Annotated in this window: 112 protein-coding genes, 2 tRNA genes and 6 pseudogenes (2 of these 120 only partly in view); 80 read left to right on the forward strand and 40 right to left on the reverse strand. The window is 73.0% G+C overall.

All coding sequences use genetic code 11. The features are described from left to right. The 6 genes from IQ279_RS04485 to IQ279_RS04510 form a co-directional block, all read left to right on the forward strand. A protein-coding gene (locus IQ279_RS04485; RefSeq protein WP_206346961.1) for a helix-turn-helix domain-containing protein crosses the window boundary here: on the forward strand, positions 1–80 show its 3' end. 364 nt of this gene lie to the left of the window's left edge; the window shows 80 of its 444 coding nt (coding positions 365–444); its start codon lies off the left edge, out of view; it ends in the stop codon at positions 78–80. Positions 81–410: 330 nt separating this feature from the next. Further along, the gene (locus IQ279_RS04490) at positions 411–827 is read left to right on the forward strand and encodes a hypothetical protein (RefSeq protein WP_206346962.1); all 417 of its coding nucleotides are present in this window, start codon (positions 411–413) and stop codon (positions 825–827) included. A 146-nt stretch (positions 828–973) separates the two neighbouring features. Then, positions 974–1,561: a phage tail tube protein gene (locus tag IQ279_RS04495; protein WP_206346963.1), complete on the forward strand. Its 588-nt coding sequence runs from the start codon at positions 974–976 to the stop codon at positions 1,559–1,561. Between the two features lie 126 nt (positions 1,562–1,687). Then, positions 1,688–1,978: a hypothetical protein gene (locus IQ279_RS04500; protein WP_093846786.1), complete on the forward strand. Its 291-nt coding sequence runs from the start codon at positions 1,688–1,690 to the stop codon at positions 1,976–1,978. Positions 1,979–2,025: 47 nt separating this feature from the next. Further along, positions 2,026–2,427: a hypothetical protein gene (locus IQ279_RS04505; RefSeq protein WP_241027638.1), complete on the forward strand. Its 402-nt coding sequence runs from the start codon at positions 2,026–2,028 to the stop codon at positions 2,425–2,427. A 151-nt stretch (positions 2,428–2,578) separates the two neighbouring features. Then, a complete protein-coding gene (locus tag IQ279_RS04510) occupies positions 2,579–2,863 on the forward strand; it encodes a hypothetical protein (protein ID WP_206346964.1) in 285 nt (94 codons plus the stop codon). Positions 2,864–3,045: 182 nt separating this feature from the next. Here the strand turns inward: IQ279_RS04510 and IQ279_RS04515 are convergent, their stop codons facing one another. Continuing rightward, the gene (locus IQ279_RS04515) at positions 3,046–3,471 is read right to left on the reverse strand and encodes a DUF3592 domain-containing protein (RefSeq protein WP_206346965.1); all 426 of its coding nucleotides are present in this window, start codon (positions 3,469–3,471) and stop codon (positions 3,046–3,048) included. A gap of 165 nt (positions 3,472–3,636) precedes the next feature. Here IQ279_RS04515 and IQ279_RS04520 point away from each other — a divergent pair, with 165 nt between their 5' ends. The 15 genes and pseudogenes from IQ279_RS04520 to IQ279_RS27735 form a co-directional block, all read left to right on the forward strand. Beyond that, positions 3,637–4,380 carry a hypothetical protein gene (locus tag IQ279_RS04520; protein WP_206346966.1) on the forward strand — a complete coding sequence of 248 codons (744 nt, stop codon included), beginning with the start codon at positions 3,637–3,639 and terminating at the stop codon, positions 4,378–4,380. Between the two features lie 52 nt (positions 4,381–4,432). Further along, entirely contained in the window at positions 4,433–5,647 is a 1,215-nt protein-coding gene (locus tag IQ279_RS04525) for a phage tail family protein (RefSeq protein WP_206346967.1), read from the forward strand. Between the two features lie 100 nt (positions 5,648–5,747). After that, positions 5,748–7,100: a hypothetical protein gene (locus IQ279_RS04530; RefSeq protein WP_206346968.1), complete on the forward strand. Its 1,353-nt coding sequence runs from the start codon at positions 5,748–5,750 to the stop codon at positions 7,098–7,100. Between the two features lie 25 nt (positions 7,101–7,125). Continuing rightward, entirely contained in the window at positions 7,126–8,091 is a 966-nt protein-coding gene (locus IQ279_RS04535; protein ID WP_206347194.1) for a phage distal tail protein, read from the forward strand. Positions 8,092–8,158: 67 nt separating this feature from the next. After that, on the forward strand, positions 8,159–9,292 hold the full coding sequence (locus IQ279_RS04540; protein ID WP_206346969.1) for a hypothetical protein: 1,134 nt from the start codon (positions 8,159–8,161) through the stop codon (positions 9,290–9,292). Further along, a complete protein-coding gene (locus IQ279_RS04545; protein ID WP_206346970.1) occupies positions 9,289–10,389 on the forward strand; it encodes a hypothetical protein in 1,101 nt (366 codons plus the stop codon). Before IQ279_RS04540 ends, IQ279_RS04545 begins: the two co-directional genes overlap by 4 nt. Before the next feature lie 3 nt (positions 10,390–10,392). Further along, a complete protein-coding gene (locus tag IQ279_RS04550) occupies positions 10,393–11,106 on the forward strand; it encodes a hypothetical protein (RefSeq protein WP_206346971.1) in 714 nt (237 codons plus the stop codon). An 82-nt stretch (positions 11,107–11,188) separates the two neighbouring features. Beyond that, positions 11,189–12,646, forward strand: a complete 1,458-nt coding sequence (locus tag IQ279_RS04555; RefSeq protein ID WP_206346972.1) for a phage tail protein — start codon at positions 11,189–11,191, stop codon at positions 12,644–12,646. Positions 12,647–12,750: 104 nt separating this feature from the next. Further along, positions 12,751–13,641, forward strand: a complete 891-nt coding sequence (locus tag IQ279_RS04560) for a peptidoglycan-binding protein (protein WP_206346973.1) — start codon at positions 12,751–12,753, stop codon at positions 13,639–13,641. 105 nt (positions 13,642–13,746) lie between these two features. After that, complete coding sequence (locus tag IQ279_RS04565) at positions 13,747–13,998, forward strand: hypothetical protein (RefSeq protein WP_206346974.1); 252 nt, start codon at positions 13,747–13,749, stop codon at positions 13,996–13,998. Then, positions 13,995–14,258 carry a hypothetical protein gene (locus IQ279_RS04570; RefSeq protein WP_093846762.1) on the forward strand — a complete coding sequence of 88 codons (264 nt, stop codon included), beginning with the start codon at positions 13,995–13,997 and terminating at the stop codon, positions 14,256–14,258. Before IQ279_RS04565 ends, IQ279_RS04570 begins: the two co-directional genes overlap by 4 nt. Positions 14,259–14,536: 278 nt before the next feature. After that, positions 14,537–15,928, forward strand: coding sequence for an FAD-dependent oxidoreductase (locus IQ279_RS04575; RefSeq protein WP_206346975.1), 1,392 nt, complete (start codon positions 14,537–14,539; stop codon positions 15,926–15,928). A 133-nt stretch (positions 15,929–16,061) separates the two neighbouring features. After that, positions 16,062–16,754: an esterase/lipase family protein gene (locus IQ279_RS04580; protein ID WP_206346976.1), complete on the forward strand. Its 693-nt coding sequence runs from the start codon at positions 16,062–16,064 to the stop codon at positions 16,752–16,754. 115 nt (positions 16,755–16,869) lie between these two features. Then, positions 16,870–17,545: pseudogene (locus IQ279_RS04585) on the forward strand (hypothetical protein). Between the two features lie 308 nt (positions 17,546–17,853). Then, a pseudogene (locus IQ279_RS27735) lies at positions 17,854–18,306 on the forward strand (pyridoxamine 5'-phosphate oxidase family protein); the annotation flags it as partial. 187 nt (positions 18,307–18,493) lie between these two features. Here IQ279_RS27735 and IQ279_RS04600 read toward each other — a convergent pair. The 5 genes from IQ279_RS04600 to IQ279_RS04620 form a co-directional block, all read right to left on the reverse strand. Beyond that, a complete protein-coding gene (locus tag IQ279_RS04600; RefSeq protein ID WP_206346979.1) occupies positions 18,494–19,312 on the reverse strand; it encodes an urease accessory protein UreD in 819 nt (272 codons plus the stop codon). Further along, complete coding sequence (gene ureG, locus IQ279_RS04605; RefSeq protein WP_206346980.1) at positions 19,309–20,019, reverse strand: urease accessory protein UreG; 711 nt, start codon at positions 20,017–20,019, stop codon at positions 19,309–19,311. The genes IQ279_RS04600 and ureG overlap by 4 nt, the downstream gene beginning before the upstream one ends. 41 nt (positions 20,020–20,060) lie before the next feature. Continuing rightward, positions 20,061–20,735 carry an urease accessory protein UreF gene (locus IQ279_RS04610; protein ID WP_206346981.1) on the reverse strand — a complete coding sequence of 225 codons (675 nt, stop codon included), beginning with the start codon at positions 20,733–20,735 and terminating at the stop codon, positions 20,061–20,063. Between the two features lie 62 nt (positions 20,736–20,797). Continuing rightward, the gene (locus IQ279_RS04615) at positions 20,798–22,618 is read right to left on the reverse strand and encodes an urease subunit alpha (protein ID WP_206346982.1); all 1,821 of its coding nucleotides are present in this window, start codon (positions 22,616–22,618) and stop codon (positions 20,798–20,800) included. Further along, entirely contained in the window at positions 22,611–23,249 is a 639-nt protein-coding gene (locus IQ279_RS04620) for an urease subunit gamma (RefSeq protein ID WP_206346983.1), read from the reverse strand. The genes IQ279_RS04615 and IQ279_RS04620 overlap by 8 nt, the downstream gene beginning before the upstream one ends. A 266-nt stretch (positions 23,250–23,515) precedes the next feature. Here IQ279_RS04620 and IQ279_RS04625 point away from each other — a divergent pair. The 6 genes and pseudogenes from IQ279_RS04625 (at position 23,516) to IQ279_RS04645 (ending at position 26,224) form a co-directional block, all read left to right on the forward strand. Beyond that, positions 23,516–24,157 (forward strand): annotated as a pseudogene (locus IQ279_RS04625) (TNT domain-containing protein). Between the two features lie 12 nt (positions 24,158–24,169). Beyond that, positions 24,170–24,393: pseudogene (locus IQ279_RS27740) on the forward strand (hypothetical protein); the annotation flags it as partial. Between the two features lie 400 nt (positions 24,394–24,793). Further along, positions 24,794–24,904, forward strand: a pseudogene (locus IQ279_RS04630) (mobile element transfer protein); the annotation flags it as partial. 13 nt (positions 24,905–24,917) lie between these two features. Next, positions 24,918–25,139, forward strand: coding sequence for a hypothetical protein (locus IQ279_RS04635; RefSeq protein ID WP_206347218.1), 222 nt, complete (start codon positions 24,918–24,920; stop codon positions 25,137–25,139). A gap of 387 nt (positions 25,140–25,526) precedes the next feature. Continuing rightward, on the forward strand, positions 25,527–25,799 hold the full coding sequence (locus IQ279_RS04640) for a hypothetical protein (RefSeq protein ID WP_206346984.1): 273 nt from the start codon (positions 25,527–25,529) through the stop codon (positions 25,797–25,799). After that, the gene (locus IQ279_RS04645; RefSeq protein WP_206346985.1) at positions 25,796–26,224 is read left to right on the forward strand and encodes a type II toxin-antitoxin system VapC family toxin; all 429 of its coding nucleotides are present in this window, start codon (positions 25,796–25,798) and stop codon (positions 26,222–26,224) included. Before IQ279_RS04640 ends, IQ279_RS04645 begins: the two co-directional genes overlap by 4 nt. Before the next feature lie 375 nt (positions 26,225–26,599). On the opposite strand, the gene IQ279_RS04650 is transcribed toward IQ279_RS04645, so the two are convergent. Continuing rightward, positions 26,600–27,418 carry a class I SAM-dependent methyltransferase gene (locus IQ279_RS04650; protein ID WP_206346986.1) on the reverse strand — a complete coding sequence of 273 codons (819 nt, stop codon included), beginning with the start codon at positions 27,416–27,418 and terminating at the stop codon, positions 26,600–26,602. A 58-nt stretch (positions 27,419–27,476) separates the two neighbouring features. On the opposite strand from IQ279_RS04650, the gene IQ279_RS04655 reads away from it, so the two are divergent. The 15 genes from IQ279_RS04655 (at position 27,477) to IQ279_RS04725 (ending at position 38,498) form a co-directional block, all read left to right on the forward strand. Further along, complete coding sequence (locus tag IQ279_RS04655) at positions 27,477–28,193, forward strand: GntR family transcriptional regulator (RefSeq protein WP_206347195.1); 717 nt, start codon at positions 27,477–27,479, stop codon at positions 28,191–28,193. Positions 28,194–28,865: 672 nt separating this feature from the next. Next, positions 28,866–29,129 carry a DUF6284 family protein gene (locus tag IQ279_RS04660; RefSeq protein ID WP_206346987.1) on the forward strand — a complete coding sequence of 88 codons (264 nt, stop codon included), beginning with the start codon at positions 28,866–28,868 and terminating at the stop codon, positions 29,127–29,129. Next, positions 29,126–29,407 carry a hypothetical protein gene (locus tag IQ279_RS04665; RefSeq protein WP_206346988.1) on the forward strand — a complete coding sequence of 94 codons (282 nt, stop codon included), beginning with the start codon at positions 29,126–29,128 and terminating at the stop codon, positions 29,405–29,407. Before IQ279_RS04660 ends, IQ279_RS04665 begins: the two co-directional genes overlap by 4 nt. Beyond that, entirely contained in the window at positions 29,404–30,423 is a 1,020-nt protein-coding gene (locus IQ279_RS04670) for a conjugal transfer protein (RefSeq protein WP_206346989.1), read from the forward strand. The genes IQ279_RS04665 and IQ279_RS04670 overlap by 4 nt, the downstream gene beginning before the upstream one ends. After that, positions 30,420–30,743 carry a hypothetical protein gene (locus IQ279_RS04675; protein WP_206346990.1) on the forward strand — a complete coding sequence of 108 codons (324 nt, stop codon included), beginning with the start codon at positions 30,420–30,422 and terminating at the stop codon, positions 30,741–30,743. The genes IQ279_RS04670 and IQ279_RS04675 overlap by 4 nt, the downstream gene beginning before the upstream one ends. 83 nt (positions 30,744–30,826) lie before the next feature. Continuing rightward, complete coding sequence (locus IQ279_RS04680) at positions 30,827–31,003, forward strand: hypothetical protein (RefSeq protein ID WP_206346991.1); 177 nt, start codon at positions 30,827–30,829, stop codon at positions 31,001–31,003. A gap of 33 nt (positions 31,004–31,036) precedes the next feature. Further along, positions 31,037–31,456, forward strand: a complete 420-nt coding sequence (locus IQ279_RS04685; RefSeq protein WP_206346992.1) for a transcriptional regulator — start codon at positions 31,037–31,039, stop codon at positions 31,454–31,456. Between the two features lie 36 nt (positions 31,457–31,492). Next, positions 31,493–31,696 carry a hypothetical protein gene (locus tag IQ279_RS04690; protein WP_206346993.1) on the forward strand — a complete coding sequence of 68 codons (204 nt, stop codon included), beginning with the start codon at positions 31,493–31,495 and terminating at the stop codon, positions 31,694–31,696. 21 nt (positions 31,697–31,717) lie between these two features. Then, a complete protein-coding gene (locus IQ279_RS04695) occupies positions 31,718–32,041 on the forward strand; it encodes a hypothetical protein (protein WP_206346994.1) in 324 nt (107 codons plus the stop codon). Positions 32,042–32,132: 91 nt separating this feature from the next. Continuing rightward, positions 32,133–34,295 (forward strand): FtsK/SpoIIIE domain-containing protein, encoded by a 2,163-nt coding sequence (locus IQ279_RS04700; protein WP_206346995.1) that lies wholly within the window; start codon positions 32,133–32,135, stop codon positions 34,293–34,295. Positions 34,296–34,556: 261 nt separating this feature from the next. Continuing rightward, complete coding sequence (locus IQ279_RS04705) at positions 34,557–35,462, forward strand: bifunctional DNA primase/polymerase (protein WP_206346996.1); 906 nt, start codon at positions 34,557–34,559, stop codon at positions 35,460–35,462. Then, positions 35,459–35,809, forward strand: a complete 351-nt coding sequence (locus IQ279_RS27745) for a hypothetical protein (protein ID WP_241027569.1) — start codon at positions 35,459–35,461, stop codon at positions 35,807–35,809. Before IQ279_RS04705 ends, IQ279_RS27745 begins: the two co-directional genes overlap by 4 nt. Next, complete coding sequence (locus IQ279_RS04715; protein WP_206346997.1) at positions 35,806–36,972, forward strand: DUF3631 domain-containing protein; 1,167 nt, start codon at positions 35,806–35,808, stop codon at positions 36,970–36,972. The genes IQ279_RS27745 and IQ279_RS04715 overlap by 4 nt, the downstream gene beginning before the upstream one ends. A gap of 183 nt (positions 36,973–37,155) precedes the next feature. Continuing rightward, the gene (locus tag IQ279_RS04720; RefSeq protein WP_206346998.1) at positions 37,156–37,353 is read left to right on the forward strand and encodes a helix-turn-helix domain-containing protein; all 198 of its coding nucleotides are present in this window, start codon (positions 37,156–37,158) and stop codon (positions 37,351–37,353) included. After that, a complete protein-coding gene (locus IQ279_RS04725) occupies positions 37,353–38,498 on the forward strand; it encodes a tyrosine-type recombinase/integrase (protein ID WP_206346999.1) in 1,146 nt (381 codons plus the stop codon). The genes IQ279_RS04720 and IQ279_RS04725 overlap by 1 nt, the downstream gene beginning before the upstream one ends. Before the next feature lie 67 nt (positions 38,499–38,565). Here IQ279_RS04725 and IQ279_RS04730 read toward each other — a convergent pair. The 3 genes from IQ279_RS04730 to IQ279_RS04740 form a co-directional block, all read right to left on the reverse strand. Next, positions 38,566–38,641: transfer RNA gene (locus IQ279_RS04730), tRNA-Arg, on the reverse strand. 56 nt (positions 38,642–38,697) lie between these two features. After that, positions 38,698–40,557: a glycoside hydrolase family 3 protein gene (locus IQ279_RS04735; protein WP_206347000.1), complete on the reverse strand. Its 1,860-nt coding sequence runs from the start codon at positions 40,555–40,557 to the stop codon at positions 38,698–38,700. A gap of 393 nt (positions 40,558–40,950) precedes the next feature. After that, positions 40,951–41,481, reverse strand: coding sequence for a GNAT family N-acetyltransferase (locus IQ279_RS04740; RefSeq protein WP_206347001.1), 531 nt, complete (start codon positions 41,479–41,481; stop codon positions 40,951–40,953). A gap of 182 nt (positions 41,482–41,663) precedes the next feature. Here IQ279_RS04740 and IQ279_RS04745 point away from each other — a divergent pair, with 182 nt between their 5' ends. Then, positions 41,664–42,680 carry a sigma-70 family RNA polymerase sigma factor gene (locus tag IQ279_RS04745; protein ID WP_206347002.1) on the forward strand — a complete coding sequence of 339 codons (1,017 nt, stop codon included), beginning with the start codon at positions 41,664–41,666 and terminating at the stop codon, positions 42,678–42,680. A gap of 229 nt (positions 42,681–42,909) precedes the next feature. Here the strand turns inward: IQ279_RS04745 and IQ279_RS04750 are convergent, their stop codons facing one another. Further along, positions 42,910–43,962 (reverse strand): P1 family peptidase, encoded by a 1,053-nt coding sequence (locus IQ279_RS04750; protein ID WP_206347003.1) that lies wholly within the window; start codon positions 43,960–43,962, stop codon positions 42,910–42,912. A gap of 52 nt (positions 43,963–44,014) precedes the next feature. Between IQ279_RS04750 and IQ279_RS04755 the strand changes: the two genes are divergently transcribed. Continuing rightward, entirely contained in the window at positions 44,015–44,224 is a 210-nt protein-coding gene (locus tag IQ279_RS04755) for a hypothetical protein (RefSeq protein ID WP_206347004.1), read from the forward strand. A gap of 46 nt (positions 44,225–44,270) precedes the next feature. Here the strand turns inward: IQ279_RS04755 and mscL are convergent, their stop codons facing one another. The 6 genes from mscL to IQ279_RS04785 form a co-directional block, all read right to left on the reverse strand. Then, positions 44,271–44,861: a large conductance mechanosensitive channel protein MscL gene (gene mscL, locus IQ279_RS04760; protein ID WP_206347005.1), complete on the reverse strand. Its 591-nt coding sequence runs from the start codon at positions 44,859–44,861 to the stop codon at positions 44,271–44,273. A 108-nt stretch (positions 44,862–44,969) separates the two neighbouring features. Continuing rightward, positions 44,970–45,263: an RcpC/CpaB family pilus assembly protein gene (locus IQ279_RS28620; protein ID WP_307792196.1), complete on the reverse strand. Its 294-nt coding sequence runs from the start codon at positions 45,261–45,263 to the stop codon at positions 44,970–44,972. A 605-nt stretch (positions 45,264–45,868) separates the two neighbouring features. Continuing rightward, complete coding sequence (locus tag IQ279_RS04770) at positions 45,869–46,699, reverse strand: S-methyl-5'-thioadenosine phosphorylase (RefSeq protein WP_206347007.1); 831 nt, start codon at positions 46,697–46,699, stop codon at positions 45,869–45,871. Between the two features lie 113 nt (positions 46,700–46,812). Next, the gene (locus IQ279_RS04775; protein ID WP_206347008.1) at positions 46,813–47,124 is read right to left on the reverse strand and encodes an FmdB family zinc ribbon protein; all 312 of its coding nucleotides are present in this window, start codon (positions 47,122–47,124) and stop codon (positions 46,813–46,815) included. Between the two features lie 145 nt (positions 47,125–47,269). Next, entirely contained in the window at positions 47,270–48,598 is a 1,329-nt protein-coding gene (locus IQ279_RS04780; protein WP_206347009.1) for an MFS transporter, read from the reverse strand. Positions 48,599–48,789: 191 nt separating this feature from the next. Continuing rightward, positions 48,790–50,367, reverse strand: a complete 1,578-nt coding sequence (locus IQ279_RS04785; protein WP_241027570.1) for a potassium/proton antiporter — start codon at positions 50,365–50,367, stop codon at positions 48,790–48,792. A 220-nt stretch (positions 50,368–50,587) separates the two neighbouring features. Here IQ279_RS04785 and IQ279_RS04790 point away from each other — a divergent pair, with 220 nt between their 5' ends. After that, the gene (locus IQ279_RS04790) at positions 50,588–53,410 is read left to right on the forward strand and encodes a penicillin acylase family protein (RefSeq protein WP_206347010.1); all 2,823 of its coding nucleotides are present in this window, start codon (positions 50,588–50,590) and stop codon (positions 53,408–53,410) included. A gap of 43 nt (positions 53,411–53,453) precedes the next feature. On the opposite strand, the gene IQ279_RS04795 is transcribed toward IQ279_RS04790, so the two are convergent. Continuing rightward, positions 53,454–54,038 (reverse strand): 5-formyltetrahydrofolate cyclo-ligase, encoded by a 585-nt coding sequence (locus tag IQ279_RS04795; RefSeq protein WP_206347011.1) that lies wholly within the window; start codon positions 54,036–54,038, stop codon positions 53,454–53,456. A 251-nt stretch (positions 54,039–54,289) separates the two neighbouring features. On the opposite strand from IQ279_RS04795, the gene galU reads away from it, so the two are divergent. The 13 genes from galU (at position 54,290) to IQ279_RS04860 (ending at position 69,456) form a co-directional block, all read left to right on the forward strand. Continuing rightward, the gene (galU, locus tag IQ279_RS04800; RefSeq protein ID WP_093846697.1) at positions 54,290–55,195 is read left to right on the forward strand and encodes a UTP--glucose-1-phosphate uridylyltransferase GalU; all 906 of its coding nucleotides are present in this window, start codon (positions 54,290–54,292) and stop codon (positions 55,193–55,195) included. 4 nt (positions 55,196–55,199) lie between these two features. Then, the gene (locus IQ279_RS04805) at positions 55,200–56,618 is read left to right on the forward strand and encodes a molybdopterin molybdotransferase MoeA (protein ID WP_206347012.1); all 1,419 of its coding nucleotides are present in this window, start codon (positions 55,200–55,202) and stop codon (positions 56,616–56,618) included. A gap of 64 nt (positions 56,619–56,682) precedes the next feature. Then, on the forward strand, positions 56,683–57,192 hold the full coding sequence (gene moaC / locus IQ279_RS04810) for a cyclic pyranopterin monophosphate synthase MoaC (protein ID WP_093846693.1): 510 nt from the start codon (positions 56,683–56,685) through the stop codon (positions 57,190–57,192). Between the two features lie 56 nt (positions 57,193–57,248). Further along, complete coding sequence (locus tag IQ279_RS04815; protein ID WP_206347199.1) at positions 57,249–57,743, forward strand: MogA/MoaB family molybdenum cofactor biosynthesis protein; 495 nt, start codon at positions 57,249–57,251, stop codon at positions 57,741–57,743. Continuing rightward, positions 57,740–58,366 carry a GNAT family N-acetyltransferase gene (locus tag IQ279_RS04820; RefSeq protein ID WP_206347198.1) on the forward strand — a complete coding sequence of 209 codons (627 nt, stop codon included), beginning with the start codon at positions 57,740–57,742 and terminating at the stop codon, positions 58,364–58,366. The genes IQ279_RS04815 and IQ279_RS04820 overlap by 4 nt, the downstream gene beginning before the upstream one ends. A 172-nt stretch (positions 58,367–58,538) precedes the next feature. Beyond that, the gene (gene sepX / locus IQ279_RS04825) at positions 58,539–59,642 is read left to right on the forward strand and encodes a divisome protein SepX/GlpR (RefSeq protein ID WP_206347013.1); all 1,104 of its coding nucleotides are present in this window, start codon (positions 58,539–58,541) and stop codon (positions 59,640–59,642) included. Positions 59,643–59,746: 104 nt separating this feature from the next. Continuing rightward, positions 59,747–59,820: transfer RNA gene (locus tag IQ279_RS04830), tRNA-Ala, on the forward strand. Positions 59,821–60,193: 373 nt separating this feature from the next. Then, positions 60,194–60,871 (forward strand): hypothetical protein, encoded by a 678-nt coding sequence (locus IQ279_RS04835; RefSeq protein WP_206347014.1) that lies wholly within the window; start codon positions 60,194–60,196, stop codon positions 60,869–60,871. 17 nt (positions 60,872–60,888) lie between these two features. Further along, positions 60,889–61,542, forward strand: a complete 654-nt coding sequence (locus tag IQ279_RS04840) for a restriction endonuclease subunit S (protein ID WP_241027649.1) — start codon at positions 60,889–60,891, stop codon at positions 61,540–61,542. Between the two features lie 69 nt (positions 61,543–61,611). Beyond that, positions 61,612–64,074, forward strand: coding sequence for a type I restriction-modification system subunit M (locus IQ279_RS04845; RefSeq protein WP_206347016.1), 2,463 nt, complete (start codon positions 61,612–61,614; stop codon positions 64,072–64,074). Beyond that, positions 64,067–65,275: a restriction endonuclease subunit S gene (locus IQ279_RS04850; RefSeq protein WP_206347017.1), complete on the forward strand. Its 1,209-nt coding sequence runs from the start codon at positions 64,067–64,069 to the stop codon at positions 65,273–65,275. Before IQ279_RS04845 ends, IQ279_RS04850 begins: the two co-directional genes overlap by 8 nt. 88 nt (positions 65,276–65,363) lie before the next feature. After that, positions 65,364–68,702, forward strand: a complete 3,339-nt coding sequence (locus IQ279_RS04855; protein WP_206347018.1) for a type I restriction endonuclease subunit R — start codon at positions 65,364–65,366, stop codon at positions 68,700–68,702. A gap of 7 nt (positions 68,703–68,709) precedes the next feature. Beyond that, positions 68,710–69,456 (forward strand): M48 family metallopeptidase, encoded by a 747-nt coding sequence (locus tag IQ279_RS04860; protein WP_206347019.1) that lies wholly within the window; start codon positions 68,710–68,712, stop codon positions 69,454–69,456. 14 nt (positions 69,457–69,470) lie between these two features. Here the strand turns inward: IQ279_RS04860 and IQ279_RS04865 are convergent, their stop codons facing one another. Beyond that, positions 69,471–69,731: a GntR family transcriptional regulator gene (locus IQ279_RS04865; protein ID WP_206347020.1), complete on the reverse strand. Its 261-nt coding sequence runs from the start codon at positions 69,729–69,731 to the stop codon at positions 69,471–69,473. A gap of 391 nt (positions 69,732–70,122) precedes the next feature. Here IQ279_RS04865 and IQ279_RS04870 point away from each other — a divergent pair, with 391 nt between their 5' ends. After that, a complete protein-coding gene (locus IQ279_RS04870) occupies positions 70,123–70,308 on the forward strand; it encodes a hypothetical protein (RefSeq protein WP_206347021.1) in 186 nt (61 codons plus the stop codon). After that, positions 70,305–70,802, forward strand: coding sequence for a hypothetical protein (locus IQ279_RS04875; RefSeq protein WP_206347022.1), 498 nt, complete (start codon positions 70,305–70,307; stop codon positions 70,800–70,802). Before IQ279_RS04870 ends, IQ279_RS04875 begins: the two co-directional genes overlap by 4 nt. 373 nt (positions 70,803–71,175) lie before the next feature. Here IQ279_RS04875 and IQ279_RS04880 read toward each other — a convergent pair whose 3' ends face one another. The 4 genes from IQ279_RS04880 to IQ279_RS04895 all read right to left on the reverse strand — a co-directional run bounded on the left by IQ279_RS04880 (position 71,176) and on the right by IQ279_RS04895 (position 74,063). Further along, the gene (locus IQ279_RS04880) at positions 71,176–71,883 is read right to left on the reverse strand and encodes a cation efflux transmembrane domain-containing protein (protein WP_206347023.1); all 708 of its coding nucleotides are present in this window, start codon (positions 71,881–71,883) and stop codon (positions 71,176–71,178) included. Then, on the reverse strand, positions 71,880–72,218 hold the full coding sequence (locus IQ279_RS04885; protein WP_206347024.1) for an ArsR/SmtB family transcription factor: 339 nt from the start codon (positions 72,216–72,218) through the stop codon (positions 71,880–71,882). The genes IQ279_RS04880 and IQ279_RS04885 overlap by 4 nt, the downstream gene beginning before the upstream one ends. Positions 72,219–72,430: 212 nt before the next feature. Then, positions 72,431–72,964, reverse strand: coding sequence for an NUDIX domain-containing protein (locus IQ279_RS04890; protein WP_206347025.1), 534 nt, complete (start codon positions 72,962–72,964; stop codon positions 72,431–72,433). A 1-nt stretch (position 72,965) separates the two neighbouring features. Beyond that, the gene (locus IQ279_RS04895) at positions 72,966–74,063 is read right to left on the reverse strand and encodes a MerR family transcriptional regulator (protein WP_206347026.1); all 1,098 of its coding nucleotides are present in this window, start codon (positions 74,061–74,063) and stop codon (positions 72,966–72,968) included. 108 nt (positions 74,064–74,171) lie between these two features. On the opposite strand from IQ279_RS04895, the gene IQ279_RS04900 reads away from it, so the two are divergent. The 6 genes from IQ279_RS04900 to IQ279_RS04925 all read left to right on the forward strand — a co-directional run bounded on the left by IQ279_RS04900 (position 74,172) and on the right by IQ279_RS04925 (position 78,873). Then, entirely contained in the window at positions 74,172–74,807 is a 636-nt protein-coding gene (locus IQ279_RS04900) for a sigma-70 family RNA polymerase sigma factor (protein ID WP_206347027.1), read from the forward strand. Positions 74,808–74,840: 33 nt separating this feature from the next. After that, positions 74,841–75,467 carry a DUF4383 domain-containing protein gene (locus tag IQ279_RS04905; protein ID WP_206347028.1) on the forward strand — a complete coding sequence of 209 codons (627 nt, stop codon included), beginning with the start codon at positions 74,841–74,843 and terminating at the stop codon, positions 75,465–75,467. A 147-nt stretch (positions 75,468–75,614) separates the two neighbouring features. Further along, positions 75,615–76,454 (forward strand): DUF4397 domain-containing protein, encoded by an 840-nt coding sequence (locus tag IQ279_RS04910; RefSeq protein WP_206347029.1) that lies wholly within the window; start codon positions 75,615–75,617, stop codon positions 76,452–76,454. A 5-nt stretch (positions 76,455–76,459) separates the two neighbouring features. After that, on the forward strand, positions 76,460–77,128 hold the full coding sequence (locus tag IQ279_RS04915; protein ID WP_206347030.1) for a class F sortase: 669 nt from the start codon (positions 76,460–76,462) through the stop codon (positions 77,126–77,128). Between the two features lie 86 nt (positions 77,129–77,214). Further along, positions 77,215–77,565, forward strand: coding sequence for an anti-sigma factor (locus tag IQ279_RS04920; protein WP_206347031.1), 351 nt, complete (start codon positions 77,215–77,217; stop codon positions 77,563–77,565). Between the two features lie 279 nt (positions 77,566–77,844). Next, complete coding sequence (locus tag IQ279_RS04925) at positions 77,845–78,873, forward strand: COG1361 family protein (RefSeq protein WP_206347032.1); 1,029 nt, start codon at positions 77,845–77,847, stop codon at positions 78,871–78,873. A gap of 182 nt (positions 78,874–79,055) precedes the next feature. Here IQ279_RS04925 and IQ279_RS28440 read toward each other — a convergent pair whose 3' ends face one another. From IQ279_RS28440 to IQ279_RS04935, 3 genes are all read right to left on the reverse strand, one after another. Continuing rightward, on the reverse strand, positions 79,056–79,577 hold the full coding sequence (locus tag IQ279_RS28440; RefSeq protein WP_307792203.1) for an arylamine N-acetyltransferase family protein: 522 nt from the start codon (positions 79,575–79,577) through the stop codon (positions 79,056–79,058). A gap of 91 nt (positions 79,578–79,668) precedes the next feature. Beyond that, positions 79,669–79,992: an arylamine N-acetyltransferase family protein gene (locus IQ279_RS28445; RefSeq protein WP_277402491.1), complete on the reverse strand. Its 324-nt coding sequence runs from the start codon at positions 79,990–79,992 to the stop codon at positions 79,669–79,671. Between the two features lie 171 nt (positions 79,993–80,163). Then, positions 80,164–80,643: a GNAT family N-acetyltransferase gene (locus tag IQ279_RS04935; protein WP_206347033.1), complete on the reverse strand. Its 480-nt coding sequence runs from the start codon at positions 80,641–80,643 to the stop codon at positions 80,164–80,166. A gap of 22 nt (positions 80,644–80,665) precedes the next feature. Between IQ279_RS04935 and IQ279_RS04940 the strand changes: the two genes are divergently transcribed. Next, a complete protein-coding gene (locus tag IQ279_RS04940; protein ID WP_206347034.1) occupies positions 80,666–81,463 on the forward strand; it encodes an exodeoxyribonuclease III in 798 nt (265 codons plus the stop codon). On the opposite strand, the gene IQ279_RS04945 is transcribed toward IQ279_RS04940, so the two are convergent. Then, positions 81,451–82,716 (reverse strand): FUSC family protein, encoded by a 1,266-nt coding sequence (locus IQ279_RS04945; RefSeq protein ID WP_206347035.1) that lies wholly within the window; start codon positions 82,714–82,716, stop codon positions 81,451–81,453. The two genes, IQ279_RS04940 and IQ279_RS04945, sit on opposite strands and share 13 nt — an antisense overlap. A 78-nt stretch (positions 82,717–82,794) precedes the next feature. Next, positions 82,795–83,715: a MerR family transcriptional regulator gene (locus IQ279_RS04950; protein WP_206347036.1), complete on the reverse strand. Its 921-nt coding sequence runs from the start codon at positions 83,713–83,715 to the stop codon at positions 82,795–82,797. A gap of 194 nt (positions 83,716–83,909) precedes the next feature. Between IQ279_RS04950 and IQ279_RS04955 the strand changes: the two genes are divergently transcribed. Genes IQ279_RS04955 through IQ279_RS04965 form a run of 3 tightly spaced genes read left to right on the forward strand, consistent with a single transcriptional unit; the run spans position 83,910 to position 87,279 of the window. Further along, positions 83,910–85,430, forward strand: a complete 1,521-nt coding sequence (locus tag IQ279_RS04955) for a flavin-containing monooxygenase (RefSeq protein WP_206347037.1) — start codon at positions 83,910–83,912, stop codon at positions 85,428–85,430. Next, positions 85,427–86,395: an alpha/beta fold hydrolase gene (locus tag IQ279_RS04960; RefSeq protein WP_206347038.1), complete on the forward strand. Its 969-nt coding sequence runs from the start codon at positions 85,427–85,429 to the stop codon at positions 86,393–86,395. The genes IQ279_RS04955 and IQ279_RS04960 overlap by 4 nt, the downstream gene beginning before the upstream one ends. Beyond that, positions 86,395–87,279: an SDR family oxidoreductase gene (locus tag IQ279_RS04965; RefSeq protein WP_206347039.1), complete on the forward strand. Its 885-nt coding sequence runs from the start codon at positions 86,395–86,397 to the stop codon at positions 87,277–87,279. Before IQ279_RS04960 ends, IQ279_RS04965 begins: the two co-directional genes overlap by 1 nt. A gap of 59 nt (positions 87,280–87,338) precedes the next feature. Here the strand turns inward: IQ279_RS04965 and IQ279_RS04970 are convergent, their stop codons facing one another. After that, positions 87,339–88,220, reverse strand: coding sequence for a helix-turn-helix transcriptional regulator (locus IQ279_RS04970; protein WP_206347040.1), 882 nt, complete (start codon positions 88,218–88,220; stop codon positions 87,339–87,341). 97 nt (positions 88,221–88,317) lie between these two features. Between IQ279_RS04970 and IQ279_RS04975 the strand changes: the two genes are divergently transcribed. After that, entirely contained in the window at positions 88,318–89,112 is a 795-nt protein-coding gene (locus tag IQ279_RS04975) for an NAD(P)H-dependent oxidoreductase (protein WP_206347041.1), read from the forward strand. 24 nt (positions 89,113–89,136) lie between these two features. On the opposite strand, the gene IQ279_RS04980 is transcribed toward IQ279_RS04975, so the two are convergent. The 3 genes from IQ279_RS04980 to IQ279_RS04990 form a co-directional block, all read right to left on the reverse strand. Beyond that, positions 89,137–89,373 carry a hypothetical protein gene (locus IQ279_RS04980; RefSeq protein WP_206347042.1) on the reverse strand — a complete coding sequence of 79 codons (237 nt, stop codon included), beginning with the start codon at positions 89,371–89,373 and terminating at the stop codon, positions 89,137–89,139. 78 nt (positions 89,374–89,451) lie between these two features. Further along, a complete protein-coding gene (locus tag IQ279_RS04985) occupies positions 89,452–92,877 on the reverse strand; it encodes a S41 family peptidase (RefSeq protein ID WP_206347043.1) in 3,426 nt (1,141 codons plus the stop codon). Positions 92,878–93,356: 479 nt separating this feature from the next. Then, on the reverse strand, positions 93,357–93,773 hold the full coding sequence (locus tag IQ279_RS04990; protein ID WP_206347044.1) for an SsgA family sporulation/cell division regulator: 417 nt from the start codon (positions 93,771–93,773) through the stop codon (positions 93,357–93,359). Positions 93,774–94,151: 378 nt separating this feature from the next. Between IQ279_RS04990 and IQ279_RS04995 the strand changes: the two genes are divergently transcribed. The 7 genes from IQ279_RS04995 to IQ279_RS05025 all read left to right on the forward strand — a co-directional run bounded on the left by IQ279_RS04995 (position 94,152) and on the right by IQ279_RS05025 (position 100,379). Then, positions 94,152–95,348, forward strand: coding sequence for an energy-coupling factor ABC transporter permease (locus IQ279_RS04995; RefSeq protein WP_206347045.1), 1,197 nt, complete (start codon positions 94,152–94,154; stop codon positions 95,346–95,348). A gap of 1 nt (position 95,349) precedes the next feature. After that, complete coding sequence (gene cbiQ, locus IQ279_RS05000) at positions 95,350–96,114, forward strand: cobalt ECF transporter T component CbiQ (RefSeq protein ID WP_206347046.1); 765 nt, start codon at positions 95,350–95,352, stop codon at positions 96,112–96,114. 38 nt (positions 96,115–96,152) lie between these two features. After that, positions 96,153–96,953, forward strand: a complete 801-nt coding sequence (locus IQ279_RS05005; RefSeq protein WP_307792205.1) for an energy-coupling factor ABC transporter ATP-binding protein — start codon at positions 96,153–96,155, stop codon at positions 96,951–96,953. 76 nt (positions 96,954–97,029) lie between these two features. Continuing rightward, a complete protein-coding gene (locus IQ279_RS05010) occupies positions 97,030–98,214 on the forward strand; it encodes a serine hydrolase domain-containing protein (RefSeq protein ID WP_307792207.1) in 1,185 nt (394 codons plus the stop codon). Positions 98,215–98,239: 25 nt separating this feature from the next. After that, positions 98,240–99,049 carry an SDR family NAD(P)-dependent oxidoreductase gene (locus IQ279_RS05015; RefSeq protein WP_206347049.1) on the forward strand — a complete coding sequence of 270 codons (810 nt, stop codon included), beginning with the start codon at positions 98,240–98,242 and terminating at the stop codon, positions 99,047–99,049. A gap of 210 nt (positions 99,050–99,259) precedes the next feature. Beyond that, positions 99,260–99,883 (forward strand): hypothetical protein, encoded by a 624-nt coding sequence (locus tag IQ279_RS05020; RefSeq protein ID WP_241027572.1) that lies wholly within the window; start codon positions 99,260–99,262, stop codon positions 99,881–99,883. Positions 99,884–99,902: 19 nt separating this feature from the next. Next, the gene (locus tag IQ279_RS05025) at positions 99,903–100,379 is read left to right on the forward strand and encodes an NUDIX domain-containing protein (RefSeq protein WP_307792208.1); all 477 of its coding nucleotides are present in this window, start codon (positions 99,903–99,905) and stop codon (positions 100,377–100,379) included. A 284-nt stretch (positions 100,380–100,663) separates the two neighbouring features. Here the strand turns inward: IQ279_RS05025 and IQ279_RS05030 are convergent, their stop codons facing one another. The 6 genes and pseudogenes from IQ279_RS05030 to rsmI all read right to left on the reverse strand — a co-directional run bounded on the left by IQ279_RS05030 (position 100,664) and on the right by rsmI (position 106,358). Further along, a complete protein-coding gene (locus tag IQ279_RS05030) occupies positions 100,664–101,644 on the reverse strand; it encodes a 4-(cytidine 5'-diphospho)-2-C-methyl-D-erythritol kinase (RefSeq protein ID WP_206347050.1) in 981 nt (326 codons plus the stop codon). Continuing rightward, the gene (rsmA, locus tag IQ279_RS05035; RefSeq protein ID WP_307792229.1) at positions 101,641–102,468 is read right to left on the reverse strand and encodes a 16S rRNA (adenine(1518)-N(6)/adenine(1519)-N(6))-dimethyltransferase RsmA; all 828 of its coding nucleotides are present in this window, start codon (positions 102,466–102,468) and stop codon (positions 101,641–101,643) included. Before rsmA ends, IQ279_RS05030 begins: the two co-directional genes overlap by 4 nt. A gap of 83 nt (positions 102,469–102,551) precedes the next feature. After that, on the reverse strand, positions 102,552–104,093 hold the full coding sequence (locus tag IQ279_RS05040) for a resuscitation-promoting factor (RefSeq protein ID WP_307792209.1): 1,542 nt from the start codon (positions 104,091–104,093) through the stop codon (positions 102,552–102,554). Positions 104,094–104,226: 133 nt separating this feature from the next. Continuing rightward, positions 104,227–105,057 carry a TatD family hydrolase gene (locus IQ279_RS05045; RefSeq protein ID WP_206347052.1) on the reverse strand — a complete coding sequence of 277 codons (831 nt, stop codon included), beginning with the start codon at positions 105,055–105,057 and terminating at the stop codon, positions 104,227–104,229. Between the two features lie 72 nt (positions 105,058–105,129). Continuing rightward, positions 105,130–105,381: pseudogene (locus IQ279_RS05050) on the reverse strand (hypothetical protein); the annotation flags it as partial. Positions 105,382–105,506: 125 nt separating this feature from the next. After that, complete coding sequence (rsmI, locus tag IQ279_RS05055; RefSeq protein ID WP_206347054.1) at positions 105,507–106,358, reverse strand: 16S rRNA (cytidine(1402)-2'-O)-methyltransferase; 852 nt, start codon at positions 106,356–106,358, stop codon at positions 105,507–105,509. 94 nt (positions 106,359–106,452) lie between these two features. On the opposite strand from rsmI, the gene IQ279_RS05060 reads away from it, so the two are divergent. Then, the gene (locus IQ279_RS05060) at positions 106,453–108,225 is read left to right on the forward strand and encodes a dolichyl-phosphate-mannose--protein mannosyltransferase (protein WP_206347055.1); all 1,773 of its coding nucleotides are present in this window, start codon (positions 106,453–106,455) and stop codon (positions 108,223–108,225) included. A 126-nt stretch (positions 108,226–108,351) separates the two neighbouring features. Here the strand turns inward: IQ279_RS05060 and IQ279_RS05065 are convergent, their stop codons facing one another. Both IQ279_RS05065 and IQ279_RS05070 read right to left on the reverse strand, forming a co-directional pair. Beyond that, complete coding sequence (locus IQ279_RS05065; protein ID WP_206347056.1) at positions 108,352–108,723, reverse strand: hypothetical protein; 372 nt, start codon at positions 108,721–108,723, stop codon at positions 108,352–108,354. 371 nt (positions 108,724–109,094) lie between these two features. Continuing rightward, on the reverse strand, positions 109,095–109,334 hold the full coding sequence (locus tag IQ279_RS05070; protein ID WP_206347057.1) for a hypothetical protein: 240 nt from the start codon (positions 109,332–109,334) through the stop codon (positions 109,095–109,097). 486 nt (positions 109,335–109,820) lie between these two features. Between IQ279_RS05070 and IQ279_RS05075 the strand changes: the two genes are divergently transcribed. Next, positions 109,821–111,441, forward strand: partial view of a penicillin-binding transpeptidase domain-containing protein gene (locus tag IQ279_RS05075; RefSeq protein ID WP_206347058.1) — the 5' portion only. The gene runs 35 nt beyond the window's last position; 1,621 of the gene's 1,656 nt are visible here — the first part of the coding sequence; the start codon lies at positions 109,821–109,823; its stop codon lies beyond the right edge, outside the window.

Below are 111,441 nucleotides of genomic sequence, written 5' to 3' on the forward strand. Positions count from 1 at the left end.
GGGAGATGTTCGTCAGGGTGGCGAGCCAGTTCCTGCCCGAAGGGGGTCCCGTGGAGCCACCCGCGCGCCGCCGCGCCTGACCGCCGCGCCGCCACGCGACCCCTCCCGCCGGCCCGGTCCCGCTCTCCTGCGGGGCCGGGCCGGACTGTCGTACGGGTCGATGACGGTCGTCGGCAGCGGTCACCGCCCGCCGGTCGCGGTACCCCCTTCTGCGCTTCGCGCCCCACTCCCGGACGGTGCGGCGCGGGCTCTCCGGGAAGTCGCCACGCCTTACTGGTTGCGCGCTCGCACGATCTAGTTCACACTTGGACGCAGCGGCGGAGCTGTGCCCGTATCCCGGGTGCGGCCCGCCGTTCGTCATGGGCGGGCCCCTGCGGCCGGCCCGCCCTCTTCAAGGAAGGAGGAGGCGTGTGGTTGATCCGCTGCTGGCGTTCCCGGACGTCGAGCGTCTGATCGTCGACTTCCTCGGCGACCGGCCGGAGCTCACCGGGGTGACGGTGGACAACGTCCCGCCGGACGGCTTCGACGGAACCCAGCGCGTGGTGCTGGTCTCCCGGGTGGGCGGGGCGTGGGTCGACGACCTCCACCTCGACAACCCCCTGGTGGAGCTCGAGGTCTACGGGCCGGACAAGACCACGGCCCACACCGACTCGCTGGGCATGCGCGCCGCGCTGCTGCGACTGCGCGGCACCACCCACGGGACGGCCACGGTCACCGACGTGGTCGAGGCGGACGGCGTCCGCTGGCTGCCCGACTACAACCGGCTCGACGCCAACCGCTACCTGACCACGGTGCGGCTGTCGCTCACCCCGGTCCAGACCGGCTGACGGCCGCCGCGCCAACACAGCCGCGCCGGCACCGCCGAACCGGCACCGCACCACCCCGTCACAGGGCCCCGCACGAAGCGGGGCCCTTCGCACGAGCGCGGAAGCGGAAGACGCGATCCGCGCTCCGAACCGAGGAGTCGCCTCACATGGCAGGTATGAACCCCAACCAGATCCGCGTGGCCGGCAACGGCCGCATCCTCGTCGCCCCGCTGGGCACCGCCGCCCCGGCCGACACCGCCTCCGAGTGGGGCACCGGCTGGACCGACGTCGGCTACACCAGCTCCGACGGCGTGAAGTTCGGCCGCAAGGAGAAGACCTCCCAGGTCGACACCTGGCAGTCCGTCGGCCCGGCCCGCTTCATCTACGAGGACCGGGACATGACGGTGAAGTTCAGCATGCTCCAGTTCAACCCGGACACCCTGCCGCTGTACTTCGGCGGCGGCGAGGTCAGGGAGACCGCGGCCGGCTCGGGCGTCTACCAGTACGACGTGCTCTCCGACCCGATCCCGGACGAGCGGTCGCTGGGCCTGGAGTTCACCGACGGCGAGGAGGTCGTCTACCGCTTCGTCCTGCCGCGCGGTCAGGTCACCGACACCGACGAGGTCGAGATGAACCGCAAGGGTTCGCTGAAGCTCGGCGTCACCTTCACGGCGATGGCGGTCCACGCCGCCACTCCGCTGGCCACCTGGCTGGTCAAGGACCCCGACTTCGCCGGCACCACCCCGGCTGCCTGATCCGTTCCGCGGGCTGGACCGCACAGCACAGCAAGCACAGCACCGGCGCCGGGCCCTCGGGCCCGGCGCCCTCCGCTTCCGTCCCGATCCCGACATCCCGACACCCCGGCAAGGAGCCGACCAGACATGACCACGTTCGACGTCAACGCCGCACGCGCCCAGCGCACGGAGGCACTGGGCCGCGCCTGGACCTTCACCATCGACGGCGACACCTTCGAGATGCCCGGCGAGCTCAGCCGCCGTACCGCCCGCGCCCTGCGCGAGCTGGACGACAACGACATCGACGGCCTGCTGCGCCTGCTCCTGGGTGAGGAGCAGTTCGACCGCTTCGACCGGCACGACGTCTCCATGCAGGACGTCGCCGCGATCCTGGAGGCGTACGGGAAGGCCACCGGGCTCGGCCTGGGGGAAGGCTGAGCCTCGACGCGTTCGTCGACGAACACGCCGAGGCACTGGAAGCCGACCTGTTGCGGTACTACGGGGTCGATCTTTTGGACTGGTACCGCGGCGGGCTCTCCTCCCGCCGCCTGGCCGTCCTGATCCGCCACCTGCCGCGCGACAGCGCGGTCAACCTCGCCGACCACGGGGAGGCAGCCCAGTGGGGTGCGGCCGAGCACCTGCTGGCCGCAGCCGTGGACCATCTGGCGGCGGCGAACTGGATGACGGCCGCGCTCCACCGCGACGAGGACGACGAGCCGCCGGAGTACCCGGAGCCGGTCCCCCGGCCCGGGCAGCGGCCGGACGAGTCGGGATCGCGGGAACAGGAGCCGAACGATGGGGAGTTGGGCGACACGCCCGGCGCCGAGCCGGAGCGCGCGCCCGCCTCCGGTCCCTCAGCGCGCGAGCTGGCCCGCTTCTTCGGCTGACGGAGGCCGCCCACCGGGGCCGTCCCCGCCCGCTTCCCGGCGGCGGGGACGGCCCCGGTCCGTACCAAAACAAAACTGTGTTCGATTTTTTGCTCCGTGCGGCCGTATGATGACGCTGGGTACGCAACACCCCCACCTCCGTTGCGCGCCCGTGACCCCCGTGTACGCATCCAAGCAGGTCATATGGCACCACGAGCCGGAGAGGGTGATAGGGGTGGCGACGGAGAGCTACGAGACCGGCCAGGACACGACCCGTGCGGAGGCCACCGGAGAGCTCCAGCGACTGCTGGGCGGGATATTCCGGCGCCTGGACGGGCCCGCCGCGGAGCAACTGCTCCTCGCGGTCCGCGCGGAGCTGGACGCCCGCGACGCCCGCGCCTACGCCGCCGGCTGGCAGGACGCGATGGAGGCCGCCGGGGGCGAGCGGGCCGGGTGAGGGGAGGCCGCCCCGGTCGTCGGTGCTCCGTCGGTGCCTCTTCGGCGCCGGGGGGCCGACGGGGATTCGTCGACGGCCCTCCCGGGCAGTGTCCACGGGCGTGCGCTCACCGGCCTCCGGCCGCCTCGCGATCGTAGGTGCCGGAGCGTCTCGCCACCGGGCGGGCTCCGGCTGACGCGAGGCTAGGAATTGAGGGCGAACGTCCAGAAGAAGACGAACGAGAGGGCGGCCGCGAGTCCGGTGCCCACGAAGAACCTCAAGACGTCGAACACGTCCACGATGACCGGTCTGAACTCGCCGTTGACGACTCCCCGGTGCGCCGGGTTCCCGGGGCTGTAGGTGACCGGTGCGGTTTCTCCCACCCTCAGCGGAGGGCGGGCGCTGGGGCCTGTGAAAGCCTCACGGACGCGTCCCTCGGAATCCTCGTACCGCACCACGCCGATCACGGCGCCGTTGACCGTCCACTGGTAACCGGTGCAGACGCCCTTGGTGGTCTCGCCCGATTTCACCGCACGCCGCTCCCTGACCAGAAACACCAGGTGCCTGACTCCGCGTTGCAGGAAGTAAACGGCGAGTAGAGAGGCAACTCCCCCCAGTAGTAAGAGCATTCCCCGACCCTACCAGGGGATGGCAACGGCAGTGCCCGGAAGGTGCTGACCGCGCCCGTTCGAAGAGCGTTCCGGGAAACAGATTGGTTGGTCATGACGCCGGAAGAAGTATTGAGATTGCTCAAGGAAGCCATCACAAGGCCAGGCTCCGAAATAGCCGCTTTCGTGGAGGACCTGGTAGCCAAGACATTCGACGGATCCGGGGCGTTGATGGACTCGGTCGCCGAGGGTGTCAAGGATATCGCCGGCGAGGAACACTCCGCGGCCGCCAACCAGGCGGTCTACTGGAGCACCCAGGCCTTCAAGATGGACCCCAGCGTCTTCGCCGTCACACCCGAACTGATGAACGTCGGCCTCGAAGGGATCTCCTTCGCCGGTGTCACATACAAGTGGCCGTGGGTCAGGTCGTTCGAGGACATGCTGTCGACGACGCGGTTGGGAGCGGGCGTGGGCGGCGTGGGCGGCGGGGGAGACGGGGGAGACGGGGAGCTCCTGGCCAGGGTGGACCGGGTGGAGGAAACCGCCAGAGCGGCCCGCACGGCGGCGGAGGACTCCGTGCGGCGGATCCGTCAGACCAGCGGTTCCCTGGGGCAGCAGACCGGACGCGCGCTGGCCACGGCCGAACGGGCCAGGGACCACGCGGAGGACTCCGTGCGGCGGATCCGTCAGACCAGCGGTTCCCTGGGGCAGCAGACCGGACGCGCGCTGGCCACGGCCGGCCAGGCCAAGGCCCGCGCCGACGAAGCACACCGCAGGCTGGACCGCCAGCAGGGGGCGGCACGCAGAGCGGTGCAGGCGACTTCCACCCAGCAGGTGGCCAACTCCCGCCGACCCAAGTACACGGAAGTGCTCCAGGACCTCGAAAGGGTGCGGGCGAGGGTGAACGCCCTGTCCGCCGCGCTCGGATGACGCGAGGAAGAAACCGGATTCCGCCGGAAGAGACAGAAACGAGGAGCACCACATGGCTCTGGCGAGTGCGCTGCAACGGGCCTCGGGCACGTTGCGGCAGTTCAAATCGGCCTCGGACACGGCCGGACGGGCCGCGACCGGCCTGGGCCGGCAGGCGGCCGCCGCGGACCGGAGCGTCACGCGGATCACCACCGGCGCGAGAAACACCAACAAGGAACTGACGACGATGAAGAGGGCGGCCGACCAGGCCGCCCTCTCCGTTTCCAAGCTGGGCCGCGAGGCCGTCAAGAGCGGTCCGCAGATGACGCGGATGCAGCAGGGAGCCAAGAAGGCCTCCGGCGGGTTCAAGCAGCTCAACAAGGAGATGAAGGGCAACATCTTCGGGACGCTGCTCTCGCTGCTCACACCGGTCATCGAGAAGATCGTCGCGATGGCCACCCAGTCGAAGACCATGCAGCGGGTGATGAAGAAGGTCTTCACCGTGGTCGGCGAGGTCCTCAAGAAGGCCATGAAGGTCATCGGGCCGCTGCTGAGCAGTCTGGGCAGGATCTTCAAGTCGGTCTTCAACGGCATCAGGACGGCCGTGTCGGTGGTGGTCAAGGCCATCGTGAAGGTCGTCAGGACCTACTTCGCCATCTGGAAGGCCGTCATCACCACGGCCGTCCGGGCCGTCCGCAACACCATCAGCGCCGTGATGAACGGCATCAGGAAGGTCGTCCAGCCCGTCGTCAACTGGATCAGGACCACTATCCCGGCAGCCTTCCGCGCCGTGCGGGACAGGATGAGCCAGATCTGGGGCCGGCTCTCCGGCATCGCCTCACGGGCCTTCGGCAAGGTCAAGAACAGTGTCAGGGGGCCGGTCAACGGCGTCATCGACATCATCAACCGGGCGATCCGGCGCATCAACGGCATCAAGGTGTCGATCCCCGGCTGGGTGCCGATGGTCGGCGGCAAGACCTTCGGCGTCAGCCTGCCCACCATCCCCAGACTCGCCGAGGGCGGTGTCGTCACCCCCCGCTCCGGCGGCGTGCCCGCGATCCTCGCCGAGGCGGGCGAGGCCGAGGCCGTACTGCCGCTGTCCAAGCTGGGTTCGCTGCTGGGACTGACCGCCGCCCGGGCGGACCGGGGCACACCCGGCCCCTACGGCACGGGAGCCGCCGCGGCCGGAGCCGGCGGACTGCACATCGAGCACTACTACGCCGCCGAGACCGGCGACCCGCAGCGGACCGCCGACGCGCTGATGCTCCTGGCCAAGGCCCGCGGATGAGGACCGGGCGCGCACCACACCCGGGGACGGAAGGGGTGGAAGGGACGGAAGGAGCGGAAGGAGCGGGGAGAACGGGAGACACGGAAGGAGGTGGAGGGCCGTGCCGCTGAACCAACTGGCCCTGGCCCGGCCCGCGTTCGCCGGATTCGGCGGAGCACTGGGCCAGGCCCGCCAGTCCCTGGCCGCCAACACCCGGGCGGTGCGGGCCGCGCAGCGGGCGGCGGCGGCCGTACGCGGATCCGCCCAGCGCTCCGCGGCCGAACTGCGGCGCACGCTCCCCGCGGCCGGGGCCGCCGGCCAGGGGCTGGCGGGCCTGGGGCGCCGGGCGGGCGCCGCGCACCCGCGACTGACCGCGGCCCGGCCCAAGGCGGCCGCCGCGAGCCGGGAGCTGAAACGGATCAGGAGCGGCGCGGCGCAGGCGGCGACGCTCTCCGGCGGCATCTCCAAGGGCGCCGGCCTCTTCGGCCGGCTCGGCGGCGTGTTCGGTATCGGACTGCGCCTGGGCGCCGGGGTGATGAAACTGGTCAACACCGTGATGAAGGCCAACCCCTGGGGGCTGGCGCTCTCCCTGGTCGCCCCGCTGGTCATCGACCTGGTCGACGCCGCCGCGCGGTCCGAGGCCGGGCAGCGGATCATCCAGCAGGGCAGCGCGGCCCTGGCGCAGGGCGTGCGGACGGTCGCCAAGGTGATCGAGCCCGCCGTGCGGACGGTGGTGAAGATCGCCACCGGCTACGTACGGGGCTACCTCACGGTCGTCACCGCGGTGGTGAAGTGGCTGGCGGACATGGTGCGCGACCCCATGGGCACCCTGCGCGGGACCGTCTCCTCAGCGGGCGGCGCGCTGCGCTCGATCGCCGGCCGCACCATGGGCCGGATCAGGGGCGCCGTCCGCTCGGCGCTGAACTGGCTCACCACCGGGCCCCGCAAGGGGTTCGACCGGGTCTCCGGAGCGACGCGCCGCGTCCTGGGCGGGATCGCCGGATTCCTGGAGTCGGGCATGCAACTGGTCCCGCACGTCCTCAAGGCGCCGATCAACGGGCTGATCGCCTTCGCCAACCGGCTGATCGACGGCCTCAACAGCCTCAGTGTCAGCATCCTCGGCAAGAAGTTCGGCGTGAACATCTCCAGGATCCCGCAACTGGCCGCGGGCGGCGTCGCCCTGCCCCGGCGCGGAGGAGTGCCGGCGGTCGTCGCCGAGGCGGGCGAGGCCGAGGCCGTACTGCCGCTGCCCGCGCTGCGCCGGCTGATGAACCGCGCCGCCCGCCACACCGCCTCCGCGCGGATGCGGGGAGGACGGATCGAGCACTACACCGAACCCGCCGAACGCGGGCCGCTGGGCGTCGCCGACGACCTGCTCTTCCTCGCCCGCACCGCCCACCCCGCCCGCCCCGTGCAGCCGGGCGCCGCGGTGCCGGTCGCGGAGGCGATCGCGGGGACGGGAGCGGCACCGTGAACAGGAAGCGAGGACACCGAACGTGATCGACACCGGACAACTCCACAACGGCCAGGACACTCCCCCCGGCTCACTGATCACCCACGACGGGCAGATCCAGTGGGCCGGGGCTCTTTTCGGCCCCGGCACCCCCTACCAGATCGACGCCAAGGGCATCACCGGCTGGGACGACCTGCCGGACCTGGAGACCGGCGACGTCGCCCTGCCCGACCGCCACGGCGCCTGGCCCGGCGCACGCTGGGCCAAGCCGCGCACCGTCTCGGCGACCGTCTGGCTGCTGCCGGACACAGCCGGGCAGGCGCGCGGCACGATGCGCGGCTTCCGCGCCGCCACCGTCCCCGACGGCGGCGAGCGGTGGCTGGCGGTACGGCTGCACGGCGAGACGCTGGCCTGCCGCGCCCGCGTCAGCCGCCGCGTCGTCCCCCAGGATCGCGGCTACGTGGTGCAGGGCGCGGCCAGGGCCGAACTGCAGTGGGTGGCCACCGACCCGCGCCGCTTCGGCGTCCGCGAGCAGCGCGCCGTACTGCGCCTGCCGCAGCCGGAGAGCGGCCTGGCCTGGACTGCCCCCGGCGCCCCCCAGCCCGGACCCGGCACCGGGGCGGAGGCCGGCCTGGCCTGGCCGCTGGACTGGGGCACCACCGGGTCCACCGGCACCGTGACCGCCCACAACTCCGGGGAGACGGCCGCGCACCCGGTGATCGAGTTCCGCGGCCCGGCGCACCGTCCGTCGCTGACCCGGCTGACGGACGGGCTGCGGCTGAGCTACGGCATCACCCTCGCCGCCGGCGAGGTGCTGACCGTGGACACCCAGGCGGGGACGGTCGTCCTCAACGGGACCGCCTCCCGGCTGTACACCGCCACCGCCCGCTCGGCGCCCGAGCAGCTGTTCCTGCTGGCGCCCGGGGCCACCCCGCTGGCCTTCCGCTCCGGCGACACCGTCCCCGACCCCGGCGCCACCGTCACCGTGCGCTGGCGCGACGCCCACTGGTGACCGGCGGCCCACCGCCGCACCCGCACCCGCACCACATCAACCCACCACCACACACAGGAGGAACCTCATGCCCGTGCGCACCGCATGGCTGCTCAACCGCACCGAGGACGGCGCCGGCCAGTCCCGCGCCGACACCCGCCTGGCCCCGACCGGCACCATGACCCCGGCCGGCCAGCTCGCCTCGCGCGACGGTGTGATCCCCGGCTCCCCGGACGGCGCGTGGGCGCTGTCCGGGCTCTACGTCTACGGCCAGTCCGCCGGCATGACCGCCACCGTCGCCTCCGGCCGGGCCGTCGTCCAGGGCGACGAGTCCGCAGGCGCCTACCCCGTCGCCCTCACCGAGTACACCCCGGTCACCTTCGCCGACGGCGACCCCGACAACCCCCGGATCGATCTGGTGGTGCTGCGGGTGTACGACGAGATCCAGGACACCTCCTCCGGCCGCACCGAGGCGGCCGTGGAGATCGTCCAGGGCGCCCCGGCCGCCACCCCCCAGGCCCCCGCCACCCCGCGCGCCGCACTCGCCCTGGCCTCCGTCCTGGTGCCCGCGGGCGCCTCGGAGGGCACCGGCGGCATCGACTGGAACTCGGCCGTCGGCGACCTGCGCCGCGCCACCGTCGCCGTCGGCGGCATCGTGCCGGAGGACTGGCCCAGGGACATCCCCGGCAGCTACCCCGGCCAGTACCGGGACGTCGGGGCCGGCGGCCTCCAGCGCTGGGACGGCACCGCCTGGCAGCCCTACCCGCCCACCCCCAGGTGGCGGGAGTGGACGCCGCAGTGGACCACCAGCACCGGTACCGGGACCCCGTCGTTCGGAAACGCCGCCGTCGAGTGCCGCTATGTGCACACCGGCACCCTGGTGCACGCCTACTTCAACGTCTACTTCGGCTCCACCACCGTCTTCGGCACCGGGGGAACGGTCGACAACTGGCGCTTCTCGCTGCCCGTCCGGGCGTCCGGAACCAGCCAGGCGGTCGGCTTCGCGGGCCTGCAGAACGGCTCCCGGGCGAGGCGCATCGCCCGGATCCGCCTGACCACCGCCGACCACCTGGAGCTGGAGGTGTCCTCCGGCGACCTCGACGGCACCGCGCCCGCCCACAGCGGCCTGGTGGACGCGGTCACACCGTGGGACTGGTCGTCCGGCTCCTACATGCAGATCGCCGGAACGCTGGTCTACGAGTCCGCGGAGCCGGCCGAGTGAGCGGGCGCACCGCCGTCCACCGCGCCGTCTTCTGCGACCTGCGCACCGACCGCGTGGTGGACGTACTGCCGCTGACCGAGGCGAAGTACGACGACTACATCGGCAAGCCCGGCTCGCTCACCGCCACCGTCCCGCTGCCGGACGAGGCGCTCGCCCGCCGGGCCCGCGCCGCGCTCCGGCCCGGCCGCACCGCGGTCTGGCTGGAGCGCGACGGGGACGTGCGGTGGGGCGGCGTGCTGTGGACGTGCACCCCGCAGTCCGACGAACAGGGCCGGAAGAAGGCCGAGTTCCAGGCCGCCACCTTCGACTCCTACCTCGACCACCGCATCCTCTCCGGTGACGTGGTGGGCACGGCCACCGACCAGTTCGACATCGTCCGCGCGCTCATCGACCACGTACAGGCGCAGCCGGGCGGCGACATCGGCCTGCGGTACGGGAGCGAGACCTCCGGGGTGCGGCGGGACTTCGCCCACGCCCACACCGACCTGGCCCGGGTGCGGGAACTGATCGACAAGCTGGCCAGGCTCGACGACGGCTTCGAGTGGCGCGTGCACTGCCACCGCGACGCACAGGGCCGCCGCGTCAAACGACTCCAGCTCGGCCACCCCAGGATCCACACCGGGCACGCCGACATCGTGCTGGACCACCCCGGCGCGGTGCTCACCTACAGCCTGCCCTCGGACGCCACCGTGCAGGCCAACGTATGGGTGGCCAGAGGGGAGTCGGCCAACTCCGACCAGTCCCAGGAGTCGGTGCCGCTGACCGCGCGGCGGGTCGACGCCGACGACATCGCGGGCGGCTGGCCGCGGCTGGAGTCCAGCTCCGACCACACCTCCGTACGCGAGCAGGCCGTGCTGGACTCCCTGGCCCGCGCCGAACTGGCCCGGCACCGCCGCCCGGAGACCATCCCGCAGATCACCGTGCTGATGGACGGCCGGATCTCCCCGGCCCTGCTGGGCGCCCGGCTGCGGCTGCGCATCCGGGACCTGTGGCACCCGGAGGGGGCCGACGGCCGGTACCGGATCGTCGGGCTGGCCGTCACCCCGCCGCAGCGCACCAAAGCCGAGACCGCGACCCTCTACCTGGAAGGAGCCTGACCGGTGGCGATCATCCCCACCGACCTGCTGGACCGGCTGCGCGAGCTGGAGAGGCAGGTGCGGGACCTGATGGGCAGCGCCAACAGCGGCCCGCCGATGAACCGCATCAGCGGCGGCGACGTCGTCATCGGCGACGGCGGCCGGCTGCGGGTGCGCACCCCCGGCGGCGAGGACCTGCTCTACCTCGGCCGCGTCCAGCCGGACCGCGCCGGCGGCGAGCCGCAGCAGGGCCTGGTGGTGCGCCGCGACGACGGCTCCCTGGCACTGACGGTGTGGACCGGCAGCCCGGACACCCTGCCCGACCAGCCGGTGCAGATCCTCGACCGCAAGGGCAACGTGGTCGTCGCCGACGACGCCCGGCGCCGCGGACTGGCCCGCCCCTACGTGCCCTACCCGCTGCCCGCGCCGGTGGCGGTCAGCCGCTGGGAGTCCACCGCGGCCACCTCCTGGACCACCCTCTTCCGCGGCCCCGGAATCGTCCAGCACCCCAGGCTGCACTGCCGCATCGCGGCGGAGGGCCCCGAGGGCGCCGAGGTGCGGATGCTGTGCGACGGCGGGCAGGTGGGCCCGGCCGGCGGGCCGGACGGACTGGAGTTCACCGAGGTGCTCGGCGCCGACTACGGCGCGACGGTCACCTTCGAGGTGCAGGCCAGGGTGGCGGCGGCCGGGGACACCGTGCGCTGCCGCCCGCTGGCCCTGTACGGCGTGCAGTCCTGACCGGCCGGCGCCACCCGCCGCCGTCCATCGCGCCCGCCGTACCCGCGCCGCATCCCGCAACGACAAGCAAGGAGACATCCGCATGCTGCCCGATTCCATACCCGTCGTCACCGTCACCGCGCGGTACCTGACCCCCGACGGGCGCCCGATGACCGGCACCGTCGAGTTCCGGCCGCCCGCACTGCTCACCCACGCCGCCACCGACGTCATCCTCGGCGGGCCGACCGTGGCCTCCCTGGACGCCGAGGGCCGCATCAGCACCGTCCTGCCCGCCACCGACGCCGAGGGCTGGAACCCGGCGCGGTGGACCTACACCGTCACCGAACAGCTCTCCGGGGTGGGCCGCAAACGCAGCTACCAGATCGTGCTGCGCGCCGCCGAGCAGCGGGTGGACCTGGCCGACGTCGCCCCGGTGGACCCCGCCACCCCCGACTACGTCGCCGTCCCCGGCCCGGCCGGCCCGCCCGGGGAGCCGGGCCCGGCCGGACCGCCCGGAGAGCCGGGCGCCGTACGGTCGGTCAACGGCCGCACCGAGGCCGACATCGTCCTGGACGCCGCCGACGTGGCCGCCGTACCGGCCGCCTCGGCGGGCGCCCCCGGCGGCGTCGCCACGCTGGACGACCAGGGGCTCGTGCCCGCCGGCCAGCTTCCGGCCGGCACCGGCGGCGCGGTCGCCTCCGTCAACGGGCTGACCGGCGAGGTGGTGCTGACGGCCGCCGACGTCGGGGCGCTGGACCAGGCCACCGCCGACGGGCGCTACCTGGCCGCCGGCGACGCGCCGGTGCTCTCCGTCAACGGCCGCACCGGCACGGTCGAGCTGAGCGCGGGCGACGTCTCGGCCGTACCCGCCGGCCGGGCCGTCCTGCTGGACGGCGGCCAGACGGTCGGCGGCGCCAAGACGTTCACCGTCCCGCCGTCGGTCCCCGCCGACCCGGCCACCGGAGACCAGCTCGCCCGCCGCTCCTACGTCGACGCGGTCTCGGCCGCCGGTACCTGGTCGCCGGCCGCCATGGGCTTCGCCGGCTGGTCCTTCGACCCGGCCACCACCGCGGCGACCTCGGCCCAGTACTGCATCAACGGCTGGCTGTACCTCATCGGCATCCCGCTGCACGCGCCGCACACCGTCTCCAACGTGGTGTTCTACACCCCCGGCTACGTCGGCGGCACGCTCGGCGCCAACTCCTGGGCCGGCCTGTACACCGGCGCCGGGCAGCGGGTGGGGGTCACCGCACCGCTGTCCCAGGTGATCCCGGCCAGCGAGGGGCGCACGCTCGTCATCCCGCTCGGCGCCCCCTACACCGCCCAGCCCGGCAACTACTGGATCGCCCTGCTGGTCAACGGCCCGTCCGACAAGAACGACGGGCCCGCCTTCGCCCGCGGCGCCAGCATCGGCAACGCACCGGCCGGCAGCGCCCGGATGCCCGGCGCGTTCATCCGGCACGGGCGGCTGTCGAGCACCGGGCAGACCTCGCTGCCCACCTCGTTCAACCCGACGAACGTGGTCGCCGACTCCAACGCGATCTGGGCGGCCCTGTCCTGATCACCCGTCCCGACCGCCCGACCGTCCGCCTGACCACTCGTCCGACCGTCCGCCCGAGCCCCGCGCCGCACGGCGCGGGGCTCCTTTCCGTACCGGAGGCACCCATGGCAGTACCCCTGACCCCCGGCCGGCTGCTCGCCGCCCTGCGCGACGAGGGCCTGCACACCGCCGGGCACCGCGGCTGGCGGCACCACCACCGCAACCACAAGGGCGCCTGGGGCCCGGTGAACGGGGTGATGATCCACCACACCGTCACCCGCGGCACCGCCGCCACCGTCGACCTGTGCTACGACGGCTACGCCGGTCTGCCCGGCCCGCTGTGCCACGGCGTGATCGACAAGACCGGCGCCGTCCACCTGGTGGGCGCCGGCCGCGCCAACCACGCCGGGCTCGGCGACGGCCGCGTCCTGCGCTCCGTCATCGCCGAGACCGCCGCCCCGCGCCCGCTGAACGACGACACCGACGGCAACGCCCGCTTCTACGGCTTCGAGGCGGTCAACCTCGGCGACGGGAAGGATCCGTGGCCCGAGGAGCAACTGGAGGCCATCGCCCGGGCGGCGGCCGCCCTGTGCCGCGCCCACGGCTGGAACGAGCGCTCCGTGATCGCCCACAGGGAGTGGACCCGCACCAAGATCGACCCCCGCGGCTTCTCCATGGACCGGATGCGCTCGCGCATCGCCCGCCTCCTGGCCGCGGCCCCGCCCACCGGAGGCGGCGGAGCGGACCGCGCCCCCTCCCCGCCCGCCCACCAGCCGTTCCCGGGGGCGCGGTGGTTCCGCACCCGGCCCCGCTCGCCGATCGTCACCGCGACGGGACGGCGCCTGGTGGCCGAGGGCTGCTCGCAGTACGCGGTCGGCCCCGGGCCGCAGTGGACGGACGCGGACCGGCGCTCGTACGCCGCATGGCAGCGCAGGCTCGGCTTCACCGGCGCCGACGCCGACGGCTGGCCGGGGGAGACCTCGTGGCGGGCGCTGCGGGTCCCCCGCGTGTCCTGAGCACACCGCCGGTACCGCAGCCACCGTCACCGCGCCGATCCCGCGCCGCGACCCGCACGGACCTCCCGTGCGGGTCGCGGAGGACGCGGAAGGAAAGGAAACACCATGTCACAAGAGGCCAAACGCGCCCTGCGCACCGTCGTGCAGACCGCTGCGGGCCTGGCCGTCGTTCTCCCCGCCGCCGTGGACGCGGCCGGGATCCCGCGCACGCTGCCCTGGGTGGCGGGAGCCCTGGCCGCCGCCGGCGGGCTCGCGCGGCTGATGGCCGTGCCCGGAGTGCAGGCCCTGCTGCCGGTCTGGCTGCGCACCGCACCCGAGGGTCCTCCGGCGGCGGACGGCGGAGGGGAGCGCGCATGACGGACACCGAACCGAACAGCCCCGTCGCCGTCGCCGTGGAACTGGAACGGCTGCGAGGCACGGTCGAGGCCGGCTTCGCCCGGGTGGACGGGGCGCTCGCCCTGATGGTCCAGCGCAGCGACCAGAACGACAGGCAACTGGCCGACCACGAGGCGCGCCTGGACGCGCTGGAACGCTCCCGGTGGCCGCTGGCGAGCATCACCGCCCTGGCCGCGGTGGGCGGACTGGCCCTCGGCGCCTGGCAACTCACCGGCGGCTGAGCGCCCCCGCCGTCCCGCCCGCGCCCGCCCGCGCCCGCCCGCGCCCGCCCGCGCCCGCCCGCGCCCGCCCGCGCCCACCCGCGCCCACCCGCGCCCACCCGCGCCCACCCGCGTCCGTCCGTGTCCGCCCGCGCCGCGTCCACACCGACCGCGTGGGCGGGGTTGGACGGGCCCGGATACGGAAAGGAACGGGACGAACACACAAGGTCGCTGCCCTCCTGTCGCACCATCCCACGGACCGGGGGCCCGACCACCCTCGCACGGAACGGATTTGACCCATGGCTCCCACCACCCGACCCGCCCGGGCGGCGGACCGGTCCCACGCCGTGGTGATCGGCGCCGGCCTCGCGGGCCTGACGGCTGCCCGCGCGCTCGCTGACGCCTACGAGCGGGTGACGGTGCTCGACAGGGACGCGCTCCCCGCCGACCCGGCCTCCCGCCGCGGCGTACCGCAGAGCCGGCAGCTCCACGTACTGCTCGCCCGCGGCGCGCAGGCGCTGGAGGAGCTGTTCCCCGGTTTCCTGGAGGAACTGCTCGCGGCGGGAGCCACCCGCGCGGACACCCAGGGCGAGGTCCACTGGTACCTCGACGGCCACCTCCTGCGCCCGGCGCCCTCCGGGGTGATCTCGTACGGCGCGAGCCGGCCGCGGGTGGAGCACCACGTACGCGCGCGCGTCGCGGCGCTCCCCGGCGTCACGGTCAGGGAGGGGGTGGAGGTGCTGGGCCCGGTCGCCACGCCCGACCGCGGCCGCGTCACCGGAGTCCGGGTGCGCCCGCTCGCCAGGGACACCGAGGAGGCCGGAGAGGAGACGATCCCCGCCGGCCTGGTCGTCGACGCCTCCGGCCGGGCCTCACGGGTCCCGGTCTGGCTGGAGGAGCTCGGATACCCCCGGCCCCGGCAGACGCGGGTGCGCGCCGACGTCGTCTACGTCACCCGCCACTTCCGGCGCGAACCCCACCACATAGGCGGCCGCAGCGGCGTCGCGCTGGTGCCCTTCCCCGGACTGCCGCGCGGCGGGGCCATCGTCTCGGAACGGAAGGACCGGTTCGCGGTCGTTCTGTTCGGTCTGCTGGGCGAGGAGCCGCCGGCCGACGAGGCGGGCATGCTGGCCTACGCCGAGTCCCTGCCCGGACCGGACGTGGCCGAGGTGCTGCGCACCGCCGAGCCGCTGAACGAGCCGGTGAGGATGCGCTACCCGGCCAGCGTGCGCCATCACTACGAGAAGCTGGACCGCCACCTCGGCGGCCTCCTCGTCACCGGCGACGCCCTGTGCAGCTTCAACCCCACCTACGGCCAGGGCATGACGGCGGCGGCCCAGCAGGCGATCGTGCTGCGCGCGCTCCTCACCCGGGGCCGGGACGCCGACGGGCTTCCCCGGCGCTTCTTCCGCGCCGCCGCCAAGGTCGTCGACACCCCGTGGCTGCTGGCCGCCGGCGGCGACCTGCGCTTCCCCGAGGCGGAGGGGAGGCGCGGCCCGGCCGACGGGCTGCTGGACCGGTACCTCACCCGCTACCGCGCGGCGGCCTCCGTCGACCCGGTACTGGGCCGGACCTTCCTGTCGGTGGCCCACATGCTCCAGCCGCCGGCCCGGCTGATGTCGCCCGGCCATGTGCTGCGCGTACTGCGCGCAGCGAGGGGGGCCGGCGGACCGGTGGGCACGGAGCCGTAGAGAAGTCGTGTACGCGACAGAAAAGGCGTGCACGGGTCTTGCCCAGCGCCGGTAACCGGTCAGTAACCTTCGATTCCCCCCACAGCGCAACCACTCTCCAATCCCTTTCCCCCCGCACCCACTTGAGGTCGAAGTGAAGAAGAAGTCACTGGCCGTCGCGGCAGCCGCCGCGTCCGTGCTCGCACTCACCCTCCAGGCCCCGGCAGCGGCGGCCGAGGCGTCCCCCTCCGCCTACGGCCCCGGCAGCAACCCGATCCTCTTCGTCCACGGCTGGAACAGCAGCGGATCCACCTGGAACACCATGGCCGAACGCTTCCGCGCCGACGGCTGGCCCACCAGCCACCTGAGGCAGTGGACGTACAACACCGGCCAGTCCAACGCCACCACCGCGCAGCAACTCGCCACCGAGGTGGACCGGCTGCTCGCCGCCACCGGGGCGAGCAAGGTCGATGTGATCACACACTCCATGGGCGGCCTCTCCTCGCGCCACTACGCCAAGAACCTCGGCGGCGCGGCGAAGATCGACGCCTGGGTCTCACTCGGCGGCCCCAACCACGGCACCGACACGGCCTACTGGTGCTTCCAGACCTCCTGCTACGAGATGCGCCCCGGGTCGAGCTTCCTGAACTCCCTCAACTCCGGTGACGAGACACCCGGTTCGGCGCGCTACGCCACCTGGTGGTCGCCCTGCGACACCGTCATCAACCCCGACAGCAGTGTCGCCCTGTCGGGCGCGGTCAACACCAGAACGGCCTGTCTGTCGCACTCCGGGCTGCTGAGTGACGCCACGGTCTACGGCCAGGTCCGGGACACGGTCGACAGCTGACCCCGGCGGACGTCCCCGCCCCGCCCGGCGCGGGGACGTCCTTTCCCAACGGGCCTGCCATAAAACCGAGTTATCCGCTGGAGCGGTCCCGTCCGGCCGCTGTACGGTGCCCGCCATGCCACCGCCCGCCGACCCCGTCCCCTCCTGCCCGGCCCCGTCCCCCGTCACCGCCGACGACCTCCGAACCGCCGTGCACCGGGCCGTGGACGCCCTCCGCCCGGCGCCCGCGGACGGCTGGGGACGCATGGCCGGAACCCTGGAGTGGGACTGCTGGGAGACCGTCGAGCACCTCGCCGACGACCTCTTCTCGTACGCCGTCCAACTGGGCCTGCGCAGGCCCCCGCTGACGACCGATGTCCCCTTCGCCTGGGAGAGCCGCCGGCCCGGCGGACCGGTCAATGCCGTCCGGGCCGACCGCGCGGTCGGCCCGGACGGGCTGCTCCAGGTGCTCGAGGCGAGCGGCGCACTGCTGACCGCCATGGTGCGCACCACGCCCCCACACGTCCGGGCCCACCATGTGCACGGGGCATCGGACCCGGGGGGATTCGCCGCCATGGGCATCGTGGAGACCCTGGTGCACACCCACGACGCGGCCGAAGGACTCGGGCTCCCCTGGGAGCCGCCGCCCGGCCCGTGCGCGCGCCCCCGCACGTCTCTTCCCCGACGCGCCCACCGGCCCGGACGCGCCCACCGAGCCCTGGCCCGTCCTGCTGTGGTGCACCGGACGCGCCGACCTGCCCGGCCGCCCCCGCCCGGCCACCTGGCGCTGGCACGGCGAGCCGCGCCCCTGACCGCGGAAGCGCCGGAGGACCGGGGCGCGCCCGGCGGAGGCAGCCCGGGTCCGGCGGTGCGGCCGTCCGCACGCCGCGCTCTCTCGCGCGGTACGGCGGGCGGTGCCACGACCACCGCCGGGGACGCACTCCGCGCGGTCACGGTTCCGGCGTGCGCGGTGGGGGCCCCGCTCCCCGGCGGGAGCAGGACCTCCAGCCGCCCCGAGCGGCCCGCGGCCGTGTCGGCTGCGCCGATCCGGGTACTGCGGGAGGGGCCCTGTCCGGCCCCGACGACGTACGGAGAAGCGCCCATGTCCGATGAGCGGAAGAAACTGGTCGAGCCGATGCGGGACACGCCCATCGCGATGATGACCACCTACGGCCCGGACGGCCCGCACAGCTTCCCCATGGCGCGCCAGGAGGTCGACCCCGGCGCCGAGCTGTGGTTCATCACCGCCCGGGACACCCGTCACGTCCGCGACATCGGGACGGACCCGCAAGTCTCTCTCACCTTCTCCTCCCGGGACTCCTGAGTGGCGTTGACCGGACGCGCGCAGGTGGTCGACGACCGCGCCAAGCTCGAGGAACTGTGGAACACCTTCGCCGAGGCGTGGCTGCCCGGCGGCCCCGAGAACCCGGACGCGGTGCTCCTGCGGGTCGACGTGGAACGCGCCGAGTACTGGGACACCCCCGGAGGCAAGGTGTCCTCGCTGATCAGCTTCGCCAAGACGAAACTGACCGGCGACACCCTCGATACGGACCACGGAACCGTCCGGCCGTAGACACCGGCGCCCCGACAGGACGCGAACCCGCGGCACCCGCTTGGGAGTGTCCCCCGGGCAGGGCCGTGGCCTGCGAAACCGTCCGCTCCGGTGTGCCTGGCACGAGGAGACGCTGCTCCCGTGGCCCTCACATGCTCGCGGGGCATCCCGCCCTCGTGCGTGCCGACCCCGTTCCGGTGGGAGGGGCTCACAGGCCGAGGGGGACGAGGGAGCGGGCGTGGTCGAGCAGGCGGTGGAGGTGCACGGTGGTGGGGGCGAGGGCAGTGATCAGAACGGCCGGGCCGGTCAGCGGCACCAGGGCGCCCTGGCCCTGTGCCGGGTCGTTTCCGAGCAGGTGCGGCTGGACGGGTGCTTCCTCCAGCCGCGGGTCGACGATGAGGAGCTGGCCGGTGACGCGGTGACCGGCCAGGACGGCGGGGCCGTCCCAGCCGGGGGCGGCCGTACCGATGGCGGTGTGCTGGTCCAGCAGGGGGCGGCCGTCGCGTCGGACGGTCAGCCGGGTGGTCAGATCACCGGGGGGCTCGGCGGCGCGGCCGAGGATCTGTTCCTCGCGCAGGAGCAGACGTGCGGTGGGGGCGAGGTCCACGGCGCAGGTCTGCCGCAGGTTGCTGCCGCAGGCGCTGATCAGTGGTCTGGGGAGCCAGCGCAGGCCCGCGCGGTCCCCCACGCGCAGGCTGGTGTGGTAGGTGGCATGGTCGGTGGTGGCGCCGCGCAGGGCGAGAGTGGCGGCGGCGGTGGTGATCTCCAGGTCGGCGCGGTCGCCGACGGTGACGTCGATGGCCAGGCGGTCGCCGCCGAGGGGCGCGCTCATGGCGCCGATCACGCACACCCTGGCCCGGCCTCCCCGGGGGCGGAGGCGACGCAGGTGGAAGGGGCCGTCACCGTGCAGGAGCGGGAGGGTGGTGGCGCGGCCGTTCGAGACGGCCTGGACGCGGGCGGTGGCGTGCACACCGCTGCCGGTATCGCCGGCCGGTGTCCGCCGGGCCGGGGCGGGAGCGGTGGTCATGCCGCGCTGCCGGTGGTCCAGGCGGCCAGGCGCGTGCCGATCCAGTCGGCCACCGGGCGGACGCCGTCGTCGTCGCGCAGGCTGGTGAACGCGACGGGGAGGCCGCCGCGCCGGAGTTCGGCGTCGGCGGCCATGCGGGAGAGGTCGGAGCCGACGTGGGGGGCGAGGTCGGTCTTGTTGACGACCAGCAGGTCGGCCGTGGTGATGCCGGGGCCTCCCTTGCGGGGGATGTCGTCGCCGCCTGCGACATCGATGACGAAGATCTGGGCATCGGCCAGACCACGGGAGAAGGTGGCCGTCAGGTTGTCGCCGCCGGACTCGACCAGGATCAGGTCGAGGCCGCCGAGGGTCTCCTCCAGGTGTTCAACGGCCTCGAGGTTGGCGGAGATGTCGTCACGGATGGCGGTGTGGGGGCAGGCGCCCGTCTCTACCGCGGTGATGCGCTCGGGAGGCAGGACGGCTTCGCGGCGCAGGAACTCGGCGTCCTCGCGGGTGTAGATGTCGTTGGTGACCACGGCGATGGAAAGATCCTCGCGCAGGACCCGGCACAGGGCGGCGACGGTTGCCGTCTTGCCGGAGCCGACCGGTCCGCCCAGCCCGACGCGCAGGGCGCGGCGCGTGCCGTCGGGGCGGGTGGGACGGGCCGCGCTGTGGGTGTGGCGCCGGGGGAAGGCCGGGGAGAGGTCGTCGCTGTGGTCCAGGTGCATTCCAGTCTCCGAATCGGGGTCGCGGACGTGGGCGGGGCGGGTCAGGAGGCGAACAGACGGACCGGCCAGGCGGCGTGCTCCTGGGCGGTGATGTCCAGCAGCGGGGCGGAGGCGGCGGGCAGCGCGCCGGTGCCTTCCGCGGCGACGCGGGCCGCGGTCCGGGCCGCGCGGTCGGCGATGCGGTCGGTGTCGCCGGCGAGACGGGCGAGGACCGCGGTGGCGTCGTAGGGGTTCAGGCTCAGCAGCCGCACCGCCGCGGTGGCCGGGCCGCTGACGCTGTCGTAGGCGGCGGCGTGGGCGGCGTCCGATGAGGTCAGTCCCGCCGCGCGGGCGGCCACGCCCAGCACGACGGGCTGGTGGGCTCCGCGCGGCCGGTGGCGGGCGAGGTGGTCGAGTTCGGGGGCGGGCCAGGTGGCGCGTGCGGCCCGCATCATCTGCCGTCCCAGCTTCCGCGCGACCTCGCGGAGAGCGGGGGCGGGGGTACGGGCGTCGGCGGCCTCGTCCAGTTCCAGCGGGTCGTGGCCGGCGGCGGCCGTGGCGGCCAGCGCCGCCGCGACCAGGCCGGCGGTGTGCAGCCGCCCCTGGCAGAAGGCGTGCAGAGTGGCGGTGTCGTGGACGGTCCTCGAAGCGACGGCTGCTTCCACCCCGCCGGAGTGGGCGTGCCCTCCGGCGGGGAAGCGGCCGTCGGCCAGGACGAGCAGGGCTGCGCGGCTCATCGTGCGAGCGTGCACCTTTCCGCGGTCGGCCCGGATCGTCGGCCGGGCCGGCCACGTCGGGATCAGAACAGGAAGTAGCGCTGTGCCATGGGCAGTTCGGTGGCGTAGTGCATGGGAACCGGCTGATCGGCCACCTCCGCGCGGACATCGGTCACCCGGGCTCCGCCGATCTCCACCTCGAAGGTGTCGGGATCGACCGTCACGTCCGGGGTGGCGCTGTTCTCCCGCATGCGCTCCTTGCGGACCGTGCGGGTGTCGGTGATGGCCCGCAGCGGCTTGCCGACCGCCAGGCGATCGGCAAGCCCGCTCTCCAGAGCCTGGGGGGAAACGAAGTTGAGGGAGTTGGCCAGGGGGGCGCGTCCGCGGGCGCCCCACATCGGGCGGGGCAGGACCGGCTGAGGGGTGGGGATGGAGGCGTTGGCGTCCCCGACCTGCGCGTAGGCGATCTGCCCGCCCTTGACGACCAGGTGGGGCTTGACGCCGAAGAACTTCGGTTCCCACAGCACCAGGTCGGCCAGCTTGCCGACCTCCACGGAGCCGACCTCGGCGTCGATGCCCTGGGCGATGGCGGGGTTGACGGTGTACTTGGCGACGTAGCGGCGGGCACGGTGGTTGTCCGCCCCACCGGCCCTGTCCTCCGCCAGGTGGCCGTAGCGGACCTTCATCACGTGGGCGGTCTGCCAGGTCCGAACGATCATCTCGCCGATGCGCCCCATGGCCTGGGCGTCGGAGGACATCATGGAGATCGCGCCCAGGTCGTGCAGCAGGTCCTCGGCGGCCATGGTGGAGGGCCGGATACGGGAGTCGGCGAAGGCCAGGTCCGCCGGCACCTCGGGGTTGAGGTGGTGGCAGACCATCATCATGTCCACGTGCTCCTTGACGGTGTTCACCGTCAGCGGGCGGGTGGGGTTGGTCGAGGCGGGCAGCACATGGGGTTCCCCGACCATGGTGATCATGTCCGGGGCGTGGCCGCCGCCGGCGCCCTCGACGTGGAAGACGTGCAGCGGGCGGCCGCCGATCGCCTCCAGGGTGTCGCCGACGAAGCCGGCCTCGTTGAGGGAGTCGGCGTGCAGGGCGAGCTGGACGCCCGTCTCCTCGCACACCTGCAGGCACAGATCGATCACCGCGGGGGTCGCGCCCCAGTCCTCATGGATCTTGAAACCCAGGATCCCGGCGGCGACCTGGTCCTGGAGCGACTTGCGGGACATGGTGCTGCCCCTGCCGAGCAGACCGACGTTGACCGGGAAGGCGTCCAGGGCCTCGAAGAGCCGGGAGACGTGCCACGAGCCGGGGGTGACGGTGGTGGCCGTGCTGCCCTCGGCCGGTCCCGTACCGCCGCCGATGAGCGTGGTCACGCCCGCGGCCAGCGCCTCGCCGACCTGCTCGGGACAGATGAAGTGCACATGGGTGTCCACGCCGCCGGCGGTCAGGATGCGGCCGTTGCCGGCGATGACCTCGGTCTCCGGGCCGATGGGGAAGTCCGTGGGCTGCGGGCGGCCCACGACCGTCGGGCGGGCCGTGTGCAGCGGATCCATCGTCTCAGGGTTGTACGCCTTGCCCAGTGCGGTGATCCGGCCGTCGCGGATGGCGATGTCGGCCTTGACCACCCCCCAGTGGTCCAGCACCACCGCTCCGGTGATCACGGTGTCCGGGGGCCTGCGGCCGTCGTCCCCTTCCGGTTCGCGCGGCAGGGCGGACTGACCCATCGACTCGCGGATCACCTTGCCGCCGCCGAAGACCACCTCGTCCCCGCTGCGGCCCGGGCCGCCGGCCCAGTCCTCGGTGACCTCGATGGTCAGGGCGGTGTCGGCCAGCCGGATCCGGTCTCCGGTGGTCGGGCCGAACAGGTCGTTGTACTGGGCGCGGGTGAGCGGATCAGCCATCGAGGGATCCCCCGTTCTCCTTGCGCAGTCCCAGAACGACACGCTCGCCCGCGATCGGCACCAGCTCCACCTCGCGCCGGTCGCCCGGTTCGAACCGCTCGGAGGTGCCGGCCGGGACGTGCAGGCGCTTTCCGCGGGCGGCCTCGCGGTCGAAGTCCAGACCCGGGTTGGCCTCGGCGAAGTGGTAGTGGGAGCCGACCTGGACGGGCCGGTCGGCGGGGTTGTGCACCTCCACCACCGTCACCTCGCGCCCCTCGTTGAACGCGACGGGCCCGGCGTCTTCGGGGTGTTCCACCTTTCCCGGGTGCACCAGCACCTCCTCGTCCGCCTCCGGGACGGGGTCGTGGATGGTCACCAGCTTCGTCCCGTCCGGGAAGGTCGCCTCCACCTGGACGTTGGCGATCATCTCCGGGACGCCCTCCATCAGCTCCCCACGGCCCAGCACCCTGCGGCCCGAAGCCATCACCTCGCTGACCGTACGGCCGGCCCGCGCCTCCTCGAAGACGTGCACCGTCAACAGCGCCACCGCCTCCGGATGGTTCAGCCTGATGCCGCGCTCCCGCCGCCGTTGCGCCACATCAGCAGCCACATGGATCAGCAGCCGTTCCTGTTCGTGCGGAGTCAGATGCATGCGGGCTCGTTCCCGGACCGACGGACGAACCGGCTTTCCGTTCCGTGAACCGGCACCGTGGTCCGCTCCACCGTCCGCGGCCCAGCGCCGTGAGCAGAGCCGACCGCTCCGCCACCGTCCTCCCAGGCGTTCCAGACACTCATGAGCAGCGGTCTCCCCTCGTCTCCGTGTGCGGCACCGTGTGCCGCCGGCTCCCGGTCACGGGCGCCGCCGAACGGAGGCTGTGCCTCGGGAAACGGTGGCAAACGGGCAGGCCGTGGTGATCCATCCGAGCGAGTGAAGATTCGCCGTTCGGTGCCACGCCGTTTCGCACATCTGCTAACTGCGGGCGCGCCACCGGTCCGGCCCCCTGCACCGGCGCGCACCAGGGCGACCCCCGCCTGGGGCCCGCACACCTGCCCCGCCCCTGGAAGCCGCCCGTCGGCCCGCTGCTGAAGGGCTACCAGCGCACCGGTGGCCTGTCCCCGAAGGCATTCCTGGCCAAGTACTGGAAGGACGAGGGCCCCGATGGACCGGCGGGCTGGAAGTACCCGCCCAACGACGGCTTCGCCGAGGTCAACGGCGAGACCGACAAGCACGTCGAGGTCCTGGAGCCCGGAGAGGACCTCGACCGCTTCGGCTCCGAGTACGGCTCCTATCTCGCCCTGTTCGGCGACCCGTACGCCAAGCGCGCCCTGCCCCCGTAGAACCTCAACACCCGCGACGCCGCCCGCCCCTGCGACTACCACCGCTACACCGTCAGGCGACCCTTCCCCGTCTGGCGGGGCAGCATCGCCCCCTGGTTCGAGCAGCCCGGCGTAGGACAGCAGACCAAACTCGACCCGGTCCTGCACGATCCCGGCGAAGGCCGGCGGCTGGACGTCAAGTTGCTGCTGGACAACGGCTATCTCGCACCCGCCGCGGGTTGAGGAGCGACACCGATGGACCGCCACGCCCTTCGCGCCGCCGGCGTGGCGGACGGCCACTACCGCATCGAAGGAGTCCACGAGCCCTCGCCCCCGCCCACCGACTTCCTCTGTCTGCGCCGCTCACCGGACACCCCCCCGGTCTGTGGGAGACCGGAGCGTACGAGCGCGGCGCGTGGGAGACGGTGGCTCGCCACTGGAGCGAGGCGGACGCCTGTACCCATCTGCTCCGTCTGATGACCGGAGACCGACGACCGGGGCACACCGGACGTCCCCGCGGCCGGGCGCGGCGATTCGCCGCCGAACAGGGGCGCCGATGCGTACACCTGCCGCTCGGACCGGCCACCCGAGTGATGGGTCCCTCGCCGCCCGGGGCCCGGCGAAGGCGGTGACGACAACGATGGGCGCGGGCGGTCGGGCGGACCGCAGGTGGTGCGGTTCCTGCCGGCGATGCCGGCCCGAACGACTGAGGCGGCGCACACCGCATGATCACCGAGATCACGCGTGTCCGTCGGTTCGCTTCGCCCCCAGTGCCGAGTCCGCTGCCCCAACCACCATCCGGACACGCCTTCCACCCGTCCCGGCCGACGTCACCACCGCCCGATCCGCATGGCGAGAAGGACCGCATCATGCCCGCAGACCGCCGCCTGCACCGCGCCGCACTGCGGCTTCTCCACCGACTCCGCCGACTACGACAGCCGCCCGGCCGCCGAGCCGGCCACCCGTACCCACCGCTGCCCCGTCCGCTGACCGGGGGTTCCTTATGGCCGTCTCCCTGCCTCTGGTCGCCGTCCTGGTCCTCACCGCCCAGGCCGCGATCATGTTCCTCGGCATCCGCCTGTGGGTGGCCGGCCGCCCTGGATCTACCGGCACATGGCCGATGACCGCGACCGTGCCATCGCCGACCGGGCTCGGGGCGGTGATCCGCGGGGGCACGCGGACCCAGGGAGACGTGGACTCCATGCGGACTCCAGGCCCGTGGTGACAAGCGCGTGGCAAGGATGCGAACACGCGGAAGGGCCGGTTGCACAGGATCATGCCTCTGCAACCGGCCCTTCGACCCGTGCCCCCGGCAGGATTCGAACCTGCGACACCCGCTTTAGGAGTTTCCTCGCGGCGAGGCTGTGACCTGCGGAAACGTCGCCCGCAGAGCCTCTGGACCGGGGAACTCCCCTCCGTGGTTCTCACGTGTTCGCAGGGGTTCCCGGCCTCGTGTGTGCCAAATCCGTTCCGGGCGACCACCTCGTCGAAGGCGGAGTCCCGAACCCGGGCGGATGCCCGCTCCGGTCGCAAAGCTGTGAGCGGGCGGGCGGAAACCCGTAGCCTGGGGTCGACAGCGCTACGCCACCCGACCAGCGCGGAGGGGATGCCGATGACCACAGCTCCCAGCGGTGGGCCCCACCCGCCGTCCCAGTCGTCGCATCCGCTGCGGACCATCCGTGACATCCGGGAGTCCCTGCCCGAGGACCAGCGTCGGCACTTCGACACGGAACTCACCGACACGGAGATCGAGGCGCTGCCCGAGATGCTCCACCGCTGGGTGACGCTGAGCAACGACGGCTTCGAGGAGTTCCTGCTCTCCGCCCCCTTCGAGGGGCTGGACTTCGGCGCCCGCTCCTACGACGAACAGACGGACACCGAGTGATCTACCTGCTCGACACCAACGTCGTAGCCGAACTCGCCACCCGGGCGAGGCCGGACCCACGCGTCATGACCTGGTTCCGGTCCACGGCCAGGCCCAACCGTTTTCTGAGCGTGATCACCGTTGCCGAGATCGAGGCAGGGGTGGCCGCCACCCCTGATCCCGTACGACAGGCCCGCTACGCCCGAGCGCTCGCCGCAGTACGGCACGAGTACCACGACCGCATCGCGTCGATCGGCGGGCCGGAAGCAGCCGCCTACCTCACGATCCACAAGACACTCAAGGCCGCCGGTGCGGGCATCGACCCACCGGACGCCCTGATCGCCGCCACCGCCCTGGCCAACGGCTGGACCGTAGCCACCCGCAACATCAAGCACATGGCCCGGACCGGGGCCCTGGTGGTCAACCCGTGGGAGGAGAAGCTGTAGTGGTCCCCGTGGGCACGATTCACTCTGTGGATGCCGGACGCGGGGCGGCGCGCGTTCTCCACTGACCTCCGGCCGCTTTGGCGTTCCCCAGCCCCGCCTCCGCGACGGCTTCCTGGAGGGTGAGCTGTTCCGAGCCCTCGGCCGGGAAGGTGCAGCGCGCATGCGGCACGGCCTCGAACACGACGGAGGGTCGGCCCGGGAGGCAAACCTCCCGGGCCGACCCTCCGGCCCGTGCCCCCGGCAGGATTCGAACCTGCGACACCCGCTTTAGGAGATCATCCGGGCTCTCGCATGAGCAGGACATCGGTATCCCGCGCTGGGGAGTGATGTGTGCCCGCGTTCCATCCGATGCGGTGACGTGTGCCCACGTTGCCGTCACAGACTGCCGTCAGGGGCTCTCCCGACGGCAAGAAGATGTGAGCTGGCCGCGAGCAGCTCGGGGTATGGCTCAGCCAGCCGTGCGGCCGTCAGCGCGGAGGCGAACAGTTCCTCCGAGGGTCCGGTGTCGGACTGCTGCTCCACGGCTTTAAGGAGGGACCATGCCGGGCCTTCGACGCCCAACACCTTCACGTTGGTCAGTCCTGCGTCTCGCATCTCCTCCGCGAGTTCGTCCGCACGGTGGAAGTAGGCCAGGGTGAAGCCGCGTTTACCGTCGTGGACGGCGGTGCGAAGGATTGTCGAGATCGAAGCCTGCATGCGCTCTTTGTGGAGATGGGCGTAGGTGACGTGCTCGAAGAGCGATGAGTATCGGTTGATCGCGGAGGCGGCCACGAGCCCTCCGGGCTTCACTACCCGCCAGGCCTCGGAGAGTGCCGTCTGCCGGTCCTTGGGGTCCGGTAGGTGGTAGAGCGGGCCGAGCACCTGCACTACGTCGTAGGACGCATCCGCGGCAGCGAGCTGACGCGCGTCACCTAGGTCGGCGGCGCATACCTTCGCGGCCTGCTCCACGTGTCGGGGCACGGGATCGATTAGCTCTACCTGGTAGCCGTCATCAACTAGCCACCGCGCATGAACGCCGGGGCCGCCTCCAACGTCCAGAACGCGGGCCGGTGGCGGCGGCAGGAAGCGCCGCAAGATCTCCTGTGTCCGGAGCAGTTCGAGACGCCCGTCCGCTGATGTGCTCAGTCGAGCACCCTCGTCTATGACCTGCGAATAGAAGTGCTCGACCTCAGGTGCTAGCTCTGGTTTCGGCATAGCGGCAGTATCCTGTGTACCGGTGGACCAGTCCACCACTGTTGTCGATAGGGGAGCCATGGCCCTGCTCAAGTACGAGGAAATCGCGGAATCTCTGCGGTCCCGGATCGCGGCGGGGGAGTTCGCGCCGGGCGAGATCCTTCCGTCCACACGAGACCTGGCCGAACAGTGGTCTGTGTCACGGGCCACTGCCGTCAAGGCCATGGACGTGTTGCGGAACGATGGCGTGGTCGAGGCCCGGCAGGGCACGGGATTCGTCGCCACGGAAACTCCGGTGGCGCGTCCTGCGGGCGGGCGACGAGCCGGTTCGGCACGAGTGGCTGGCGGTATGCCCTTCCTGCGGGTAGGCACCCCTGACTGGGTGGCCCCTCCGGTGCACGTAGCAGAGGCTCTGCGGATGGATGCCGGTGCGAAGGCTCTTCGGAGGATTCGCGTGCTGCAACTTCCGGACGGCAGCCCCCACAGCTATGTGGTGGCATGGTTCCCGCCCGATGTGGCGGAGCCATCGCCCCGTTTGGCTCAGACTGCTCCCATCGCGGAGGGAACGACGCGTTACGTCCGCCGGCAGACCGGCCGGTTCCCTGTGGAAGGAACGGACGTCACTACGGTGCGCCTGGCGGCGGAAGTCGAGGCGGAGCACCTGGCCCTGTCCGGCCCCACCGCAGTAGCCGTCGTGCTGCATACGGCGTACGACCAGGAGGGCCGCCCATTGGTCTGCGAGGAAGGGATCACGCCGGGGTCGCTCTACGAGCGGCTGGAGACCTACGCGATGTAGCGCACCTGCGAGTCGAGAAAAGCTGGACCGGTCCACCGGTTCAGCTTTTTTCATTCCTTCTTCAGTGGACCTACCAGTGGGAATGCTCTCAGGCGCTGTTGCTCTGCGCTGTCGCAGCTTGACTGGACCGGTCCACCGGTCCAGTCTATTGATGTGGCCGCAAGCCAGCCCGGATCCCCTCGGGGTGGGGCTGCTGCGCCGTGCCCGGAGGGCCCCGTGAGACGGGCTCGAAGGAAGCGTCTGGTGCTTGAGAACTGAAGAAGTGGGCCGCCGTCTCCCCGAGTCGAAAAGACGGCCAGCGCGGCGAAGGTCCGTGCAGTGGCAGCCCTGCGCTGCACGTCCTCACCACCTCCGCCGCAGCTGTCGGGGTGGTGTCGGCGTGGGGCGGCGGGAAGCCCCACCACCTACAGGCGCGCCGTCCGGAGTTGCCCCTCCGGACGGCGCCTTACAGGCACCTGAACTGGAGGCCCCTGTGAACACGAGTCTGACAGACGCGGAGCGGGACGAGCTGTCCCGCAAGAACGCCGAGGCGAACAAGCGCAGCCAGGACGACACCCGGGCGCGCGGCGGCCGCTGACCGCCCTGCTTTCCGTTGAACGGCCTGCAGCCCCGGTGCTGCAACACCGGGGCCGCCTTGCTGGGCCATCCCACCCGCTAGGGAGATCACGACCCATGAAGCACATCGCTGCACTACCGGCGGTTGTTACCGCCGATCCGGCCGACCGGGAGCCGTCGGCCGCCGAGCTGGACGCGATCGAGCATGAGATGCCGCTCATCGCCGCGGAGGTCGAGCTGCTGGACGCGCACATCACCACCCTGGACCGCACCCCGTCGGAGTTGGACGCCCGCCGTCTGCGCCGGGCCCGCCGCCGGGTGCTGGCCGCCCGCGCCGCGCTGGCCAACCGCGGCTCCAGCCGCCTGGAGGTGGGCGCGTGAGCACCTCCGAGATCCCCACCCCGGTGCGCGAGCTGCTGGCCGCCGTGCTGGAGGCCATCGACCTGCCGATGCCCGACATCACCGAGACCGACGAGCGCCGGGCCGCCGCGGTCCAGCGCGACCGGACCCGCGTCGCGGCCATCGTGACCCGCGGCGTCCTGGAACGCGGCCACGACCCGGGCCACGGGGCCGCGTATCTGCGCCGCAGGGTCGCCGAGGTCCCGGCCGACTATTGCCCCTGGACGGGCCCGCAGCAGGGCGGGGGTGAGGGCCGGTGAACGCCCTGTCTCGCGGTCAGAAGACGGTCCTGGGGATCGCCGCCGCGCTGATGCTGGTCACCGCCGGGATCGGCGCCTGGGGCACCTACACCAACATCCGGGTCGAGTTCGGCAACGGCGCGACCGCCGCCGGGATGGTGGCCGCCGGTGAGGGGGCGACGCTGGTGCTCGCCCTGGTCATGGTCGGCGTCACCCTGCTCGGGCAGGGGTCGCCGGCCCCGGTCCGGGCCGGCCTGTGGCTGACCCCGGTGGTCGCCTCGGCCGTGGGGCTGGCGGTCGCCGACGACGGCACCGAGGCCGTCATCTACGGCGTCTCCCCGATGGGCATGTGCGTGGCCGCCGAGGGGCTGGGGTTCCTGGCCCGGCGGATCGTGGTCTACCGCACCGGTACCGACGCCGAGGCGCAGCGGCGCAACGCCGAGGCCGTCCAGCAGCTCGCCTACCACCGAGCGGTCGCGGACGGGCACCCGGACGACAAGGTCCGCGGCAAGGCCGAGAAGGCCGCCTGGAAACTCGCCCGGAAGGTCGGCGCCGGAGACCTGGAACTGGGCTCCCGGCTGGTGGCCGTCCAGCGCGAACGGCTGACCGGCGGCGCGGATGCCGCCCTGGCGGGCATGTTCGGCACCACACCGGCCCGTCCCGAGATGACCGGCGAGGTGACCGGCGGCGCGCCCGGGGTGACCATCGCGCGGGTCGACGCCGAGCGGCCCGAGCCGGTCATGCCGACCGTCGCCGAACTGCCCGCGCCACCCCTGCTGTGGGAGCAGGTCGACCGGCCCGAGGCGACCGCCAAGATGACCGCCGCCGTGCCCGCCGAGGCACCCCGGGAGGTGGTCACCGAACGGGTCGTGCTCACCCCCACCGAGCTGCGCAAGCGGGCCCGGAAGCTGCACCGGGAAGCGGTCAGGTCGACGCGGCGGCCGGTGACCATCAAGGCCCTGCAGGACGCCCTGTCGCTGTCCCGCCGGGAGGCGACCGAACTGCGCCGCGAAGTCGTGGGGGAGGAGCGGTCATGAGCCACGAGACCGAGAAGGCTACTCAGGACGCGGTCCAGGCCGCGCAGCAGTCGGAGCAGTACGCGCTGCTGCTGGCCGCCGTCCAGACCGCCCAAGCTCAGCAGGCCCCGTGCCAGCACCCGCACCCGGCGCCGGCCCCGCGCCCGTCCAGCGCGGGGAAGTGGGTGGCCGCCGGAGTCGGCGGGTCCGTCTTCCTCCTGGCCGTCGCCGTCTCCGCCGTCGCGGTCGCCGTCTCCGCCGTCGCGCTGACGGTGTGCCTGCTGGTGCTGCGGTCGGTGTGGGCCGACATCCGGGCCGAGCGGGAGCAGCGCCACCGCTGACGGCTGCCCGCGGTGCCCGCCTGGTGCGGGCGCCGTGGGCAGCCGGGACAGCCCCGGCCCACCGACCCCGAGAGGAGCCCGTCATGGGCAAGCGCGGATTCCGTCCCCTGACCTGGACCGACATGCAGGACTCCGTCGACGCCGACATCCGGTACGAGCGGGAGCGGCGGCAGGAGGCGCTGGCCGCCGGCGACCAGGAGGCCGCCGACCGCCACGGCCGCGCCATCGACTCGCTGCTGGACGAGCGCCGCTCCTACTGACCGCCCCCCCGATCCGAAAGGACACCCCGCCTCATGAACCGCACCGCTTTCCCGGCCGCCTACGCGCTGCTGCGCGCCTCCGCCGACCTCGCCGACCACTGGGTCCAGACCCACCACCAGGCGTGCCGCAAGGCCGAGCCGGGCCCCGCCGGGCACCGGGCGCTCGCCGGGCACGTCGCCACCTACGTCGCCACCCAGGCCGCCGCCCTCACGGCCGGGAACCGGCTCCTCGGGCTGGGCCTGTCCGGCCGGGGCATGGCCGCCGCGCTGGCCGTCTCCGGCGCCACCCACTACCTCATCGACCGCCGCTGGCCCGTGAAGCGGCTGGCCGAGGCCACCGGCAAGAGCGAGTTCTACGAGCTGGGCGGGCCCCTCGGCGGCGCCTACCGCCTGGACCAGGCCGCCCACCACACCGCCGAGGCGATCGCCGCCATCCTCGCCGCCCGCATCTGACCACACCACCACCGCCAACCCGAGAGGAGCCCACCGATGGGCCTGTTCCGCCGCACCAACTCCGCCCGCTCCGCCTACACCACCGAGCCCACCACCGACCCGGAGACCGGCCGACCCGCGATCGGGCTGCGCTCCGACATGACCGGCGGACACATCGTCTCCCTGCACGCCACCCGCGAAGAGGCCGAGCAGGCCGCCGACCAGCTCGCCCAGCAGTGGGACACCCTCCGCCGCAACTGACTGCCCCGGAAGGAATCCGAGATGAGTACCCCGCCCCGGATCTACACCCCGGCCGAGCGCCGCAGGCGGGCCGCCCTGGTCGCCCGCGGCACGCGGCAGGCGTTCGCCGACGCCGTCGACCCGCGCATCCAGCGGCAGCTGGACGCCATCGACGCCGCCGCCGAAGACCGCGCCGCCCGCGAGCAGGATGCGCTGGCGCGGCAGCTGGAGGACGCGAAGAACGAGCTGGCCACCGCCCGCGCGGCCGAGAAGGCCGCCAGCCGCCAGGAGCGGGCCGCCGCCAAGACGGCCCGCAAGGCGGCCGAGGACCGGCTGAGGCGCTGCGAGCGGGCGGCGCGCCGATGAACCCCCGGGGCGGCCGCCTGAGCCTGCCAGCACCGTCGGCCGCCCCGGGCCCCTGCCCCTTCACATCAGCCGAGACAGGAGAAGTCTCATCATGACCGAAGCCGTTCCCGAGAACGTCCGCCGCCTGGACGACTACCGAAGCGGCGAACCGGCGGTGCCGTTGGAGAAGCCCATACCGGCCGCACCCCCGGCCGAGGAACACCGGGCCGCCGTGCCCACGCCGACCGTGGTCGCCGAGCCCGCCGCCCCGGTCCCGGTCGACCGGCCGGACGTGGCCGCCGACACCGGCGGCTTCCTCGCTCAGCGCCGTGCCTTCCTGGCCGAGGCCCCGCCGGTCATCCCCGCGTGGCTGCGCAGCGCGCGGGAGCTGGCCGACGCGGTGCGGTGGACCACCTCCTACTACGCCCACCTGACGGCCTTCCACACGGTGCGGGCCCCGATGTACCTGCTGCGGCTGATCGTGCGGTCCCCGCGCGGCGGCGCCCGCCTGGTCGCCCGGTGGGTGCGGTGGGTGGTCGACGCCGAAGCCCGCCCCGTCGAGGCCAAGGCCGCCACATCGGCCGACATCGAGGCGTGGCTGGCCCTGTCCCGGGAGCACTCCCGCCGGGTGCGCCCGCGCCGGGTGTGGTCGGCGGTGGTGGGTGGCTCCATGGCGCTGGCCACCGCCGTGGGCTGTCTGATGCTCCCGCCGTGGGCCCTGGCCGCCTCGACCGCGTCGTTCCTGGCGCTGCTGGGGCTGGCCGGCCGGGATGAGGACAAGCCCATCGTCACCCGCTACGTGCACGTCGACACGCTTAAGGCGCTGACTTCGACGGAGGTGTTCGACGCGCTGGCGGCCATCGGCATCGGCGACAAGCGCAAGGGCGGCGTCAGCTTCGCTGCGGAGATCCAGCGCGACGGGCCGGGCTGGCGCGCCGAGGTCGACCTCCCGCGCGGCGTGACCGCGGACAAGGTGCTGGAGAAGCGGGCCGCCCTGGCCGCCGCGATGCGCCGCCCGGTGTCGACCGTGTGGCCCGAGGCCGACCCCGCCGCCCACCCGGGCCGCCTGGTGCTGTGGGTGGCCCAGCAGGACCCCGCCAAGGCGCCGCGCCGCCTGTGGCCGCTGATGAAGGGCGGCACCGCGGACGTGTTCAAGCCGCTGCCGTTCGGGTTCGACCCGCGCGGCAACCTCGTGGAGATCACGCTGATGTACTCCAACCTGCTGGTGGGCGGCATCCCCGGATCGGGCAAGACCTCCTGCGCGCTGGCCATCGTCCTCAGTGTCGCCCTGGACCCGACGGCCGAGCTGTGGGTGTACGAACTCAAGGGCTCCGGCGACATGGACAGCGTCAAGCCCGTCTGCCACCGCTACGTCAGTGGGGACGATGACGAGGACATCGCCGCCACGGTGGCCGGCCTGCGCTCCGGCATCGCGGAGCAGAAGCGGCGGGCGAAGTTCATCAAGTCCCTGCCCAGCGATCAGACCCCGGACGGGCGCAGGGTGACGCGGGAGCTGGCGGAGAAGTACCCCAGCCAGCAGCTCGGGCCGCGCGTGATCGTGGTCGACGAGGCGCAGGAGTTGTTCACGCACCCGGAGCACGGGGCCGAGGCCGCCGACCTGTGCACGAAGCTGATCAAGAAGGGCCGGGCGTACGGCATCATCTTGATCCTGCTCACCCAGAACCCGGACGCCACCGCCCTCCCCACCTCGGTGTCCTCTTCGGTGGGGACGCGGCTGTGCCTGGCGGTGATGGACTGGCGCGCCAACAACAACGTCCTCGGCACCGGCGCCCATGAACGGGGCCTGCGCGCGACGGAAATCAGCGCATCGGAGCAGGGCACGGGCATCCTCGCCCGCGGCCGGGAGGGCGGCACCGTGCGGGCCGCGTTCATCAAGCAGACCGAGGCCGAGGCCGTCGGCAAGCGCGCGTTGGCGCTGCGCACCGCCGCCGGCACCCTCACCGGAGAGGCCGCCGGACAGCAGGTCGAGGACCAAGACACCTCCACGGTCGTGGACCACCTGCGCGCGGTCTGGCCGGACGGGGCCGACGCCGTCCACTCCCACCGCCTGGTCGAGGCGCTGGCCGCCTACCGGGCCGAGCTGTACGGGCCGTGGCTGGACGAGCCCGACGCCGCGGCCCGCTCCACCGCCCTGTCCGCCGCGCTCAAGCCGCACAAGGTGCCCACCCGGCAGATCACCCTGCGGGAGTGCTGCGGCGGCGCCAAGGGCGTCCGCTACACCGACCTCCCCGAGGCCCAGGACGACACCGAGTAGAGCCCGCAGACCGGTTTCGGGGACGCCCGATGGTTTCGACTCGGCCCGAAACCGGTTTCGGCCCCGATATCGGCCCTACAGGCCCGTGACCTGCGCTGATATCGGGTTTCGACCCAACGACGAACCCCCGCCCAAAGCGTCCTGGGCGGGGGTTCGCACTCCGGGACCACCGTCCCGACACCGGGGGTGGCCGCCGTCTCGCCAAAGCCTGCGGCCACCCCGGCCAACCAGCCCACTACAGACCCGTTGGAGGTCTCCAGCATGACTCATGACGCACGCCCCGCGCTGCTGTCCGCAGCCCTGGCCGCCGCCGAGCGCGGCTGGCACGTCTTCCCCCTGCGCCCCGGCAGCAAGGTCCCCGCCGGGCACGCCGAGGCCCGCTGCCCGCGCACCGGCCGGTGTGCGCACGGGCACCGCAAGCCCGAGCAGCGCGCCACGGTCGACCCGGCCCGCATCCGGCAGGCGTGGGCGCAGCGGCCGTACGGCATCGGGGTGGCCACCGGCCCCTCCGGGCTGGTCGTGGTCGACCTCGACCGGCCCAAGCCCGAGGAGCCGGACGGAACGCCTGACGGCGTAACCACCTTTCAGGCGCTCTGCGAGCGCGCCGGGCAGCCCGTCCCGGCCACGCTCACCGTGCGGACCGCGAGCGGAGGGCGGCATCTGTACTTCACCGCCCCGGCCGGGGTGCGGCTGCCCAGCACCAAGGGCAGGCTCGCGCGCAAGATCGACACCCGCGCGTGGGGCGGCTACGTCGTCGCCCCCGGCAGCACGGTCGACGGCCACTCGTACGCGGTGACCGACGATGCCCCGGTCGCTGCGCTGCCCGGCTGGCTGCTGGCCGCCCTGCGCCCCGCACCCAGGACCGCACCGGCCGTGGTGCCGGTCGCGCTGTCGACCCGAGCCAGCCGGTACGCCGCGAGCGCGCTGCGCAACGAGACCGCCGCCGTCGCTGCCACCGGGGAGGGCGGGCGGAACGCCGCGCTGCTGCGGGCCGCCCGCGCCCTGGGACGCTTCGTCGCATCCGGCGACCTCCCCCGGCATGTGGTGGAGGAGGCTCTTCAGGGGGCAGGGGAGGCGGCCGGTCTGCCGCCGGCCGAGTGCCGCGCCACCCTCCGCTCCGGCCTTGACTGGTCCATCGCCCACAACCCGCAGCGGAGGACCGCATGAGCCCCCGCGCTGCTGCCCGCCTGAAGAGCCTCCCCACCCCCGACCGGCCGACCGCCGCCACACCGGCCGCGCCCCCGGCGGCCGGAGGCGACCGACAGGGCGCCGCCCGTCAGGGCGTCCGCTCTGATCCTGGCCCGCGCCGCGGGGACGGCCGTCGCATCGTGGCGTGGCTGCACCTCACCGCGCCCGGCCGCGGCGCGGTGCCCACCGCCCACTCATGGTGCGCGTGCGGCCACGACCGCAGCGCCGTTGGCCACCGTCAGGTGCTTGCCCTGATCGACGCCCACACCGCCCACCGCGAGAACTGCCCACTCCGCACCACCACTGAAGGCAGGAACGCCGCATGACCACACCCCAGAAGACGAGTGCGCGCACCATCGACGGGGCCGCACTCCTCAACGAGGTCGAAGGGTTTCACCGGCGCTTCAACGCCTTCCCCTCCGAAGCGGCCTATGTCGCCGTCACCCTGTGGGACGCCCACGCTCACCTGCTGGACTGCTTCGACTCCACCCCGCGCCTGGCCTTCCTCTCCCCCGAACCGGGGTCGGGCAAGTCGCGGGCGCTGGAGATCGTGGAAACTCTGGTGCCGCAGCCGATGGTGGCCGTCAACGCCTCGGCCGCCGCCCTGTTCCGGGCCGTGTCAGGAGCGGACGGGCGACCGACGATCCTCTTCGACGAGATCGACACCGTCTTCGGCCCGAAGGCCGGAGAGAACGAGGAGCTGCGCGGCTTCCTCAATGCCGGGCACCGCCGCTCCGGGGTGACCTACCGGTGCGTGGGCGACGGCGCCAACCAGTCCGTGCAGGCCTTCCCGTCCTACTGCGCGGTGGCCGTCGCCGGACTCGGCTCGCTGCCGGACACGATCCTGACCCGCTCGGTCATCATCCGCATGCGACGGCGCGCCCCCAACGAGAAGGTTGAGCCGTTCCGCCAGCGCATCCACGAGAAGCAAGGCCACGCGCTGCGCGACCGACTCGCTGCCTGGGCCGAGCAGGCCCGGCCGATGGTCGACGGGGTGTTCCCCGAGATGCCGGAAGGGGTGACCGACCGGCCGGCCGATGTGTGGGAACCGCTGCTCGCCGTGGCAGACGCCATCGGCGGCACCTGGCCGCAGCGGGCCCGCGCCGCTTGCGCGGAGCTGGTGAGCGCGGCCCGGGTGGACGACAAGGGGTCTCTCGGCATCAGGTTGCTGACCGATCTGCGCGATCACGTGTTCAACGGCATCGACCGCCTGCCCACCGTCGCCATCCTCGACCGGCTGCACAGCCTGGAAGAGTCCCCGTGGGCGGACTACTACGGCAAGCCGCTGGACGCGCGACGGCTGGCTAGGCTGCTGCGCGAGTACGTCACTGCGGACAACACCCCGATCGTGACGCGCAACATCAAGAACGGGCAGAGCGTCCTCAAGGGCTACTACGCCGAAGACCTGTGGGACGCATGGCAGCGCTACTGCCCTCCCCCCTCCGGAAGTCCGCTACTGCCGCTACCGGATAGCCAGGACGCGGACTGATCAGCAAAGACAGGTAGCGGGCCGTGCCCGGCGCGGTCCGCTACCCGGCTGTTCCGCATCCGCTACCGCTACCCGCATCCGCTACCGCAGACAGGCTCTTGACCTGCGCAGGAGCGGAGGTAGCGGAGGTAGCGCCCCTCAGAGACAGCATCCACCCGCCCTCTGCGGAGGAGGCATGCCCGCATGAGCACAGCATTGCCCCCGACCCATCAAGCGCTCACGGTCCCCGAGGTCATGGCGGCGCTCCGGATGAGCCGCTTCAAGGTCTACGACCTCATCCGCTCACGACAGCTCAAAAGCATCAAGGTCGGCCGGTGCCGCCGCGTACCCGCCGAAGCGCTCCGCGCCTTCATTGAGCATCAGTTGGAGGAAACCGCCTGATGGCACGCAAGAGAAACCCGAATGGTGCTGGCAGCATCTGGCTGCGTAAGGACGGGCGTTATGAAGCGCGTGTCTATGTTCCGCAGCCTGACGGCACCCGTAAGCGCAAGACGGTCTACGGCAGCACGTGGGAGGAATGCGACACCAAGCGGCAGGAGTTGGTGCGGCGTGACCGTCAGGGCATCCCGACACCGACCCGCTCTGCCAAGCTCTCCGAGTGGCTGCCGTACTGGCTGCAGCACTACGTCCAGCCGCGCCGGAAGCTCAGCACGTACGACAAGTACGAAGCCCACGTGCGGCTGTACCTGGTGCCCATGCTCGGTACCAAGCGGCTGGAGACTCTGAGCGTCGCCGACGTGCGCCGCTTCATCACCCGAGTGCAGAACACTCACACAGCAGCGACCGCCAAGGAAGCACATCGGGTCCTGCGCACCGCGCTCACAGCAGCCGTGCGCGAGGAACTGATCACGCGGAACGTCGCGGCGCTGGTGGAGCCGCCGCGTGTCAAGCAGCGGGAAATCCGCCCGTGGTCGTTGGAGGAAACGCTGACGTTCCTGGAGGCCGCGCGCCGAGACCCGCTGTACGCAGCCTTCGTGCTGGCCGTCGCCATGGGTCTGCGGCGGGGGGAGATCGTCGGTCTGCGTTGGGCTGATGTGGACCTGGACAAGCGGGTTCTGTACGTGCGACAGCAGACGCAGCGGCGGCGCGGGCAGTTGTACGACGACGACCCCAAGAGCCGCCGTCGGCGCGTGGTCCCGATGCCCGCGTTGTGCATCGCGCCGCTTCGCTGGCACCGGCTCCGGCAGCGGGAGGCGTTCGCGCGCACCGGCGTCGCGTGGTCCGAGAACGGCTACGTGTTCGCCACGCGAAACGGTCGGCCGGTGGAGCCGCGGAACGTCTACCGGTCGTTCACGCGCGTGACCGCTGATGCGGGGGTGCGGGTGGTCCGGTTGCACGATGCCCGGCACGGCTGCGCCACGCTCCTGACGGCGGCCGGCGTCGCGCCGCGCGTCATCATGGAGATCCTCGGCCACAGCCAGATCAGCATCACGATGGACGTGTACACGCACGTCGTGCACGACACTCAACGGGAGGCGATCAGCCACATGGACCGCCTGCTCAGGCGACGCCGACCGGCCGCCTGAGAGGCGACTGCCGTCAAACGGTGCCGTCAAAACGGCCCGGACCATGATCGGTCCGGGTCGTTTCGCCTGGTGCCCCCGGCAGGATTCGAACCTGCGACACCCGCTTTAGGAGAGCGGTGCTCTATCCCCTGAGCTACGAAGGCGTGACGCAGGACAGGTTAGCGGATGAGTGCGGGGCGTGCCGAACGTGCCGGGCGGGTCAGTACGTCAGGCCGTGCCCGAAGGGGTAGAGGGTGCCGGTGGAGCCGGCGTCCGGGACGGCGACCGGGAGGCGGCCGGCGGGGGAGAGGTCGCCGTAGACGGTGCGGACGGCGGCCCGGAGGGAGGGAGCACCGTAGGAGTAGGTGGCCAGGTAGGCGGGGACACCGGGGAAGCGGCGGATGTCGTACGGGTTGCGGACGGCGACGGCGACGACGGGTGTGCCGGTGCCCATCAGTGCCTGTACCAGCCTCGCCTGGGCGGCGCCCTTCTCCGAGCCCGCCGCGGCCGCGTTGACCGAGACGATCACCAGGCCGTGGCCCGCCGCCGCGTCGGCCGCCGCGGTGACGCGGTCCGCGGAGGGGATCGCGCCCGTCTCCAGGACGGTGGCGCTCTGGCCGGGCCGCTCGGCGACGGCGTCGGCGAGGGCCCGGGTGCTGCCCACCCCCCAGCCGGTGACAAGGACGGAGCGGGCGCCGGAGGACAGGGGCAGGAGGGAGCCCTCGTTCCTGACCAGGGTGACGGTGCGGTCGGTGATGGCCTGGGCGTCGACCCTGTGGCGTTCGGCGCCGACGGTGCGCACGGCGTGCCGCTCGTCCACGTACGGGTGCCGGAAGAGCTCCCGGCGGAGCTTGTGCGCCAGGATGCGCTCCACCGAGGCGTCCAGACGGGAGACGGGGACCCGCCCGCCGCGTACGGCCTCCAGGACGGCGTCGTAGGCGGTGTCGAGCTCCGGTGCCAGGACGAGCTGGTCGCAGCCGGCCGCGAGGGCCCGGACCGGTGCCACGTCCGGCGGGAACTGGCCCGAGGCGCCCTGCATGTCCAGGGCGTCGGTGACGATCAGGCCCTCGAAGCCCAGCTCCTCGCGCAGCAGCCCGGTGACGATCGGCTGCGACATGGTGGCCGGGACGCCCGACGGGTCCAGGGCCGGGACGACGATGTGGGCCGTCATGATCGTGTCGACACCGCGTGCGATGGCGGCCCGGAAGGGCGGCAGGTCGATGTTCTCCAGTTCCTCGCGGGTGTGGTCGATCCGCGGGAGGCCGGTGTGGCTGTCGGTGTCGGTGTCGCCGTGCCCGGGGAAGTGCTTGGCGGCGGAAGCGACCCGGCCGCGGTGGTAGCCGCGCACGGAGGCGTCGACGAGGGAGGCGCACAGGGCGGGGTCGGAGCCGAAGGAGCGGACGCCGATGACCGGGTTCTCGGGGTTGACGTTGACGTCGGCGACGGGAGCGTAGTTCTGGTTGACGCCCACCGCCGCCAGCTCCCGGCCGATGATCTCGGCCGAGCGCCGGGTGTCGGAGGCGGACCGGCCCGCCGCCAGCGCCATGTTTCCGGGCAGGAGGGTGGCGGGGTCGGTGAGGCGGTAGACGACGCTGCCGCCCTCCTGGTCGACGGAGACCAGCAGCGGCACGCGGGCGCCGGCGCTGCGCGCGGCGCGCTGGAGGCCGTTGGACAGACGGGCGGTCTGGAGCGGGTCGCGGACGTTGTCGGGGCCGCGGCGGGCGTCGAAGTAGATGACTCCGCCCGGCCGGTACTTGGCGATCACCTCGGCGGGGGTGTCCACGCCGTACAGAGTGCGGTTGCCCGCGGACGCGGTGTCGGCGGCCTGTCCGTAGACCTCGACGACGAAGAGTTGCCCGACCTTGTCCTCCAGGGACATGCGGCGCACCAGGGCCCGGGCCCTGGTGCGCGCGTGGTCGCCGCCGGAGGCGGCGGCCTGCCCGGTGTCCGGTCCGGCGGCCTGTCCGGTGCCTGCGTTCGCCGGGGAGGAGAGGGCGGCGGAGGCGGTCAGCGCCGCGGTGACACCGAACAGGCCGGTGGCGAGGGCTTGTCTGCGGCTGGGAGTCGCGGGCTGCTGCATCGGGTCTCTCCTCACATGGGCGGACGGAGCGGGTGGGGCCGGTGGTGCGCGTGCGGAGGGGACGGCATGTGGGGGTGGGCGCCGGAGCCGTGGCGGCCACATCGTTCCAGCGAGTCGGGCTTGCGGCCAGAGGGGTGCGGGACTGTCAGTGGTCGGGCCATTGGCGGGCCGCGGACATGAGGCGCGGAAGGAGAGGGCGGCTTCGGGGAGACGGTTCGGGAGGGTCCACCGGGATTGTGCGGCGGTGGCCGGTGCCGGGTGCGACGACGCGCGGCGGGGTCGCGGCACGGTGGTCCCGGAGGGTGACGGGAGGAGGCGTCCGGCGGGTGCCGTGGGCGGGTGGCGCCGTGCGCAGTACCCCGGACACCGGCCGTGCCCCGGACACCGCGAGCCTCAGGGGTTCAGCGGCCTCTCGTACCAGGCCACGTCCCAGTACCGGCCGAACTTCCGGCCGACCTCGCCGTAGGTGCCGATGTGGCGGAAGCCGAAGCGGGCGTGGAGACGTACGGAGGCCTCGTTGGGCTGGGCGATGCCCGCGTAGGCGCGGTGGACGTCCTCGCCGCCGAGGGCGTCGAGGGCGTCGAGGAGATGCTCGTACAGCAGGGTGCCGACGCCCCGCCCGCACGCGTCGGGGGCGAGGTAGACGCTGACCTCGACCGAGGTGGAGTAGGCGGGCTTGGGGCGGAAAGGGCTGCTGGTGGCGTAACCCAGGACGCGGTTCGATTCCGCGTCCTGGGCAACCAGAAGGCGGTGCGGGCCGTCCTTGGGGTGGGAGAGCAGCCAGGGACGCCTGGTCTCGGGGGTGAGGGGTTCGGTGTCGAATGTGACGGGGGTCTCACGGACGTAGTGGTTGTAGATGTCCGTCAGGTCCGGAAGGTCGCCTTCCCCGCCCGCTCTGACCTGGACTTCCCCGCGTTCGGTCATTGCAGGCCCCCTCTGTGTGGCGGCGCAGAATACCGCAAGATCCGGAAAAACGATGCGCGCCGTGGGAATTCTGTCCGGATTGAAGTCGTTGATTCCATCGGAACGGGCACCCGAACCAGGAGACGCCGGGTGGCTGGACCGCCACCGACCAGTTGTAGACCACGACTCGCAAGGGAGTACGCATGGCAACCCGTGCCGTCGCCCGTCGTCAGGCCGACCCCAACGGCGCTGACGAGGCACGACCTGTACGTACCTCGTCTGCAGGGGATGTAGCGGACCGGGACCTGGTCGGCATGTACCTCGACGAGATCGCCCGCACCCCGCTGCTGGACGCGGCGAAGGAGGTCGAGCTCTCGCTGGCCATCGAGGCGGGCGTGTACGCCCGGCAGATCCTCGACGGCGAGGCCGAGCCCGTCTCGGGTGACTCGCCGGCCGCGACCGCGACCCGCGAGGAGCTGGAGGCCGTGGCCGCCGAAGGCGAGCGCGCCAAGGACGTCTTCATCCGCTCCAACCTGCGTCTGGTCGTCGCCGTCGCGCGGCGCTACCCCCGCAGCGGCCTGCCGCTGCTGGACCTGATCCAGGAGGGGAACGCGGGCCTGGTGCGGGCGGTGGAGAAGTTCGACTACCGCAAGGGCTTCAAGTTCTCCACGTACGCGACGTGGTGGATCCGCCAGGCCATCACGCGGTCGATCGCCGACCAGTCGCGGACCATCCGCCTCCCCGTCCACCTGGTCGAGGAGCTGGGACGGATCCGGCGTGTGCAGCGGGAGTTCAACCGCGAGCACGGCCGCGACCCCGAGCCCGCCGAGATCGCCGAGGAGCTGGGCTCCACTCCCGAGCGCATCACGGACGTGCTGGACTGGGCGCGCGACCCGGTCAGTCTGAACATGTCCGTGGACGACGAGGGCGAGACGCAGTTCGGCGACCTGCTGGAGGACACCTCCGCGACCTCCCCCGAGGACTCCGTGCTCGTGATGCTGCGGCGCGAGGAACTGGAGGACATGATCGGCCGGCTCGACGACCGGACCGCCTCCATCATCCGGGCGCGCTACGGCATCGAGGACGGGCGCGAGCGCACGCTGACCGAGGTCGGCAAGCAGCACGGCCTGACGAGGGAACGCATTCGCCAGATCGAGAAGCACGCCCTGCTCGAACTGAAGAAGATGGCCCATGACACGGGCTTCGACGCGGCGGCGTGACGGCGTCCGGCGCGGTGGGACACACCGCGCCTTGACGGGACACGGCAGAGGACGACCGAACACGCCCCTGGACAGGGACCCCGGCGCGCCCCCCGGCGCCGGGGTCCCGCTGTGTACGGAGCCCGTGGCGCCCGGCGCCCCGGTGGTGCGGGGCGGTGGGGCCGTAGGACAGGGCCTGGGGCGGGGGCCGCGAACGGAAACCGGGGGCCGGGAGCCGGGACGTACTGGCTCAGGGGCGGCCGTAGAGGTCGTGGTACGCCGGGAACACGCCGCCCGGACCGTCCACGCCCTCCGCGGCCCGCACCGCTTCGACCACCGCACGCGTCAGGGTGTCGGCGCCGGCCGCCAGCACGTCGTTGATCTCCTCCGTCTCCGGGCGGCGAGCGCCGGTGGACAGGGCGAAGACGGTGTCCCCGTCGGTGAGCAGGTGCACCGGGCGGACCGCGCGGGCCAGCCCGTCGTGGGAGGTGCCCGCCAGCTTCTGCGCCTGGGCGGGGGTGAGTTCGGTGTCGGTGGCCACCACGGCCAGCGTGGTGTTGAGCGGTGGCCGCACCGAGGCGGCCGAACGGCGCTCCGACTCCTGCTGGGCGGCGGCCAGGGACCGCAGTGCCTCGGCGTGCTCGGCCTCCGGGGGGAAGGCCGGGCGCTTGCCGTACAGCTCGCCGTAGAGCACGCCCGTGGCCGGGTCCAGGGTCGAGCCCACCGCGTTGACCACGGCCAGCGCGCCCACCGTGGTGCCCGAGGGCAGGATCGTGCTCGCGGTGCCCACCCCGCCCTTGAGCCCGCCCGCCACGGCCCCCGCACCGGCCCCGACGTTGCCCTGGGGGACCGGCTCGCCGACGCTCGTACGGGCGGCCGCCTCGGCCGCCTCCCGGCCGAGCGCGGCGTCGGGACGGGCCCGCCAGGAGCCGCCGCGGCCCAGGTCGAAGAGGCAGGCGGCCGGGACCACGGGCACCACCTGGTCCGGTTCCGGGCCGACGGGGAAGCCCCTGCCCCGTTCCTCCAGCCAGGCGGTCACCCCGCAGGCGGCGTCCAGGCCGAAGGCGCTGCCCCCGGTCAGTACCACGGCGTCGACGCGCTCCACCAGATTGCGCGGATCCAGGGCGTCGGTCTCCCGGGTGCCGGGACCGCCGCCCCGTACGTCCACGGCGGCGGTCGCCCCGCCCTCCGGGGCGAGGACCACGGTCGTACCCGTCAGCCAGCCGTCGCCGATCCGCTGGGCGTGGCCGACCCTCAGGCCCTGGACATCCGTCAGTGCGTCGTTGACCCTCAAGGCGCTCATGGGGCCATGATCCCCCTCCCGGGGGCGAGCCGGGCGGCCGTACCCTGGGGGGATGAGCATTCCCGCCGCTTCCGGCCATGGCTCCGCGCCCCGCGACGCGCCCCGTGACCCGGCCTCCGCGCTGGACTTCTCCGATCCGCTGAGCCGGCCCGCGGCCGACGACACCGACCGGGGCTGGGGCGAGCGTCCGGAAGCGGGCGGTGACGGCGGTGCGGGCGATCTGGCCCGCTTCCTGGACGAGAAGCCCCCGCACCACCTCTGAGACCACCGGCGAGACCGTTCGCGGGGCACTCCGGAAGACGCTCGTGTCAAGGCTTCTTCGAGGTGCCCCCGGATGTGCCGGACGCACCGGACGGCCCCTCGGTGCCCGGCCCGGCACTGCCCTCGGAGGCGTTGCGCTGCGCCGTCAGCAGGGCGGCGGCGTCCGTGGTGCCGTTGCCCTCGCGCTGGGCCAGCAGCGCGTCGCGGATCTCGGTGAGCAGTTCCACCTCGGTCTTCTGGACGGGAGTCGCGGCCTCCGCCGCCGCCTCCTTGGCGCTCAGGGCGTCCAGCCGCTGCTTGAACCTGTTCATCGGCACGATCATCAGGAAGTAGACGACCGCGGCGGTGATCAGGAAGGTCAGCGCGGCGCTCAGCACCGAACCCCACTTGATGGCGATGCCGCTGAGGGCCGCGCCTGTCGCCTCGTCGAACTCGCACGGGCCCTGGAGGCAGGACTGGTAGCGGTCGAGGTCCCTGGGGCCGATGGAGCCCACCACCGGGTTGATGACACCCTCCACCACCGAGTTCACGATCTTGGTGAAGGCCGCCCCGATGACGACGGCAACGGCCAGGTCGACCACGTTGCCCCGCATCAGGAATGACCTGAACCCGGTCAGGACGCCCTGCTTCTCGCTCAAGGGAATGCCTCTCCTCCGCACACGCGCTCCGGCCTCCGCCGGGTGAACGCAGCACACGCTGCACGAACCCCGTGCGCGCTGTCCAATCCGGGATTCGGCGGGCAGCGGTCAGCACAGCGTCACCGTCAGAAGGGAGTGTGCCGCCGCGCCGGCGAGCCGGGCGGCCGTCGGCCGGGGCACCGAGAGCACCACCAGTGCCCCCTCCCGGCCACCCGAACCGGCCTCCGGCCCGGAGGCCGGTTCGGGTACGGCCGCCACCCGCACGTTCCGGGCGATGGTCCGCGCGCTGTCCGCCGGGCCGTCGGCGGGACCGCTTGCCGGGGCGTCGGCGGGCGCGGCCAGAACGTCCACCCTGTCCCCGGGACGCAGCAGCCGCACCGCCTCCGCGTCCGGGATCCGCACCGGGGCCTCCACCGTCGCGCCGCCTCCCTCCCCGTCCGAGGACGCGGGCGGGGGCGGGGGCGCCGGTGCTTTCCCGGCCGCGGGCCGGGCCGTCGGGAGGGCACGCCCCCCGCTCCCGCCCCCGTCATCGGGCGTTCCCCGGAAGGCGGCACCCGCGGCGACGACGGCCAGCAGCAGTGCCACCGCCCGGAACCACCGGCCCGCCGCCCGGAAGGGGGCGAGAGGGCCCCGCCCCGCGCGCACCGGTTCGAACTCCGGCACGGGGCCGGCGGCCGGAGGGCTTGAGGGAGGGGGCAGGGAGTGGGGCGTGGAGTGGAGGGAGGACGAAGACGAGGAGGAGGGAGGAGCGGACAGGAAGGAAGAGGACATCGCGGTCACCGCCTTGTGGTGGAAGCACACCAACGATGTCCGGTTCCGCGGCAGCCCGCCGGGCCCTGTGGACCACCCACGGGTTGTGGACAACTCGCTCACCCGCACGAGGGAGGGACGAAGCCGCACGGGTCGCCCCGCCCCGCCGCGCCCGTCCCCTGCCGCGCGCTCCACCGTTCCCGCAGCGTCACCGGCCGGGGCCGGGGCCGGGGCCGGGGCCGGCGGACCGGCGGCCCCTACGGAAGCTCGATCCCCGGGTCCGTCCCGTCCAGCGCCGTCGCACACGCGCAGTCCCGCTCCGCCGGCAGCCCGGCCACCGTGTCGAAGAGCACCTCGCGCAGCCGCCCGACGTTCTGCGCGAAGACCTGGAGCACCTCCTCGTGCGAGACGCCCTCACCCGTCTCCGCACCGGCGTCCAGGTCGGTGACCAGCGCCATCGAGGAGTAGCACAGGCCCAGTTCGCGGGCGAGGACCGCCTCCGGGTGCCCCGTCATCCCGACCACCGACCAGCCCTGCGCCGCGTGCCAGCGCGATTCCGCGCGGGTCGAGAAGCGCGGCCCCTCGATCACCACCATGGTCCCGCCGTCCACCGGCTCCCAGCCGCGCCCGCGCGCCGCCGCGACGGCCGCCGCCCGGCCCGTCTCGCAGTAGGGGTCGGCGAAGGACAGGTGCACCACGTTCGGCACCGAGCCGTCGGGCAGCGCCTCGCCGTCGTAGAAGGTCTGGACGCGCGACTTGGTGCGGTCCACGAGCTGGTCTGGCACCACCAGCGTGCCGGGCCCGTACTCGGGCCGCAGACCGCCCACCGCGCATGGCCCCAGCACCCGCCGTACACCGACCGAGCGCAGGGCCCACAGGTTGGCCCGGTAGTTGATCCGGTGCGGGGGGAGGTGGTGCTTGCGGCCGTGCCGGGGCAGGAAGGCCACCCGGCGCCCGGCGATCTCGCCGATGAAGAGGGAGTCGCTGGGCTCGCCGTACGGCGTGTCCACCGCGACCTCTATCACGTCGTCCAGGAACGAGTAGAAACCGGACCCGCCGATGACACCTGTCTCCGCCTGTGCGCTCATGGCCGAACACACTAGCCCCCCGCCCTACGCCCAGGCCCCGTCCCGGTGTGCACCGGGACGGGGCCTGGGGAAGCCGGTTCCGGCTCCGGGCCGGAGGGCGGCAGGCGGCGGGGTCAGGCCGCCGAGGAGCCGGCCTTGGACGACGAGCCGCCGGACGAGCCCGAGCTCTTCTCGGAGGAAGAGGACGACGACGCCGACGAAGAGGACGCCGACGAAGACGAGGACGACGACGTGCCGCCGGACGAGGAGCCCCGGCTGTCGTTCCGGTAGAAGCCGGAGCCCTTGAAGACGATGCCGACCGCGGAGAACACCTTCTTCAGGCGGCCCTTGCAGCTCGGGCACTCGGTGAGCGCGTCATCGGTGAACTTCTGAACCGCTTCCAGGCCCTCGCCGCACTCGGTGCACTGGTACTGATAGGTCGGCACTTGCTCCTCCTGGCACTCTTCCCTGTGGAGTGCTAACGACGCACCATGGTGCAGTATTCCGGCGGCTTAGTCCACCGGGAGCGGCTGACGGTGACTCTCGCCACGCCCCGGAGCGCCCCTCCCGTCCTCCGTCCGGGGCCCTCCGTCACCCGGTTCGCGGTCCCTCCCCATCGCCCGTCCGCCCGCCGTCCGGCTCCAGCCATCCGCGCAGCGCCGCCACCGTGACCAGCGCCAGCGCCGTGGCGGCCAGCGGCACTGTGAATCCGGCGCTCGCCCCGAAGCGGTCCGTCAACTGCCCGGCGGCCGACGCGGCACCGGCCTGGCCCAGCGCCACCGCGCCGGCCATCCAGGTGAACGCCTCGGTGCGCACGCCCGCCGGAGCCAGCCGCTCCACCAGGGTGAAGCCGGTGATCAGGCTCGGCGCGATGCCGATGCCCGCCAGCAGTCCGAGGACGGCCAGCAGCGGGACCGCGTCCACCGCCCACAGCGGCGCGGTGGTCAGCGTCAGCAGCGCGTACGCCGCCAGCAGCCGCCGCTGCGGGGCCGAGCGCCAGGTCAGGGCGCCGAAGACGAGACCGGCGAGCATGTTGCCGGCGGCGAAGGTCCCGTACAGCACGCCGTTGAGGCCCGGCTGTCCGATGGATTCGGTGAAGGCGGCCAGCGACACCTGCATCCCGCCGAAGACCGAGCCGATGCCGAGGAAGGCGACGATCAGCACCCGCACGCCCGGCACCGACAGGGCCGAGGGGTGCGGTGCGCCGTCCGCTCCCCGGGCGCGGCGGTGGGCGGGGGGCGCGGTGCGGCGCTGGGCCGCGAAGACCAGCCCGCCGACGACGGTCAGGGCCGCCTCGGCGGCCAGCCCGGCGGCCGGGTGCACCCCGGTGCACAGGGCGGTGGCCAGGACCGGGCCGATGACGAAGGTGAGCTCGTCGGTGACCGACTCGAACGCCGCCGCCGTCGACAGCAGGCGGGCGCCGTCCGGCCTGCCCGCGCCGCCCGGCGGGCCCGAACCGCCCCGCCGGTCCGGCGAGCCCGGCCCGCCCCTGAGCAGATGCGCCCAGCGGGCCCGCACCATCGGGCCGACCTGCGGCACCGAGGCGCCGGCCGGCACGGCCGCCAGCAGCAGCGCCCACAGCGGCGCCCGGGACAGCGCCAGGGCAACCAGCACGCCCACGGCGGCGGCGTGCAGCAGCACCCCGGGCACCAGGACCGCGCGCTGGCCGAAGCGGTCGGCGAGCCGGCCGCTGCGGGGTGCGAACAGGGCCATCGACACGCCGGTCACGGCCGAGACGGTGCCCGCCGTGCCGAACGATCCGGTGGTGTCCTCGACCAGCAGCACGATGCCGAGCGTCAGCATCGCGAAGGGCTGGCGGGCCAGGAAGCCGGGCAGCAGGAACGTCCACGCACCCGGGGTGCGCAGCAGGTCCCGGTAGCCGGGCTTCCGGTCCGTGACGGGAGTGACCGTGGTGGCCACGGCCGTACCTTTCTGCCGCCTGGTAGCGCGCCGCGGGCCGTACGGCGCTCGGTGGCGCGGTACGGCGGGGCGCGCCGAAGGCCGTCCTCTCGCACGGACCGCGGCATGTGGTCGGCCGGGCGGCCGTGCCGGCCCTGCATCAGGCGGGGTCGAAACTCCGGTAGCTCCGAAAGTCGGACAAACGTACGGCCTCAGAGTAGCCGATCACCCCGCGGGCCCGGCCGTGCCCCGCCCTCGTCTCCGCCCCTTCCGGAGCCCGGCCGCGCCCGGCCCCGCCCGGCCTCCCGGTCACCTCTGCGCAGCGCCGAACTGCCCGCCGTCCCCAGCCAGCCCGCCAGCTTGCCGCCCCGGCCCACGGCCATCAGCCGCCGCTCGGCGGCGTCGCGCACCGCGTCCGTGGCGACGACCAGCAGTTCGTCGCCGTGCCGCAGGACGGTCGACGGCGAGGGCACGAAGCTGTTGTCCCCCCGCACGACCAGGGTGACCGCCGCGCCTTTGGGCAGCCGCAGCTCGGTCACCTCCACACCCTGCATGCGCGAGCCGCCGGGGATGGACACCGCGATCAGATGTCCGCGCAGCCGCTCCAGCGGGGCCGACTCGATCTCCAGATCCTGTGCGCCCTCGCCGCCGGCCAGCCTGAGCTTCCGGGTGACCCAGGGGAGGGTCGGACCCTGGATCAGGGTGAAGACCACCACCAGGACGAAGACGATGTTGAAGATCCGGTCGCTGTCCCTGCCCGGTTCGGACATGGGGATCGTCGCCAGGATGATGGGCACCGCGCCGCGCAGCCCGGCCCACGACATCAGTACCTGCTCCCGCAGGGGCCGCCGGAAGGGCAGGCTGCACAGCAGCACCGAGACCGGCCGGGCCACCAGCGTCAGCACCACCCCGATGACCAGCGCGGCCCCGAAGTCCTCCAGCAGCTCCGAGGGGGTGGCCAGCAGGCCGAGCAGGACGAACAGGCCGATCTGCGCGATCCAGGCCAGGCCCTCCGCGAAGCCGCGGGTGGCCGGGCGGTGCGGCAGCCTGGCGTTGCCCAGGACGATCCCGCAGATGTAGGTGGCCAGGAAGCCGCTGCCCTGGGCCAGCGAGCCCCCCGCGTAGGCCAGGACGCACAGCGCCATCACCGCGATCGGGTACAGGCCGGAGGAGGACAGCGCCACGTGCCGCATCCCGTACTCGCCGAGCCTGCCGACGAGCACCCCGACCGCGACGCCGATCGCCAGCTGCAGCGCGATGTTCCCGATCAGCATGTACCACGAGTCCATCGGACCGGACACGGAGAAGGCGATCACCAGGATGACCACGGGAGGGTCGTTGAACCCCGACTCCGCCTCCACCGTCCCGGCCAGCCGCCGGGGCAGCGGCATCTTGCGCAGTACGGAGAAGACCGCGGCGGCGTCGGTGGAGGAGACCACCGCGCCCATGATCAGCGCCAGTTGCCAGTCCAGGCCGACCAGGTAGTGGGCGCCCGCGGCGGTGACCGCGACGCTGATGCCGACGCCCACCGTCGCGAGCACGGCGGCGGCGGGCATGACGGGCCGGATGTCGCGCCATTTGGTGCTCAGCCCGCCCTCGGCCAGGATCACCACGAGCGCCGCGTAGCCCAGCACCTGGGTCAGCTCGGCGTTGTCGAATTCGATCCCGAGCCCGTCCTGTCCCAGGGCCAGACCGAGCCCCAGGTAGATCAGGAGGCTGGGCAGGCCGGTGCGGGTGGAGAGCCGGACCGCGGCGATGGCGACGAGCAGGACGATCGCGGAGACCAGCATGAGTTCGTTGAGGCGGTCGACAGTCAGAAGCGGATCCTTCCGTGGGCGTGCGGAGGCAACGGCCGGGACCCGACCGCCGGGAAGTCATTTCTTTGCCTAACAATTTACCATTGCTTGAATCTCCGGCTCCTGATGCGCGGACTCCCTGCCGACCGGCGACCCGGCTCGTCCTATGGTTGCTCCAGCACCTCTGGTCCCACCCTGCCCTCGAAGGACAGCGATGCCCGCCAAGAAGACCCCGCGACGCGCCCGCCTTCTCGTGATCGCAGTCGTGCTGCTGCTCGTGGCGGGCGTCGGCTACGGCGCCTACTGGAGCGTCGGCACCGTCCGCGCGTCCTTCCCGCAGACGACCGGCTCGATGGAGCTTGAAGGTCTCTCCGCCCCGGTCACCGTCAAACGCGACGAGCACGGCATACCCCAGCTCTACGCGGACAGCGCCGAGGACCTCTTCCGCGCCCAGGGCTACGTCCACGCCCAGGACCGCTTCTGGGAGATGGACGTGAGGCGGCACATGACGGCCGGCCGGCTGTCGGAGATGTTCGGCGAGAGCCAGGTCGAGACCGACGCCTTCCTGCGCACTCTGGGCTGGCGGAAGGTGGCGCAGGAGGAGTACGACACCAAGCTGTCGGACACGACCAAGAAGTACCTGCTGGCCTACGCCGAGGGCGTCAACTCCTATCTGGGCGGACGCAGCGGCGCGGAACTCTCCCTGGAGTACGCGGCCCTGGGTCTCGTCAGCGACTACAAGCCGCACGAGTGGTCGCCGGTGGACTCCGTGGCCTGGCTCAAGGCCATGGCCTGGGACCTGCGCGGCAACATGCAGGACGAGATCGACCGGGCCCTGCTCTCCAGCCGCCTGACGAACAAGCAGATCGAGGCGCTCTACCCGGACTACCCCTTCGACCGGAACAAGCCGATCGTCCAGGACGGCGCCGTCAGCGCCCTCGACGGCTCCTACGACCCGAAGGGCACCCCCGCGGAGGGCGGGGACCCCGCGCAGAACGGCGCCACCGCCCCCGGCGCCACCGCCCCCGACGCCACCGCCCCCGACGGGGCCGGCCAGGGCGCAGGGACCGGCCAGGGCGCCCCGGCGGGCCAGACGGGCCAGTCCGGCCAGACGGGCCAGGCCGGTCAGGGCGTGCAGACCCAGCTCGCCGCGCTGGCCGCCTCCCTCGACGCCGTCCCCGCCCTCCTGGGCCCCAGCGGCGACGGCATCGGCTCCAACTCCTGGGTCGTCTCCGGCGAGTACACGACCACCGGCAAGCCGCTGCTCGCCAACGACCCGCACCTGGCCCCGCAGCTGCCCTCCCTCTGGTACCAGATGGGCCTGCACTGCAACTCGGTCGGCGAGGACTGCCCCTTCGACGTCGCGGGCTTCACCTTCTCCGGCATGCCCGGCGTGGTAATCGGCCACAACCAGGAGATCTCCTGGGGTTTCACCAACCTCGGCGCCGACGTCACCGACCTGTACCTGGAGAAGATCGAGAACGGCACCTACCTCTACGACGGGAAGAAGGTCCCGTACGAGACCCGCGAGGAGGTCATCAAGGTCGCGGGCGGCGAGGACCGCAAGATCACCGTCCGCTCCACCCGCCACGGCCCCCTCGTCTCCGACCGCAGCAACGAGCTGGCCGGAGTCGGCGACCACGCCCCGGTCGGCGACGTCGCCCCCGACCGCGGCAAGGGCTACGCCGTCGCGCTGCGCTGGACGGCGCTGGAGCCCTCCAGGACCATGGACGCGGTCTTCGAGCTGAACACCGCCACCGACTTCAACGGGTTCCGCAAGGCCGCCCGGAAGTTCGCCGTCCCCTCCCAGAACCTGGTCTACGCCGACACCGAGGGCAACATCGGCTACCAGGCCCCCGGCCGCATCCCGGTCCGCGCCGAGGGCCACGACGGCCGCTACCCGGCGCCCGGCTGGGACCCGGACCACGAATGGGAGGGCTACGTACCGCAGGAGGCCCTGCCCTGGGAGTACAACCCGGAGCGCGGCTACATCGTCACCGCCAATCAGGCCGTGATCGACGCGGAGAAGTACCCCTACCCGCTCACCGAGGACTGGGGCTACGGCGCCCGCAGCCAGCGGATCGACGACCTCATCCAGTCCAAGATCAAGGACGGCGGCAAGGTCTCCACGGACGACATGCGGACCATGCAGCTGGACAACAGCAGCGAGATAGCCAAGATCCTGGTGCCGTACCTGCTGAAGATCGACGTCGAGGACCCCTACGTCCGCCAGGCGCAGGAGCTGCTGGAGGGCTGGGACTACACCCAGGACGCCGACTCCGCGCCCGCCGCCTACTTCAACGGCGTGTGGCGCAACCTCCTCAAGCTCGGCTTCGGCAACAAGCTCCCCAAGGAGGTCCGCGTCGAGGGCGAGTGCCTGCGGGTCCGCCCGGCCGACGAGTCCGGCCCGATCGAGGACCTGAGCGGCAACCCGCGCACCGTCCGCGAGTGCGGCACACGCGCCCCGTCCTCCGCGCAGCCCGACGGCGGCGACCGCTGGTACGAGGTCGTGCGCACGCTGCTGGACGAGCCCGACAGCGGCTGGTGGACCCCCGGCAGCCGCTTCGAGGAGGGCGAGGGCGACCGCGACGCGCTGCTGGCCCGCGCCATGAAGGACGCCCGCTGGGAGCTGACCACCAAGCTCGGCAAGGACATCGAGACCTGGAGCTGGGGCCGTCTGCACCGGCTGATGCTCCAGAACCAGACCCTGGGCACCGAGGGCCCGGGCTTCGTCCAGCACCTGCTCAACCGCGGCCCGTGGGACCTGGGCGGTGGCGAGGCGGCCGTCAACGCCACCGGCTGGAACGCCGCGGGCGGCTACGAGGTGATCTGGGTGCCGTCGATGCGGATGGTGGTCAACCTGGCCGACCTCGACGAGTCGAGCTGGATCAACCTCACCGGCGCCTCCGGCCACGCCTACCACTCCAACTACGTGGACCAGACGGACATGTGGGCCGAGGGCGGGCAGCTGGACTGGGCGTTCGGCCGCAAGGCCGTCGAGGACGCGACCGTGGACACCATGGCCCTCACCCCGTAGCCGCCCTCACCCCGTACCGCCGCGAGCCCCGCGCCCGCCGGTCTCACGCCGTGAAGCGGTGCACCCCCTCGGGGGTCACCGCGGCGTGCACCGGACGGTCGTGGGGCTCCGCCGGTACCCGGCGCAGGTACTCGCCGGAGTGCAGCAGCACCACCAGCGCCGGGGTGGCCCCGGACGCCTCGATCCGGGCCAGCACCCGGTCGTAGCTGCCCCCGCCGCGCCCCAGGCGCATCCCGCGCCGGTCCACCGCCAGCCCCGGCAGCAGTACGGCGTCCGCCCCGGTCACGGCCTGCGGTCCCAGCCGCCGCCCGGTGGGCTCCAGCAGTCCCCGGCGGGCGGAGGAGAGGAACTCGGCCCCCTCGTACGCGGCCCAGTCCAGGTCGTCGTCCGGCAGCAGCACCGGCAGCAGCACGCGCACGCCGCGCCATTGCAGTTCGTCCACCAGCGCGCGGGTGTCCGGCTCGCGCCCCACCGAGACGTACGCGGCGACGGTGCGGGCCCCGGCCAGCTCGGGCAGTTCCAGGGCGTGCCGGGCGAGCGCGCCGGCGAGCCGGTGGACGCCGTCCTCCGGCAGATGGGTCCGCGCCGCCAGGAGGGAGCGCCGCAGGGCCCGCTTCTCGCCGGCCACCGTCCGCGGCCCTTCCCCCGGCGCCGCATCCGGTGCCGCGTGCTTACCCCGGTGTGCTCCGGTGGTTCCGTCGTCCTTCACGCCGCGTTCATCTCCCCGGCTCGATTACGCCAGTCCCTCGCCATGGCAGGCGCATTATCATCCTGATGGCGCGCCAGCGCGGCCCCGAGCGTCGGGACATCTCCCTGTAAACCGCAACGGACCAGTCAGACATGCGCGTTACGTGACAAACCAACGGCTATGGTGCAGACATGACTACCTCGCGTACACGGCGGATCACCAAGGCCGTCATCCCGGCCGCCGGGCTCGGCACCCGCTTCCTTCCGGCGACGAAGGCCACCCCGAAGGAGATGCTGCCGGTCGTCGACAAGCCCGCGATCCAGTACGTGGTGGAGGAGGCCGTCACCGCCGGCCTCCCCGACGTCCTGATGGTCACCGGTCGCAACAAGCGCCCGCTGGAGGACCACTTCGACCGCAACTACGAGCTGGAGGAGGTGCTGCGCAGCAAGGGCGACGCCACCAAGCTCACCCGCGTCCAGGAGTCCACCGACCTGGCCACCATCCACTACGTGCGCCAGGGCGACCCCAGGGGCCTGGGCCACGCGGTGCTGTGCGCCGCCCCGCACGTCGGCGACCAGCCCTTCGCCGTCCTCCTCGGCGACGACCTCATCGACGCGCGCGACCCGCTGCTGTCCAGGATGATCGAGGTCCAGGAGACCTACGGCGGCAGCGTCGTGGCGCTGCTGGAGGTCGACCCGGAAAGCATCCACCTCTACGGCTGCGCCGTCGCCGAACCCACCGGCGACGACGACGTCGTGCGCGTGTCGGACCTGGTGGAGAAGCCCTCCCGCGAGGACGCCCCCAGCAACCTGGCCGTCATCGGCCGCTACGTCCTGGACCCGGCCGTCTTCGAGGTGCTGCGCAAGACCGAGCCCGGCCGCGGTGGCGAGATCCAGCTCACCGACGCCCTCCAGACCCTCGCCGCCGACCCGGGAATCGGCGGCCCGGTCCACGGTGTGGTATTCAAGGGCCGCCGCTACGACACCGGCGACCGCGGGGACTACCTCCGCGCCATCGTCAGGCTGGCGAGCGAGCGCGAGGACCTGGGCCCGGACTTCCGCGCCTGGCTGCGAGACTTCGTCAAAGAGGAGCTGTAGGCACTTGAGCGGTACCCGGTCCGTCGACGAGCACCTGGCCGACATCCTGCGGTCGGTCCGGCCGCTGGAACCCATCGAGCTGCATCTGCTCGACGCCCAGGGCTGCGTGCTCACCGAGGACATCCTGGTGCCCGTCTCCCTGCCCCCCTTCGACAACAGCTCCATGGACGGCTACGCGGTGCGCGTCGCCGACGTGGAGAAGGCGGACGAGGACGCCCCGGCGGTGCTGGAGGTCGTCGGCGACGTGGCGGCGGGCGCCGGCCGGCTGCCCGAGGTCGGCCCCGGCCAGGCCGCCCGTGTGATGACCGGCGCGCCGCTGCCGCCCGGCGCCGAGGCCGTCGTCCCCGTGGAGTGGACCGACGGCGGCACCGGCGGCGGCCCGGCCGACGCCATGGCCGCCCACAGCGCCGATCCGTCCGGCGCGGCCGGCGAGGTCCGCGTCCACCGCCCGGTGACGGCACGGCAGTACGTGCGGGGCAAGGGCAGCGACGTACGCGCCGGCTCCGTCGCCCTGGAGGCCGGTACCGTCCTGGGCCCGGCGCAGATCGGCCTGCTGGCCGCCGTCGGCTGCGGCACCGTCACCGTACGGCCGCGCCCGCGCGTGGTGGTGCTCTCCACCGGCAGCGAACTGGTCCGGCCCGGCGCGCCGTTGGGCCCCGGCCAGATCCACGACTCCAACAGCTTCGCGCTGACCGCCGCCGCCCGCGACGCCGGCGCCATCGCCTACCGCGTCGGCGCGGTGGCCGACGACGCAGCCACCCTGCGCACCGTCGTCGAGGACCAGCTCGTACGCGCCGACGCCATCGTCACCAGCGGCGGTGTCAGCGTCGGCGCGTACGACGTGGTCAAGGAGGCGCTCACCGGCCTGGAGGGCACCGTCCTGGGCGGCGCCGAGCCGCCGGACGACGGGGGCGGCGCCGACGGCAACGACGGCAGGGGCGCCGGAGAGCCCGCCGAGGCGGCCGGGAGCGCCGACGGCACTCCGCGGCCCCCCGCGCGCGTGGAGTTCCGCCGCCTGGCCATGCAGCCCGGCAAACCGCAGGGCTTCGGCCTGGTCGGCCCCGACCGGATCCCGCTGTTCGCCCTCCCCGGCAACCCCGTCAGCTCCCACGTCTCCTTCGAGCTGTTCGTCCGCCCCGCCCTGCGCGCCCTGATGGGCCTGGAGCCCGTCACCCGGCGCACGGTCACCGCCCGCCTGGAGTGCCAGGAGCCGATCGCCTCCCCGGAGGGCAAACGCCAGTTCCTGCGCGGCCGGTACGAGCCCCCGGCCGCCGGGGAGGAGCCGGGCACGGTTCACCCGGTGGGCGGCCCCGGCTCGCACCTGCTGGGCTCGCTGGCCCGCGCCGACGCGCTGGCCGTCGTACCCGAGCGGACCACCGAGGTCGCCCGGGGCGACGAACTGGAGGTCGTCCTCCTGGACTGACGCGACGGCGCCCGCGCCGCGGCGGGTACCGTTGACGTCCGGAGCGGACCGACGCGGGAGAGCGATGAGCAGCGCGCGACAGGGGAGTCCAGCAGGCGGGGCCGCCGGCCTCACCCACATCGACGAGGCGGGCGCGGCCCGGATGGTCGACGTCTCGGCCAAGGACGTCACCGCCCGCACGGCGCGCGCCACCGGCCGCGTACGCGTCTCCCCCCGGGTGGTGGAGCTGCTGCGCGGCGAGGGCGTCCCCAAGGGCGACGCGCTCTCGGTCGCCCGTATCGCCGGGATCATGGGCGCCAAGCGCACCCCCGACCTCGTACCTCTGTGCCACCCGCTGGCCCTGTCCGGGGTGAAGGTCGACCTCGCCGTGGCCGACGACGCGGTGGAGATCGCGGCGACGGTGCGCACCACCGACCGCACGGGCGTGGAGATGGAGGCGCTGACGGCCGTGTCGGTCGCGGCGCTGACGGTCGTCGACATGGTCAAGGCCGTCGACAAGGGGGCCGTCATCACGGACGTGCGGGTGGAGGAGAAGACCGGGGGAGCCTCCGGGGACTGGAGCCGCGACCGATGACCGAGCCCGTGTCCGCACCCGCGTCCGGCCTCGCGCCCGGGGCAGAGCCCGCGCCCATGGCCCACCGCGCCCTCGCCGTCACCGTCTCCAACCGCGCCGCCGCGGGCGTCTACCCCGACACCACCGGCCCGCTGCTGGCCCAGGCCCTGCGCGCGCTGGGCTTCGCCACCGACGGCCCGCGCGTCGTCCCGGACGGCGAGCCCGTCCAGGACGTGCTGCGCGAGGCCGTCGCCGACGGCTACGCCGTGGTGCTCACCACCGGCGGCACCGGCATCTCGCCCACCGACCGCACCCCGGAGATGACCCGGGCCGTACTCGACCACGAGGTCCCCGGCATCCCGGAGGCCATCCGCGCCGCCGGCCTGGCCAAGGTGCCCACCGCCGCCCTCTCGCGCGGCGTCGCGGGTGTCGCCGGCCGCACCCTGATCGTCAACCTCCCCGGTTCCACCGGGGGCGTACACGACGGCCTGGCGGTCCTGACACCCCTGCTGCCGCACGCCGTGGACCAGATCCACGGCGGCGACCACCCCAGGAAGGACGCACCCCACTGAACGCACCCTGGCCGGTCGAGCTGACGGACGGTGACATCACCCTCCGCCCCATAAGGCTGCGCGACCACCGCGTCTGGCGCGAGGTGAACCAGCGCAACCGCGACTGGCTGCGCCCCTGGGAGGCCACCGTCCCGCCCGCCCTGCCCGGCCGTCTGCCGCCGCGCCGGCCGACGTACCGGCAGATGGTCCGGCACCTGCGCACGGAGGCGCAGGCGGGCCGGATGCTGCCCTTCGTGATCGAGTACCGGGGGCGGCTGGTCGGTCAGCTCACCGTCGCGGGCATCACCTGGGGCTCGATGTGCTCGGGCCACATCGGTTACTGGGTGGACCGGGAGGTGGCCGGACGGGGTGTGATGCCGACGGCCGTCGTGCTCGCCGTGGACCACTGCTTCCGCACCGTCGGACTGCACCGGATCGAGGTCTGCATCCGCCCGGAGAACGGGCCGAGCCGCCGGGTGGTGGAGAAACTCGGATTCCGCGAGGAAGGGCTGCGGCCGCGTTATCTGCACATCGACGGCGCCTGGCGCGACCATCTGGTCTACGCGCTGACCACGGAGGACGTCCCCGACGGCCTGCTGGAACGCTGGCACCGGCGCTCTCTTCCCGGCGCCTCGCAGAAATGAAATAAATGTTCGATATTGCCTGAGGGTAAGACACCTTACAGTCATCGGCCGGACACATTCGCGGAGGCAGGCCGCCTTAATCGCAAAAAACGGTTGAGATATCAGCCGGATCGTGCGACACACCGCGCCAATTGGCGTATCACCTTCGCGAAACCCCTCTACCGTGTGGTGGGTGAGCAGCAGCGGCCTCATCTACGCAGTCATCGTCGGGGCCTGGGCCGCCTACCTGGTGCCGATGTGGCTCCGCCGGCAGGACGAACTCAACGAGGTCCGTCCGACGGAGCGCTTCGGCACCGCCATCCGGCTGCTGTCCGGCCGGGCCGGCATGGAGCGCCGGTACGCCAGGAACCTCCCTGAGCGCAGGGAGGCGTCCGGGGACGGCGGCCCCGCCGACGGTGACGACCAGGGTGCCCCGGGCGTCGACGTCCGGGCGCTCGCCGACCCCGTGACCGAGCACATCACGGTCCCCGGCCCGGCGACGGTCGCGCGCGCCGAGGCCCCCACCGAGGTGCGCCGCCCCCAGCAGGGCCCGGCCGGCAGGCCCGGCCGGCTCGGCCGGCCGGGCCACCCGAACCAGGGGCAGAAGGGCCGGGCCAAGCTCCTCGCCCGCCGCCGGCGCACCACGATGGTGCTCTTCCTCGCCTTCACGCTCGGCGCGATCGTCGCGGCGGTCGGCGGCATCGCGTTCCTGTGGGCCCCGGCGATCCCCGCCGGGCTGCTGAGCGCCTACATCGCCCATATGCGCGCCCAGGAGAGGCGCCGCTTCGAGTTCGTGATGGACCGGCGCCACGCCGAGGACGCCGCCCGCCACCTGCGCGAGCGCCGCACGGGCCGCGCGGGCCGCGCCGACCGTGCCACCGGCGGCCGTACCGCCACGGGCCGTAACACCTCCGCCCACACCCCCGAACCGGCCCCCGAGCCCGCCTCCGACCCGGAGGCGGACGAGCGGCGGGCCCTGGTGGAGCAGACCGACCACGCCGAGTGGGTGGACGCCCAGCGCCGCGAGCGCACGCCCGCCCCGGTGGAGAGCGGCTGGGAGCCCACCCCCGTACCGCTGCCCACCTACGTCAACGCCCCCGTCGCCCCGCGCACCGCCCGCGGCGTGGACCTGGAGGCCCCGGACGCCTGGAGCTCCGCCCGCTCCACCACGGCCTCCTCCGAGCCCGCCCGACCCTCCGCCACCCCGGCCCCCTCGCGTTCCTCCGCGCCGCGCCGCCGGACCCCGCTCTTCGACCAGTACGCGGACGAGGACCGCCCCCGCGCGGCCAACGAGTGATCCTGTCCGCCCCGGGCGCCCCCGTCGCCCCCGCGCACCGTGACCAGCGCGGGAACGGATTTCCACGCACGGGCATGGGGATGCTAGGGTTTCACCCGTTGCAAGGGCCTGTAGCGCAGTCCGGTAGCGCACCTCGTTCGCATCGAGGGGGTCAGGGGTTCGAATCCCCTCAGGTCCACACGGCAGCAAGAAGCCCCTCCCAGGGTCTCCCGGGAGGGGCTTTGTCGTGCTTGCTCCGGCGGGAAGTCGGGTCGTGCACCGTTCGCCGCGAGCCGGAGAGTGGATGGCGGGAGCGCCGATGGCAGCCAACCGGGAGCGAATGAACTCCCGTGTATGGCAATACATTTGGAACTTCCTATGGCCAATGGTTGTGCTACTGTAGCTCCGCGCGTTGGTGTGCGGACTGCGGCACCCGGACCACCCGGGTGTGCTTCCAGGGGTACAGCTGTGCCCCGGGGCGCTTGCGAGCAGAGGCACACACCGGGGCTTACGCCAGTCATCGTAATGCCCTGCGTCTCTGCTGTGCAACACGGACCCTCGGGGGGATCGCCATGTCGTGCACCACTGCTGACGAGAAAGCGCTGATCGACTTCGTGGACGCCGAGCGGTACGCCGATCCCGGCACGCTCTGCTCCCCCTCCTGTCGGCAGGCCCTGAAGTGGTCCGACTGGGAGACGGATGTCTCCAAGGCGATGTACGGGTTGCTCCGGCACCTGGAGAACATCTTGCGGAGCACTGTCTCCACCCGGTTGGCGGCGCACTACGGCCGGGACGACTGGTGGAACGCCCGGCGACTGCGACTCACCCACGGCACCATGGAGAAGATCCGGGATGCCGAGGCCAAGCTCGCCCGGGCCTCAGTGTCGGCGACGCCTGCCGCCGTTCAGCGCGAGGTGACACTCGGCTTCTGGGTCTCCCTGCTGGGGCGCGGCGCCGACTACGAGACCCAGCTGTGGCGCCCCATGAGTTCCGGGTTCCCCGGCTACCGGGGGCGGCGCAGGCCGCTCTACACGCGCCTCGACCACCTGCGGCTGCTGCGGAACAAGGTCGCGCACCAGGACCGCATCGGTGGCCGGGACCTAGCGGCCGACCGCCGCTCCGTGCTCACAGTCATCGGCTATGTCTCCCAGGCCGCGGCCCTGCGCGTCGAGGCCGCGGACACCGACCTTCCGGCGCTGCTGGCGAACCGTCCCGGAGCCTGCGCGCAGCGTGGGGGTAGCGGGGCGTGAAGGTGGATGCCGTGCCGATGGGTGACCTCTGCGAGGTCACCCCCAGCCCTTCCAGTGATCTCTTCGCCGGCCTCACGGACGAGGCCGGCGGAACGCCGGTGGTCACCCCCGCCGACATCACGGACGCGCAGCGGATCGATCCCCAGGCCATCCGGTACGTGCCGGGCAACCCCGCCGGCTTGGAGCGCTACCGGCTGCTCCCGGGTGACCTGGTGGTCGTCCGCCTGGGCGGAATCGGCAGAATCGCACTGGCCGACGAGGGATCCCGCGACTGGGTCTACCACTCTTCCTGTGTCCGCCTCCGCCCTGATACGAGCCGTGTCGACCCGGCCTATCTGGTGGCCTATCTGGCGCACTCGCCCGCGTCCGAACACCTGCTGTCCCAGGCCCAGGTGGGAACGGTGCCGGTCCTCACCGCGTGGATGTTGAGGGAACTGCCGGTGGCGCTGCCCTCCCCGCGCGATCAGCGGCTGATGGCTGCGGCGCTCGGTGAGGTGGGCTTGCAGATGGACATCCAGCGCCGGATGCTGGAGCGCCTCGACGCCGTACGGCAGGGGCTGTTCACGCAACTGCTCGGCGACGACCTCCCCGTCGGGGGAGCCTCCCGCCCGGCAGCGCCGGCCCCCGAGCGCAGAGCGCCCAGGACCCGGCGCACGAACCGAATGTCGTAGCCCTGCCGCACAGGGCCGACATGCCGCAGGACACGCGTTCCGCGGCTCACCGAGCAAGGAGAGACACGAGTGGCACAGCTCACGCTGCCCCAGCTGGAGCGGCATCTGTACGCGGCGGCGGACATCCTGCGCGGCAAGATGGACGCCGCGCAGTACCAGGACTACATCTTCGGACTGCTGTTCCTGAAGCGCGCCTCGGACCAGTTCGAGGTGGCACGCGCCGGAAAGGAAGAGCGCTACGTCGCGGCCGGACTGGACCGCGCGAAGGCCAGGGAGAAGGCCGAGTCGCGGGACGCGTACCGGTCGCGGGAGTTCTACGTCCCGAAGGAGTCCCGCTGGTCCACCATCACCAGCAGGTCGCGCACGGAACCGGCCGAGGCGCTCAACGTCGCGCTGGCCCAACTGGAGCTGGAGAACCACGAGACACTGGCCGGTGTCCTCGGCTACATCGACTTCAACCCCGCGTCCAGCAGGAACAAGCTGAGCAAGCCGGTCCTCCAGGCACTCATCGATCACTTCAGCCTGTACAGGCTCAGCAACGGCGACTTCGAGTTCCCCGACCTGCTCGGCCACGCCTACGAGTACCTCATCGGTGAGTTCGCCGACGAGGGTGGCAAGAAGGGCGGCCAGTTCTACACCCCACGCTCCGTCATCCGCATGATGAACCGACTGGTCAAGCCCGAGCCGGGCATGTCCGTCTACGACCCGTGCTGCGGGTCCGGCGGCATGCTCATCCTCGCCAAGGAGTACGTGCAGGAACACGGTGGCGACGAGTCGCACCTGTCGGTGTTCGGCCAGGAGGACAACGGCAGCGCCTGGGCGATGGCCCGGATGAACCTGCTGCTGCACGGGGTCGCGGACGGAATCATCGAACACGGCGACACCCTCGCCGAGCCCAAGCACGAAGTGGACGGGCGGCTCCGGCGCTTCGACCGCATCCTCACCAACCCGCCGTTCGCCCAGAACTACCGGCGTACGGACATGGAGCACCCCGAGCGCATGGCGTACGGCTGGACGCCCGAGTCGGGCAAGAAGGCCGACCTCATGTTCATCCAGCACATCCTCGCCGTGCTGGAGCCGGACGGCGTCGCCGCCTCCGTCATGCCGCACGGTGTGCTGTTCCGTGGAGGAGCCGAGCGGGACATCCGGCAGGGGATCATCGAGGACGGTCGGCTGGAGGCCGTCATCGGTATCGGCCCCAACGTCTTCTACGGGACGGGTATCCCCGCGTGCATCCTCGTCCTGCGCGGCCGGAACGGAGCCCCCGCGGGGCGGCGCGACGGAGTGCTGTTCATCAACGCCGACCGCGAGGTCACGGCCGGACGTACCCAGAACCTGCTGGAGGCCCAGCACGCGGAGAAGATCGCCTCCGTATACGAGAACTGGGAGCAGATCGACGGCTTCTCGCGCGTCGTGCCGTGGAGTGAGTTGGCGAAGAACGACTACAACCTCAACATCCGCCGCTACGTGGACAACACCCCGCCTCCCGAGCCGCAGGACGTGCGGGCGCACCTGTACGGCGGCGTGCCCAGGAGCGAGGTGAAGGAGCGGGCGGGGCAGTTCTCGGCGTTCGGCATCGACGCCGAGCAGCTGCTTTTCCGCCCGAAGGACGCCGAGTACGTGGCTTTCCCGGAGGAGGGGTACGAGGCCACCGCCGCACGCATCCCGCAGCTCGCGCGGGAGCGGGAGAACACGCTCGGGGCGGCGTTCAACACGTGGTGGCAGCAGCACCGCGAGCGGATCGAGAAGCTGCCGGAGCACCAGCAGCTGTGGGACACCCGCGAGGAACTGCTCACCACCTTCGGAGAGGCACTGAAGCCGGTCGGGCTGCTGGACACCTACCAGCTCTCGGGCACGGTGGCCGCCTGGTGGTTCGACACGCAGAACGATCTGCGGGTCCTCGCGAGGCGAGGCTTCAAGGGCGTCGTGGAGCGCTGGGTCGCGAGCATCGAGTCGGCCTTCGAGGAACCCCCGTCCGACGCCGACGCCAAGGCGAAGGCCCGGGTGCGGGCGGCCCAGCGCAAGGCGCGGGAACACCGCCTCGTACCGGAGCTGATCCCCGCGTACGTGGAGCGGCTGGAGACGGCCGAGGCGCTTGTGGCGGAACTGGACGCCAAGGTGAAGGCCAGCTCCCCGCCGAAGAAGAAGGCCGAGGCGGACGGGGTAGAGGGGGACGACGACGAGCCGGACCTGTCGAACGTTCTGCCGCCGAAGGAACTGGCCGCGCTGAGGAGGAAGCTCACGGCCGCGAAGAAGGAACTGGTCGCGCTGAAGGCGTCGTTCGTCGACGAGTTGAAGACGGCGGCGGAGAAGCTGACGGGCGAGCAGGCGCGGGATGTGGTGCTGGGTTTCCTGAAGGCGGATCTGCGGGCCCGCATGGAGCGTTTCGTCGCGACCGACCGGCGCGCCCTGGTGGACGCGTACCGCAACTGGGGCGAGAAGTACGCGGTGACGCTGGAGGACCTGGAGCGCGAGCGAGAGGCCTCAGCGAAGCGGCTGCGCGGGTACCTGGAGGAGCTGGGCTATGCGTGAGGGATGGAAAAGGGTTGCGCTAGGTGAGGTGACTCGGGAGGAGAACGCCCGGGTCGGAAGCCTCGCGAGCGAAGCGGTTGTACTCTCCTCCACAAAGCACTACGGCCTTGTCCCGTCGAATGAGTACTTCAAGAACCGTCAGATCTACAGTGATGACATCTCGGGCTACAAGTTGGTCCGGAGAGGATGGTTCGCGTACGCGACTAACCACCTGACCGAAGGGTCTATCGGTCTTCAAAATTTGGTCGATACAGCCTGTGTCAGTCCGATCTACACGGTCTTCTCCTGTGCGCCTGAGGCCGATGCTAAATTCATGTACCGCCTTCTCAAGAGTGACGAAATGATCACCGCTTATGGTGTTCATGATCAGGCATCTGTCGATCGACGGGGTGCTGTTCGCTACAGGGACTTCAAGAAGATCGAAGTCAACCTGCCGTCGCTTGCGGAGCAGCGGCGAATCGCTGAGATTCTCGACGAGGTTGATGCGCAGATCGAGCGGTCCGTAATGCGGCGCGAAAAATTGGAAATTTTGGCTGCGGCCGAAACCGCACACTTGCTGGAGGTTACGTCGAATGAGCCAGCCGTAGAGTGGAGAACTCTGGAAGAGGTAGCCAATATTTCCTCTGGTGTCACTCTTGGTAATGACGAGGCGGGTGATGGAGCTGTGACGCTTCCGTACCTCCGTGTTGCCAATGTTCAGGACGGTTATATCGATACCTCGGACATCAAAACCGTATCGGTTAGAAGCTCAGACGTGGAGCGGTTCCTCCTTCAAGAGGGTGACGTACTTCTGACGGAAGGAGGGGACCTTGACAAACTTGGGCGAGGCGGGGTTTGGGATGGACGAATTAGCCCATGCCTGCATCAGAACCATGTTTTTAAGGTTCGCTGTGATTGGGATACCTATCGCTCTGACTTCCTTGCCGCCCACTTGGCGTCGCCGCGCGGGAAGAGTTACTTCCTTAGTGTTGCCAAGCAGACGACGAACCTTGCGAGTATCAATTCTTCTCAAGTGAAGAAGGTTCCCGTTCCGATGGTTCCCCTGGTTGATCAAGAGAGGGTCGTCGCATCTATCGCACAGTGGCGGGAGCAGGTCGATGTGGCTGAGCGAGATATCAAAAAGCTCAGACTGCTTCAACAGGCCCTCGTGAATGACCTCTTCGCCGGCAAGGTCCGCATTCCCGCCGAATCTGTCGCTTAACGCAACCCCACACCACAAGAACGGCACCGCACCACCCTGCATCACCGAGCCCTACGCCCGCACTCCGTAGCCGAAGGAGACCGCTCGTATGTCCGGTCCTGAGTACACCTATGTCGAGCAGCCGCTCATTGCGCAGCTGAAGCACCGCAGTATGGGCTGGCGGCATGTGGTCGGGGCCAAGGGCGCGGAGTTGCAGGCGGAAGGGGAGCCTGTATACGTGCGGCCGGACTTCGACACGGCCGTACTCGACGGAATCCTCCGGCTGAAGCTCCAGCAGCTCAACCGGCGGCCGGACGGTTCCGCGTGGGTGGACGACGCGCGGGCCGCGACGGCGATCGCCGCGCTGACGCGCGCCGGGACCGCCACCGGAGCCGACCTCATCGCCTCCAACGAGGCGGCCACGGACGTCCTACTCAACGGCGTTGAGGTGTCGGGGCTGCCGGACTGGGACGGCGGACGTGGGCAGACGATCCGGTTCGTGGACTGGGAGAACCCCGACAACAACGACTTCCTCGCGGTCTCCCAGTTCCGCATGACCGTCCCCGGCAGCCGGGGAGAGCCACTGATCGCCGATCTGGTGCTGTTCGTGAACGGCATCCCGTTCGTCGTCATCGAGTGCAAGAAGCTCGGTGCACAGGACGGCGACCTCCGCCGTGCCGTACAGCAGTTGCGGCGATACGCGAACCAGACGAAGGGCGCGACGGCCCCGCGCGGCAGCGACCAGCTCTTCCGCACCGTGCAGCTGACCGTGGCGACCACGGGTGACCAGGCCCGGCTCGGCACGTTCACGGCCCGGTTGCAGGACTACGCGGTGTGGCGCGACCCGTACCCGCTCAAGGCCAAGAAGATCGCGTTCACCACCTACCACCCCGACGACGCCTTCGCGAAGGCGCAGAAGATCCTCGCGGCCGGCGTGCTCCACCCGCACCGGCTGCTCGACATCGTGAAGAACTTCGTCGTCTTCAAGGACGTCGAGGTCGCCGAAGGGCGCACCGCCCGGGTGAAGATCGCCCCGCGCTACCAGCAGTACCGGGCCGTCCACAAGGCCGTCGAGCGGCTGCTCAGGGGCGAGACGAAGGCCGTGCACGGCAGCGAGGACAAGCGGGGCGGCATCATCTGGCACACCCAGGGGTCGGGCAAGTCCCTGACGATGGTGTTCCTCGTCCGCAAACTGCGCTCCACACCGGGGCTCGGGCACATCAAGGTCGTCGTCGTCACCGATCGCAAGCAGCTCCAGGAACAGCTCTCGGAGACCGCAGTGCTCACGGGCGAGAAGCCGGACACCGTCACGCGCGCCTCCGACGTGCCCAAGGTCCTCGGACGCGAGGGCGCCGGGCTGGTCTTCGTGATGATCCAGAAGCAGCAGGACATCGAGAAGGCGAGGCAGAAGGAGAAGGCCGGCGACGACCTCGCGCACGACCGCACCCCCGGCTGGGGACTGGTCAACGACGACGACGGCATCCTCATCCTCGTCGACGAGGCGCACCGCTCACACGGCTCGGCGCTGCACCAGAACCTCATGGAGTCGCTGCCGAACGCCGCCCGCATCGGCTTCACCGGCACACCGATCATCATGAACCGCAAGAAGCTCACCACGACCACCTTCGGTGACTTCATCGACAAGTACCGCATCAAGGACGCCGAGAAGGACGAGGCGATCGTCCCCATCTACTACGAGGGCTACATCGTCAAGGGAGCAGTTTTCGAGGGCGAGGCGCTGGACGAGACGCTCAGGGACGAGTTCCCCGAGCTGACGACCGACGAGCAGTACGAAGAACTCCAGCGGCGCTACGCGAAGTCCTCGGCCGTGCTCGGCGCCGAGGACATGATCCGGCGCAAGGCGCGGCACATGCTGCGCCACTACGTCGAGGGCGCCATGAAGGACGGGTTCAAGGCGCAGGTGGTGGCGCACTCCAGGGGGATCGCCGTCCGCTACCGCGAGGCGCTGAGCGATGCCCGCGACGAGCTCGTCCACGGGGTGGAGCGCGCCCCCAAGCAGGTGCTCGACAAGGCCCTCAACACACCCGACGAGGAGCGCGGGCTCAAGCAGCGTCTTCTCGTCGCCGCGCACAGGAACCTGGCCCTGCTCAGGGCCATCGACTTCGTGCCGGTCATCTCCGCCGACCAGGAGGACGACAAATCCTGGCAGTCATGGTCCGACGAGAGCGCGCAGAAGAAGGCGATCAAGTCCTTCCGCAGCCCGTTCCCCTCTCCCTCGGATCTCACTCCCGACTCCCGGCCGGTCGCCTTCCTGATCGTGCGCACCATGCTCCTCACCGGCTTCGACGCCCCCATCGAGCAGGTCATGTACCTGGACCGCCGGATGCGCGAGGCCGAGCTGCTCCAGGCCGTCGCCCGGGTGAACCGCACCGCCGACCGCAAGACGGCCGGCTTCGTCGTGGACTACGCCGGCGTCGGCAAGGCTTTGAAGGAGGCGATGGAGGCCTACGCCGCCGACGAGCGGGAGGGCAAACCCATCGACTTCGCCGTCGAGGAGAACAAGCTCGAAGACCAGTGCGCCGCGCTGCGCCACCACCTGTGGCTCACCAAGGATCTCGTCGATACCGCCGACACAGTGGCCGTGCACCGGCTCGTCGACACCCTGGAGGACGAGGAACGGCGTATAACGTACCGGAAGCTACTGCGGGAGTTCCTCGGCACTTTCAACCTCGTCATGCCGCGCGAGGCGGCCCGCCCCTACCAGCAACCCGTCCGGCTGTTCACCTTCGTCGCCCAGCTCGCCAAGCAGAGGTTCAGTGAGGAGGACGACGGCTTCGACCCCGCAGCGTACGGCGAAAGGGTCGCCGAGCTGATCGACGAGCACGTCAAGAGCCTCGACGTGGCGCGGATGATAGAGCCGACCCGGCTGACCTCGGACGACTTCCGCACCAAGGTGGAGCAGCTGCCGGGCTCCCGGGCCAAGGCGTCGATGATGAAGCACGCCATCCGCAGCCACATCGAGCTGCACTTCGCGGAGAACCCCGCCGCGTACGCCAGGCTGCGGGAACGGCTTGAGGAGATCCTGAAGAAGTACGCCGACGACTGGGCGCAGCAGCTGGAGGCGTTCAGGGGACTGGCCGAGGAGGCCGGCGACATCGCGGCGGGGCAGAGCTCCGACCTGCCCGAGGACGTGAGGGCCCTCACCCGCCTGGAGCAGGCCCTCTACCAGCAGCTGACCGGCGTCATCACCGATGGTGTCGTCAGCGACGAGGCACGGGCGGGACTCGTGGGCCTGGCGAAGGAAGTGCGCAGCGTGGCCGCCCGCTACAACGTGAGGAAGGACCTGTTCTCGAACCCCGCCACGCTGCGTGATCTGCAGAGCGAGATCTGGGACCTGCTCACTGTCCATCCCCTCACCGAGTCCGCGGCGAGCAGCCTCGCTCCCGCGCTGCGGGACATCGTCCAGCACAACCGGAAAGACCTGTAGCACCACCATGCGCAACGCCCCGGCCGCACCGCTGCATATCGGCGGACTGGTCATCGACGTGGTTCCCGTGCCCGGACGGAAAACCGTCCGGGTCACGGTGGAGCGTGACGCGAGGATCGTCGCGGCCGTGCCGCCCGGCGCGGACCGCGACACTCTCGAAGGCATGATCCGCACCCGTCTGTCCTGGCTCTACGGCAAGGTGCGCGACCGGGAGACGGACGCCGGGCAGCGGCCCCACCGCCGGTTCATCGACGGGGAGGGGTTCCACTACCTGGGACGCAGCTACCGCCTCATGACCGTCGACGAGGCTTCCCGGCCAGTGGCGCTGGTGGACGGCCGTCTCAGGTTGTGCCGGGACCGCAGGGGCTCGGCGGCCGAGGAACTGGTGGCCTGGTACGCGGAGCGCGGACGGCAGTGGCTGCCCCGGCGCGTGGGCCCCTGGGCGGAACGCCTCGTGTCTCCGCCGGTGGACCTGGTCGTTCGTCCCCTCGGCTACCGCTGGGGTTCCTGCTCGGACCGGGGCGCGCTCAACATCCACTGGGCGGTGATGCAGCTCCCCGCCGCGCTCGTGGACTACGTCCTGGTCCACGAACTGGCACATCTGCGCGAGCCCAACCACTCACCTGCCTTCTGGCGTCTGGTGGGCAGGGTCCTCCCCGACTACGAGTCCCGCAGGGCGAAACTGGACGAGTGGGGCGCGAGGGTGTGGCTTCCCGGTGAGGCGGGTTCGGTGGACGGTGCCGCTGGGGGGTGACGGCTTCTGGTCCGTTACTCGCCGTCCTTGCCGGCGGGCGGAGTTTGTGTCACGTACGTGCCCTTCGCGGGGAGCGTCACCACGAGTCCGCGCTCGCGGAGTTCGACGAGGGCACGTCGAATCGTGCCCGCGGCTACGCCGTACTGCTCAGCCAGATCCAACTCACCGGGCAGGCGAGCCCCGGCCCGGAGCTGTCCGCTGCTGATCTTCTGCTCGATGGCGTTGGCCACCTGTGCATACACGTATTCCGGACGTCCGGGGTCGATTTCCTCCATGCGATGAAGGTACGCAGTGGGATGCGGCGGGGCGCTTCAGGGAAGTGAGCACAACTGCATGGAGTTGTGTGCAGTGGACTAGAGTGGTTGTATAAGCAAACAGAAACCCCGGCGACGGTGGGCGCCGTCCCGGGGCATGGCCACCAACTTCTAGGGAGTTGATGACGTGCGGAACACTATCGCGCGTTTCCTGGGCTGGGCCCTGAGCCCTGCCCTTCTGTGGGCACTGACGCTGCTGTTTCCGGCCACCGGGAGGCGCCGGAGGGGGCTGGCGCCGAAGCGCCGGGCGGCCTCGGTGCGGGCCCCCCGAACCGACAAGAGCGCGGCCTGCCCGGCCGTGGAGGCGGAGCCCGCACGGCGGACTCCGCGCGGCTGCGGGGATACGTCGGATGTGGCACCCGTGCGGCCGTACTGGACGGCGCACGAGCGGTCGGTGCGCAGGCGGCGCCGGCGGGTGCTGTGGATGGCGACGGTGGGGCTGGACCTCGACACGCGGAACATCCATCTCCAGACGCACGGCGTCCGGGCCCGGCCCGTCCCGGTGCCCGGCTGGACCGTGACCGGAGGCGGCCTGTGAGCGGGGCGGGAACGGGCGCGGAGGAGGCCGGATACGTCTCCGTGCGCTGTGCGATCGGGGCGCACGGGGAGTGCGCCGAGGCCGAGCCGGGGGAGAGCGGCGTACCCGGAGTGCGCCACCTGGCGTGCGGTTGCCCCTGCCATCCGGGGCGAGCGGAGAGGGCGGCACCCGCTCCCGCGCCGCCGCCCGGCGAGGGGGGCTGGTACCGGCTGTGCTGGACCGCCCGCCCCGACAGGGAATTGGACCGGCTGTTCCCCAGCGTGTCCTACGGGGTGCTGATCGGCCGGGATGTGCCGGTGATGCTGCGCGGGATGCGCGGCTGCCTGGCTCCGTCGGTCTTCCACGACCCGGCCCGCGTCCGTGAGCGGGCCGACACCGGGCAGGGCTGGTCGTACGAGGACGGCAACCTCATCGTCCGCGCCCACCGCATCGCCGAACCGGCCGGTCCGCAGCCGCTGTTCGGCGGCGCGGAGTGGAAGGGGGCGGGCCGGTGATGTCCCATCGCATCCGCCGCGGGCGTCTGGAGTCGTGTACGTGGACCGCCCTTCTGGTCACGGTCTCGGCCGTCGCCGTGGTCCTGCTCCTCCGGGCCGCCCACCGGGGCTGAGGCAGAGCAGGCGGTCCGGGCGCGGGTCATGATGTCGGCGGCCTTCCCGGGAGATCCGGGAAGGCCGCCGATGCCGTAGAGATGTCGACCGGTTTCGACCGCAGGTACTCGGGGCGCTCATCCGTGCCAGTGGACCTGGGGCGTCTTTCCGGCCCTCGTGCTCGTCGGGGTCATCCTTGCCGGTGGGCGGATCCCGTCCCCTGCGCGGACCCGGTCCGCTCGGCCTGCCCGCGGCACGGCGCCCCCGCGTCCGGGGTGCGTCAGGCGCAGTTCGAGCCGCAGCCGCAGCCGCAGCCGTCCACGTCGGCCCGGTCAGGGGCCGCCGCGGTGGGGAGGGAGGGAGCACAGCAGTTCTCGCCCCGCCAGGCCTCACGGCCTTCCCTGACCGCGACGGCGACGATGACCAGGGCGGCGACGGGGTCGGCCCAGGACCAGCCGAGGGTCACGTTGAGAAGCAGGCCCACCAGCAGGACGGCCGAGAGGTAGGTGCACAGCAGGGTCTGTTTGGAGTCGGCCACCGCGGAGGCCGAGCCGAGTTCGCGTCCGGCCTTGCGCTGGGCGAAGGAGAGGAAGGGCATGACCGCCAGGGACAGGGCGGCCAGCACCACTCCGGGCACGGAGGGTTCGGCCTCGCCGGTGCCGGCGAGGCCCCGGACCGCGTCGACGGTGACGTAGGCGGCGAGTGCGAAGAAGGAGACCGCTATGACGCGCAGTGTCCTCTTCTCCCTGGCCTCACGCACCTCGTGGTCGCGAGCGGAGAACTGCCAGGCGACCGCCGCGGCGGAGGAGACCTCGACGGCGGAGTCCAGGCCGAAGCCGATCAGCGCGGCGGAGGAGGCCAGCGTTCCGGCCGTGATCGCGACGATCGCCTCGACGACGTTGTAAGCGATGGTCACGGCGACCAGGAGCCGTATGCGGCGGGCGAGGGCATCGCGCCGGGGAGGGGCCTCCAGGGACACGGCGGTCATCGGCAGCGCTCCTCGTCGTCGTTCTCGACGCAGGTGCGGTCGCTCTCCACCGCCACCACCGCGGTGCGCAGGTCGTCCAGCGCGTGGCCGAGGCGCTCGTCGGCCAGCTCGTAGCGGGTGCGGCGCCCGTCCGGCACGGTCACGACCAGCCCGCAGTCGCGCAGGCACGCCAGGTGGTTCGACAGCCGGGTGCGGGAGATCCCGAGGGAGTCGGCGAGGTCGGAGGGGTAGGCCGGGGCTTGGCGCAGAGCGAGCAGGAGCCGGCAGCGGATCGGGTCGGCGAGCGCGCGGCCGAACCGGGCCAGCACCTCGATGTCGGGGGCGATGGTCAACACGCCATGACGATACATGGAATCCTGAATTTAGGAAATTCTGAACCATTGGCCGAAGTGGAGTGCCGCTCGGTCGTACGGCGGCCGGGTGCGGCAGGCGGCGCGGCCGCGGTCGGCCGCCGACGGGCCGAGGACGCCCGGAACCGGGCATGCTCCGCTCGTCTCCGGACCGGTGAGGACGGCCACCGCCCAAAGCCTGTCCGGCGCTCGGCGCCTCAGGTGTCCCAGCGGACGAGGGAGAGCTGCGGGCCGCCGGTGAGGTAGCCGCGCAGGGCGCCGGCGGTGGAGGGGACGAAGTTCCCCGGGAGGGCGTCGACGGGGACCCAGCGGACCTGGGAGTGCTTGCCCGGCTCGCGGTTCCCGGGCTCGCCCGACCACTCGTGGGCGGTGAAGACGACGGTGAGGTAGCCGTTCGGGGACTCGACGCCCCAGGCTCCGTGGACGACATGGGCCAGGCGCAGGTGCTCGGCCTTCACCACCAGGCCGGTCTCCTCGCGCAGTTCGCGCACCGCGGTCTCGGTGACGGGCTCGCCGGGGTCGCTCTTGCCGGTGGGCAGGTCCCACATCCCCCGGGCGAACTTGGCTCGTGGCCCGCGCTGGAGGAGGAGGACGCGGTCGGCGGCCCGGTCGTGGACGATGATGGCCGCCACCAGCAGGGTCATCGACTCGAGCGCGGGCGGGAGAGCGGTACGGGTCTCGTGCTCGGGCTGCGCCACGGTGATCCCTTCGGGAGTTGGGTTCCCGAGCATGTCAGGCCGGGCGGTCCGGCGACCGGGGTTCCGGCGGGGCGGTCAGCAGTTCCAGGGCGTCGCGCAGGCCGCGGGGGCGGGCGATGCCCGGCAGGCGCAGCCCCCGCCAGCCCGGCCCGGCGACCAGTACGGTGGGGCGCACGCGGGCGCCGCGCACGCCCCAGGCGGTGGCGCGCACCCGGCGGACCAGGGCGGGGTCGGCGGTGCGGCGGGTCTGGGACCACAGGACGACGGCGGACGGCCCGGTGCGGCGTACCGCCTCCTCCATCGCATCGGCCGGGACGGAGGCGCCGAACATCCGGATGCCGACGCCGTGCTCGGCCAGCGCGGCCGCCAGGACCTCCAGCGGGAGGGTGTGGGTCTCGTCGGGCGCGCAGGCCAGCAGCACCGGGGTGGAGGGAGCGGGGGAGGCGGCGGACGCGGGGCGCGGCCGGGCCGCCACGCGGCGCAGGGCCGAGGAGACGTGCCAGGACAGCAGGTGCTCCACCTCCACGTAGCGCTCACCGGAGGTGACCCACTTGCGGCCCGCCGCCCGCAGGGTGGGCATGATCACCTCCTCCCAGGCGCCGGCCACGCCGTGGGCGGCGATAGCCCGGTCCAGCAGGTCGTCGAGGGCGGGGGCGTCCAGGCGTACGGCCGCGCGGGCCAGGCCCCGGCATTCCCGGCTCACGCTGCTGCCCACGGGGAGGGTGTTGCCGCCGCCCGCGCGGGCCGGTGCGGAGGACGGTTCGGCGGGTGGTGCGGTCTCTGTGGGGTGTGCGGGGTCCGGGAGGGCCGCCGGTTCCGCCGGTTCCCCGGGCGCGGGCTGCGCGGGCGCGGGGGCCGCCGGGCCGGGCGAGGCGGCGGCGCGTGCCTGGCGGGCGGCCTCCGCCGGGGGCACGCCGGAGGCGGTCAGACGGCACATGGCCTCCAGTACCGCGATGTCCCGCGGCGACCACCGCCGGTGCCTGCCGCCCTCCCGGACGCTCGGCCCCAGCCCGTACCGCCGGTCCCACGAGCGCAGGGTGGTGGGCGCGACGCCCAGCCGCCGGGCGACGGCGCCGGTGCTGAGCCCCGCCTGCCCGGGCGTGCGGTCATCGGCTTCCGGAGCATCCGCCATGCGTCCAGGGTAGTCGACGCAGAAACGATGCAACTTGCTGCCATCCGTCATGCGCTCCACCGTGGAACCACCGAAGCGCACCCCGCGCCCGGTGGGAGGAGCGAAGCCATGACGCTTGCGACGGTCCAGGTGGCGGCCCCGCGTACGGCCCCCCGCCCGGACGCGCTCACGCAGCCGCGCCGGCCGGTCCCCGGTGGTGCGACCGCCTCCGAGGAGGACGTGGCCCGCGCCCTGGCGCACGGCGAGGAATGGGCCCTGGCCGAACTCTTCGAACGCTGGGGCACGCTCGTCCACACCCTGTCCGCCCGCGTCCTGGGCGACCGCCAGGACGCGGAGGACGTCACACAGCAGGTCTTCCTGGCCGCCTGGCGCGGCCGGGGCGCCTACCGGCCCGAGCGCGGCCCGCTGCCGGGCTGGCTCGTCGGCATCACCCGCAAGGTGGCCGCCGACGCGCTGGCCGCCCGCGCCCGGCGCCGCGAGCCGGCCGCGGCGGGCTCCACGTTCCCACCCGCCGCGGCCGGACCACATCCGGACGAGGTCCTGGACCGCCTCCTGATAGCCCGCGCGCTGGCCGAGCTGCCCGCGCCCCAGCGCCGGGTGCTCTTCCTGGCCTTCTACGAGGACCTCACCCACGCTGAGATAGCCCGCCGCACCGGCCTGCCCCTGGGCACGGTCAAGGCGCACGCCCGCAGGGGACTGCTGCGGCTGCGCCGGCGGATGGACGCCGTCCGGTACGCCCCGTGACCCTCCGTGAACTCCCGTGAGGAGACAGCAACCATGAAAATCCGCGACGAACTGCCCATGGACCACCGGCTGGCCGGTGTCTACCGCTACGGAGCCGCCGTCAGCGGTGTCATCCTGCTGGTCTTCGGAATCCTCGGATTCGCCAACCGGCTCGACTTCTTCGACACCACCGGTTCCGAGATAGCGGGACTGTCCAGCAACGGTCTGCTGAGCCTGGTCTCGGTGACCGTCGGAACGCTTCTGATCGCCGGAGCGGTCATCGGCGGCAACTTCGCCTCCACGCTCAACATGACGGTCGGCGCGCTGTTCATCCTCAGCGGCTTCACCAACCTCGCCCTGTTGGAGACCTCCGCCAACATCCTGGCGTTCCGCATGCCCAACGTCATCTTCAGCTTCCTGATGGGCCTGGTCATCCTCACATTCGGTATGTACGGGCGGATAAGTGGCGGACTGCCGCACGACAACCCATACTGGCTCAGGCGCCACCCTGAGCAGGCTGCCGCCGAGGAGGAGCGCAGGCGCCGCCTGGCGGCAGTGGGGATCAGCGCACCGGGCCCCGCCCCCGAGGCCCTCGGAGCAGGGGGAACGCGGGGGACCGGCCCGGACCGGCCCGCTCTGAACCGTGACAACCACCGTGAAAGCGCCCAGGGAAGGGCGTAGCGGCACGCCGACCGACCAACCCCCCACAACAGGCGACGGACCGTCAATCCGTGAAATCCGTCGTGAAGTGCATCCGAAAGGGCCGGCAGTCCGGAAGAGAGGGTGAAGTCCCGCATCCGAGCGGGGCTCCCACGAAGGGAAATCCCGATGATGAACTCGCGCAGCAGGAAGATCGTCTCCGTCACCGCCGGTGCGTGCGCACTGTCCCTGGCCGTGGCCGTCCCCGCCTCCGCGGACAACCACACACAGGGCGAGAAGGCATCGGTCTCGGTCTTCCACGGCGTCCCCGGCCTCACCGTCGACGTCTACGCCAACGGAAACGAGCTGCTCCCCGACTTCGAGCCCGGCACCCTGACCGAGCCTCAGGCGCTGGACCCGGGCACCTACGACATCGAGGTCTTCGCGGACGGCGAGGGCCCCGACGGCGACCCCGCCATCCAGAAGAGCGTCGAGGTCCCGGCCGGCGCGAACGCCACGCTCGCCGCGCACCTGAACGCGGAGGGCGACCCGGTGCTCACCGCCTTCGTCAACGACACCTCCAAGGTCCCGGCCGGGCAGTCCCGGCTGACCGTCCGCCACGTGGCCGCCGCCCCGGCCGTGGACGTCCGCGCCGGCGGAGAACCGGTCATCGAGGGCCTGACCAACCCCAACGAGGAGTCGCTGGAGGTGCCCGCCGGCACGGTCAGTGCCGACGTGGTCCTCGCCGGCACCGACACCGTCGCCATCGGCCCCGCCGACCTGGAACTCGGAGAGGGCGCCAACACCGTCGTCTACGCCTGGGGCAGCGCCGAGGACGAGAACCTCGCGCTGAAGACGCAGACGATCAGCGGCATGGCCTCCGCGCCGGGCGGCGTGGACGCCGGTGAGAGCGGTGCGATGGCCGCGGACAACGAGTCGGCCACCGCCTGGCTGGCCTGGGGCACCGCGGGCGCCGTCGCGGTCGCCGGTCTGCTGGCCGCCCGCCGCCGCTACGCCGGGGACAACTGACGGCCATGCGTGCCCTCATCGGGGGTGGGCGGCCCTCCGCGGCGGCCGTCACGGCCGCCGCGGTGGTCGCCGCCGTCCTGGCCGCGCTGCTGGCCTGGTCGCTGCGGCCGTCCGGCGCCGCGGTGCCACAGGACTTCGGCGACCGGCCGCGGGCCCAGGAGCCCGCGGCCGGGGCGCCGTTCGAGGTCCACGACAGCCGTGCGGAAGAGGGGGGCGGCGCGTCCGCGCCCGAGCCGGTGGCCCTGAGTATCCCCCGGCTAGCCCTGGACGTCCGCGTCCAGGGTGTCGGGGTCGAGGACGACGGCACGGTGGAGATTCCCGAGGACGCCGGGCAGGCCGGCTGGTACCGCTACGGGCCGGCGCCGGGCGCGCGGGCCGGTTCCGCCGTCGTCGTCGGCCACGTCGACGACCGCACCGGTGACCTGGGCGCCTTCGCCAAGCTGTACGGCGTCCGCGAGGGCGACGACATCACCGTCGAGCGCCAAGGCGCCCCGCCGCTGCGGTACGAGGTGACGGCCCGTGAGGTGGTCGGCCAGGACAGCCTCCCCGACGAGGTGTTCCGGCGCGACGGACGGCCGGTGCTGACCCTGGTCACCTGCGCGCCCCCGTACGACCGGGAGAGCGGCGGTTACCAGAAGAACCTGCTGGTGTACGCCGTCCCCGCCGGGGAGTGAGACTCAGGGACGACCGGGTCCGGGCCGCCGGCACGGTACGGTCCGGCGACAGGCCGCCACGGCGGCACGGCGAGGAGGAGGACGGCGTGGACCACTGCGACCCCACCCTGTCGGCCGCGCTCGCCTTCGGAGAGGCCACCGAGCAGGAGACCCTTGCCGCCGAGCGGCATCTGGAGCACTGCGCCGCCTGCCGCGAGGAGCTGGCGGCCCTGCGGGAACTGGCGGACACCGCCCGCCGCGCCGCTCCCACCGACGGCGTGTCCGTACGGCCGTCCCCGCGCGTGTGGGAGGCCGTCGCCGCCGAGATCGCCGCCGAAGCGGCGGACAGGGCGGCGGGCGGGACGGCGGACGGAACGGGACGGGTGGCGGGCCGCGGTGACGCCGGTCGGCCGGCGGGGATCAGCGTGAGGTGGGCCGGCCCCAGCACACCCCGGTAGTGCAGCCAGGCCGACCGGTGCACCTCCACACGCTCCCGGACTCCGGCGGCCAAGGGATGGCCGCCGTGGCTCGCCGGCCACGGCGGAAGCCGGCGCACGGCGACGGGGTGTACCGCGGGTAACCGAAACGAGACCGGGGTGTGACCTCGCCGTGGGCAACCCCGCCGGGGTCCCGGAGGTCGGGAAACCCGGGCGTGAAGAGCGCAGCGTGGGCACCGCGTACGCGCCGTGCACGCTGTGCGCGCCCGGACACTTCCGACCACCGAGGAGACGCGAAGAGTGCGACGCCACTCGAGGCACAGACTGTGGCAGCGGGCCGTCGGCGGCCTGACCGTCGCCGGAATGCTGGCGGCAGGCGCCGTGGGCACGGCCAACGCGGAGGAGCCCGGGGGCGCCGCGCCGATCCCGGTGGCCTTCACCGGACCCGGCTCGTTCGACCTGTCGCTCCAGGCGGGAGAGCCCGCCGAGGGAGAGGCGCAGATCGAGGTGGGGCTCAAGGGGCCCGGCGAGGTCGATCCCGACCACGAGGGCGTCATTCCCCCCCCCATCCACCAGGGGGAGTACACCGTCACCATCGACGCGACCGGCCTGGAGGGCGTCGCGGACGTGAAACTGCCCTGCGACGCCGACGGCCTGGTGGCCGTCTGCACCGAGTACGAGCTCTACGCGGGCGACGTGTACAACCGGAACTGGGACATCGGCCTCGCGCCCGGTGCGGAGAGCGAGGCCGGGGACACCGGCACGATCACCGTCACCGGTGAGGGCGAGGGGCTGGAGTTCACCGAGCACAGCATCGACGTCCTCGTCGGCGGACCCGAGCTCCGCATGCGCACGCTGACCGAGCCCGAGGGCTTCGCCGCCGGCGACACCTTCGAGGCCCCGCTGGGCTTCCGCAACGTCGGCGGTGTGGACGCCGACGGCGTCATCCTGCGGTTCACCGGCTCGCGCGGGCTGTCCTTCCCCGAGGAGTACGGCAACTGCGCGTACGCCGTGGAGAACGAGGACAACCTGATCCGGATGCGTCGCGTCGCCCTGTGCGCCTTCGAGGGCACCTTCGAGAAGGGTGGATCGTGCTCAACGGCACCGGCGACGAGGAGACCCCCGGCGACGGCGACTCCACCGGCGGCACGGGTGGCGCCGGCGGTGCGGGCGGCTCCGAGGGCGAGGGTGACGGCGGCGACGGCAAGGGCGGCGATGACGGCGGCAAGGGCGACGGCGGATCCACCGGTTCCGCCGGGACCTCCGGAGGCACCTCCGGCGGCGAGAGCGCGGACGGCAGCCTGGCCTCCACCGGCACGACCGCGCTGACGGCGGGCGGCCTCGCCCTGCTCCTGCTGACCGCGGGCGGCGCGGCCGTGGTGATCGTGCGCCGCCGCCGCACGGCGGGCGCCGGCGCGGACGGTACGGGCGGCGCGGCGGCCTGACCGGCAGCGCTCCGAAGCACGAGGGGGCGCCCGCCGGACCCGGCGGGCGCCCTCTCGTGCATGCCCTCAGTCGGCCGGTACGCCGGCCGGACCGCCTTCGGCGGGAAGGCGTTCCACGACGCCGGCGAGCGCCTCGGCGTCGGCCGCGTCCAGCTCGACGCCGAAGACGTCCCCCAGGACCTCGGGCACCTCGCGCGGCCTCAGCTCCCGCACCCGGCGCGAGCCGTCCGCGCGGGCGGTGGTCACCCAGCTCGCGCCGTACAGCGCCTGCCGGACGTCCGGGCCGGTGCGCTGGACGACCGGGCGCCGGACGAACGGTGAGCGGGGATGGGTGGAGACGTAGTGGCTGCCCACCTCCCAGTCGATCGCGTACCGCGGGTCCAGGGTGAAGGTGTGCAGGTCCGACCACTCCTCCCCGGCCCCGCGCCGCTCGTGCAGCACCCACTCCCGGGCCTCCGCGGTCGCGCCCGGGGGCGTGACGGTGCGCTCCAGCCGGAACTCCCATCCGCTGCCGGAGGTCCGCGCCCCGTCGGCCAGCTCGACCGGCTCCAGCGGGCTGCCGCCGAAGCCGACGTCGCAGATCCACACCCCCCGGTCCTCGCCGTCTCGGCCGTCTCCACGCGCAGGAGGGCGTGCGTGGCGGGGCGTACGCGGCCCGAGCCCATGCCCACCCGCGAGGTCAGGCCGCTACGCCGAAGCCCAGCCGCTCCAGGGCGGCGGCGAAGAGCCGGGCGTGCTCGAAGCAGTAGCCGCCGCGCGCCCGGCGCACGATCCTGTCCTGGAGGGCGGGCAGACCGAGCGGGACCGGCCGTCCCAGGACGATCTCCAGGTTCTCGAAGGGGACGCCCAGCACGTGCGCGCGGTGCAGGGCGCGCAGGCTCGCCTCGGTCGGGGAACGGTCCCCGGTGTGGCCGATCCGGGCCAGATAGGCGTCCAGGTCCAGCTCCGCGCCGTCCCAGCGCCGGTCCGAGCCGTCCTCGCCGGTGTTCTCCGCGTCCGTCATGGACGTACGTCCTTCACGTCGTGTGCTTCCGCGCGGGCCGGCGGGCACCGGCCTGCGCGGACGAACGTAGAACCTCAAGCAGGCTTGAGGTCAAGGAGCTGCCGGACCGGTGCTGGGGTCCGTCGCGGGGTTCCGGTGCGGAGTTCCGGTGCGGGGGCCCTGGGCAGAGGCTCAGCGCAGCGGCTTGGCGTAGCAGCGGCTGTCGGGCTCGTGACGGTAGACCCCGAACTTCTCGGTGGGCGTGTAGCCGCTCGACTCGTACAGCGCCATCGCCTCCGGTTGCTTGGTGCCGGTCTCCAGCACCATCCGCAGCCGGCCCGCCTCCCGCGCGTCCTCCTCCAGCAGGGCCAGGATGCGGCGGGACAGTCCCTGACGCCGCGCCTCGCGGATCACGAACATCCGCTTGAGCTCGGCGTCGCCGTCGCGGTAGTTCTCCCCGTTCTCGTCCATCGCCCGCCAGCCGCCGGTGGCCACGGGCCGGTCCCGCTCGTCGTACGCGATCAGGAACAGACCGCCGGGCGGCGAGAACATCCCGGGGTCCAGAGGTGTGACATCGCCCTCGCCGCCGTAGCGCTCGGCGTACTCCAGCTGCACCAGATCGGTGAGCTTCGCGGCGTCGGGGTGGTCGTAGGCGACGGGCGTGATGCGCATGTCCGCATCGTAAGGTGCCAGGGTGCTGACGATTTCGACGGTCAATGTGAACGGGCTGCGCGCCGCGGCGAAGAAGGGCTACACCCAGTGGCTGGCCGCCACCGACGCGGAGGTGGTGTGCCTGCAGGAGGTGCGTGCCGAGCCGGAGCAACTCCCCGGCGAGGTACGCGATCCGGAGGGCTGGCACGCGGTGTACGCCCCGGCCGCCGCCAAGGGGCGCGCGGGTGTGGCGGTGCTCACCCGGCGTGCGCCCGAGGATGTGCGGGTGGGATTCGGGGTGAGCGAGTTCACGGACTCCGGCCGCTACCTGGAGGTGGACCTGCCGGGCCTGACCGTCGCCAGCCTCTACCTGCCCTCGGGCGAGGTCGGCACCGAGCGGCAGGAGGAGAAGGAGCGCTTCATGGCGGCCTTCCTGCCCTACCTGGCCGGGCTGCGCGAGCGCGCCGCCGCGGCCGGCCGCGAGGTCCTGGTCTGCGGCGACTGGAACATCGCCCACCAGGAGGCCGACATCAGGAACTGGAAGGCCAACCGGAAGAGCTCCGGATTCCTGCCCGAGGAGCGCGCCTGGCTCGGCCGGGTCTTCGACGAGGCCGGCTACACCGACGTCGTCCGCCGCCTCCACCCGGACCAGGACGGCCCGTACTCGTGGTGGTCCTACCGGGGTCGGGCCTTCGACAATGACGCAGGGTGGAGGATCGACCTTCACGTCGCCACCGAGCCGCTGGCGCGGCGGGCGGTGAAGGCGTACGTGGAGCGCGCGGCCGACCACGCGGGCCGATGGAGCGACCACGCGCCGGTGACGGCCGTCTACGCGCCCTGACGGCCGGAGGCGCCGCTCCCGTCGCCGTCGTCGCCGTCCCCGCTGCCTGCCCCGCCCTCGCCGCGGCCGCCCGGCAGGAGGCTCGTGGCCAGCCGGCGGGACTCCGCCAGCAGGGGGCCCAGCACCGACAGTCCCTCCGGGACGGCGGCCGCGTGCCGGGGGAGCTCGGCGCGGAGCCGGTCCTGTTCGACGCGGATCTCCCCGACGACCTCGCGCAGTTCGCGGCGGGCCGTCTCGGGGGCGTCGCCGGTGACCGTGCGCCCGTAGGCGTCCAGGGCGGCGGCCACCCGGTGCAGGAAGCCGGCGTACGGGCGGGTGACCTCGTGGCCGGGACGGGGCACGTCCTCGCCCTCGTCGGCCGCCTCCAGCAGGGTCCGGGTCAGGACGGTGAGGCGTTCGGCGACGTCCTCCAGGGTGGCCAGGGTCTCCTCGTACGCCGCCGTCAGCCGCGCGGCCTCGGCGCGGCGGCTCTCGGGGTTGAAGCGTGTGCTCTCGCGGCTCCAGCCGACCGCGGACTCCACGCCGCGGATCAGCCGGGGCAGCCGGCAGGCCCGGTCGTACCAGGCGCGGACGCGGTCGTGCTCCCAGGGCTCGTCCAGGCCGTCCGCGACCTCGGTCACGATCTCCCGCGCCTCGCGGACGGCGGAGTCCACCGCCTCGCGCGCGCTGCGCAGATGGACGGGCGGCAGGAGCAGCGCGTTGACGCCGACGCCGACGGCGGTGCCCAGCAGGGCGGCCAGAACGCGGGAGACGGCCGAGTCGAGCGTGGCCTCGCCGGGGACGAGGGTGAACAGGGCGGCGGTGGATGCGTAGATGCCCTGGGCGCCGAAGCGCGGCCAGTTGCCCAGCAGGGTGGTGACGGGCAGGACGAGGATCATCACCAGCACCGGATGACCGAACGGGATGACCAGGGCCGCGGCGAGCACCGTGCCGAGGGTGATCGCCATCGTCTGCTGGAGCCCCTGCCACACCGAGCGGTAGACGGTGGCCTGGACCAGGACCACCGCCACCCAGGGCGCCATCAGGGCGAAGGCGTCGGGCAGCAGCCAGGCGGCGGCCAGCCAGGCCAGGACGGCGGCGAGCGCGGCCTTGAGGGACTGGACGACGGCGTCGCGCTCCCGGCCCGGCCCCTGCCCGGCTCGGCGCAGGGAGCGGGCGCCCCAGACGGCTTCGGCCCGCACCGCGCGTGCGGCGCGGGTCATGGGCGAGGGGCGGTCGGAACGCGTCGTGGCCCCGGACTGTGTGTGCACCATCGAGGTACGGGTTGCCGCGGGGGCGGCGGTCATACATGGACTTCACGGGCATGGCGCGGTGGAGTGGCCGCGCGCCGGTCAGCCGCCGGGCCGGTCCCGCGGCCGGCCGTCCGGACCCGGACCCGGACCCGGACCCGGACCCGGGTCCGGCTCCGGCTCCGGATTCCCGCCGGGCCCGTCCGGCCGCGACCAGCTCTCCAGCTCCGCGCGGACACGGCGGTCCATGGCCAGCGCCAGTTCGACGTTGACCACCTGCTCGGCCAGCGGGCGCAGCCGGTCCATCACGTCCGACAGGCGCCGCAGGTCGTCGGGGGAGAGCTCACGGACGCCGGTGAACAGATGGGCGCGGACGAGGCCGGTGAACAGGTCGGCGACGGCGTCGGCGTGCTCGCGCACCACGCGCCCGGCCTCCAGCACGGACCCCAGCGGGATGCCCTCGCCCACCAGGGAGGTGGAGGCGTCGAGCAGGCGGCGGCTGACGTGGACGACCTCGTCGCCGTCGACGGCGACGTAGCCCAGGTCCAGTGCGGTGGCGAGGTTGTCGGAGGTGACCTCGTCGGGGAAGTGGGCGGCCAGGTCCTCGGGGGTGAGGCGGACGGGGGTCTCCTGCGACCAGGGGGAGACCAGCGTGCTCTCCAGGCCGAGCAGTTCGGCCGCGCCGCCCGCGTCCCGGCCCTTCTCGAAGGCGTCGATCAGGTCGGCGATCCCACCGAGGGTGTGGCCGCGGGCCAGCAGCGCGGAGATCGTCCGCAGCCGGTTGAGGTGGTGCTCGTTGTACCAGGCGATGCGGCCCTCGCGGCGCGGCGGCGGGAGGAGTCTGCGCTCGCGGTAGAACCGCAGGGTGCGCACGGTGATGCCGGCGGCCCTGGCGAGTTCGGCCGTGCGGTACTCGGCGGGCGGGTCCGTGCCGTCGTCCCCCGGCCCGGTCCGCGTGTGCGCCGCGCCGTCCGCCCGTCCGCCGTCCGCCCGTCCGCCGTCCGCCGATGTTCTGTGCGCCACACCGAGAGCCTATGCGGCGCCGGCGGCCGGACGCCCGGGCCAGGGGTGCAACCGGCGGTAACTTTCCCTCGCCGCACCCCTACCCATGGGTACGTTCCTCCTCTACTCTCCAACCATGCCAGCGATCACTGGCATGTTTCATGGGCGAGGCCACACAGGACAGCAGGCAGGACACACCGGAGTCGGGAGGCGGCATGGCCGGACACGAACACGTACGGGTGGCGGTGATCGGGTCGGGATTCGGCGGCCTGGGCGCCGCCGTACGACTGCGCCGCGCGGGCATCACGGACTTCGCCGTACTGGAGCGCCGCGACTCCGTGGGCGGCACCTGGCGCGACAACAGCTACCCCGGGTGCGCCTGCGACGTGCCCTCCCACCTCTACTCCTTCTCGTTCGCGCCCAACCCCGACTGGCCGCGGAACTTCTCCGGGCAGGAGCACATCCGCGCCTATCTGGAGAAGGTCGCCGACACCTTCGGGCTGCGCCCCCACATCCGCTTCAACTCCGAGGTGCTGAGCGCCCGCTGGGACACCGAGGCGCTGCACTGGCAGATCGAGACCGCCCGCGGCACCCTGACCGCCGACATGCTCGTCTCGGCCACCGGCCCGCTCTCCGATCCCAAGATCCCCGACATCCCCGGCCTGGACGGCTTCACCGGCAAGGTCTTCCACTCCGCCCAGTGGGACCACGACTACGACCTGCGCGGCAAGCGTGTCGCCATGATCGGCACCGGCGCCTCCGCCATCCAGATCGTCCCCTCGATCCAGCCGCTGGTGGACGGACTCACCCTCTTCCAGCGCACCCCGCCGTGGGTCATGCCGCGCATGGACCGGGAGATCACCCGAGCCGAGCGCTGGCTGCACGCCAAGGTGCCCCCCACGCGCGCGCTGCGCCGCCGGATGCTCTGGCTGATCAGGGAGTTCCAGGTCGGCGCCTTCACCAAGCACCCCGCACAGCTCGGTCTGGTGGAGAAGCTCGCCAGACACCACATGACCAAGGCCGTCAAGGACCCGGTACTGCGGGCCAAGCTGACCCCCGACTACCGCATCGGCTGCAAGCGCATCCTGCTGTCCAACACCTACTACCCGGCCCTCGTCCAGCCCAACGTGGACGTGGTCGCCTCCGGTCTGAAGGAGGTGCGCGGCAACACCCTGGTGGCCGCGGACGGCACCGAGACCGAGGTGGACGCGGTGGTCTTCGGCACCGGATTCCACGTCACCGACATGCCGGTCGCCCGGCGGATCACCGGCGCGGGGGGCATCACGCTGGCCGAGTCCTGGAAGGACGGCGCGGAGGCGCTGCGCGGCTCCACTGCCACGGGCTTCCCCAACTTCATGACCGTCATCGGGCCCAACACCGGCCTCGGCAACAGCTCGATGATCCTCATGATCGAGGCGCAGCTGAACTACATGGTGGACTACCTCGGGCAGCTGGAGGCGCTCACCGCCGGATCGGCCGGCCGGGCCGCGCTGGACGCCCGCCCCGAGGCGGTGCGCTCGTGGACCGACCACGTCCAGCGGCGGATGGCGCGCACCGTGTGGAACACCGGCGGCTGCGACAGCTGGTACCTGGACGCCAACGGCCGCAACACCACCGTGTGGCCGGGCACGACCGGCGAGTTCAGGAAGGTGACCAGGCACGTGGACCTGGCCGAGTACGAGGTGCTGCGGGCCCCGGCCCGCGCCGGACAGCGGAAGGCGGAGGCGACCCGATGAGCCGTGGACCCAGAGCGACGGACGGGCCGTACGCCCCGCCCGCCCCCAGCCGCGAGCTGACCGTGACATCCGCCGACGGCTCCCGGCTGCACGTCGAGGAGCACGGCCGCGAGGACGGGCCGACGGTCGTCCTGGTGCACGGCTGGACCTGCTCGACGGCCTTCTGGGGCCCCGTGGTCCGGCGGCTGGCCGACGGCCACCGGGTGTTCGTCTACGACCAGCGAGGCCACGGCCGCTCCCCGGCCGTCGGCCCCGGCGGCTACAGCACCGAAGCCCTCGCCGACGACCTGTGCGCCGTCCTGGACGCGGCCGGATCCCGGGCGGTCGTCGCCGGGCACTCCATGGGCGGCATGACGGTCATGGCCGCCGCCGGGCGCCCGCAGATACGCGAGCGCGTCGCCGCCGCGCTGCTGTGCAACACCGGCAGCTCCCGGCTGCTGGACGAGTCCACCGTCGCGCCGCTGCGAGCGGGGAAGCTGCGCCACCGGATCCAGAAGGCCGTCCTCGGATCCAGCCTGCCGCTGGGCCCGGTCACGCCGCTGGGCATGCGCGTCCTGCGGTACGCCACGATGGGGCCCGGCGCGACGAAGGAGCAGATGCGGGCGTGCGCCCGCATCGTCCACGCCTGCCCGCGCACCGTACGCGCCTCCTGGGCCCGGAAGGTCCTGGCCGTGCTGGACCTGGACGCCAACCTCGCCGCCCTGGACCTGCCCGTCGGCATCATCACCGGCCAGAAGGACCGGCTCACCCCGCCGGTGCTCTCCCGCCGTATCGCCGAGGCGCTGCCGAACTGCACAGGCCTGACCGAGCTGTCCGGCCTGGGGCACATGACGCCCCTGGAGGACCCCGGAGCCGTCGCCGGCGCGGTGGCCGCGCTGGTGCGCGACCACCTGGCGGACACGGCGCACGACTCAGGGCGGAACACACCGCCGGCCGAGGTGCCGGCCGGGAAGGAGAGCGCGTAATGGCACGCAGGGACCTCCAGGGCCAGGTGGCGGTGGTGACGGGCGCGGCCCGGGGCGTGGGCGAACTCCTCGCCCGCAGGCTGGCCGCGCGCGGCGCACGGCTCGCGCTGGTCGGGCTGGAGCCGGACGAGCTGAGGAAGGTCGGCGAGACGCTGCCCACGGACTCCGCGCACTGGCACGCCGACGTCACCGACCACGAGGCCATGTCCCGGGTGGCCCGCGAGGTGCGCGAGCGCTTCGGCGCGGTCGACGTCGTCGTCGCCAACGCGGGCGTCGCCACCGGCGGCCCCTTCACCGACTCCGACGAGACCGCCTGGCGCCGGGTCATCGAGGTCAACCTGCTGGGCAGCGCCACCACCGCCCGCGCCTTCCTGCCCGCCCTGATCGAGTCGCGCGGCTACCTGCTCCAGATCGCCTCGCTCGCCGCGCTCACCCCGGCCCCGATGATGACGGCGTACTGCACCTCCAAGTCGGGTGTGGAGGCCTTCGCCCACAGCCTGCGCGCGGAGGTCGGCCACCAGGGCGTGCGCGTCGGCGTCGGCTACCTGAGCTGGACCGACACCGACATGGTGCGCGGCGCCGACCAGGACGAGGTGCTGCGCGAGCTGCGCGGCCGGCTGCCCTGGCCGACCAGCAGGACCTACCCGCCGGGCCCGGCGGTGGACCGGATCGTCGCGGGCATCGAGCGGCGCTCGTTCCACGTCTACGGGCAGTGGTGGCTGCGCGGCATGCAGTCGGTCCGCGGCTACCTGCCGGGGATCATCGGCCGGGTCGGCCAGCGCGAGATGAGGCACTTCGCGCCCCGCCTGGCCGCCTCCGGCGGCCCCCGCGGCCTGGTCGGCGCGGGCGGCGCGGCGGACGAGAAGGAACGCACGGAGGGCTGAACGGGCACTCCCCGTCCGGGGCCCGGCGCGGTGGCGCGGTCACCGCGCCGGGCCCCGCCTCACGTACCCGCCGGGCCCCCGGCGTCACGGCCGTCCTCGTGCGCGCCGAACACGTGCAGCACCAGACCGGTCTCGCCGGGGGCGGCCGGCACGTGCAGGGTCTCGTAGTCCAGGGTGAGCAGCCCGGCAGTCGGATGCCGCAGCCGTTTGCGCCCCGCCGTGCACATCACGACCTCCCCGGTGGCCCAGATCCGCCGGAACTCGCAGCTGCGTGCGGACAGTTCGGCGAGGAGCGCGGCGAGCTCCCGGTCCTCGGGCCAGCGTCCCGTGGCGACCCGCAACTGGCCCACGGCCTCCACCGCCCTGTCCTCCCAGTCGGGGAAGACGGCCCGGGAGGAGGCGGGCTCCAGGAAGAGGTAACGGGCCTGGTTCCGCTCGCTGCGGCCGGGGCCGCCCAGACCGCCGATCAGTTCGGCGCCCGGCTCGTTCCACGCCACCACGTCGGTGCGGTGGTTCGTCACGAAGGCCGGCAGATGGGCCATTGAGTCCAGGATCCGCCGCAGCAGGGGGCTGACCCGGGCACGGGGCGCGGGCCCGTGCCGGCCCGCGGCCAGGGTGTCGAGGTGCCTGCGCTCCGCCGCGTCGAGGCCGAGCGCCCCGGCGAGCGCGCCGAGCACCTCGGGTGAGGGCTGGGTGGCCCGGCCCTGTTCGAGGCGTACGTAGTAGTCCACGCTGATCCCGGCGAGCTGGGCCAGCTCCTCGCGGCGCAGCCCGCGCACCCGCCGCCGGCGGCCGCCGGGGAGGCCGACCTGCTCCGGTGCGACGCGTTCCCGGCGGGCGCGGAGGAAGGCGCCGAGCGCCCGCCGGGTGTCGCCGATCCCGCCGGTGCCTCCGGCCCTGTCGGCCCTGCCTGCCCCGTCGATGAGGTTTCCGCCGTCCATGCGCCCAGTATGGGTGGCCCTCGCGGTACCAGGACCGCCGTTCCACCGGTCGAAGCGGGTACTGGCTGCCCGGACGCGCCCGGGGGAGTGTGGCGGCATGACCGAAGCCGTACCGCAGCAGCGCAAGAAGATCCTCATCGTCAGCGCCCATCCCGAGCCCCGTTCCCTCACCGCCTCCCTGACCGCCTTCGCGGCCGGACACCTGCGTGCGGCGGGGCACGAGGTGCGGATCTCCGACCTCCACGCGATGAAGTGGAGGGCGGCGGTGGACGCCGACGACTTCCCCGGCCACCCCGCCGACCGGCGGCTGGACCTGCTGGCCGCCGCGGAGGACGCCGCCCGGACGGGGCGGCTGTCCCCCGACATCGCCGCCGAGCAGGAGGAGGTGCGCCGGTCGGACGCCGTGGTCCTGCAGTTCCCGCTGTGGTGGTTCTCGGTGCCCGCGATCCTGAAGGGCTGGATGGACCGGGTGTTCGCCCGCGGGTTCGCCCACGGCCCCGGGCTCCCCCCGCCCTACAGCGAGGGCGCCCTGGCGGGACGGCGGGCGCTGATGTCGGTGACGGCCGGCGCCCCGGAGTCGTCCTTCTCCGACCGCGGCGTCCACGGGCGGCTGACGGATCTCCTCCACCCGTTCCAGCACGGCCTGTTCTGGTTCACCGGCATGGCGCCGCTCGAACCGTTCGCGGTGTACGACGCGAACGTCCTGTCCCGGGAGCGGTTCGAGGCGGCGAAGCGGGAGTACGGGCGGCGGCTCGACCGGCTCTTCACGGACGAGCCGGTCCCGTACCGGTCGCTGACCGGCGGCGACTACGACCACGGCATGCGGCTGCTGCCGGGCGTGGAGGCGCCGGGGACGAGCGGCCTGGACCTGCACGTCCGCCCGCGCGGCTGAGCCGCCCGGCCGAGCCGCCCGGCGCTACGCGCCCGGCCCGTCCTCCCCGCCGCGCTCCGCGCGGCCGTCCGGAGCCGGCTGCCAGGCGTCCTGTTCGCGGTCGCGGCCCGTGCGCCACGGGGGAGGGGCGCCGCCCTCGCGGGAGGCGCCCCGGGCGGCCCGGCGCCCGCCCCCGCGCTCCCCGGTCTCCCGGGCCTCCGCTGCCCCCTGGGCCTCCCGGGTCCTCCCGGAGTCGTCCGAGTGCTTGTCCGGCTTGCCCATACGTGCTCCCGGAACTCGTCGGAACGGTCGGTCACCACCAGGCTTGCACGCCCGCGCGGACCCCGCACACCGGGCGGATCACGGCCGCGGCGGCAGCGGGGGACGGCTGCGGTCGGGGACGTCGTCGTAGCCGGGCGGGGCGGCGGCCGGATGGCGTTCCAGCAGGTCCAGCGCGGTGCGCACGGCCGTCTCCAGCATCGGGTGGTGGTCCTCGGCCCAGTCCGTCGGGGTGCGCAGCACCTCGATGTCGGGCTCCACCCCGTGGTTCTCCACCGACCACTTGTACTCGTCGAACCACGCCGCGTTCATCGGCACGGTGATGACCGTGCCGTCGCCGAGCCGGTGGCGCCCCGTCATGCCGACCACCCCGCCCCAGGTGCGGGTGCCGACCACCGGGCCGATGCCCAGCAGCCGGAACGCGGCGGTGATCATGTCGCCGTCGGAGGCGGTGGCCTCGTCGGCCAGGGCCACTATCGGGCCGCGCGGGGCGTTGGAGGCGTAGCTGACCGGCTGGGAGTGGCGCACCAGGTCCCAGCCGAGGATGGTGCGGGTCAGCGCCTCGACGACCAGCTCGCTGATGTGGCCGCCCGCGTTGCCGCGCACGTCCACGATCAGCGCGGGCCGGGAGACCTCCATGCGCAGGTCGCGGTTGAACTGCGCCCAGCCGGAGCCGCCCATGTCCGGGATGTGCAGGTAGCCGCAACGACCGTCGCTGAGCCTGCGCACCACCGCGCGCCGCCGGCTCACCCAGTCCTGGTAGCGCAGCGGGCGCTCGTCGACGAGGGGGACGACGGCGACGCGGCGGGGGCGACGCGGCGCGGCGTCCGCGCCGTCGCCGGGGTCGGCGGTGAGGAAGGCCAGCTCGACGGTGGTGCCGCCGGCCGCGGCCAGCAGCGGGAACGGGCCGGCGTCCGGGTCCACCGGGCGACCGTCGACATGGGTGAGCACCGAGCCCTCGCGGATGCCGGAGCCGGCCAGCGGGGAACGGGCCCGGGAGTCGGAGGAGTCGCCCGGCAGAATGCGCTCCACTCGCCAGCGGCCCTCCCCGTCGCGGGTGAAGTCGGCGCCCAGCAGGCCGATCGGCCGCTGGTAGTGGGCCGGCCCCTCGTTGCGCCGGGCCGGCGAGACGTACGCGTGCGAGGTGCCCAGCTCGCCCACCGTCTCGCGCAGCAGGTCGGCGAACTCGTCCGGCGAGGCGACCCGTTCGACCAGCGGGCGGTACTGGTCCAGGATCGCGTCCCAGTCCACGCCGGACATGCCCGGGTCCCAGAAGTACGAGCGCATGATCCGGCCCGCCTCGTCGAACGCCTGCCGCCACTCGGCGCGCGGATCGGCGTCGTGCAGGATGCGGCGCAGGTCGAGGTGGGTGGTGGAGTCGGCGTCGGCGTGCTCGCCTGCGGGCACGGCCCGCAGGTCGCCGTCGTCGTTGACCACCAGGCGGGTGCCGTCGCCGCTGACCGCGAACCAGTCGATGTCGCCGGTCAGTTCGGTTCGCTTGGCCTTGACCAGGTCGAAGTGCTCCAGGGTGGGGCGGCCGGAGGTGTCGGCCGGATTGGCGAAGGTCTCGCCCAGCGCCCCGGAGATCGGCCAGCGCAGCCAGACCAGCCCGCCGCCGCCGACCGGATGGAGCGAGGAGTACTTCGAGGCCGCCACGGGGAAGGGCGTGACGCGGCTGGCCAGCCCCTCGGCCTCCACCAGCACCGTCCCCTCCTCCCCGGCCGCCTCGCCGAGGGCGTCCGGATCCAGGCCGCCGGCCGCCGGGCGGCCCTCGGGGGAGAGGGCGAACGGCGAGGGCGTGGCCGAGGACAGCGGCACCAGGTACGGGCGGCAGCCCAGCGGGAAGGACAGGTCGCCGGTGTGCACGTCGTACACCGGGTCGAAGCCACGCCAGGACAGGAAGGCGAGATAGCGGCCGTCACGGGTGAAGACGGGCTGCTCGTCCTCGAAACGGCCCTCGGTGACGTCCAGGATGGTGCGGTCGGACAGCCGGGCGATCCGGATGCGGGTGAGCGCGCCGTCGGTGCCGGGGTGGGCCCAGGCCAGCCACTGGGAGTCGGGGGAGAAGGCGAGGTGGCGGACGGGGCCGTTGACGGAGCGGACCAGTTCGGCGACACCGGCGGCTTCCTCGGCTTCCGCGGTTTTCCCGGCTTCCGCGGCTTCGGAGTTCCCAGTGGCCGCGGCGGTTCCGGTTCCGGCGGTCCCGGGCGTCTCACCGCCCTCGCCCTCCTCCCCGGCGTCCACCAGCAGCAGCCGCCCGTCGTGCGAGGCGACGGCCAGGGTGGCGCCGTCCGGGGAGGCGATCAGCTCGTGCACCCGCCCCAGCCGGCCCGCGGCCGTCCGCACCGGCTCGCGGGCGCCGGTGGCCCGCGGCAGGTCGGCGATCTCCACCGCGTCCTCGCCCTCGGCGTCGGTGACGTAGGCGATCCGGCCGGTGGAACCGAGCATCTCCGGCAGCCGCACCCGCACCCCTGGGGTGTCGGCGATCACCCGCGCCGGGCCGTCGCGGTGGGTGAGCCAGTACAGGCTGCCGCGCACCCCCACCGCGCTGGCGCGTCCGGTGGTGTCCACGGCCAGGGAGTTCACATGGCCCGCGGCCGACACCTGGTAGACGCGGCGCCCGGCGCGTGGCCCCGCCAGCCGCACCGGCAGCCGGCGCGGATTCGCCTGCGGCGAGAAGTCGTCCACCAGCCACAGCTCGCCCGCGCACTGGTACACCACGCGCTCGCCGTCGGTGGAGGCGTGGCGGGCGTAGAAGTCGGCGTGGTCGGTGTGGCGGCGCAGACCGGTGCCGTCGGGCAGGCAGGAGTAGAGGTTGCCCACCCCCTCGTGGTCGGAGAGGAACGCGATCCGGCCGCCGACGATCATCGGGCAGTCCAGATGCCCGTACAGCTCGGGCACCAGGCGCTCGCCCTCCAGCCACAGCCGCCCCATCGCGCCGCCGCGGTAGCGCTTCCAGGAAGCCGGCTCGTGCGGCGGGGTGCCGGTCAGCAGCAGGGTGCGCCGCTTTCCGTCCAGGTCGGCGACGGCGAGGTCCGACACCGGGCCCCAGGGCAGCTTCTCGCCCGGACCGCCGCCGGCCGGCAGACGGTGGGCCCAGGCGAAGTGCGAGAACGGCTGGCCGTGCGAGGCCACGGCCAGGATGTCCCCCTCGGGCGTCCAGCCGCGGACCTGGGTGTCCACCGCGCCCCAGTACGTCAGCTGCCGCGACGGTCCGCCGTCGACCGGCGTCAGGTGCACCTCGGGGTCCAGGCTGCGCCAGTTCGTGTAAGCGATGTGGCGGCCGTCCGGAGAGAAGCGCGGGTGCCCGAGGCGGGTGCGGTCCACCGTCAGGCGCCAGGCGCGCGGCGGCCGGGCTGCCCCGGGCGCGAGCGGGGCGATCCACAGGTCGTCCTCGGCGGTGAAACAGAGCAGTTCGCCGTGGAGGTGCGGAAACCTGAGGTACGCCCCGGAGGAGTCCGGGGAGGAGGGGACGGGGGTGCCTGGGGGGCCGGAGGTCGCGGTCATCCCTCCCATGGTCGGCAGCCGGGCGGCGGGCGGCAACTCCTGGGGGCGGCGCGGCGGCCGGCGGTCCGGGTCTCACCGGCGGGGCGGGCGTCCGGCCGGCCGGGGCCGGTGCGGGCCGCTGTCCGTGTCGGGCCGCGGGCTCGGGAGGGCTCGGGAGGGATCTGGGGACCGGGAGAGGCCCGGGGCCTCGGGCCGGGCCGGTCGGTACCGGCGGTCGTGTGCACGGGCGGGCGGCTCGGTCCCTGCCGCGTGCGGGGCTCCGCGGGCCCTGCGCGGCTCCGCGCGCTCCGCGTCGTGGGACTGCTGTGTGTCGCTGTGTGTCGCCGTGTGCCGCCCGGGGCCCGTGTGCGGCTCTGTGCGGCCCTGCGGGACGTGCTGTTCCTTCTGTTCCTTCTGTTCCTTCTGCGGGGTCCTGCGGTCCTCGCTCCGCCCGTCTCCCGGCGCCTGCTTGCCGAAGCGCCGGACGCGCGGCCGCCGCCTCAGCCCAGCAGGGAGGTCAGCCCGCGCTCCAGGTCCAGTTCCAGGTGCTCGGAGCCGTCCGGCACCACGCCGTACGTGCCGTGCAGGAAGTGCAGCAGACCGGTGGTGTCGAACTCGATCACCGCGACCCCCTCGGGCGCGCGCAGCTCGATGACCGTCCGCTCGGGCCGCTCGGGGCCGGACGGCCGGATGTGCACGTCCCCGAGGCCCACCGCGGCCCGCAGCCCGTCCTCCAGCAGTTCGCGGGAGAACACCCAGACGACCTCCTGCCCGTCCAGGGAGACGTCGGGTGGGAAGACCAGGCTGACGGCGAAGGGATCGTGGCGGTCGTAGCGCAGCCCGACGGTCACCTCGCGGGTGACCGAGGGGACGGTGATCAGACGTGCCTGGACGCTGTGGTCGACGACTGCGCGCATGGGGTTGCTCCTTTTCCGGGGGCCTTTTCTCCTACGACCCCGCCAGAGCGTTTTCATGACGGCATACCGCAGGTAATCGATGTGAGTTCCGCAACAGTTTGGTGAAGATCCGACATTGGTGCCGTCTTCCCCCGGAGCGGGCAAGTATCCCGATCCACCGGCAACCGGGCGGGCTGGAAACGCTGGGTCTCCCCGCCTGTCGCACTGCGTCACACCTGCCCGTCGCACCCCTCGCATCCGTTCACCGGCGACTCGGGCGCTCTTGCGAAGAGGTTGCAACTACTCCTTACCATCGAGGTCTGGAGCCGCCCGTCCCTCCGTGTCCCTCCGGCCACGGGGCCGCGGCAGCCGCGGAAGCCCGAGAAGCGGAGTCCTGCCATGCATGTGCCCGACGGTTTTCTCAACGCCCCGGTCTCGGTGGCCACCGGTGCCGTCGCCGCGGCCGCCGTGGCGGTCAGCCTGCGCGGCGCCCGCCGCGAACTGGCGGGCGCCGCCGACCACCACGGAGCGGAGCGCACCGCGCCACTGGCCGGCCTCGTGGCGGCCTTCGTCTTCGCCGTGCAGATGCTCAACTTCCCCGTGGGCGCGGGCACCAGCGGCCATCTGATGGGCGGGGCGCTGGCGGCGATACTCGTCGGCCCCTACACCGGGGTGCTCGCCCTCTCCGTCGTCCTGCTGATGCAGGCCCTGCTCTTCGCCGACGGCGGCCTCACCGCGCTGGGCACCAACATCACCCTGATCGGCGTCGTCACCGTCGTCGTCTCCTACGCCGTCTTCCGCGCCCTGGTACGGGTCCTGCCGCGCCGCCGCGGCTCGGTCACCGCCGCCGCCTTCGTCTCCGCGCTGCTCTCCGTACCGGCCGCCGCCGCCGTCTTCACCGGCCTGTACGTGCTCGGCGGCACCGCCGAGGTCCCCCTGGGCAAGGTCCTCACCGCGATGCTCGGCGTCCACACCCTGATCGGCGTCGGCGAGGCGCTGATCACCACCGCCACCGTCGGCGCCGTCCTGGCCGTCCGCCCGGACCTGGTGTACGCCGCCCGCGGACTCGCCCGCCCCCTCGTCCTGCGCAGCGGCCCGGTCGCCACCCCCGGCTCCGGTCCCGTCCCTCGGGCCACCACCACCGCCGCCACCACGTCCACCGCCGCCGGGCCCGCCGCGGCACCCGCGCCCGCCGCGCGCCCCGCCTCCACCCGGAAGGTCTGGGCGGGCGGACTGGCCGCCACCCTCCTGTGCGCCGGCGTCGTCAGCTTCTACGCCTCCGCGGCCCCCGACGGCCTGGAGAAGGTCGCCGGCGAGTACGGCATCTCCTCCCAGGAGGAGGAGCACGGCCTGGCCGACTCCCCGCTCGCCGACTACGGCATCGCCTCCGTCACCGACGAGCGCCTCTCCGGCGGACTGGCCGGCGTCATCGGCGCCGGCACGACACTGGTCGCCGGCACCGGCGTCCTCGTCGTCGTGACCCGCCGCAGGAACGCCAGGGCGGCCGCGGAGGCGGCCCCCGCACCGGCCGCGGACGGAAGCACCGGCCGCGCGGGCGGCGGCGATGCCGGCCGCACCCCCGCCGGGAACGCCTGAGATGGGCGCCGGACACGCCCACCGCCTCTACCGCCACGGGCACTCGCCCGTGCACCGCCTCCCCGCCCACACCAAGATCGCGGCCGTCCTCGCCTTCGTCCTCACCGTCGTCGCCACCCCGCGCGAGGCGACGTGGGCCTTCGGCGCCTACGCGCTGCTGCTGGCCGCCGTCGCCGCGCTCTCCCGCGTCCCCGCCCGCCACCTGCTGACGCGCATGCTGATCGAGGTGCCCTTCGTCGCCCTCGCGGTGCTGATGCCCTTCGTCGCGGAGGGGCCGTACGTGGAGGTGCTGGGCATGTCGCTGAGCGAGTCCGGTCTGTGGGGCGCCTGGAACGTCCTGGCCAAGGGCACCCTCGGCGTCGCCGCCTCCGTCCTGCTGGCCTCCACCACCGAACTGCGCGAGATCCTGCTCGGCCTCCAGCGGCTGCGCATGCCGCCGCTGCTGGTGCAGATCGCCTCCTTCATGATCCGCTACGGCGACGTGATCGCCGACGAGATGCGCCGGATGCGCCTGGCCCGCGTCTCGCGCGGCTTCACCGCCCGCGGAGTGAGGCAGTGGGGCGTGCTCGCCAAGACCGCCGGGGCGCTGTTCATCCGCACCTACGAGCGCGGCGAACGCGTCCACCTGGCCATGGTCAGCCGCGGCTACACCGGCACCGTGCCCACCGCCGACGAGACGGCCGCCACCCGCGCCCAGTGGTCCTTCGCCGCCGCCCTCCCGCTCGCCGCGCTCGCGGTCTGCCTGATGGGATGGTGGACGCTGTGACGGCGACCGACCCGCGAGACGAACCACCGAACGAGCCTGTGAACGACCCGCGAACCGACCCGCGAGGCGAACCCGCACCACCTCCCTCCCTGGATGTCTCCGGTCTCGCCTACGCCTATCCCGACGGCCACCAGGCCCTCTTCGGCGTCGACCTCACGGTGGCGCGCGGCGAGCGCGTCGCGCTGCTCGGACCCAACGGCGCCGGCAAGACCACCCTCGTGCTCCACCTCAACGGCATCCTCACCGGCGGCGCGGGAAGCGTCACCGTGGCCGGACTGCGGGTGGACCCCTCGGACCGGGCCGCCCTGGCCGAGGTCCGCCGCCGCGTCGGCATCGTCTTCCAGGACCCGGACGACCAGCTGTTCATGCCCACCGTCCGCGAGGACGTCGCCTTCGGACCCGCCAACACCGGGCTGCGCGGCGCCGAACTGGCGGCCCGGGTGCACGAGGCGCTGGCCCTGGTCGGGATGGAGGAGTACGCCGACCGCCCCCCGCACCACCTCTCCTTCGGCCAGCGGCGCCGGGTGGCGGTGGCCACCGTGCTGGCCATGCGGCCGGAGATCCTCGTCCTGGACGAGCCCTCCTCCAACCTCGACCCCGCCTCCCGCCGCGAACTGGCCGGCATCCTGCGGTCGCTGGACGTCACCGTGCTCATGGTGACCCACGACCTGCCCTACGCCCTGGAGCTGTGCCCCCGCTCGGTCGTCCTCGGCGAGGGCGTCATCGCCGCCGACGGCCCCACCCGGGACCTGCTGTGCGACGAGGCGCTGATGCGCGCCCACCGCCTGGAGCTGCCCTTCGGATTCGACCCCCGGTCGGTGCCGCCGCCGCACGCGTAGCACCATGTACGGCGGCACACATCGGTGCACACATCGGCACACGCATCACCTTTCGACCGGCGGGAGCACGAAGACAGTGGTGGACGTCCAGGGCACGGTGGCGGACGGCTACGAGCCGGTCCGCGACGCCTTCCGCGCCAACCTGACCGAGCGCGGCGACCGGGGCGCGGCCGTGGCCGTCTACCGGGACGGGCACAAGGTCGCCGACCTGTGGGGCGGCCTGGCCGACCCCCGCGGGCAGGAGCCCTGGACCGAGGGCACCGCCCAGGTCGTCCGCTCGGTCACCAAGGGCCCGGCCGCCGCCGTCCTCCACCTGCTGCACCAGCGCGGACGCCTGGACCTGGACGCGCCGGTGGGCACCTACTGGCCGGAGTTCAAGGCGGCGGGCAAGGAGCGCGTACCGGTGCGCCACCTGCTCACCCACCGCGCCGGACTGCCCGTCCTGGACACGCCCCTGAGCCCGGAGCAGGCGCTCGACGGCGTCCTTGGCCCGCGCGCCGTCGCCGCCCAGGAGCCCGCCTGGGAGCCGGGCACCGCCCACGGCTACCACGCGCAGACCTACAGCTGGCTGCTGGGCGAGCTGGTGCGGCGGGTCACCGGGCGGAGCCTGGGCCGCTGGTTCGCCGAGGAGGTGGCCGCACCGCTCGGCCTCGACCTGTGGATCGGACTGCCCGCCGACCAGGCGCACCGGGTGGGCCGGATCGCCGAGGTGGAGGCCCCGCCCGCGCCCGCCTCCGCCGGGCTGCGGGTGCGCCCCAAGCGCGAGGTCGCCGACGCCTGGCGCGACCCGCACTCCCTCACCCGCCGCGCCTTCGGCGCCATCGACCCGCAGCCCGACGAGAACGACCCCGCCTACCGGGCCGCCGAGCTCGCCGCCTCCTCCGGCGTGGCCACCGCCCGCTCCCTGGCGCGCTTCTACGCGGCGCTCATCGGCGACCTCGGCGACGGCACCCGCCGACTGTACGCCCCCGCCACCCTCACCCAGGCGCGTACCGAGGAGTCGGCCGGACCCGACCGCGTCCTGCTGGTCGCCACCCGCTTCGGTCTGGGCTACATGCTCCATGGGCCGTCCTCGCCGATGCTGGGCCCCGGCTCCTTCGGCCACTCCGGCCGCGGTGGCTCACTGGCCTTCGCCGACCCCGAGACGGGCCTGGCCTTCGCCTACGTCACCAACTCCCTCCAGAAGTCGGTCACCTCCGACCCGCGCGCCCAGGCCCTGGTGCGCGCGCTGAGGAAGGCCGCGGCGCACGGGGACGGGTGACCGGCCCGGCGCCTACCCTGGCCCGATGCAGCGGTTCGAGGAACGCCTGAAGGGCTACGCGGTACTGGTCACGGGCGCCGGGCGGGGCATCGGCGCGGCGGTCTGCCGGCGGCTGGCCGCCGAGGGTGCCCGGGTGCTGGCCACCGACGTCGACGGCGAGAGCGCCGAACGCACGGCCCGGGAGGTGGCCGAGGCGGGCGGACAGGCCACCCACACCGTCTGCGACGTGGGCGACGACGGCTCGGTGCGGGCGGCCGTCGCCCACGCGGTGGAGCGGTTCGGCGGCCTGGACGTCCTGGTCAACAACGCCTACGGCATCCAGTCCGAGCCGCCGCTCTTCGAGGACCTGGCGGAGGAGGAGTGGCAGCGGGGCCTGGACCTCACCCTCACCGGCGCGTTCCGCTGCGTCCGCGCCGCCCTGCCCCACCTGGCCGCCGCCCCCGGCCGGCGCGGGGCCGTCGTCAGCGTCGGCTCCGTCAACGGCGAGCGCGACTTCGGCGGGCACGCCTACAGCGCGGCCAAGGCGGGGCTGGCCTCGCTGACCCGCACCCTGGCCGGGCACGCCGCCCCGCGCGGCGTACGGGTCAACCTGGTCGCGCCGGGGACGGTCGCCACCCGGGCGTGGGAGGGCCGCGACGAGGTGCTGGAGCGCGCGGCCCGGGAGTACCCGCTGGGCCGGGTGGGCCGCCCCGAGGACATCGCCGCGGCCGTCGCCTTCCTCGCCTCGGCCGACGCGTCCTGGATCACCGGCCTGACCCTCCCCGTCGACGGCGGGCTGCTGGTCTCCAACCTCGGGCTGCGCCGCGCGCTCGGCGGGGAGGAGCCGCCCGGCTGAGGGGGTCGCGCGGAGCCGTGGTGTTCCGGCCACGCCGACGGAGCGGAGTTTTCCGTTCCGCGCCTCCGGCCACAGCGGTTGTAGGGGTGGCGAGGCCCCGCACGCGGCATGCCGACGGGCTGTTCACCGCCCTGCTGTCGCATCACCAGGCACCAGTGCAGCTGCTCCAGGTGGAACACGCACGCCCGGCACGCCCGGATCTCGACGTCGATGCCGTGTGCGCTGACCGTGCCGATCGGTGCGACCTCCGTGCCGGTGCGGTCGCAGCGGAAGCACGTCCCGGCCGCCCACGCGAACCGCTCCCACAGCGCGAGCGGCTTCACGCAACCGGAGCTGGGCGGCGCACCCCCCGACTATCTGTCGGTGTACGGCACACTCTTCCTCGTCGGCGCCATGGCCGCGGCGCGGGCGGAGGACCGGGCGACGACACGGGCCTTCCTCCAGGAGGCGGACGAGGCCGCACGAAGGCTCGGAACGGACGCCAACCACATGTGGACCGCCTTCGGACCGACCAATGTGGCCATCCACCGCGTGGCCACGGCCGGGGAACTCGGTGACGTACAGGTCGCCGCAGACCTCGGACAGCGGATCGACACCCGCAGGATGCCGGTCGAGCGACGGGTACGGCACAGTCTCGAAGTCGCCCGCGCGCTGAGTGCGTGGAACCGCACCGACGAAGCTTTGGCCAAACTGCTGGAAGCCGAACAGGACGCCCCCGAGCAGATCCGCCACCACTACATGAGCCGTGAACTGGTCGTCGGCTGGGTGCGTGGCACCCGGGGCCGGCCCTCCCAGCCCGTGGCCGAACTGGCCCGGAGGCTTCGCATCGTCTGAAGTGGCTAGGGTCCACGGTGTGAGCGACAACGAACACGAGGCCAAGATGGCGCGTCCACGTATGGCGGCGGGGGCGCTCTTCTTCGACGACACCGACCGGGTCCTGCTGGTCGAACCGACGTACAAGGACTACCTCGACATCCCCGGCGGCTACGTCGAACGAGGCGAGTCGCCGCTGCGGGCCTGCGTACGTGAGGTCCACGAGGAACTGGGCATCTCACCTCCCATCGGACGACTGCTGGTCGTGGACTGGGCACCGGGCCCCGGAGAGGGAGACAAGGTTCTCTACCTCTTCGACGGCGGGGCCCTGAGCGCCGAAGACCGCGAGCGGATCGAACTGCAGGCGGAAGAGCTGCGCGACTACGGCTTCTACCGTGCGGAGCGGGTTCCCGAGTTGACCATCCCGCGCCTTGCGCGGCGCGTCGCCGCCGGTATTCAAGCCCGAGCGGACAGAGGAACCGTCTACCTGGAACATGGCTCTCAGCCCGTGCGCTGACAAGACCTGAGACCTCTCAGGCACGGGCTCGCTCTATTCCCGGCGCCCCGGCGTTCCACCGGCAGCAGGCCCGCGGCCGTCATGGCCACCGCCGCCGGGGCGGTGAGGGGGACGGCGATCAGCGGTGCGGAAGCGGCCCTCCAGCAGGCCGCCGAAGCCGGTGCGCAGGCGTCCGGGCCCCGGGGGTCGCTGTGGTCCGCATACGCGCAGCCCGGCGCGCAACGCCGCCGGCCCGGCAGGGCGGAGGCGCTCAAAGGCCCTGCCGGGGAAGTGCGTCGCGGTACTCAGGCCGCCGGACGGACCACCGTGGCGCCCGGCGCCGGGCTCGTGGCGGTGTGGGCGGTTCGGCAGACGCCCGAGGCGCGCAGGGCGAAGGCGATGTCCGAGGCAGCCGCCGCGTCCTCGGCCAGGAAGGCGCAGGTCGGTCCGGAGCCGGAGACCAGGGCGGCCAGCGCGCCCGCCCGGGTGCCCACCGCCAGGGTGTCGTCCAGGGAGGGCAGCAGGGAGACGGCGGCGGGCTGGAGGTCGTTGGACAGCTGCCCGGCCAGCTCGGCCGCGTCCCCGGCGCGCAGCGCGGCCAGCAGCGCGGGGGAGGCCTCGGGCGCGGGTACGGCGTCCACGCCCGCGCCGCCGCCGCGCACCTCGCGCAGCCGGTCGCACTCGCGGTAGACGGCCGGGGTGGACAGCCCGCCCTCGGCGACGGCGAACACCCAGTGGAGGACGCCGCCCACCTCCAGCGGCGTCAGCAGCTCGCCACGGCCCCGGCCCAGCGCCGCGCCGCCGACCAGGGAGAAGGGCACGTCCGAGCCCAACTCCGCGCAGATCCCAAGAAGTTCCTCGCGCGAGGCGCCCGTGCCCCACAGCGCGTCGCAGGCCAGCAGCGCGCCCGCCGCGTCCGCGCTGCCGCCGGCCATGCCGCCGGCCACGGGGATCTCCTTGCTGATGTGCAGATGGACGTCCGGCACGAGGCCGTACCGCGCGGCGAGCGCGTCGGCGGCGCGGACGGCCAGATTGGTGCGGTCCAGCGGCACCTGGTCGGTGTCCGGTCCGGAGCAGGTCACACGCGGGCCCTCGCCGGGGGCCGTGGCGGTGGCGGTGACCTCGTCGTACAGGCCGACGGCCAGGAAGACGTTGGCCAGGTCGTGGAAGCCGTCCGGCCGCAGCCCGCCGACCGCGAGCTGCACGTTGACCTTGGCGGGTACGCGTACGGTGACCGGCGCGGCGGTACGGGCGGTGTCCGGGCCGGCCGTCTGTGCGGTGCTCATGTGCTGGTGGTGCCCTTCCGCTCCGCGATGGCCGCGAAGTCCTCGATCGTCAGTGACTCCCCCCGGGCGCGGGGGTCGGTCCCCGCGGCCGTCAGCGCCGCCTCGGCCGCCGCGGCCGAGCCCGCCCAGCCCGCCAGCGCCGCGCGCAGCGTCTTGCGGCGCTGGGCGAAGGCGGCGTCCACCACGGCGAAGACCTCCCGCCGGGTGGCACTGGTGCGCGGCGGCTCGCGCCGGGTCAGCGACACCAGCCCGGAGTCCACGTTGGGCGCGGGCCAGAAGACGTTGCGCCCGATGGCCCCGGCCCGCCGCACCTCCGCGTACCAGGCGGCCTTCACCGACGGCACCCCGTAGACCTTGGAGCCCGGCTCGGCCGCGAGCCGGTCGGCGACCTCGGCCTGGACCATCACCAGGCCGTGCTCGATCGACGGGAACGTCGCCAGCATGTGCAGCAGGACGGGTACGGCGACGTTGTAGGGAAGGTTGGCGACCAGCGCGGTGGGCTCGGGGCCGGGCAGTTCGGTGACGCGCATCGCGTCGCGGTGGACGAGCGCGAAGCGGTCGGACCGGCCGGGCAGCCGGGCTGAGACGGTCGCGGGCAGCGCGGCCGCCAGCACGTCGTCGATCTCCACCGCCGTCACCCAGGAGGCCTCCTGGAGCAGGGCCAGCGTCAGCGACCCCAGCCCCGGGCCGACCTCGACCACCACGTCCTCGGGCGTCACCCGCGCGGTCCGCACGATCCGGCGGACGGTGTTGGCGTCGATGACGAAGTTCTGGCCGCGCTGCTTGGTGGGGCGCACCCCCAGCGCGGCGGCCAGCTCGCGGATGTCGGCGGGGCCGAGGAGGGCGTCGGCACCGGCACCGGCACCGGCACCGGCGTCGGGGGAGGGGGAGGGGGAGGGGGCTGAGCTCACCGGTGCAGTTTACGGCCGCACACCGGCCAGGGACTCGCGCCCTTCTGCACGTACAGCTTCTTCGCCCGGTAGGTCTGCTCGGCCGGGGGAGCGTCCTGCGGGCGGCCCTCCCCGCCCAGGGAGCGCCAGGTGCGGGTGTCGAACTGGTAGAGCCCGCCGTGGCCGCCGGGGCCCACCGCGTCCGGGCGGCCGCCGGACTCGCAGCGGGCCAGGGCCTCCCAGTCCAGGCCGTCGGCGCCCCGCACCGAGGAGGGCGGCTCGGCGGTGCCCACGCGCACGATCTGCGGCCTGGGCGCGCGCACCACCGCCGTCCCGGTCAGGCGGGGCCGCTGCCGCACCCCGTCGACCGTGCGCACCTCGTAGGTCAGCCGGCGCAGCCCCGGCAGACCCGTCCGCTCCACCACCTCGGCGCCGCGGAACAGGGACGGGTCCGCGCGCCGCTCGGTGGTGTACGGGATGGGTTCGTCGCGCACCCGCTCGGTCTCGGTGATGCGCAGCACGGTGACGGTCTGGCCGTCGCGGGGGAAGGAGTCCGGGTCCACCGAGGCGCGGTCCGCGCCGCGCAGTTCGACGCCCGCGTCCGCCAGCGCCCCGCGCACGGTCGCGGCGTTGGTGCGGACGGTGTGCTCGCGTCCGTCGGCGAGGACGGTCACGCTCCGCTCGGTCCACACGGTCAGCGCCATGCCGTCGCGCCCGATGCGCCGGTCGCGGGGCACCGACACTCGCGCCCCCTCCGGGCGCACCCCGATCCCGCGCAGTGCCGCCTCCACGGTGGCCGCGGTGGTCCACACCCGCCGGGGGCGGCCGTCGAGGGTGAGGGTCAGCGGGCGGCCGTAGCGGACGGTGACGCTGTCGCCGTGGGAGAGGGGCTCGCCGGGTGCGGGGGAGACGGCGTCGTGCGCGCCGACGGACACGCCCTCGTCAGCCAGGAGCTCGGAGACGTCGTCGGCGAAGGTGTGGAGGGTGCGCGGCCCGTCCTCGCCCTCCACCGACAGGCTGACGGCCTTGTCGTCCACGACGAAGGCGCAGGTGCCGCCCGCCAGGAAGGCGACGACGAGGGCCTGCGGCAGCAGGCGGCGCAGGGCCTCGGGGCGCTGGGCGGCCTTCCGCTCCCGCGCGGCCCGGCGGGCGGCGGCCCGGCCGCCGGCCGTGCCGTGCGCGGGGGCGCCCGCCGGGATGTCCGCGGGGCCGTCCCCGCTGCCGCCGGTGTGCTGCCGGGGCAGCCACGGGGCGGGGCCGAAAGCCCCGGAGTGCCCGGAGTACCCGGGGGGCTCCGGGTGGTGCGCCGGGGGTTCCGGGAGCGGGGGCGGGGGCGGACCGTACGCGCCGAGGTCCTCGTACTCGCCGTACGGCGCGCCGTGGAGCTCGTACGAGGGCCGGTATGTGTCGTACGGGTCCCGTTCGCACTCCGGCCCGCCGTACCCCTGGCCGCGGTACTCCCACGAGTCCCACGGCCGGTACGGCTCCCACGGCTGCTGCCGCGGCGGCGCGGAGGGGTACGCGTACTCGTACTGCTGGATCCCCTGCGGATGGCTCACGACGTACTCCCAAGCGGTCCTGGTGGCGGGCCGGGACCCTAGCGGAGTATCGGGCACTCTCCCAAGTCGTACGACTACCCTACGTTGCGAAAGGCGGGCCGCCGCGCCGCGGGCACCAGCCGCCGCACGCCCCTCAGTAGCCGAACGCGCGGGCCGTGTTGGCCGCGACGTGCTCCGCGAGAACGTCCTCGTCCAGCCCCTTGACCTCGGCCATCGCGCGCAGCGTGTACGGGATCATGTACGGCGCGTTGGGGCGCCCGCGGTACGGGGCCGGGGTGAGGAACGGCGCGTCGGTCTCCACCAGCAGCAGCTCCGGCGGGGCGGCGTCCAGCGCCTCGCGCAGCGGCCACGCGTTCTTGAAGGTGACGTTGCCGGCGAAGGACATGAACCAGCCGTTCGCGGCGCACACCCGGGCCATCCCGGCGTCGCCGGAGAAGCAGTGGAAGACCGTGCGCTCGGGCGCGCCCTCCTCCCGGAGGACGCGCAGCACGTCCTCGTGGGCGTCCCGGTCGTGGATCACCAGGGCCTTGCCCAGCCGCTTGGCGGTCTCGATGTGGCGGCGGAAGGAGTACCGCTGGGCCTCCCGCCCCTCCTCGCCCGTCCGGAAGTGGTCCAGGCCACTCTCGCCGACGGCCAGCACCTCCGGCCGCGCGGCCAGCCCGGCGATCTCCTCCAGGGCGGCGTCCAGCGCCTCGCGGCCCCCCTCCCGCTCCAGTCGCGGCGCCTCGTTGGGGTGCAGCGCGACGGCGGCCCACACCGAGTCGTGTTCGGCGGCCACCCGCGCCGACCAGCGGGAACGCTCCAGGTCGCAGCCGACCTGCACCAGGGTCGTCACGCCCACCTCGGCGGCCGCGGCGACGGTTTGGGCGACCGTGGCGTCCTGCATGTCGATATGGGTGTGCGAGTCGGCGACCGGCACGTTCAGCGGTACGGGCGGCGGCGCGGGCTGCGCGGACTTCTCCATGGGCGCGATCCTAGGACGCCCGGCCGGGCCGACCGCCACCTGCCCGTCCGCCGTCCGCCGTCACCTTCGCGGCAGGGCCCGCTCCGCCTCGTACACCCGCCCCGCCCGCATGATTCGCACCACGTGCGACTCGCAGTTCGGGCAGACCGGGCGCGTCAGCGGCGACGGCACCCGCCCCCCGTCCGCCGGGTCGTGGTAGGTGACGAAGGGGTGTCCGTCGCGGTCGGTGTGGTGCCGTATCCCGTACGCCCGCTCCCAGCCGTGGCCGCAGCGCAGGCAGGCGAAGGAGTACTCCTCGCGGGTGGTCGTCTCCCGGGGGTCCATGTGAACCTCCTTCCGGTTCTCCTTCCTACCAGTGGACTCCTTCCCGGCCGGAAACGCACGATTCCGCCCGCCCGTCCCCGTCTCGCCCCTTTCCGGCCCGGGCTCCCGCCCGCCGCCCGGACGGTTCAGGCCGTTCCCGCGTTCTTCGCCGCGACCACCGCGTCGAAGACCTCCCGCTTGGGCAGCCCCGCCTCGCGCGCCACCTCCGCGATGGCCTCCTTGCGGCGCTCCCCGGCGGCCTCGCGCACCGCCACCCGGCGCACCAGCTCGGCGGCGTCCACCGCGCCGGGCGCCTCGGCGGGCGCGCCCTCGACCACGACGGTGATCTCGCCCCGCACGCCCTCCTCCGCCCAGGCGGCCAGCTCGCCCAGCGTGCCGCGCCGCACCTCCTCGTAGGTCTTGGTCAGCTCCCGGCACACCGCGGCCCGGCGGTCGGCGCCGAAGGCCTCGGCCATGGCGGCCAGCGCGGCGGCCAGCCGGTGCGGGGCCTCGAAGTAGACCAGCGTGCGGCGCTCCCCGGCGGCCTCGCGCAGCCGCCCCAGCCGCTCGCCCGCCTTGCGCGGCAGGAAGCCCTCGAAGCAGAACCGGTCCACCGGCAACCCCGACAGCGCCAGCGCGGTCAGCACGGCGGACGGACCGGGCACGGCCGTGACCCTGATCCCGCGCTCGACGGCGGCGGCCACCAGCCGGTAGCCGGGGTCGGAGACCGACGGCATCCCCGCGTCCGTGACCAGCAGCACCCGGGAGCCCTCCGACAGCGCGTCGGCCAGCTCCGGGGTGCGCGCGGCCTCGTTGCCCTCGAAGTACGACACCACCCGGCCGGAGATCCGCACCCCCAGCGCCTGGGTGAGCCGCCGCAGCCGCCGGGTGTCCTCGGCGGCGACGATGTCGGCCTCCTCCAGCTCGGCCGCGAGCCGGGGCGGTGCGTCGGCGGTGTCGCCGATGGGTGTGCCTGCCAGTACGAGTGTTCCGCTCACCCCGCCATCCTCGCAGCTCCGGCGGGGGCCGGGGTCGGCGCGGGGCCGCCCGTCCGCCGGTGCGCGGCACCGCGCGGAAGGGCCGTTCCCTACGATGGCCCGCGTGACCAGTGACACCGCGACTCAGGCCCGGCACGGGGAGCCCGTCGGGGAGCAGGCCCCGGCGTGGCGCGGGCGGCTGCGGCGCTACGGATACGCCCCGCCGCCCCGGGCGGGCGTGCGGGAGCGGCTGGTGCCGCCGTACCCGGAGCCCGGCCGCGGCCGGGTGTGGGGACTGTTCGGACTGGACGGGGACGACGCGCGGCTGCTGGGCCGCCGGGCGGCGTGGGGCGGCCCGCTCCTCGTCGCGCTCCTCGCCGGCCTCCTGCGCTTCTGGAACCTCGGCTCGCCGCACGCGGTGATATTCGACGAGACCTACTACGCCAAGGACGCCTGGGCTCTGTACCGGCTCGGCTACGAGGGCACCTGGCCCGACGGCGCCAACGACACCATCCTCGACAACCCCGCGGCGGCCCCGCTGAGCGAGGCCGCCGCGTACGTGGTGCACCCGCCCGTGGGCAAGTGGATCATCGCCATGGGCGAGGCGGCGTTCGGCCTGACGCCGTTCGGCTGGCGCTTCATGATGGCGGTGCTCGGCACGCTGTCGGTGCTGATGGTCTGCCGCATCGGGCGCCGGCTGCTGCGCTCCACCGCCCTGGGCTGCCTGGCGGGACTCCTGCTGGCCGTGGACGGCCTGCACCTGGTGATGAGCCGCACCGCGCTGCTCGACCTGGTGCTGATGTTCTTCGTGCTGGCGGCCTTCGGCTGCCTGCTGGTCGACCGCGACCAAGCCCGCGCCCGGCTCGCCGCGGCCCTGCCGCCGGACGGACGGCCCGACGCGGACACCGGCGACCGGCTGGGCCTGGGCGCGCGCCCCTGGCGGCTGGCGGCCGGTCTCTGCCTGGGACTGGCCTGCGCCACCAAGTGGAGCGGCCTGTACGTCCTGGTCGCCTTCGGGATCCTGACGGTCCTGTGGGACGCCGCCTCCCGGCGCACCGCCGGGGCCCGGCGCCCCCGCCTGTCGATGCTGCGCCGGGACGCCGCCCCCGCCTTCCTCTCCCTGGTGCCGGTCGCGGTCGCCGTCTACGTGGCCTCCTGGGCGGGCTGGTTCGCGGGCCGGGGCGGCTACTTCCGCACCTGGGCGGAGGGACGCCGGGGCCTGTCGCCGGAGTCGCTGCCCATCCCCTTCACCGGTCTGAAGCTGCCCCTGCCCCAGTTCGACATGACCTGGGTCCCGGCCCCGCTGCGCAGCCTGTGGCACTACGAGAGCGAGGTCTACAGCTTCCACGTGGGGCTGACCTCCGAGCACACCTACCAGTCCCACCCCTGGAGCTGGCTGGTGACCGCCCGCCCGGTGTCGTACTTCTACGAGTCCTCCGACCGGGGCGAGGGCGGCTGTACGGCGGAGGGCGGCTGCGCCCGCGAGGTGCTCGCTCTGGGTACCCCGCTGCTGTGGTGGGCGGCCTGCTTCGCGCTGCTGTACTGCCTGTACCGCTGGGTGCTGCGGCGCGACTGGCGCGCGGGCGCGATCCTGTGCGGGGTGGCGGCGGGCTGGCTGCCGTGGTTCCTGTACCAGGAGCGCACGATCTTCTACTTCTACGCGGTCGTCTTCGTGCCGTTCCTGTGTCTGGCGCTGGCGATGATGATCGGGGCGGTCCTCGGACCGCCGGGCTCCACCGAGCGGCGGCGGGCGGCAGGCGCGGTGGGCGCGGGGGTGCTCGTGCTGCTGATCGTGTGGAACTTCGTCTACTTCCACCCGCTCTACACCGGGGTGCAGATCCCCAAGGACGCCTGGCAGTCCCGTATGTGGCTGGACACCTGGATCTGAGCCGGACTCCCGAGCCGGAGCCCCGGGAGTCCGGGCAGAACACGGCCCCGGTGAAAAGCGGCGCCGCCCGCCGGTGAGACCGGCGGGCGGCGTTCCGAGGCGGTCCGACGCGAGGCGTCAGTCGCTTCAGTGCTTCTTGACGGCGTTCTTGTTCTCGTTCTCGTTCTCGCCCTCCTGCTTCTGGCCCTGGCCCTGCTTGGCCTCCTGGCCCTGGCCCTGACCCTGAGCCTGCTCCTGCTTCGGAGAGACGTGGATGTCGGACTCCTTCTCGACCTTCACGACCTTCTTGATCTCGACCTCCTCCTTGGAGTTCCGAGAGCAGTCGAGGTTGTTGATGTCGCTCGACAGGATCGGGAGGTTCACGACCTCCAGGTTCGGGCAGGGCAGGATCTGCGCGTTGTTCTCGAACTTGGCCTCACCGGCGTGGGCGCTGGCGGCCCCACCCGCGATGGCCATGGCGGCGGCGAAAGAAACGACGAGCGTCTTCTTCAGCATCATGCTGTCTTGTCTCCTTGACGAGAGAAGGAAGGTTCCGATGTCCCCGGCCGCCGCCGAGCGGCCGGATAACCGGTTTCCGGATTGCGGCCGAAGTTCGGCCGGCTCACCGGAAAGGCGGGAGTTGCCCCCACGTCGGCGACATTAACCCACCGAATCCCCGATTGCGCGCTTCCGTGTTTCTGCGTGTCCCGCGGAAAGCAGGGCCTGGGCGTCGCCGATAGGCGCACCACCTGGGCTTATGTGCTGACACTGCGCCAAGCGGGTGTTGTTTTCGGTTATATGCCGCGAGCGTGTCATGGAAAGGCGAAAGGCCGCCCCGGTGTGCCGGGGCGGCCTTTCGACAGTGGTGCGCCGGTGGTCCGGTCGGCTCCTCAGTCCCTGAAGGACTCGTAGGAGGAGACCTTCTTCGACTCCACGTGGGTGACGGAGCAGTCGAGGTTGTTGATGTCCGCCGACGCGATCGGGACGTTCAGCAGCTCCAGGTTGACGCAGGGCAGGATCTGCGCGTTGTTCTGGAACTTCGGGCCGTCGTTGGCCTGGGAGACGCCGGCTCCGCCGATCACCAGGGCGGCGGCGGAAAGCGCGACGGCGGCGGTCCGCTTCATCTTCATGACATGTACCTCCAATGTACGAAGCCGCTTCACGGGCTTGCGTGCGTAATGCTAGGAACTGGCGAGCCGAGTACACGGTAAGCCTTGCCGCGCGCCGCACTTATATTTTCTGCTCCATACGTGTCACGGGCCCGAGCCGCCGGATGCGGCTCGGGCCCGTGGCGTTAATTGCCGGAAGGAGGATCGGCCTTCTGATTCGCAGTGACAACGACTGCGAGGAGCGTTGGTTGTGCTTCCGGAAGAGTGAACCGGGCGAGGCGGGGCACACCGGCGGGCAATCAGAACGCCTTTATTGTTGTCCATATTCGGAAAAGCACACTAATAATTCCCGTGGTGGACGGAGAATTCCTGCGGCCGTTTCACGGAGCCGCACCGGGCACCGGTGCGGACGCCTGGCCCCGATCCGTGCCGCCCACGTGCCCTAGGGTTCTTCGCACGGCCCCCGGCGGTGTCGGTCCGGGGCAGGGGCGGAGATTCGGGAGACTCATGCGTGACGGTCGGAAGGTGGCGGTGATCGGGGCGGTCCTCACCGCCGTGGTCGGAGCCGCCGGGTTCGGGGCGTACACCCTGATCGGGGACGGCGGCGCGGCCGGCGGCGAGAGCGGGCAGGACGTGGCCTTCTCCGACGGCCGGACCGGCGAACCGGCGGCCGAGACGGGCCCGCCCTCGGCCGAGGAGGTCCGCGAGACCGCCGCAGGGTTCCTGAGGGCCTGGCAGGAGGGGGAGGCCGCGGAGGCCGCCGCGCTGACCGACGACGAGGCCGCCGCGGCCAAGGCCCTGGCCGGCTTCCGGAAGGACGCCCGGGTGTCGGGCGTGCGCCTGGAACCGGGCACCGCCGCGGGCGCCGACGTCCCGTTCACGGTGAAGGCCGAGGTGCGGTACGACAAGGAGGAGAAGCCCGCCTCCTGGACGTACGAGTCGGAGCTGACGGTCGTACGGGACGACGACAGCGGCGAACCCGTCGTCGACTGGGAGGCGTCCGTCCTCCACCCCGAACTCGAGAGCGGCCAGAAGCTGGAGACCGCCGAGGCCGGGGCACCGCCCGTCAAGGCCCTGGACCGCAACGGCGCCGAGCTGACGGCCGAGGAGTACCCCGAACTGGCCGCGACCCTGACCGACCTGCGCAAGCGCTTCGGTGACAGGACCGACGGGAAGCCCGGCTTCGAGACCCGGATCGCCGACGCCGCCGGCAAGGAGGTCAAGACGCTCAGGCAGCTCAGCAAGGGCACCCCGGGCGAGCTGAGGACCACACTGGACGCCGAGGTGCAGAAGGCCGCCGTCCAGGCCATCGCCGGCAAGCCCAAGGCGTCGGTCGTCGCCCTGAAGGCCAGCACGGGCGAGATCCTGGCGGTCGCCAACACCCCGGCGCAGGGGTTCAACACCGCTCTCAAGGGCTCCCTGGCCCCCGGTTCCACGATGAAGATCGTCACCGCGTCGATGCTCATCGAGAAGGGCCTGGCCTCCAGCGCGAAGCAGCACCCCTGCCCCAAGTACTTCACCCACGGCGGGTGGAGGTTCCAGAACCTCGACAAGTTCGAGATCAACGGCGGCACCTTCGCGCAGTCCTTCGCCGCCTCCTGCAACACCGCCTTCATCAGCCAGGCCGGCGAGCTGTCGGACGACGACCTCACCAAGCAGGCCCGCGACGTCTTCGGCATCGGGCTGAACTGGCAGGTCGGCACCGCGACCTTCGACGGCTCGGTGCCCGTGCAGTCCGACGCGCAGATGGCCGCCTCGCTGATCGGGCAGGGCGGGGTCAGGGCGAACCCGCTGATCATGGCCTCGGTGTCGGCGACGGTGAAGAGCGGCGTCTTCCGCCAGCCGTACATCGTCTCGCCCGAGGTGGACGGCCGCGGCCTGGCCAAGGCCCCGCGCACCCTCTCCCCGGCCGTCTCCCGGGAACTGCGCTCGCTGATGCGGCTGACGGCCACCAGCGGCTCGGCGGCCGAGGCCATGGCCGGCACCGGCGGCGACTTCGGCGCGAAGACCGGCTCGGCCGAGGTGGACGGCCAGGAGAAGCCCAACGCCTGGTTCACCGCCTACCGGGGCGACATGGCCGCCGCGGCGGTCGTCCCCGCCTCCGGCCACGGCGGCACGAACGCGGGCC

It is taken from the genome of Streptomyces verrucosisporus (genome assembly GCF_017114865.1).
Lineage (GTDB): Bacteria > Actinomycetota > Actinomycetes > Streptomycetales > Streptomycetaceae > Streptomyces > Streptomyces fenghuangensis.

What these genes read in the sequence shown, in the direction of transcription:
- IQ279_RS04495 (WP_206346963.1), top strand. Translation starts at nt 974, where the DNA reads ATGGCAGGTATGAACCCCAACCAGATCCGCGTGGCCGGCAACGGCCGC.
- IQ279_RS04500 (WP_093846786.1), top strand. Translation starts at nt 1,688, where the DNA reads ATGACCACGTTCGACGTCAACGCCGCACGCGCCCAGCGCACGGAGGCA.
- IQ279_RS04515 (WP_206346965.1), bottom strand. Translation starts at nt 3,471, where the DNA reads ATGCTCTTACTACTGGGGGGAGTTGCCTCTCTACTCGCCGTTTACTTC.
- IQ279_RS04525 (WP_206346967.1), top strand. Translation starts at nt 4,433, where the DNA reads ATGGCTCTGGCGAGTGCGCTGCAACGGGCCTCGGGCACGTTGCGGCAG.
- IQ279_RS04540 (WP_206346969.1), top strand. Translation starts at nt 8,159, where the DNA reads ATGCCCGTGCGCACCGCATGGCTGCTCAACCGCACCGAGGACGGCGCC.
- IQ279_RS04555 (WP_206346972.1), top strand. Translation starts at nt 11,189, where the DNA reads ATGCTGCCCGATTCCATACCCGTCGTCACCGTCACCGCGCGGTACCTG.
- IQ279_RS04560 (WP_206346973.1), top strand. Translation starts at nt 12,751, where the DNA reads ATGGCAGTACCCCTGACCCCCGGCCGGCTGCTCGCCGCCCTGCGCGAC.
- IQ279_RS04565 (WP_206346974.1), top strand. Translation starts at nt 13,747, where the DNA reads ATGTCACAAGAGGCCAAACGCGCCCTGCGCACCGTCGTGCAGACCGCT.
- IQ279_RS04570 (WP_093846762.1), top strand. Translation starts at nt 13,995, where the DNA reads ATGACGGACACCGAACCGAACAGCCCCGTCGCCGTCGCCGTGGAACTG.
- IQ279_RS04575 (WP_206346975.1), top strand. Translation starts at nt 14,537, where the DNA reads ATGGCTCCCACCACCCGACCCGCCCGGGCGGCGGACCGGTCCCACGCC.
- IQ279_RS04600 (WP_206346979.1), bottom strand. Translation starts at nt 19,312, where the DNA reads ATGACCACCGCTCCCGCCCCGGCCCGGCGGACACCGGCCGGCGATACC.
- ureG (WP_206346980.1), bottom strand. Translation starts at nt 20,019, where the DNA reads ATGCACCTGGACCACAGCGACGACCTCTCCCCGGCCTTCCCCCGGCGC.
- IQ279_RS04610 (WP_206346981.1), bottom strand. Translation starts at nt 20,735, where the DNA reads ATGAGCCGCGCAGCCCTGCTCGTCCTGGCCGACGGCCGCTTCCCCGCC.
- IQ279_RS04615 (WP_206346982.1), bottom strand. Translation starts at nt 22,618, where the DNA reads ATGGCTGATCCGCTCACCCGCGCCCAGTACAACGACCTGTTCGGCCCG.
- IQ279_RS04620 (WP_206346983.1), bottom strand. Translation starts at nt 23,249, where the DNA reads ATGCATCTGACTCCGCACGAACAGGAACGGCTGCTGATCCATGTGGCT.
- IQ279_RS04635 (WP_206347218.1), top strand. Translation starts at nt 24,918, where the DNA reads ATGGCCGTCTCCCTGCCTCTGGTCGCCGTCCTGGTCCTCACCGCCCAG.
- IQ279_RS04640 (WP_206346984.1), top strand. Translation starts at nt 25,527, where the DNA reads ATGACCACAGCTCCCAGCGGTGGGCCCCACCCGCCGTCCCAGTCGTCG.
- IQ279_RS04650 (WP_206346986.1), bottom strand. Translation starts at nt 27,418, where the DNA reads ATGCCGAAACCAGAGCTAGCACCTGAGGTCGAGCACTTCTATTCGCAG.
- IQ279_RS04655 (WP_206347195.1), top strand. Translation starts at nt 27,477, where the DNA reads ATGGCCCTGCTCAAGTACGAGGAAATCGCGGAATCTCTGCGGTCCCGG.
- IQ279_RS04660 (WP_206346987.1), top strand. Translation starts at nt 28,866, where the DNA reads ATGAAGCACATCGCTGCACTACCGGCGGTTGTTACCGCCGATCCGGCC.
- IQ279_RS04675 (WP_206346990.1), top strand. Translation starts at nt 30,420, where the DNA reads ATGAGCCACGAGACCGAGAAGGCTACTCAGGACGCGGTCCAGGCCGCG.
- IQ279_RS04680 (WP_206346991.1), top strand. Translation starts at nt 30,827, where the DNA reads ATGGGCAAGCGCGGATTCCGTCCCCTGACCTGGACCGACATGCAGGAC.
- IQ279_RS04685 (WP_206346992.1), top strand. Translation starts at nt 31,037, where the DNA reads ATGAACCGCACCGCTTTCCCGGCCGCCTACGCGCTGCTGCGCGCCTCC.
- IQ279_RS04690 (WP_206346993.1), top strand. Translation starts at nt 31,493, where the DNA reads ATGGGCCTGTTCCGCCGCACCAACTCCGCCCGCTCCGCCTACACCACC.
- IQ279_RS04695 (WP_206346994.1), top strand. Translation starts at nt 31,718, where the DNA reads ATGAGTACCCCGCCCCGGATCTACACCCCGGCCGAGCGCCGCAGGCGG.
- IQ279_RS04700 (WP_206346995.1), top strand. Translation starts at nt 32,133, where the DNA reads ATGACCGAAGCCGTTCCCGAGAACGTCCGCCGCCTGGACGACTACCGA.
- IQ279_RS04705 (WP_206346996.1), top strand. Translation starts at nt 34,557, where the DNA reads ATGACTCATGACGCACGCCCCGCGCTGCTGTCCGCAGCCCTGGCCGCC.
- IQ279_RS27745 (WP_241027569.1), top strand. Translation starts at nt 35,459, where the DNA reads ATGAGCCCCCGCGCTGCTGCCCGCCTGAAGAGCCTCCCCACCCCCGAC.
- IQ279_RS04715 (WP_206346997.1), top strand. Translation starts at nt 35,806, where the DNA reads ATGACCACACCCCAGAAGACGAGTGCGCGCACCATCGACGGGGCCGCA.
- IQ279_RS04720 (WP_206346998.1), top strand. Translation starts at nt 37,156, where the DNA reads ATGAGCACAGCATTGCCCCCGACCCATCAAGCGCTCACGGTCCCCGAG.
- IQ279_RS04725 (WP_206346999.1), top strand. Translation starts at nt 37,353, where the DNA reads ATGGCACGCAAGAGAAACCCGAATGGTGCTGGCAGCATCTGGCTGCGT.
- IQ279_RS04735 (WP_206347000.1), bottom strand. Translation starts at nt 40,557, where the DNA reads ATGCAGCAGCCCGCGACTCCCAGCCGCAGACAAGCCCTCGCCACCGGC.
- IQ279_RS04740 (WP_206347001.1), bottom strand. Translation starts at nt 41,481, where the DNA reads ATGACCGAACGCGGGGAAGTCCAGGTCAGAGCGGGCGGGGAAGGCGAC.
- IQ279_RS04745 (WP_206347002.1), top strand. Translation starts at nt 41,664, where the DNA reads ATGGCAACCCGTGCCGTCGCCCGTCGTCAGGCCGACCCCAACGGCGCT.
- IQ279_RS04750 (WP_206347003.1), bottom strand. Translation starts at nt 43,962, where the DNA reads ATGAGCGCCTTGAGGGTCAACGACGCACTGACGGATGTCCAGGGCCTG.
- IQ279_RS04755 (WP_206347004.1), top strand. Translation starts at nt 44,015, where the DNA reads ATGAGCATTCCCGCCGCTTCCGGCCATGGCTCCGCGCCCCGCGACGCG.
- IQ279_RS04770 (WP_206347007.1), bottom strand. Translation starts at nt 46,699, where the DNA reads ATGAGCGCACAGGCGGAGACAGGTGTCATCGGCGGGTCCGGTTTCTAC.
- IQ279_RS04785 (WP_241027570.1), bottom strand. Translation starts at nt 50,367, where the DNA reads ATGCTGGTCTCCGCGATCGTCCTGCTCGTCGCCATCGCCGCGGTCCGG.
- IQ279_RS04790 (WP_206347010.1), top strand. Translation starts at nt 50,588, where the DNA reads ATGCCCGCCAAGAAGACCCCGCGACGCGCCCGCCTTCTCGTGATCGCA.
- galU (WP_093846697.1), top strand. Translation starts at nt 54,290, where the DNA reads ATGACTACCTCGCGTACACGGCGGATCACCAAGGCCGTCATCCCGGCC.
- moaC (WP_093846693.1), top strand. Translation starts at nt 56,683, where the DNA reads ATGAGCAGCGCGCGACAGGGGAGTCCAGCAGGCGGGGCCGCCGGCCTC.
- IQ279_RS04815 (WP_206347199.1), top strand. Translation starts at nt 57,249, where the DNA reads ATGGCCCACCGCGCCCTCGCCGTCACCGTCTCCAACCGCGCCGCCGCG.
- IQ279_RS04835 (WP_206347014.1), top strand. Translation starts at nt 60,194, where the DNA reads ATGTCGTGCACCACTGCTGACGAGAAAGCGCTGATCGACTTCGTGGAC.
- IQ279_RS04840 (WP_241027649.1), top strand. Translation starts at nt 60,889, where the DNA reads ATGGGTGACCTCTGCGAGGTCACCCCCAGCCCTTCCAGTGATCTCTTC.
- IQ279_RS04850 (WP_206347017.1), top strand. Translation starts at nt 64,067, where the DNA reads ATGCGTGAGGGATGGAAAAGGGTTGCGCTAGGTGAGGTGACTCGGGAG.
- IQ279_RS04855 (WP_206347018.1), top strand. Translation starts at nt 65,364, where the DNA reads ATGTCCGGTCCTGAGTACACCTATGTCGAGCAGCCGCTCATTGCGCAG.
- IQ279_RS04860 (WP_206347019.1), top strand. Translation starts at nt 68,710, where the DNA reads ATGCGCAACGCCCCGGCCGCACCGCTGCATATCGGCGGACTGGTCATC.
- IQ279_RS04865 (WP_206347020.1), bottom strand. Translation starts at nt 69,731, where the DNA reads ATGGAGGAAATCGACCCCGGACGTCCGGAATACGTGTATGCACAGGTG.
- IQ279_RS04880 (WP_206347023.1), bottom strand. Translation starts at nt 71,883, where the DNA reads ATGACCGCCGTGTCCCTGGAGGCCCCTCCCCGGCGCGATGCCCTCGCC.
- IQ279_RS04890 (WP_206347025.1), bottom strand. Translation starts at nt 72,964, where the DNA reads ATGCTCGGGAACCCAACTCCCGAAGGGATCACCGTGGCGCAGCCCGAG.
- IQ279_RS04895 (WP_206347026.1), bottom strand. Translation starts at nt 74,063, where the DNA reads ATGGCGGATGCTCCGGAAGCCGATGACCGCACGCCCGGGCAGGCGGGG.
- IQ279_RS04900 (WP_206347027.1), top strand. Translation starts at nt 74,172, where the DNA reads ATGACGCTTGCGACGGTCCAGGTGGCGGCCCCGCGTACGGCCCCCCGC.
- IQ279_RS04905 (WP_206347028.1), top strand. Translation starts at nt 74,841, where the DNA reads ATGAAAATCCGCGACGAACTGCCCATGGACCACCGGCTGGCCGGTGTC.
- IQ279_RS04910 (WP_206347029.1), top strand. Translation starts at nt 75,615, where the DNA reads ATGATGAACTCGCGCAGCAGGAAGATCGTCTCCGTCACCGCCGGTGCG.
- IQ279_RS04915 (WP_206347030.1), top strand. Translation starts at nt 76,460, where the DNA reads ATGCGTGCCCTCATCGGGGGTGGGCGGCCCTCCGCGGCGGCCGTCACG.
- IQ279_RS28445 (WP_277402491.1), bottom strand. Translation starts at nt 79,992, where the DNA reads ATGACGGACGCGGAGAACACCGGCGAGGACGGCTCGGACCGGCGCTGG.
- IQ279_RS04935 (WP_206347033.1), bottom strand. Translation starts at nt 80,643, where the DNA reads ATGCGCATCACGCCCGTCGCCTACGACCACCCCGACGCCGCGAAGCTC.
- IQ279_RS04945 (WP_206347035.1), bottom strand. Translation starts at nt 82,716, where the DNA reads ATGGTGCACACACAGTCCGGGGCCACGACGCGTTCCGACCGCCCCTCG.
- IQ279_RS04955 (WP_206347037.1), top strand. Translation starts at nt 83,910, where the DNA reads ATGGCCGGACACGAACACGTACGGGTGGCGGTGATCGGGTCGGGATTC.
- IQ279_RS04960 (WP_206347038.1), top strand. Translation starts at nt 85,427, where the DNA reads ATGAGCCGTGGACCCAGAGCGACGGACGGGCCGTACGCCCCGCCCGCC.
- IQ279_RS04965 (WP_206347039.1), top strand. Translation starts at nt 86,395, where the DNA reads ATGGCACGCAGGGACCTCCAGGGCCAGGTGGCGGTGGTGACGGGCGCG.
- IQ279_RS04970 (WP_206347040.1), bottom strand. Translation starts at nt 88,220, where the DNA reads ATGGACGGCGGAAACCTCATCGACGGGGCAGGCAGGGCCGACAGGGCC.
- IQ279_RS04975 (WP_206347041.1), top strand. Translation starts at nt 88,318, where the DNA reads ATGACCGAAGCCGTACCGCAGCAGCGCAAGAAGATCCTCATCGTCAGC.
- IQ279_RS04980 (WP_206347042.1), bottom strand. Translation starts at nt 89,373, where the DNA reads ATGGGCAAGCCGGACAAGCACTCGGACGACTCCGGGAGGACCCGGGAG.
- IQ279_RS04985 (WP_206347043.1), bottom strand. Translation starts at nt 92,877, where the DNA reads ATGACCGCGACCTCCGGCCCCCCAGGCACCCCCGTCCCCTCCTCCCCG.
- IQ279_RS04990 (WP_206347044.1), bottom strand. Translation starts at nt 93,773, where the DNA reads ATGCGCGCAGTCGTCGACCACAGCGTCCAGGCACGTCTGATCACCGTC.
- IQ279_RS04995 (WP_206347045.1), top strand. Translation starts at nt 94,152, where the DNA reads ATGCATGTGCCCGACGGTTTTCTCAACGCCCCGGTCTCGGTGGCCACC.
- cbiQ (WP_206347046.1), top strand. Translation starts at nt 95,350, where the DNA reads ATGGGCGCCGGACACGCCCACCGCCTCTACCGCCACGGGCACTCGCCC.
- IQ279_RS05015 (WP_206347049.1), top strand. Translation starts at nt 98,240, where the DNA reads ATGCAGCGGTTCGAGGAACGCCTGAAGGGCTACGCGGTACTGGTCACG.
- IQ279_RS05020 (WP_241027572.1), top strand. Translation starts at nt 99,260, where the DNA reads ATGCCGTGTGCGCTGACCGTGCCGATCGGTGCGACCTCCGTGCCGGTG.
- IQ279_RS05030 (WP_206347050.1), bottom strand. Translation starts at nt 101,644, where the DNA reads ATGAGCACCGCACAGACGGCCGGCCCGGACACCGCCCGTACCGCCGCG.
- IQ279_RS05045 (WP_206347052.1), bottom strand. Translation starts at nt 105,057, where the DNA reads ATGGAGAAGTCCGCGCAGCCCGCGCCGCCGCCCGTACCGCTGAACGTG.
- IQ279_RS05060 (WP_206347055.1), top strand. Translation starts at nt 106,453, where the DNA reads ATGGCCCGCGTGACCAGTGACACCGCGACTCAGGCCCGGCACGGGGAG.
- IQ279_RS05065 (WP_206347056.1), bottom strand. Translation starts at nt 108,723, where the DNA reads ATGATGCTGAAGAAGACGCTCGTCGTTTCTTTCGCCGCCGCCATGGCC.
- IQ279_RS05070 (WP_206347057.1), bottom strand. Translation starts at nt 109,334, where the DNA reads ATGAAGATGAAGCGGACCGCCGCCGTCGCGCTTTCCGCCGCCGCCCTG.